Annotated in this window: 94 protein-coding genes (1 of these 94 only partly in view); 48 read left to right on the forward strand and 46 right to left on the reverse strand. The window is 64.4% G+C overall.

Going from position 1 to position 101,889, the window contains the following annotated elements:
- Window positions 1–284: the 5' portion of a MarR family winged helix-turn-helix transcriptional regulator gene (locus LHL23_RS12880; protein ID WP_226430136.1), read on the reverse strand. The gene continues 169 nt to the left of window position 1, outside the view; the window shows 284 of its 453 coding nt (coding positions 1–284); its start codon is at window positions 282–284; the stop codon falls past the left edge of the window.
- 174 nt (window positions 285–458) lie between these two features.
- On the opposite strand from LHL23_RS12880, the gene LHL23_RS12885 reads away from it, so the two are divergent.
- Window positions 459–2,747, forward strand: coding sequence for an arginine/lysine/ornithine decarboxylase (locus tag LHL23_RS12885; RefSeq protein WP_226430137.1), 2,289 nt, complete (start codon window positions 459–461; stop codon window positions 2,745–2,747).
- A 73-nt stretch (window positions 2,748–2,820) separates the two neighbouring features.
- Here the strand turns inward: LHL23_RS12885 and LHL23_RS12890 are convergent, their stop codons facing one another.
- Together LHL23_RS12890 and LHL23_RS12895 are read right to left on the reverse strand one after the other, a co-directional pair.
- The gene (locus LHL23_RS12890) at window positions 2,821–5,205 is read right to left on the reverse strand and encodes a transketolase (protein WP_226430138.1); all 2,385 of its coding nucleotides are present in this window, start codon (window positions 5,203–5,205) and stop codon (window positions 2,821–2,823) included.
- 10 nt (window positions 5,206–5,215) lie between these two features.
- Window positions 5,216–6,418 (reverse strand): methionine gamma-lyase, encoded by a 1,203-nt coding sequence (locus LHL23_RS12895; RefSeq protein WP_226430139.1) that lies wholly within the window; start codon window positions 6,416–6,418, stop codon window positions 5,216–5,218.
- Window positions 6,419–6,533: 115 nt separating this feature from the next.
- Between LHL23_RS12895 and LHL23_RS12900 the strand changes: the two genes are divergently transcribed.
- Entirely contained in the window at window positions 6,534–6,992 is a 459-nt protein-coding gene (locus LHL23_RS12900) for an Lrp/AsnC family transcriptional regulator (protein ID WP_222478904.1), read from the forward strand.
- Between the two features lie 21 nt (window positions 6,993–7,013).
- On the opposite strand, the gene LHL23_RS12905 is transcribed toward LHL23_RS12900, so the two are convergent.
- The 12 genes from LHL23_RS12905 to LHL23_RS12960 form a co-directional block, all read right to left on the reverse strand.
- Window positions 7,014–7,496 carry a prepilin peptidase gene (locus tag LHL23_RS12905; RefSeq protein WP_222478902.1) on the reverse strand — a complete coding sequence of 161 codons (483 nt, stop codon included), beginning with the start codon at window positions 7,494–7,496 and terminating at the stop codon, window positions 7,014–7,016.
- Entirely contained in the window at window positions 7,493–8,065 is a 573-nt protein-coding gene (locus LHL23_RS12910) for a helix-turn-helix transcriptional regulator (RefSeq protein ID WP_226430140.1), read from the reverse strand. Before LHL23_RS12910 ends, LHL23_RS12905 begins: the two co-directional genes overlap by 4 nt.
- 518 nt (window positions 8,066–8,583) lie before the next feature.
- Window positions 8,584–9,585 carry a type II secretion system F family protein gene (locus tag LHL23_RS12915; RefSeq protein WP_226430141.1) on the reverse strand — a complete coding sequence of 334 codons (1,002 nt, stop codon included), beginning with the start codon at window positions 9,583–9,585 and terminating at the stop codon, window positions 8,584–8,586.
- Window positions 9,586–9,600: 15 nt separating this feature from the next.
- The gene (locus LHL23_RS12920; protein WP_226430142.1) at window positions 9,601–10,593 is read right to left on the reverse strand and encodes a type II secretion system F family protein; all 993 of its coding nucleotides are present in this window, start codon (window positions 10,591–10,593) and stop codon (window positions 9,601–9,603) included.
- On the reverse strand, window positions 10,593–11,987 hold the full coding sequence (locus LHL23_RS12925; protein ID WP_226430143.1) for a CpaF family protein: 1,395 nt from the start codon (window positions 11,985–11,987) through the stop codon (window positions 10,593–10,595). Before LHL23_RS12925 ends, LHL23_RS12920 begins: the two co-directional genes overlap by 1 nt.
- Before the next feature lies 1 nt (window position 11,988).
- Window positions 11,989–13,218, reverse strand: coding sequence for an AAA family ATPase (locus tag LHL23_RS12930; RefSeq protein ID WP_226430144.1), 1,230 nt, complete (start codon window positions 13,216–13,218; stop codon window positions 11,989–11,991).
- Window positions 13,219–13,241: 23 nt separating this feature from the next.
- A complete protein-coding gene (locus LHL23_RS12935) occupies window positions 13,242–13,886 on the reverse strand; it encodes a TadE/TadG family type IV pilus assembly protein (protein ID WP_222478890.1) in 645 nt (214 codons plus the stop codon).
- Entirely contained in the window at window positions 13,883–14,386 is a 504-nt protein-coding gene (locus tag LHL23_RS12940; RefSeq protein ID WP_226430145.1) for a TadE/TadG family type IV pilus assembly protein, read from the reverse strand. Before LHL23_RS12940 ends, LHL23_RS12935 begins: the two co-directional genes overlap by 4 nt.
- A gap of 5 nt (window positions 14,387–14,391) precedes the next feature.
- Window positions 14,392–15,861: a TadE/TadG family type IV pilus assembly protein gene (locus LHL23_RS12945; protein WP_226430146.1), complete on the reverse strand. Its 1,470-nt coding sequence runs from the start codon at window positions 15,859–15,861 to the stop codon at window positions 14,392–14,394.
- Between the two features lie 30 nt (window positions 15,862–15,891).
- Window positions 15,892–16,704 carry a Flp pilus assembly protein CpaB gene (cpaB, locus tag LHL23_RS12950; protein ID WP_226430147.1) on the reverse strand — a complete coding sequence of 271 codons (813 nt, stop codon included), beginning with the start codon at window positions 16,702–16,704 and terminating at the stop codon, window positions 15,892–15,894.
- 183 nt (window positions 16,705–16,887) lie between these two features.
- Window positions 16,888–17,085, reverse strand: coding sequence for a Flp family type IVb pilin (locus LHL23_RS12955; protein WP_226430148.1), 198 nt, complete (start codon window positions 17,083–17,085; stop codon window positions 16,888–16,890).
- Between the two features lie 244 nt (window positions 17,086–17,329).
- Window positions 17,330–18,025: a GntR family transcriptional regulator gene (locus tag LHL23_RS12960; RefSeq protein WP_226430149.1), complete on the reverse strand. Its 696-nt coding sequence runs from the start codon at window positions 18,023–18,025 to the stop codon at window positions 17,330–17,332.
- A gap of 134 nt (window positions 18,026–18,159) precedes the next feature.
- Between LHL23_RS12960 and LHL23_RS12965 the strand changes: the two genes are divergently transcribed.
- Both LHL23_RS12965 and LHL23_RS12970 read left to right on the forward strand, forming a co-directional pair.
- A complete protein-coding gene (locus LHL23_RS12965) occupies window positions 18,160–18,858 on the forward strand; it encodes an aspartate/glutamate racemase family protein (RefSeq protein WP_226430150.1) in 699 nt (232 codons plus the stop codon).
- 22 nt (window positions 18,859–18,880) lie between these two features.
- On the forward strand, window positions 18,881–20,248 hold the full coding sequence (locus tag LHL23_RS12970; protein ID WP_226430151.1) for an NCS1 family transporter: 1,368 nt from the start codon (window positions 18,881–18,883) through the stop codon (window positions 20,246–20,248).
- 72 nt (window positions 20,249–20,320) lie between these two features.
- Here the strand turns inward: LHL23_RS12970 and pbfA are convergent, their stop codons facing one another.
- The 4 genes from pbfA to LHL23_RS12990 all read right to left on the reverse strand — a co-directional run bounded on the left by pbfA (window position 20,321) and on the right by LHL23_RS12990 (window position 25,664).
- Window positions 20,321–21,667, reverse strand: coding sequence for a (R)-1-hydroxy-2-aminoethylphosphonate ammonia-lyase (pbfA, locus tag LHL23_RS12975; RefSeq protein ID WP_226430152.1), 1,347 nt, complete (start codon window positions 21,665–21,667; stop codon window positions 20,321–20,323).
- A gap of 78 nt (window positions 21,668–21,745) precedes the next feature.
- The gene (gene phnY / locus LHL23_RS12980; protein ID WP_226430153.1) at window positions 21,746–23,194 is read right to left on the reverse strand and encodes a phosphonoacetaldehyde dehydrogenase; all 1,449 of its coding nucleotides are present in this window, start codon (window positions 23,192–23,194) and stop codon (window positions 21,746–21,748) included.
- 17 nt (window positions 23,195–23,211) lie between these two features.
- On the reverse strand, window positions 23,212–24,456 hold the full coding sequence (phnA, locus tag LHL23_RS12985) for a phosphonoacetate hydrolase (RefSeq protein WP_226430154.1): 1,245 nt from the start codon (window positions 24,454–24,456) through the stop codon (window positions 23,212–23,214).
- Window positions 24,457–24,476: 20 nt separating this feature from the next.
- On the reverse strand, window positions 24,477–25,664 hold the full coding sequence (locus tag LHL23_RS12990) for a 2-aminoethylphosphonate--pyruvate transaminase (RefSeq protein WP_226430155.1): 1,188 nt from the start codon (window positions 25,662–25,664) through the stop codon (window positions 24,477–24,479).
- Window positions 25,665–25,780: 116 nt separating this feature from the next.
- On the opposite strand from LHL23_RS12990, the gene LHL23_RS12995 reads away from it, so the two are divergent.
- The 8 genes from LHL23_RS12995 to LHL23_RS13030 all read left to right on the forward strand — a co-directional run bounded on the left by LHL23_RS12995 (window position 25,781) and on the right by LHL23_RS13030 (window position 33,687).
- A complete protein-coding gene (locus LHL23_RS12995; RefSeq protein ID WP_226430156.1) occupies window positions 25,781–26,686 on the forward strand; it encodes a LysR substrate-binding domain-containing protein in 906 nt (301 codons plus the stop codon).
- Window positions 26,687–26,879: 193 nt separating this feature from the next.
- Window positions 26,880–29,594, forward strand: coding sequence for an EAL domain-containing protein (locus LHL23_RS13000; RefSeq protein ID WP_226430157.1), 2,715 nt, complete (start codon window positions 26,880–26,882; stop codon window positions 29,592–29,594).
- A gap of 146 nt (window positions 29,595–29,740) precedes the next feature.
- Entirely contained in the window at window positions 29,741–30,634 is an 894-nt protein-coding gene (locus LHL23_RS13005) for a protoglobin domain-containing protein (RefSeq protein ID WP_226430158.1), read from the forward strand.
- 1 nt (window position 30,635) lies between these two features.
- On the forward strand, window positions 30,636–30,992 hold the full coding sequence (locus LHL23_RS13010) for an STAS domain-containing protein (RefSeq protein WP_226430159.1): 357 nt from the start codon (window positions 30,636–30,638) through the stop codon (window positions 30,990–30,992).
- 74 nt (window positions 30,993–31,066) lie between these two features.
- Window positions 31,067–31,405, forward strand: a complete 339-nt coding sequence (locus LHL23_RS13015; protein WP_261397155.1) for an anti-sigma regulatory factor — start codon at window positions 31,067–31,069, stop codon at window positions 31,403–31,405.
- Complete coding sequence (locus LHL23_RS13020) at window positions 31,396–32,043, forward strand: SpoIIE family protein phosphatase (RefSeq protein WP_226430160.1); 648 nt, start codon at window positions 31,396–31,398, stop codon at window positions 32,041–32,043. Before LHL23_RS13015 ends, LHL23_RS13020 begins: the two co-directional genes overlap by 10 nt.
- Entirely contained in the window at window positions 32,040–33,284 is a 1,245-nt protein-coding gene (locus LHL23_RS13025; RefSeq protein WP_226430161.1) for a sensor histidine kinase, read from the forward strand. The genes LHL23_RS13020 and LHL23_RS13025 overlap by 4 nt, the downstream gene beginning before the upstream one ends.
- 1 nt (window position 33,285) lies before the next feature.
- Entirely contained in the window at window positions 33,286–33,687 is a 402-nt protein-coding gene (locus LHL23_RS13030; protein WP_226430162.1) for a response regulator, read from the forward strand.
- 133 nt (window positions 33,688–33,820) lie between these two features.
- On the opposite strand, the gene LHL23_RS13035 is transcribed toward LHL23_RS13030, so the two are convergent.
- From LHL23_RS13035 to LHL23_RS13045, 3 genes are all read right to left on the reverse strand, one after another.
- Window positions 33,821–34,786, reverse strand: coding sequence for a methylenetetrahydrofolate reductase (locus tag LHL23_RS13035; RefSeq protein ID WP_226430163.1), 966 nt, complete (start codon window positions 34,784–34,786; stop codon window positions 33,821–33,823).
- On the reverse strand, window positions 34,783–35,355 hold the full coding sequence (locus LHL23_RS13040) for a methylenetetrahydrofolate reductase C-terminal domain-containing protein (RefSeq protein WP_222478852.1): 573 nt from the start codon (window positions 35,353–35,355) through the stop codon (window positions 34,783–34,785). Before LHL23_RS13040 ends, LHL23_RS13035 begins: the two co-directional genes overlap by 4 nt.
- A 463-nt stretch (window positions 35,356–35,818) precedes the next feature.
- Window positions 35,819–38,116 (reverse strand): adenosylcobalamin-dependent ribonucleoside-diphosphate reductase, encoded by a 2,298-nt coding sequence (locus LHL23_RS13045; protein ID WP_226430164.1) that lies wholly within the window; start codon window positions 38,114–38,116, stop codon window positions 35,819–35,821.
- Window positions 38,117–38,310: 194 nt separating this feature from the next.
- On the opposite strand from LHL23_RS13045, the gene LHL23_RS13050 reads away from it, so the two are divergent.
- Window positions 38,311–38,742, forward strand: a complete 432-nt coding sequence (locus tag LHL23_RS13050) for a DUF1489 family protein (RefSeq protein WP_226430165.1) — start codon at window positions 38,311–38,313, stop codon at window positions 38,740–38,742.
- A 228-nt stretch (window positions 38,743–38,970) separates the two neighbouring features.
- On the opposite strand, the gene hisG is transcribed toward LHL23_RS13050, so the two are convergent.
- Genes hisG through hisS form a run of 3 tightly spaced genes read right to left on the reverse strand, consistent with a single transcriptional unit; the run spans window position 38,971 to window position 42,244 of the window.
- Entirely contained in the window at window positions 38,971–39,669 is a 699-nt protein-coding gene (gene hisG, locus LHL23_RS13055; protein ID WP_222478846.1) for an ATP phosphoribosyltransferase, read from the reverse strand.
- On the reverse strand, window positions 39,669–40,754 hold the full coding sequence (locus LHL23_RS13060; protein ID WP_226430166.1) for an ATP phosphoribosyltransferase regulatory subunit: 1,086 nt from the start codon (window positions 40,752–40,754) through the stop codon (window positions 39,669–39,671). The genes hisG and LHL23_RS13060 overlap by 1 nt, the downstream gene beginning before the upstream one ends.
- Before the next feature lie 2 nt (window positions 40,755–40,756).
- Window positions 40,757–42,244, reverse strand: coding sequence for a histidine--tRNA ligase (gene hisS / locus LHL23_RS13065; RefSeq protein WP_226430167.1), 1,488 nt, complete (start codon window positions 42,242–42,244; stop codon window positions 40,757–40,759).
- Window positions 42,245–42,441: 197 nt separating this feature from the next.
- Here hisS and LHL23_RS13070 point away from each other — a divergent pair, with 197 nt between their 5' ends.
- On the forward strand, window positions 42,442–42,636 hold the full coding sequence (locus LHL23_RS13070; RefSeq protein WP_226430168.1) for a SlyX family protein: 195 nt from the start codon (window positions 42,442–42,444) through the stop codon (window positions 42,634–42,636).
- Between the two features lie 265 nt (window positions 42,637–42,901).
- On the opposite strand, the gene LHL23_RS13075 is transcribed toward LHL23_RS13070, so the two are convergent.
- Together LHL23_RS13075 and dnaE are read right to left on the reverse strand one after the other, a co-directional pair.
- On the reverse strand, window positions 42,902–43,540 hold the full coding sequence (locus tag LHL23_RS13075) for a hypothetical protein (protein WP_226430169.1): 639 nt from the start codon (window positions 43,538–43,540) through the stop codon (window positions 42,902–42,904).
- A gap of 14 nt (window positions 43,541–43,554) precedes the next feature.
- The gene (gene dnaE, locus LHL23_RS13080; RefSeq protein WP_226430170.1) at window positions 43,555–47,067 is read right to left on the reverse strand and encodes a DNA polymerase III subunit alpha; all 3,513 of its coding nucleotides are present in this window, start codon (window positions 47,065–47,067) and stop codon (window positions 43,555–43,557) included.
- 361 nt (window positions 47,068–47,428) lie between these two features.
- Between dnaE and LHL23_RS13085 the strand changes: the two genes are divergently transcribed.
- The 8 genes from LHL23_RS13085 (at window position 47,429) to LHL23_RS13120 (ending at window position 57,284) form a co-directional block, all read left to right on the forward strand.
- Entirely contained in the window at window positions 47,429–48,790 is a 1,362-nt protein-coding gene (locus LHL23_RS13085; protein WP_226430171.1) for a xanthine dehydrogenase small subunit, read from the forward strand.
- Window positions 48,787–51,081 carry a xanthine dehydrogenase molybdopterin binding subunit gene (xdhB, locus tag LHL23_RS13090; protein WP_226430172.1) on the forward strand — a complete coding sequence of 765 codons (2,295 nt, stop codon included), beginning with the start codon at window positions 48,787–48,789 and terminating at the stop codon, window positions 51,079–51,081. Before LHL23_RS13085 ends, xdhB begins: the two co-directional genes overlap by 4 nt.
- Entirely contained in the window at window positions 51,071–52,006 is a 936-nt protein-coding gene (gene xdhC, locus LHL23_RS13095; protein WP_226430173.1) for a xanthine dehydrogenase accessory protein XdhC, read from the forward strand. Before xdhB ends, xdhC begins: the two co-directional genes overlap by 11 nt.
- Complete coding sequence (locus LHL23_RS13100) at window positions 52,003–53,520, forward strand: ABC transporter ATP-binding protein (protein WP_226430174.1); 1,518 nt, start codon at window positions 52,003–52,005, stop codon at window positions 53,518–53,520. Before xdhC ends, LHL23_RS13100 begins: the two co-directional genes overlap by 4 nt.
- Before the next feature lie 57 nt (window positions 53,521–53,577).
- Window positions 53,578–54,660, forward strand: coding sequence for an ABC transporter permease (locus tag LHL23_RS13105; RefSeq protein WP_226430175.1), 1,083 nt, complete (start codon window positions 53,578–53,580; stop codon window positions 54,658–54,660).
- Window position 54,661: 1 nt separating this feature from the next.
- Window positions 54,662–55,582 carry an ABC transporter permease gene (locus LHL23_RS13110; protein WP_222478826.1) on the forward strand — a complete coding sequence of 307 codons (921 nt, stop codon included), beginning with the start codon at window positions 54,662–54,664 and terminating at the stop codon, window positions 55,580–55,582.
- A gap of 60 nt (window positions 55,583–55,642) precedes the next feature.
- A complete protein-coding gene (locus tag LHL23_RS13115; RefSeq protein WP_222478824.1) occupies window positions 55,643–56,716 on the forward strand; it encodes a BMP family ABC transporter substrate-binding protein in 1,074 nt (357 codons plus the stop codon).
- Window positions 56,717–56,933: 217 nt separating this feature from the next.
- Window positions 56,934–57,284: a VOC family protein gene (locus LHL23_RS13120; RefSeq protein WP_226430218.1), complete on the forward strand. Its 351-nt coding sequence runs from the start codon at window positions 56,934–56,936 to the stop codon at window positions 57,282–57,284.
- A gap of 189 nt (window positions 57,285–57,473) precedes the next feature.
- On the opposite strand, the gene LHL23_RS13125 is transcribed toward LHL23_RS13120, so the two are convergent.
- The 3 genes from LHL23_RS13125 to LHL23_RS13135 form a co-directional block, all read right to left on the reverse strand.
- On the reverse strand, window positions 57,474–58,058 hold the full coding sequence (locus tag LHL23_RS13125) for a hypothetical protein (protein WP_222478820.1): 585 nt from the start codon (window positions 58,056–58,058) through the stop codon (window positions 57,474–57,476).
- Between the two features lie 92 nt (window positions 58,059–58,150).
- Window positions 58,151–59,389: an HlyD family secretion protein gene (locus tag LHL23_RS13130; protein WP_226430176.1), complete on the reverse strand. Its 1,239-nt coding sequence runs from the start codon at window positions 59,387–59,389 to the stop codon at window positions 58,151–58,153.
- A 3-nt stretch (window positions 59,390–59,392) separates the two neighbouring features.
- Complete coding sequence (locus LHL23_RS13135) at window positions 59,393–59,752, reverse strand: hypothetical protein (RefSeq protein WP_222478816.1); 360 nt, start codon at window positions 59,750–59,752, stop codon at window positions 59,393–59,395.
- Window positions 59,753–59,888: 136 nt separating this feature from the next.
- On the opposite strand from LHL23_RS13135, the gene LHL23_RS13140 reads away from it, so the two are divergent.
- The 5 genes from LHL23_RS13140 to LHL23_RS13160 all read left to right on the forward strand — a co-directional run bounded on the left by LHL23_RS13140 (window position 59,889) and on the right by LHL23_RS13160 (window position 63,441).
- Window positions 59,889–60,851: an aldo/keto reductase gene (locus tag LHL23_RS13140; RefSeq protein WP_226430177.1), complete on the forward strand. Its 963-nt coding sequence runs from the start codon at window positions 59,889–59,891 to the stop codon at window positions 60,849–60,851.
- A 4-nt stretch (window positions 60,852–60,855) separates the two neighbouring features.
- On the forward strand, window positions 60,856–61,926 hold the full coding sequence (locus LHL23_RS13145) for an NAD(P)/FAD-dependent oxidoreductase (RefSeq protein WP_226430178.1): 1,071 nt from the start codon (window positions 60,856–60,858) through the stop codon (window positions 61,924–61,926).
- Window positions 61,926–62,582: a DUF938 domain-containing protein gene (locus LHL23_RS13150; RefSeq protein ID WP_226430179.1), complete on the forward strand. Its 657-nt coding sequence runs from the start codon at window positions 61,926–61,928 to the stop codon at window positions 62,580–62,582. Before LHL23_RS13145 ends, LHL23_RS13150 begins: the two co-directional genes overlap by 1 nt.
- Window positions 62,583–62,655: 73 nt before the next feature.
- On the forward strand, window positions 62,656–62,991 hold the full coding sequence (locus LHL23_RS13155; protein ID WP_226430180.1) for a carboxymuconolactone decarboxylase family protein: 336 nt from the start codon (window positions 62,656–62,658) through the stop codon (window positions 62,989–62,991).
- A gap of 150 nt (window positions 62,992–63,141) precedes the next feature.
- On the forward strand, window positions 63,142–63,441 hold the full coding sequence (locus LHL23_RS13160; protein ID WP_226430181.1) for a hypothetical protein: 300 nt from the start codon (window positions 63,142–63,144) through the stop codon (window positions 63,439–63,441).
- 28 nt (window positions 63,442–63,469) lie between these two features.
- Here LHL23_RS13160 and LHL23_RS13165 read toward each other — a convergent pair whose 3' ends face one another.
- Complete coding sequence (locus tag LHL23_RS13165) at window positions 63,470–64,318, reverse strand: LysR family transcriptional regulator (protein WP_226430182.1); 849 nt, start codon at window positions 64,316–64,318, stop codon at window positions 63,470–63,472.
- A gap of 99 nt (window positions 64,319–64,417) precedes the next feature.
- On the opposite strand from LHL23_RS13165, the gene LHL23_RS13170 reads away from it, so the two are divergent.
- Complete coding sequence (locus LHL23_RS13170) at window positions 64,418–65,020, forward strand: HD domain-containing protein (RefSeq protein ID WP_226430183.1); 603 nt, start codon at window positions 64,418–64,420, stop codon at window positions 65,018–65,020.
- Between the two features lie 80 nt (window positions 65,021–65,100).
- On the opposite strand, the gene LHL23_RS13175 is transcribed toward LHL23_RS13170, so the two are convergent.
- Window positions 65,101–65,994 carry a LytTR family DNA-binding domain-containing protein gene (locus LHL23_RS13175; RefSeq protein ID WP_226430184.1) on the reverse strand — a complete coding sequence of 298 codons (894 nt, stop codon included), beginning with the start codon at window positions 65,992–65,994 and terminating at the stop codon, window positions 65,101–65,103.
- 181 nt (window positions 65,995–66,175) lie between these two features.
- Here LHL23_RS13175 and LHL23_RS13180 point away from each other — a divergent pair, with 181 nt between their 5' ends.
- Window positions 66,176–66,364, forward strand: coding sequence for a hypothetical protein (locus tag LHL23_RS13180; protein WP_222478800.1), 189 nt, complete (start codon window positions 66,176–66,178; stop codon window positions 66,362–66,364).
- A gap of 304 nt (window positions 66,365–66,668) precedes the next feature.
- On the opposite strand, the gene LHL23_RS13185 is transcribed toward LHL23_RS13180, so the two are convergent.
- A complete protein-coding gene (locus LHL23_RS13185; protein ID WP_226430185.1) occupies window positions 66,669–67,586 on the reverse strand; it encodes a LysR family transcriptional regulator in 918 nt (305 codons plus the stop codon).
- 112 nt (window positions 67,587–67,698) lie between these two features.
- On the opposite strand from LHL23_RS13185, the gene LHL23_RS13190 reads away from it, so the two are divergent.
- Window positions 67,699–68,322: an FMN-dependent NADH-azoreductase gene (locus LHL23_RS13190; protein ID WP_226430186.1), complete on the forward strand. Its 624-nt coding sequence runs from the start codon at window positions 67,699–67,701 to the stop codon at window positions 68,320–68,322.
- A 163-nt stretch (window positions 68,323–68,485) separates the two neighbouring features.
- Here LHL23_RS13190 and LHL23_RS13195 read toward each other — a convergent pair whose 3' ends face one another.
- Both LHL23_RS13195 and LHL23_RS13200 read right to left on the reverse strand, forming a co-directional pair.
- On the reverse strand, window positions 68,486–69,088 hold the full coding sequence (locus LHL23_RS13195) for a class I SAM-dependent DNA methyltransferase (RefSeq protein ID WP_226430187.1): 603 nt from the start codon (window positions 69,086–69,088) through the stop codon (window positions 68,486–68,488).
- A gap of 114 nt (window positions 69,089–69,202) precedes the next feature.
- Window positions 69,203–69,718, reverse strand: a complete 516-nt coding sequence (locus LHL23_RS13200) for a GNAT family N-acetyltransferase (RefSeq protein WP_226430188.1) — start codon at window positions 69,716–69,718, stop codon at window positions 69,203–69,205.
- Between the two features lie 216 nt (window positions 69,719–69,934).
- Between LHL23_RS13200 and LHL23_RS13205 the strand changes: the two genes are divergently transcribed.
- Window positions 69,935–70,351: a VOC family protein gene (locus LHL23_RS13205; RefSeq protein WP_226430189.1), complete on the forward strand. Its 417-nt coding sequence runs from the start codon at window positions 69,935–69,937 to the stop codon at window positions 70,349–70,351.
- A 144-nt stretch (window positions 70,352–70,495) separates the two neighbouring features.
- On the forward strand, window positions 70,496–71,065 hold the full coding sequence (locus tag LHL23_RS13210) for a carboxymuconolactone decarboxylase family protein (protein ID WP_226430190.1): 570 nt from the start codon (window positions 70,496–70,498) through the stop codon (window positions 71,063–71,065).
- 135 nt (window positions 71,066–71,200) lie between these two features.
- Here LHL23_RS13210 and LHL23_RS13215 read toward each other — a convergent pair whose 3' ends face one another.
- From LHL23_RS13215 to LHL23_RS13245, 8 genes are all read right to left on the reverse strand, one after another.
- Window positions 71,201–73,708, reverse strand: coding sequence for a GcvT family protein (locus LHL23_RS13215; RefSeq protein WP_226430191.1), 2,508 nt, complete (start codon window positions 73,706–73,708; stop codon window positions 71,201–71,203).
- Window positions 73,709–73,965: 257 nt separating this feature from the next.
- Window positions 73,966–74,220 (reverse strand): hypothetical protein, encoded by a 255-nt coding sequence (locus LHL23_RS13220; protein WP_226430192.1) that lies wholly within the window; start codon window positions 74,218–74,220, stop codon window positions 73,966–73,968.
- Window positions 74,221–74,353: 133 nt separating this feature from the next.
- A complete protein-coding gene (locus LHL23_RS13225) occupies window positions 74,354–75,634 on the reverse strand; it encodes a hypothetical protein (protein WP_226430193.1) in 1,281 nt (426 codons plus the stop codon).
- Window positions 75,635–76,140: 506 nt separating this feature from the next.
- On the reverse strand, window positions 76,141–77,544 hold the full coding sequence (locus tag LHL23_RS13230) for an FAD-binding oxidoreductase (protein WP_226430194.1): 1,404 nt from the start codon (window positions 77,542–77,544) through the stop codon (window positions 76,141–76,143).
- A gap of 121 nt (window positions 77,545–77,665) precedes the next feature.
- Window positions 77,666–79,444 (reverse strand): gamma-glutamyltransferase, encoded by a 1,779-nt coding sequence (gene ggt, locus LHL23_RS13235; RefSeq protein WP_226430195.1) that lies wholly within the window; start codon window positions 79,442–79,444, stop codon window positions 77,666–77,668.
- Window positions 79,445–79,526: 82 nt separating this feature from the next.
- Window positions 79,527–79,649 (reverse strand): hypothetical protein, encoded by a 123-nt coding sequence (locus LHL23_RS23505; RefSeq protein WP_264181224.1) that lies wholly within the window; start codon window positions 79,647–79,649, stop codon window positions 79,527–79,529.
- Entirely contained in the window at window positions 79,646–80,143 is a 498-nt protein-coding gene (locus LHL23_RS13240; RefSeq protein WP_226430196.1) for a hypothetical protein, read from the reverse strand. The genes LHL23_RS23505 and LHL23_RS13240 overlap by 4 nt, the downstream gene beginning before the upstream one ends.
- Before the next feature lie 172 nt (window positions 80,144–80,315).
- Window positions 80,316–81,302, reverse strand: coding sequence for a 2-hydroxyacid dehydrogenase (locus LHL23_RS13245; protein ID WP_222478775.1), 987 nt, complete (start codon window positions 81,300–81,302; stop codon window positions 80,316–80,318).
- Window positions 81,303–81,519: 217 nt separating this feature from the next.
- Here LHL23_RS13245 and LHL23_RS13250 point away from each other — a divergent pair, with 217 nt between their 5' ends.
- Complete coding sequence (locus tag LHL23_RS13250) at window positions 81,520–82,017, forward strand: SH3 domain-containing protein (RefSeq protein WP_222479715.1); 498 nt, start codon at window positions 81,520–81,522, stop codon at window positions 82,015–82,017.
- A 321-nt stretch (window positions 82,018–82,338) separates the two neighbouring features.
- The gene (locus tag LHL23_RS13255) at window positions 82,339–84,552 is read left to right on the forward strand and encodes an NADP-dependent isocitrate dehydrogenase (RefSeq protein WP_226430197.1); all 2,214 of its coding nucleotides are present in this window, start codon (window positions 82,339–82,341) and stop codon (window positions 84,550–84,552) included.
- 83 nt (window positions 84,553–84,635) lie between these two features.
- Here the strand turns inward: LHL23_RS13255 and LHL23_RS13260 are convergent, their stop codons facing one another.
- On the reverse strand, window positions 84,636–86,528 hold the full coding sequence (locus tag LHL23_RS13260; protein WP_226430198.1) for a methyl-accepting chemotaxis protein: 1,893 nt from the start codon (window positions 86,526–86,528) through the stop codon (window positions 84,636–84,638).
- A 393-nt stretch (window positions 86,529–86,921) separates the two neighbouring features.
- Here LHL23_RS13260 and LHL23_RS13265 point away from each other — a divergent pair, with 393 nt between their 5' ends.
- From LHL23_RS13265 to LHL23_RS13330, 14 genes are all read left to right on the forward strand, one after another.
- A complete protein-coding gene (locus LHL23_RS13265) occupies window positions 86,922–87,722 on the forward strand; it encodes a transporter substrate-binding domain-containing protein (protein ID WP_226430199.1) in 801 nt (266 codons plus the stop codon).
- A 71-nt stretch (window positions 87,723–87,793) separates the two neighbouring features.
- Window positions 87,794–88,456 carry an amino acid ABC transporter permease gene (locus LHL23_RS13270; protein WP_226430200.1) on the forward strand — a complete coding sequence of 221 codons (663 nt, stop codon included), beginning with the start codon at window positions 87,794–87,796 and terminating at the stop codon, window positions 88,454–88,456.
- Window positions 88,457–88,467: 11 nt separating this feature from the next.
- A complete protein-coding gene (locus LHL23_RS13275; protein WP_226430201.1) occupies window positions 88,468–89,130 on the forward strand; it encodes an amino acid ABC transporter permease in 663 nt (220 codons plus the stop codon).
- Window positions 89,127–89,849: an amino acid ABC transporter ATP-binding protein gene (locus LHL23_RS13280; RefSeq protein WP_226430202.1), complete on the forward strand. Its 723-nt coding sequence runs from the start codon at window positions 89,127–89,129 to the stop codon at window positions 89,847–89,849. Before LHL23_RS13275 ends, LHL23_RS13280 begins: the two co-directional genes overlap by 4 nt.
- Before the next feature lie 65 nt (window positions 89,850–89,914).
- Window positions 89,915–90,874, forward strand: coding sequence for a dihydrodipicolinate synthase family protein (locus LHL23_RS13285; RefSeq protein WP_226430203.1), 960 nt, complete (start codon window positions 89,915–89,917; stop codon window positions 90,872–90,874).
- The gene (locus LHL23_RS13290) at window positions 90,865–91,815 is read left to right on the forward strand and encodes a 4-hydroxyproline epimerase (protein WP_226430204.1); all 951 of its coding nucleotides are present in this window, start codon (window positions 90,865–90,867) and stop codon (window positions 91,813–91,815) included. Before LHL23_RS13285 ends, LHL23_RS13290 begins: the two co-directional genes overlap by 10 nt.
- 65 nt (window positions 91,816–91,880) lie before the next feature.
- Window positions 91,881–92,942 carry a TRAP transporter substrate-binding protein DctP gene (gene dctP / locus LHL23_RS13295; RefSeq protein ID WP_226430205.1) on the forward strand — a complete coding sequence of 354 codons (1,062 nt, stop codon included), beginning with the start codon at window positions 91,881–91,883 and terminating at the stop codon, window positions 92,940–92,942.
- 53 nt (window positions 92,943–92,995) lie between these two features.
- Window positions 92,996–93,532, forward strand: a complete 537-nt coding sequence (locus LHL23_RS13300; RefSeq protein ID WP_226430206.1) for a TRAP transporter small permease subunit — start codon at window positions 92,996–92,998, stop codon at window positions 93,530–93,532.
- Window positions 93,533–93,536: 4 nt separating this feature from the next.
- Window positions 93,537–94,847 (forward strand): TRAP transporter large permease, encoded by a 1,311-nt coding sequence (locus LHL23_RS13305; RefSeq protein WP_226430207.1) that lies wholly within the window; start codon window positions 93,537–93,539, stop codon window positions 94,845–94,847.
- Between the two features lie 11 nt (window positions 94,848–94,858).
- Window positions 94,859–96,109 carry an NAD(P)/FAD-dependent oxidoreductase gene (locus tag LHL23_RS13310; protein WP_226430208.1) on the forward strand — a complete coding sequence of 417 codons (1,251 nt, stop codon included), beginning with the start codon at window positions 94,859–94,861 and terminating at the stop codon, window positions 96,107–96,109.
- 24 nt (window positions 96,110–96,133) lie between these two features.
- A complete protein-coding gene (locus LHL23_RS13315) occupies window positions 96,134–97,237 on the forward strand; it encodes a cis-3-hydroxy-L-proline dehydratase (protein WP_226430209.1) in 1,104 nt (367 codons plus the stop codon).
- A 12-nt stretch (window positions 97,238–97,249) separates the two neighbouring features.
- Window positions 97,250–98,275, forward strand: coding sequence for a trans-3-hydroxy-L-proline dehydratase (locus LHL23_RS13320; protein ID WP_226430210.1), 1,026 nt, complete (start codon window positions 97,250–97,252; stop codon window positions 98,273–98,275).
- 143 nt (window positions 98,276–98,418) lie between these two features.
- Complete coding sequence (locus tag LHL23_RS13325) at window positions 98,419–99,099, forward strand: GntR family transcriptional regulator (RefSeq protein WP_226430211.1); 681 nt, start codon at window positions 98,419–98,421, stop codon at window positions 99,097–99,099.
- Between the two features lie 128 nt (window positions 99,100–99,227).
- Window positions 99,228–100,748, forward strand: coding sequence for an aldehyde dehydrogenase (NADP(+)) (locus LHL23_RS13330; RefSeq protein WP_226430212.1), 1,521 nt, complete (start codon window positions 99,228–99,230; stop codon window positions 100,746–100,748).
- Between the two features lie 94 nt (window positions 100,749–100,842).
- Here the strand turns inward: LHL23_RS13330 and LHL23_RS13335 are convergent, their stop codons facing one another.
- Both LHL23_RS13335 and LHL23_RS13340 read right to left on the reverse strand, forming a co-directional pair.
- Window positions 100,843–101,136 (reverse strand): DUF1330 domain-containing protein, encoded by a 294-nt coding sequence (locus LHL23_RS13335; RefSeq protein WP_226430213.1) that lies wholly within the window; start codon window positions 101,134–101,136, stop codon window positions 100,843–100,845.
- Window positions 101,137–101,203: 67 nt separating this feature from the next.
- On the reverse strand, window positions 101,204–101,889 hold a 686-nt coding region (locus LHL23_RS13340), incomplete at its 5' end, for a cytosine permease (protein ID WP_226430214.1).

Below are 101,889 nucleotides of genomic sequence, written 5' to 3' on the forward strand. Positions count from 1 at the left end.
CGGATTGAGCGCCCGTCGCCCTCTCCGCTGCGGCGGGTGATCAACCCGCCGGCCTCCATCTGACGCAAGGCGCGGGAGGTGGCGGTGCGGTCGATGCCGATGAAGTCCGCGATCCCGGACGGGGTCGCCAGCCCTTCCTCCCCTGCGGCCAGCAGCACGCACCAGGTGACACGGGTCAGCCCGTATTCGGCGATGCGCTGTTCAAAACGGCGTTCGATCACACGCGCCAGCATGGTGATCTGGTAGCCGAGGGATTGGTGCAGGTGGAAGGGTGTCTGAGTCATGATAATTGACAATGTCAATTATTTGCCCATCAAAAGCCAGCGAATTCTGCACATGCCCTCTTGGCGGCCTTTACGGATAGGCGTAACGCGAACTGCGCCCTGCTGCGGGCGTTGCATCATTGCGGGCAGCCTGTATCCTCAAAAACAGGGCTGGATACCCGCTAGGAGAACAGCATGAAATTCCGCTTTCCCATTGTCATCATTGACGAAGATTTCCGCTCCGAAAACTCCTCAGGCTCCGGCATCCGTGCCTTGGCACAGGCCATTGAGGATGAAGGGTTCGAGGTGCAGGGCGTCACCGGATACGGCGACCTTTCGCAATATGCGCAGCAGCAGTCCCGCGCCAGCGCCTTTGTGCTGTCGATCGATGACGAGGAGTTCACCCCCGGACCGGATCTGGACCCCGCGGTAGTCGCCCTGCGCACGTTTATCGAGGAAGTGCGCTGGAAGAACGCTGATGTGCCGATTTACATCTACGGCGAGACCAAGACCAGCCGCCACCTGCCCAATGACATCCTGCGCGAGCTGCACGGCTTCATCCATATGTTCGAGGACACGCCGGAGTTTGTAGCGCGCCACATCATCCGCGAGGCGAAGAGTTACCTGGAGAGCATCCAGCCGCCGTTCTTCAAGAAGCTGTTGGATTATGCCGAGGACGGCTCCTACTCCTGGCATTGCCCGGGGCATTCCGGCGGCGTGGCCTTCCTGAAGAGCCCGGTCGGGCAGATGTACCACCAGTTCTACGGCGAAAACATGCTGCGCGCGGACGTCTGCAACGCGGTGGAGGAGCTGGGGCAGCTGCTGGACCACAACGGCGCGATCGGAGCGTCAGAGCGCAACGCGGCGCGGATCTTCAACGCCGATCACTGCTATTTCGTGACCAACGGCACCTCGACCTCCAACAAGATGGTCTGGCACCACACGGTGGCACCGGGCGACGTGGTGGTGGTGGACCGAAACTGCCACAAGTCGATCCTGCATTCGATCATCATGACCGGTGCCATCCCGGTGTTCCTGAAGCCGACCCGCAACCACTGGGGTATTATCGGCCCGATCCCGCATTCAGAGTTCGAAATCGGCAGCATCAAGGCAAAGATCCGTGCCAACCCGCTACTGGAGGATGTGGATGCCGACGCGGTGAAACCGAGGATCCTGACGCTGACTCAGTCCACCTATGACGGGGTGCTCTACAACACCGAGGTGATCAAGGGGCAGCTGGACGGCTATACCGAGAACCTGCATTTCGACGAGGCCTGGCTGCCGCATGCGGCCTTCCACCCGTTCTACGGCAGCTACCACGCGATGGGCCGCAAGCGGGCGCGCACCAAGCACTCGGTGACATATGCCACCCAGTCCATTCACAAGCTGCTAGCGGGGATCAGCCAGGCCAGCCATGTGCTGGTGCAGGACAGCGAGGAGACCAAGCTGGACCGGCATCTGTTCAACGAGGCCTACCTTATGCACACTTCCACCAGCCCGCAGTATTCGATCATCGCCAGCTGCGATGTGGCGGCGGCGATGATGGAGCCGCCGAGCGGCACCGCGCTGGTCGAGGAAAGCATCATGGAGGCGCTGGATTTCCGCCGCGCCATGCGCAAGGTCGACGAAGAATACGGCGCCGATGACTGGTGGTTCCAGGTCTGGGGCCCGGAGGATCTGGCCGAGGACGGCATCGGCAGCACAAAAGACTGGGTTCTGAGGAGAACCGATGCCGACGGCGTGCAGGCGGGCGGCGAGGACAGCTGGCACGGCTTTGGTGACATGGCGCCGGGCTTCAACATGCTGGACCCGATCAAGGCCACCATCATCACCCCGGGCCTCAACCTGGACGGCCGGTTCGAGGACTGGGGCATCCCGGCCTCGATCGTGACCAAATACCTGGCCGAGCACGGCGTGGTGGTGGAAAAAACCGGGCTCTATTCCTTCTTCATCATGTTCACCATCGGCATCACCAAGGGCCGCTGGAATTCGCTGCTGAGCGCGCTGCAGCAATTCAAGGACGACTTTGCCCGCAACCTGGCCGTGCCGCGGGCGATGCCGGAGTTTTGCGCCAGCCAGCCGCGGTATGAGCAGATGGGCCTGCGAGACCTGTGCGCGCATGTGCATGCGCTATACGCCAAGAACAACGTGGCGCGGCTTTCGACCGAGATGTACCTGAGCGACCTGACCCCGGCAATGAAGCCAAGCGATGCCTTCAGCCATATCGCCCGGCGCACCACCCAGCGGGTGCCGATCGACGATCTGGAGGGGCGTATCACCACCAGCCTGGTGACCCCCTACCCGCCTGGGATTCCGCTGCTGATCCCGGGCGAGGTGTTCAACAAGAAGATCGTGGAATACCTGAAGTTCAACCGCGCCTTCGGGCGGGAATGCCCGGGGTTCGAGACCGACATTCACGGGCTGGTGCAGGAGACCGGCCCTGACGGGCTGACCCACTATTTCGCCGACTGCGTGGCGGAATAATGCAAAAGGGCGGCCGTGTTTCCGCGCGGCCGCCCCTGTATTGAACCGTGGCTGCGATGGCAGTGCCAGGCGATCAGCCGGCCGGTACCGCGTTGCTGACACGTTTGCCGGCGGTTAGCCCGTTCACCTTGGCAACGATGGCCGCGGCATCCAGCCCGTGGTGGCGGTAGAGATCGCCGATGGTGCCGGTCTGGCCGAAATGCTCCACCCCCAGCGGGATGGTCTGGTGGCCTGCAACCCCGCCCAGCCAGGCAAGCGTCGCAGGGTGGCCGTCGATCACGGTGATCACCTTGCAGTGCGGCGGCAGGCCACCCATCAGCGTTTCGATATGGGATTTGGCGGCGGCGTTGCCGCGCGAGCGCGCCCGCTGCGCCGCGGTCCAGCCCGCGTTCAGCCGGTCGGCAGAGGTCACCGCCAGCACGCCCACGTCGCGGCGGCTTTCGCCGATGATGCCCGCGGCCTTGATCGCCTCCGGTGCCACTGCGCCCTGATAGGCGATCACCACATCGCAGTTCGGCCCCGGTTTGCGCAGCCAGTAACCGCCGTCGATGGCCCCCTGGCGGAAGTCCTCATCGGCGCGCTTGCCGGGCTGCTCCATCGGGCTGGTGGTGAGGCGCAGATAGACCGAGCCGCCGGTCTCGTCGCGCAGCCAGGTGCGCTCATCCGGGTCGCCCTCGCCGTCGCGCTGCAGGTAGTCAAAGGCCCATTCCATGATCACTGCCAGCTCATCGGCAAAGGCAGGCTCAAACGCCGCCAACCCGTCCTGCGACATGCCGATGAGCGGCGTGCCGATGGACTGATGCGCGCCGCCTTCGGGCGCCAGCGTCACCCCGGAGGGGGTGCCGACGATCATGAAACGCGCGTCCTGGTAGCAGGCATAGTTCAGCGCATCGAGACCGCGGCAAACAAAGGGGTCGTAGACGGTGCCGATGGGGATCACCCGCTTGCCGAACAGCGAATGCGACAGCCCGGCGGCGCCCAGCAGCAGGAACAGATTCATCTCCGCGATGCCCAGTTCCAGATGCTGGCCCTCTGGGGCGAAGTTCCATTTCGCGGTGGAAGGGATGCGGTGCTCGATAAAGGCATCCTTTTGCACCTCACGCGCAAACAGCTTGCGCCGGTTGACCCACGGCCCCAGCCCGGTGGTGCCGGTCACATCGGGCGAAGTGGTCAGGATCCGCGCCGCCAGTTCGCTGTCCTCCTTGGACAGATCATCGAGGATCTTGCCAAAGGCCATCTGGGTGGAGATTTCGCGGGAGGTGTCGATGGCAATCGCGGGCACCGGCAGCGTCGCGTCGAAATGGCGGCGCGGGCCTTCGGCAAAGAACGGCACCTGGCGAAGAAAACCTTGCAGCGCGGCGGGGTCGGAAACGGTGGCGAAGGGCTCCCACTCCTCCCCTGCGGCGACGCCCATATGGGCCTGCCATTCCGCCATCTGCGCCTTGGTCATCAGACCGCCGTGGTTGTCCTTGTGGCCGGCAATCGGCGTGCCCCAGCCCTTGACCGTATAGGCCAGGAAACAGACCGGGCGGTCGTGGTCGATGGATGCGAACACATCCGCCATCGTCTCCACGCAGTTGCCGCCGAGGTTTTCCATCAGATTCGCAAGTTCCTCGTCGCTGCGCCTGGCGATCAGCGCACTGACATCGCCCTGATCGCCCAGGTCATTCATCAGGTGCTGCCGCCATACCGCGCCGCCCATGTAGGTGAGCGCGGAATACTGCTGGTTCGGGCAGGCGTCGATCCAGGCGCGCAAAGCTTCGCCGCCCGGCTCCTTAAACGCGGCACGCTGCAGGGTGCCGTATTTCACCCGCACCACGTCCCAGCCGAAGGCGTCAAAGATCTTCTCGATCCGCTCGAACAGACCTTCGCGAACGATGCCGTCCAGCGACTGACGGTTGTAGTCGATGATCCACCAGGTGTTGCGCAGATCGTTCTTCCAGCCTTCCTGCAGCACCTCGTAGATGTTGCCCTCGTCCAGCTCGGCGTCACCCGCCAGCGCCACCATGCGGCCGGTGCGGGCGTCCTGCCCCCAATCCTTGGCGGTGATGAAATCCTGCACCATCGAGGCCAGCGCGGTGATCCCGACGCCAAGGCCGACCGAGCCGGTGGAGAAATCCACGTCATCCACGTCCTTGGTGCGGCTGGGATAGCTCTGCACCCCGCCGAAGCCGCGGAAGTTCTCCATCTTCTCGCGCGTCTGGTTACCCATCAGGTACTGCATCGCGTGAAAGACGGGCGAGGCATGCGGTTTCACCGCCACACGGTCGCCGGGCTTCAGTGCAGAAAAATACAGCGCCGTCATGATCGATACCATCGACGCCGAAGAGGCCTGATGCCCCCCGATCTTGATCCCGTCCGCCTTGGGGCGGATGTGGTTCGCGTTGTGGATCATCCAATGCGACAGCCACAACAGCCGCTGTTCGATGGTCTTGAGGTGGGTCAGATCGGGGTGCATGGCTCTCTCCTTACTCGGCGGCGTGCTGCACAGGGGCGGGCAAGGCCTGTTCCAGGTCGGCCAGGATGTCGGCCACATCCTCCAGCCCCACCGACAGGCGGATCAGCCCGTCGCTGATGCCATGCTCGGCGCGCTCTTCCGGAGAATAGGTCGAATGGGTCATCGAGGCCGGATGCTGAATCAGGGTTTCCGCATCGCCCAGCGACACCGCCCGCTGGATCATCTGCAAGCCGTTCATAAAGGCGATGCCGCCGTGCAGGCCGCCCTCGACCTCAAAGGCGATCATGGCACCGGGCTGCGCCATCTGGCGCTTGGCGACATCGGCCTGGGCAAAGCTGTCATGGCCCGGGAAGGAAACCGATTTCACCGCGGGGTGAGCGGCCAGATAATCCGCCACGGTTACAGCAGAAGCGCAGTGGCGGTCCATCCGCAGCGCCAGGGTCTTGAGGCCGCGCAGGATCAGCATAGCGTTGAAGGGCGCCATCACTGCGCCGGTCATGTCCTTCATGCCGACCAGGCGGATTTCACCGATTTGCTCGGCGGTGCCCACGACAAGGCCTGCCACCACATCGCCGTGGCCGCCCAGGTATTTGGTGGCGGAATGCAGCACGATGTCGGCGCCCAGTTCGATCGGGCGGGTCAGGTAGGGGGTGGCGTAGGTGTTGTCGACCACCACCTGCGCGCCTGCGGCATGGGCAACCTCCGCCGCCGCAGCAATGTCGACCAGCCGCATGTTCGGGTTGGCCGGGGTCTCGAAATACACCACGCGGGTTTTATCCGAGACAGCGGCGCGCAGATTTTCCATGTCGGTCATGTCGACATGGGTGATGGTGACGCCCCATTTCGCCAGCCCGTGGCGCATGAAGGCAAAGGTGCAGCCATAAAGCGTCTTGTCCACAATCACCTCGTCACCGGGGCTGAGCAGCGTCCACAGAACCGCGGTGATGGCGCCCATGCCGCTGCTGAGCGCCAGACCCGCCTCGGCGCCTTCCAGCGTGGCGATCCGCTGCTCCAGCAGGTCGCAGGTCGGGTTGGAGATCCGGCTGTAGATATGGCCTTGGCGTTCGCCTGCGAACATCTCGCCGCCGGCCTCGGCGGTCTCAAATGTGAAGGTCGAGGTCAGGTGCAGCGGCGGCGTCAGCGCGCCTTCGTTGTCCTGCGGATCATAGGCGTGGTGGATGGCACGGGTGGCAAAGCCGCCGGAGGTTTTCATGGGATGCTCCTGTCTGTTGTTACAGGCATCATCCGCCTGTTTCGGCGGCAATGGATTGCGAATTATTTCTGATCAGATACAGATATTGGCAGATTCTGCCAAACAGGACCTCAAAATGGACAGCAAGGACCGCCAGATCATCCGCGCCCTGCAGCGCGACGGCCGGATGACCAACCAAGACCTGGCGGAGGCGGTAAACCTCTCCCCCTCCCCGTGCCTGCGGCGGGTGCGCAATCTGGAAGCCCAAGGCGTTATCCAGGGCTACAGCGCGGTGGTTGATGCCAAATCCTACGGACTGCCGATCACCGTCTTTGTCCGCATCAAGCTGGAGCGGCACGGCGAGGCGGACGTGAAGAATTTCGAGCGCAAGATGCAGCTGATCGACGAGGTGCTGGAATGCCACGTGCTGACCGGTGCAATGGATTACCAGTTGCGAGTGCTGGTGCCGGATCTGGAGGCCTACGAGGAATTCATCCGCAACCGCATCCATCCGGTTGGCGGCATTGCCTCCATCGACACCAGTTTTGTCTATGGAACGGTCAAGCGGACGGCTGTGTTCCCGCCCGCCCGCTGAAGGCCGGGGCAGGCCGCGCTGTCAGGCTCCGGCGGCTAAAACAGTCAGCAAAAACAGCAGCGCCAGGGAAATTGCCGCCCCCATAGGCATTTTCCCTGGCGTCTGAAGCGAGGCCCAGTGCCGCCAGCCGGCGGCGGCCTCCATCCGGCCCAGCAGCATGAGCGCAAAGGGCACGGCCAGCATGGCCGCGCTGAAGCTCCAGGCAAAAGTTGCCAGCGCGGAAGACGGCACGAAAAGCAGCGCCAGCGCCATCATCTTGACGTCGCCGCCCGCCAGCACCCGCCCGCAGAACAGCGCAAAGCACAACGCGAAGACGACCCCCGCAGCCAGCACGCGCAGCCCGGTTTCCGCCAGCGGCAGCAGCGGCGCGGTCAGCAGGAAAACAGCAGCCAGCCCCAGCATTGTCCTGTTGGACAGCCGCAGGTAGCGCAGGTCGCCCAGCCCGGCATAGATCAGCACCGGGCTGGCCGCGGCCAGCGGCAGCAGTTCCGCGAAGCCCGTCATGCGGCTGAGTTGCGCCGCGGCGTCTGCCCGGCGAAGGTGTCAACCGAGACCAGCTGATAGACCAGTTCGCTCATGTTGCGGGTCTGCGTCTTGGCATAGATGTTGCGCAGATGCGTGCGCAGGGTCGATTTCGAGATCCCCAGGTCCGACTGCACCCGCTTGGCCGGCTGGCCCTTGCTCAGCAGAACGCAGACCCGGTATTCGGCACGGCTCAGCTGGGCCGGATTGTCCATGCTCAGCAGATGCGCCTGGACCTCCGCGGTGCGGCCGGTGCGCTGCTCCTTCAGGCAGGCCTCTGCGTAGAGCCCGGGCGACCGGTTGGTCCAAGTCCGCACCAGGGTGCCGGATATGATGTTCAGCAGCGCCTGCTGCACCGCCCCGGGCCGGGTTGCAAAATGCAGCTCCAAGAAATCCGTGTGCTGCTTGCCGGAGGACAGCGGGATCACCGCCAGCTCCACCAGTTTGCGGGCGCTGTGAAACCGGTCCAGCATCGGATCCGCCTCCTCATCGCTCATGGATTTATACCAGATCAGCCCCGGCTTGGCCTTGTCCAGATAACTGCCCAGCACTGAGCGGGCAAAGGACCGCTCCAGTTGCGGGCCGTTTCTGCCGCCTGCACCTTTGTCAAAGAAAATCGAACCTGAAGCCCGCCCCTTGCCGGTTGATACCCTGCAAATTGCAGCTGCTTCCCCATTAATGGCCGCCGCCAGTCCGCTCAACGCGTCCCTGAAAGGCGCACGGCCGTGCAAACACTCACACCATCGCGCAACAGGCGCAATCATTCCGGCCTCAGCAGCCCGAACGGTGTGGGTGTCAAAAAGCGCATTGGTCCCCATAACGCGCATCCCCCCACAGCAATACTAACTATTAACTTAGCGCTTTTAGTGACTTAGCAAGCGCTCATACAAAACGACTCCTTATTGCGTCCCTTCATGCTGGCGAGTTCGCTCAATTACGTCAAGAATTTGGCAAAAATTGCAGCTACCAGCTCAATTTTACAACTTTTAGCTGATTTTTTTGGTATTCCGGCATCATACGCCGGAACCAATTGCGGCCAAACGGCAGCAATTGTCCAACTGCATGCGAATCAGCTTGCGACGAAACGGATGTAGCGGATCACAACCGGGCCGATGGTGATCATGACCAGCGCAGGCAGCATCAGCGAGGCCAGAACAGCCGACATCTTGACCGGCAGCTTGCTGGCCATTTCCTGCGCCCGCATTTCCCGCTGGCTGCGCAGATCATCGGAATAGGTGGCCAGCGCCGAGGCCATGCTGGTGCCGAACTGCATCGACTGCAGGGCAACATTGGCAAAGGAGCGGACAGTCTCCACCCCGGTGCGGCTGGCCATATCCAGAAGCGCGTCGCTGCGCGCGCGCCCGGCCTGGATCTGCCGCTGCACGCTGAGCAGCTCAAAAGCCAGATCCGGCGAGACCTGGGCCAGTTCGTTGCCCACGCGGGTCATCGCTGCATCAAACCCGAGCCCGGAATCGACGGATATCCGCATCAGGTCCAGGGCGTTGGGAAAGGCGTCCTCGATCCGGCGGCGGCGGGCGGCGGCACGGGCGTTCAGCACATAAACCGGGCCGAAGAAGCCGGCCCCCACCAGCCCGCTGAGCGTCTGGAATACCTGCATGTTGGTCCAGCCCGCCACCTGCGCGGTAACCGGGTTGGGCGGCAGCAGGCCCGGTGTCTTGGCGGCGGCAATGACCAGCAGCAGCAGCCCCGGCACGGCCAGTCCCAGCAGGACCCGGATCAGAGTGAAATTGCGCAATGCCCCGGCCTGGGAAAACCCCGCCTGGGACAGCTTGTTCTCCAGTTCCGACCGCTCCGTCAGACTGGCAGGCACAAAGGCCTTCATCAGCCCGCCCGGTTTTTCCGCCGGCGCCTTGAGCAGCGCCAGATCGCCGGATCCGCGGCGGCGGGCCGCGCTCAGCGATGACAGCCGCACCGCGGCGGGGGATTTCCGGGCCAGGCCGGCAGCAGCGCCGAAATAGAGCAGCAGCACCGCGGCTGCAGCACCGGCCGCAGCCAGCCCGCTGGCTGTCAGACCGGTTTGGTTCAAGAAGCCGGTAAGGAACTCTTCCATGGCTAACCTCCCTGATCAGATCCGGAAATTGACAAGTTTGCGCAGAACGAGCGCATTCAGCAGGGTCAGGACGATGATCCCGCCCATCATCGGCCGGAAAAGCGGGTCATCCGCCACGCCCGCGTAATAATCCGGCGTCAGCACCGAGACCGATCCAAAGATCACCAGCGGCAGCGCCGACAGCATCCAGGCGGTCAGCCGCCCTTCGGAGGCCAGCGCGTGCACCTTGCGGCGCAGCGCAATCCGGTTGCGGATAACCCGCGACAGGGTTTCCAGCATCACCGACAGGTCGCTGCCGGTGCCGTGCTGGATGCTGACACTGGCCGCCAGGTACCGGGTGTCCTCCAGGCCGGTCCGCTCGGCAAACTCCTGAACCGCGTCCGGCAGATCGTCACCATAGGTCACCTGGTCGTAGATGATCCCCAGTTCGGTGCCCGCCGGGTCCGGCATCTCGCGCGCTGCAATGCCGATGGAATTGTTGAGCGGATGGCCAACCTTGAGGCCGCGCGCCAGCATCTCCAGCGCATCCGGCAACTGGTGCATCAGCTTGTCCATCTTCTTGCGCTGCTGGCTGATCAGCAGGGCAAAGGGCACACCGACACCGCCGAGCACCCCGATCACGGTGCCATGCAGCCAGCCGGCATAGCCCGCCGCCAACACAGAGATCAGAACCGTCAGCGCACAGCACCCGGCCCAGAACATCCCCGCGCTCAGCGGCACGTCCGCCTGCCGCAGAATCTGCGGCAGAGCACCCGCGACGGGAATGCGCTGCCAGCCGGTCCGGCGCGGCGGCGGTTTCAGGATGGCCAGCCGTTCCGCGCCGCTCCGCCCTTCGGCAATCAGCCTCATCCGGCGGCCGCGCATGGCCTCGGACCGCCCCTTGCGGCCCATCAGCTGCCGCAGGCCGGTGAACAGAAGCAGCACCCCCACAGCGACACCGCAAAAAACCGCGTATCCGCCCAGCTGTCCGTTCCAGCCATGCAATTGGTCGAGAAGATCATTCAGCATCAGGCATCCTCCGGCTGGAAAAGTGTCTGGTCAAACGCCACGCCCGCCGCTTCCAGCAGTGCCGTGCATTGCGGCCGGATACCGGTCGGAATGAACTCGCCCGCGATACCGCCGGATGCGGTCTTGCCCATCCGCCGGAACACGAAGATGTCCTGCATGGTGATCACCTCACCCTCCAGACCGGTGAGTTCCGAGATGCTCATCACCCGCCGCTGGCCGTCCGACAGCCGGGCCAGCTGCACGATGATCTGCAGGCCCGAGGCAATCTGCGCCCGGATCGCCGCCAGCGGCAGCTCCATCCCCATCATCGAGACCATCTGCTCGATCCGGCCCAGCGCATCGCGGGCGGAATTGGCGTGCACCGTTGTCATCGAGCCGTCGTGGCCGGTGTTCATCGCCTGCAGCATGTCAAAGGTCTCGGCGCCGCGCACCTCGCCGACGATGATCCGGTCCGGGCGCATCCGCAGCGCGTTGCGCACCAGGTCGCGCTGGCTGACGGCGCCGCTGCCGGACGGATTGGGCGGACGGGTTTCCAGCCGCACCACATGGGCCTGCTGCAATTGCAGCTCTGCCGCGTCCTCGATGGTGACGATCCGCGAGCGCGGGTCGATCCCGGCTGAAATTGCGTTCAGCATGGTGGTCTTGCCGGAGCCGGTGCCGCCGGAGATCAGGATATTGATCCGCGCCTCGACCAGCGCCTGCAGGAAAGCAGCGGCGCGCCCGTTCAGTGCCTGGCCTGCCACCAATTTCTCCAGTGTCAGCGGATCGCGGGCAAACTTTCGGATCGACAGCGACGGGCCGTCGATGGCGCAGGGGCGGATGATGGCGTTGACCCGGCTGCCGTCCTCCAGCCGTGCGTCCACCCAGGGGTTGCTCTCATCCACCCGGCGCCCGACGCGCGAGACCACCTTGTCAATGATCCGCAACAGGTGCTTTTCATCGCGGAAGCGCACGCCGGTCTGTTCCAGAACACCGCTGCGTTCGACAAAGACCGTCTGGTGGCCGTTGACCAGAATATCGTTGATGCCCGGATCTGCCAGCAAAGGCTCCAGCGGGCCCAGGCCCAGAACCTCGTCGATCAGCTCATCCACCAGGCGGCGGAATTCATCGGCGCGCATCGGGTTGTTTTCCTCAGCCAGCACATCGCTGACCAGCGCCGCCACCTCGCGGCGCAGCTCCTCCGGCTCCACCTTGTCGATCACAGCCAGGTTCAGCCGGTCGATCACCGCCTCGTGCATCCGGCTCTTCAGCTCCAGAAAGGCGGTCAGCCTGCGGGTTTCCTCGCTGGTGTCCGGTTCCGCCGCGGCAACATCTCCGGCGGCGTCCGGCCACAGGGGCACAACCGTTTCCGCAACACTGGCGTCTTCGGCCCGCTTGCCAAAATTCCTGAACATCTCAAACCGCCTTTCCGTGCTGGGGCTGCGCCGCTGCGGCGCGGGCATTGCGTGTCTCGATCAGATCCTTGGACAGGCGGCGGACCGCCTTGGCCAGGGCAGAGCGCCCGGCCGCCGCCGACAGCGGCACCCCCTGGTCGACCGCCGCTGCCGCCGCCGAGGGGTCATCGGGCAGCCAGTATTTGAACGGCTTTTGCAGCAGCTTGGCGGCTTCTTTGTGATGGCTGGCTGCCAGCAAGGGCTTGCGCTCGCGGCTGATGACGATGTCGGTCTGCAGCCGCATGCTGTTCTCGGCGTAGAAATCAAGCAGCCGCCGCGCCTGGCAAACCGCAGGCACTGAACTGCCGGTTACCATCAGCAGCCGCTCGCTGGCCTCCAGCACCGGGGTCAGCCATTCGGCCAGCGCCCGCGGCAGGCCGATCACCACGAAGTCGTACTGCAAGCGCAGATGGGCGATCAGTGCCTCCACCTGCTCCGGCTTCAGCGCATGCAGCGGCGCGATTTCGGCAGGCGAAGCCAGAACCCAGAGCCCGGGCGCGGTCTCTGTCAGCGACTGTTCAGCAAAGACCTGGTCGGGCACGAACCCCTCGCTCGCCAACTCATAGAGACAGCGGTTGGCCGGCAGGTCCAGAAAATTGCCGATGGTGCCGAACTGCAGATCGAAATCCACCAGCGCCACCTTGAACTCCGCTTCCTTCCGGCGCAGCCCGCGGCGCCGGGTCAGGCAATCGGCCAGGTTCACGGCCAGCGTTGTGGCCCCGGCCCCGCCGCACGACTGGCTGACCGCAATCACCATTCCCTCGCGGCCGCCGCGCGCTCCAGACAGGGCTTGCTGTGGTTCCTGCCCCTTCAGGCAGGTGCGGATGGCCGCCGACAGCTCATCCGCCGATACCGTGTCGGGCAGCACTTCGTGGACCCCGGCATCGGTCAGCTGCCTGAGTTCGGCAAAGGGCATCGCGGCATCCGCCAGCGCCAGGATCCGCGCCGCACCGCCGGTGTGGCGCAGGATTTCCCTTACCGCCGCGGCATCACGGGCAGTCTCTCCTTCGGCCCGGAAGATGATCAGGTCATTGGTCTCGGCCAGCTGCAGCGCAGTGCCGTTGATCTCAGATAAAGCCGCTTCGCAGTTCCGGACCCCAGTGCCGGGGCTGAACTGCGCCACGCTGGCCACCAGCGCACTGACCGCCGGATCCTTGGAAACCACTACGATAGATTGTGTTTCAGCCTGCATCGCTTTCTCCTTTCTTCTCCGCTTCAGCCGCTTTGGCCCAGCGCCAGGTCCTCGCCCGGCAGTGAAACGCTCATTGAGGGGAACGGCACCGAGGCGCCCAGGGCCGATCCCGCCGGCGCGCCAGCCAGCGCTGCCAGCCGACCGAGCGGCGATACGAATTCAAACGTCTGATTCTGCAGTTCCACCGTGACCACGGGCACGTAAGGCCCGCCCAAGAAGCCCAGGTTGCTGTCATAGCTGTAGCTGAACGACAGCGCAGAGATGGTGGCACCCGGCGGCATCGCGCCGCGTACCAGGCCCCAGATTTCGTCGGCCGTCGCATTGGCTGCCGAACCGTCGCAAGTCACGGTGCCCGCATCGAGGCAGATGTCGGGACCGGCCCGGCAGGAGGTGCCGAAATTGGGCAGGGTGCCGGTGGCGGAAGGGTCGCGCTGGTGGATTTCCGGCACCCCGGGGCAGGCTGGAGGACGCACAGCCGCCACACGCGCGGCCACATTCATCGCCCGCTCTGCCACCACATAGTGAAAGGCCATCCGGCCGAAATCGATAAGGCCCATGAACAGGAACAGGAACAAGGGAATCGCGATGCCCAGCTCCACCAGCGTGGCGCCATCCTGCTCCCTGCGGAACCGGCGCAAGGCCGCATATGCCCGACCCAGCCCTCTCATGTCCCGAACACCCGGCTTTGGTCCGTGATGACGGTATTGATAGTGCCCAGGCTGCCGCCGTTCAGGGCAAAGATACCGGCAAAGGGAAAGGTCATGGTCAGATTGGCCCGCACCGCCACAACCGGCGCCGGCGAGACCCGGTAGCTGCCCGGATGGCAGGCCAGGCTTGGGGTGACCGAGGCCACGTTCAGGCTGGCGGGAAACAGCGCGTCGCCATCGATGCTTTCGCGCACAATTGCCAGAAGCTGCGGCTGATAACTTGCCACCGAACCGCCGGCGGAGCAGATATCCTGCGGCGCCACCCGGGCCAGATAGCGGGCTGCGTCGCGCACGCCGGAGATCGCCGCCTGATAGGACCACATCATCCGCCCGCCTTCGATGATCACCGCGAATATCAGCAGCATCACCGGCAGCATCAGGGCAAATTCGACCAGCGCCGCGCCGCTTTCGTCTTTGCGGAAAGCGCGCCAGCCGGTTCTGTTTTGTTTTCTCTCAACCATTTCGATCACCGGTACAATTGAACAACGTCGCGGAAGATGCCGCTGTCGCCAGTGCCCGCGGCACCGCCGCCGGCGCTGCCAATGACCTCGCCCCAGATATCCAGGGTCGGCGGCGAGGCGCCGTCATCCCCCACCGGTTCGGTCAGAAACACCTTCACGAATTCCTCGACCGGCACATCTGTGGTGGAGCCGCTGACCGGGTTGGCGACGCAGTCGATGGCGGCCACGACTATTACCCGGCGCTCCGGATCTACGCTCTGGTTCGGGGCGCAGATCGGGCGGCCGGTTTCAGCCAGGCCGGACAGGATTGCGCCGTTGCTGCCCGGGCCGCCTGCGGCATTGATTTCCGCCAAATAGTATTCGTAGCGGGTGGTGGCACCGGGATGCGGGTCCACGCCGCCGTAGTTGGTATCGACATAGTTGATCCGGCCTGCCGTCCAGTTGCCGTCGCCAAAGCGGGAGCAGCCGCCGGTGGTGAAGCAATCGTCGCGCGGAAGCCCCACGGTATCGGGGGACAGCTCCTCATTGTTGCCGATGCAGCTGCCGCCGCCTTTGCCATTGCCCTTGGGCACGATGCCCTTGATGACATTGGGGGCCGGACGGTAGTCGGGATTGTTGCGCTTACCGTTCATGATCGCCTTGTAGATGTCAAAACGGACATTGAAGATGGCGTCGCGGATGCCGACCTTCTGGCCCGGCTCGGTGTCAACGCCGCGCTGGTTGAAGCACTGTGTAATGCTGCCCTCGGCCCCCAGCAGACAGGCGTCCAGCTGCGCGCCGTTTAAACCGGCGCAAGGGCCTTCGTCATCGACACGCACCTTGGCCGGGTCAAGAAAGCCAAAATTCCCCGGCCCCCAGGCGGCCCCATTGCCGCCGGAGCGCAGCAGGATCATCTCGCCGACGCTGGCATCCGCTGAAAATCCCGGCGGGATGCAGAACATCAGCGGAGTGATGTCGCAGGCATACTGGGTGAAGCCCGCCACTGATGAGGCGCGCGCCTGTTCATTCGGGCGGGCGTTTCCGGTCAGCGCCGCGAAGGCGGCACCATAGGTGGCGCCGACTGTGCTGGGGGTGGCCACCGCCCGGACAAACGCCGCCTCCTCCGGGTCGGTCGTGGACGCCGTCAGGGCTGCGGTATCATCATCGGGCAATTCGGAATAGAAAGTCAGGGTGTAATCTGTATCCCCGCTGAGCAGGCTTCCACCCGTCCCGAAGGTTTTGCGGTCGCTGATTAGATTGGCCGCCGCCGCGCGGGCCCGGGTGATGGCATCGTCCTTGCCGTCCAGCTCCCCCGCTGCCGCCAGCGCCACATTGTCGGTGAAAACCTGCAGCTCGCTGCGGGTGATGCCGGTGCGGCCCAGGTCAAACGACATCGCCGCGATTCCCAGAAAGACCACAAAGGTCAGCCCCCAGATGACCAGCATGGTGCCGCGGTCATCCTGTGCGAACTGTTTTATCCGGGTGTTCAGGCGCATGGCTTGACTAAGCTCCAAAGGCGGTTGCGGTCAGCGGATTTCGGTTTCGGACACTTCGGTGCCGCGGCGGATCAGCACGGTCTTGCGCACCCGCTCCGGGGCCGCTTCCGTTTCAGGCTGCAGTGTGCGCAGCACGTCCCGCAGGCCAATTGAATCCAGCGGCACTTCCTCTTCCGGTGCGTCCAGATTGCGCAGCGTCAGGCTGAGCGTACCCGCCCGCTGTGCCAACGCCAGGCGCTGCCCTTCCTCCGGCGTGACTTCCACCGTCACGGTGCGGGCCACCCCGGGCTTGTCGGTTTCCTGATTGGCATCCTGGTCCACACCGATAACCCGGGCGTTCTGCAGGATGGTCACGGTCTTCAAATCGGCGCCGCGGCCCTGGGTCAGCAGAACGTCGACGCTGTCTCCTGGTGTCACAAAGCCGCCCACTGCGGTTTCCGCACTGACTTTGATAGCCATTGCCCGGTGATCCGGGCTGAGCGTCTGCACGATCGTTACCTTCTCGCCAAAGTTGGAAATCTTCGAGGCACGGATCGGCTCCCCCTGCGCAATGGCGCGGCGGGCACGGCGCGGCGGCTTGCCGGCATCCGGCAGCAGTGCTCCGTAGTCGGTGAATGTGCCTGCAGGCCGTGCGTCCGCCGGCCAGGAAATGGTGGTCAGCGATTGCGCCGTCAGCGCTGTTCCGAAAGCGATATCCTGCGACGCGACTACAACCTCGACCAGCGCCGGCCCCACTGGGCTGTTCGCCACGGTCTGACCGTCGAGGTAATCCTTGGCGACATAAGCAGAGCCGCCCGCCAGGGCCAGCCCGGAAATCATGCTGAGAAGTGATGAAAAGTTCATGCCGTGCATCCTTTCTGGGGAGGCCAATCCGGCGGCGGGAACAGGCTTCCTGTTCCGGCATCGCTGAATAATTTCAGGTCTTTTCCGTTGTCCCGCCTTGATGGCGGGACAACGGATGAGCGGCCCGTCCGCGCTGGTTCGATCCCCCCAGAAGAACCTGTGCGCACCGGCGGCTGGAACGTTTTAAGTGCCGCCACCAGCACCATTCGGCATTTCAGCACCTGCTGCATCCATTGCCTCTTCGACGTCGTCACCCAAACGGTCCAGTGCCGCGGTGCCCAGCGCAACGGCCAGCGCAATAGCAATGCCGTATTCCACCAGCGTCACACCGCGCTCGTCGCCGCGCAGTTGGGACAGCATTTTTTTCAGATATGCAGTCATGTCAGTCTCCCATCAGATAAATGCCGGCAGTCCGGCGGTTCAGGCGGTCGCGGCGCCGATTGGCACCGGCCTGCATTGACTCTACCGGGCGCCGGAAGCGCGGCGCATCGGCCTAGGAGGCCAGAAACACACGTTAAGGATGTAATATTTCCCGCTGACCGGCCGTTCGTGGGTCCGTTGGCACGCGCTGGTGCGTGCGGCATCAGGGAGAAGATTGGCCGCAACCGCGGCCTGGGCGCCCGGCTTACTTGGCCGGCGGTGTGCGGCGCGGCACCATCAGCTGTTCCTGCAGGCTCATCGGCGCGGCGGGCGGCTCGTCGAAGTTCAGCCCCGCCTCCAGATGGCGCAGATGCTCGTCGGCCAGTTGCACGAGATGTTCAGCATCGCCGGCCTCCAGCGCATCGACGATCCGGTCGTGCTCATCCTCGGCGCAAGAGGAGCTGCCGGTGGGCGAATACAGCCCCAGGATCAGCGTGCTGCGCATGGTCAGCTCCGACAGGAAGCGCTCCAGCACCAGATTGCCGGCGATTTGCGCAATCCGCATGTGGAACTGGCGCGAGGCGCGCAGCTCCGCCGGTTTGTCACCCGCCTTGCGGGCCTCGGCTTCCTCCAGGATGTTGTCCCGCAAAAAGGCGATGTCGTTCGCCGAGGCCTGCCCCGAGGCATGGCGCGCAATGGTGCGCTCGATCGCGCGGCGGGCCTGGAAGATGTCGCGCGCCTCCTTGGGCGAGGGCGTCATCACAAAGGCGCCGCGGTTCGGGCGCAGCTCCACCACCTGCTGCGCTGCCAGCGAGGCCAGCGCCCGGCGCACATTGGCGCGGTTGCAGGAAAACAGATCGCTCAGCGCCTGCTCGCCCAGCTTGGTGCCCGCCGGCAGCCGCTGTTCGGCAATCGCATCGAGAATCGCATTCACGATCTGATCTTCGGGAGAATCCTTCATGGAGCCTCAAAAAAGTTTTCCTGCGCCGCCGCAACTTAAGGGCCGTCAAGGCGCTTGGCAATGGCGCCGCGGCCCGTTCGGCTTGACGTGTTATCAAATATTGTTAACAATAAATGACAACAAAGGAGGAGCGCATGAAAATCCTGGTCGTCAATCCCAACTCGACCGAGTCGATGACGCGGAAGATCGTCGCGGCAGCGGAAGCCGCAGCCAGCCCCGGTGTCACCATCCTGGGCGCAACGGCAGCGGGTGCGCCTGCCAGCATCGAGGGCCATTTCGACGAGGCGATGTCGCTGCCCGGCCTGCTGGCGCAGGTCGCCGCGGGTGAGGAGCAGGGCGTGGACGGCATCGTCGTCGCCTGTTTCGACGATCCCGGCATCGGCGCCTGCCGCGAGCTGGCGACCGGCCCGGTGCTGGGCATCTGCGAAGCGGCGGTGAAGGCGGCCAGCATGCTGGCAACCTCCTTCACCGTGGTCACCACCCTGCCCCGCGCAGTGCCGGTGATCGAGCATCTGGTCCACGGCTACGGCCTCAGCCGCCAGTGCCGCCGGGTGCGCTCTGCCGCGATCCCGGTGCTGGCGCTGGAGGAAGAAGGGCCGGACGCGCGCCAGAAGATCCGCGCCGAGATCCTGCGCGCCATCGAGGAGGACCATTGCGAGGCGGTGGTGCTGGGCTGTGCCGGCATGGCCGATCTCACCCAATGGCTCAGCCGGGAGACAGGCATTCCCGTCATCGACGGGGTCAGCGCGGCAACGCGGATGATCGAAGCGCTGGCAGGCTGCGGCCTGAAGACCAGCAAGATCAACGCCTATGCACGCCCCAACCGGAAATAATGGTATTGTCAGGGAGGACAACATGACCATGAACGCAGAACTGGAAGCCGCCGCAACCGGCGGCGTCATAGAGGACCACAGCAGCAAGGGGATCGGGGAGGAGAGCCTTGCACCGCAGGAAACCCGGATCATGGATCCGTGGTCCTACCTGTTTGCCTGGCTGGGCGGCTGCGTGTCGATCGGCACCTTCACCATCGGCTCCGGCCTGGTGGGCACGCTGAACCTGCTGCAGACCTTTGTTGCCATCGCCATCGGCTGCACCGTGATCGGCCTTGCGCTGATGATCAACGGCCAGGCCGGCCACAAATACGGCATCCCCTTCATGGTGCAGGCGCGCTCGGCCTTCGGCTTTGCCGGCACCCGCCTGCCCGCGCTGGTGCGGTCTGTTCCGGCTATCGTCTGGTTCGGCTTCCAGAGCTGGATCGGCGCCGGGGCGCTGAACCTCGTCTCCGACACGCTGTTTGGCTACGACAACATCGTGGTGTTCTTCATCGGCTTCCAGCTCTTGCAGATCGGCCTGTCGGTGCTGGGCTTCCACGGCATCAAATGGCTGGAGAACATCGGCTCCGTCTTCATCATCGGCTCGCTGGTCTACATGTTCTTCAGCGTGATCAGCAAATACGGCGATGAGATTTCGGCCAATCTGGTCAATGTCGAAGGCACCTGGGGCGCGCCTTTCTGGGGAGCCACCATGCTGTTCCTGGGCATCTACAGCACCATGATGCTGAACGTGTCGGACTACTCGCGCGAGCTGCGTCATAACGTCGGTCCGTTCCGCCAGGTGGCAATTTATGCCAACTCGATCCTGCCCGCGACGCTGTTCATGGGGCTGATCGGCCTGATGGTCTCCGGCGCCACTGGCGAGGTCGACCCGATCAAGGTGTTCTCCAGCGCTGTCGACAACAAGCCGCTGCTGGTCATCACCCTGCTGTTCATCGCCTTTGCCCAGGTCACCACCAACATCCTGAACAACGTGGTGCCGCCGGCCTATGCGCTGATGGATATCTTCAAGATCAAGTTCAAGACCTCTGCGGTGATCGTCGGCCTGCTGGCCTTCGCCACCTTCCCCTGGGAGCTGGTCAAGGATGAATCCGCCGCCGGCCTCAGCCTGTTCATCCAGACCTATTCCGCCTTCCTGGGCCCGATCTTTGCGATCCTGGTGGTGGACTACTTTGTCCTGCGCAGGCAGGAGCTGGACCTGGACAAGCTTTATGACGAGACCGGCCCCTATCAGGGTGTGAACTGGGCCGCGGTGATTGCCATGGGCATCGGGGTTGCAGCGGCGCTGATCTTCTCCGGCATCTCCTGGTACGCCAGCCTGCTGCCCGCCGGTGCTTCCTACTACCTGCTGATGCAGCACCTGCCGGCCGCCAAGAGGTTCCTGGACTGACAGCAAGGCGACATCACCAAGGAAAAGCCCCGCCATCGGCGGGGCTTTATTAATTTGCAGCGGAGTGCCGGATCAGGCAGCCGCTTTCACTGCGGCAATCACGATATCCAGTGCCCGGTCCAGATCTTCGCGGGAAATGGTCAGAGGCGGCGACAGGGTCAGGACACTGCCCTGGCTGATCTTGTAGCTGAGGCCGCCCTCAAGGCAGGCATAATAGATCTGCTCTGCCTTGGCGATGCCGGGCGTCATGGTCTGGCGGTCCTCGACAATCTCCACCCCGAACATCAGCCCGCGGCCGCGGATGTCACCCACAACCGGCATCTGGCCCAGTGCGTCGCGCAACCGCTCAAGCGCGTGGCGGCCCAGTTCGGCAGAGCGTTCCACCAGCCCTTCTTCTTCGAGGATCTGCAGCGTCGTCAGGGCGGCACGGGCCGTGACCGGGTTTTTTTCATGCGTGTAGTGTCCGATGGCAAAGTCGCCGCAGACATCCAGATCGCGCCGAGCCACACAGGCGGCGATGGGCAGGATGCCGCCGCCCAGAGATTTGCCCAGTGTCACGATGTCCGGCACGATCCCGTCATGCTGGAAGGAGAACATCTGCCCGGTCTTGCCCAGCCCGGTGGGGATTTCGTCCAGGATCAGCAGCACCCCGTGACGGTCGCAGATCTCGCGCACTGATTTCCAGAACCCCGGCGGCGGCACATTGGGGACCGCGCGCATCGCCTCTGCGATAAAGGCGCAATAGTCGCCGTCGCGGCCCAGCACATAGTCGATCATCCGCGCGCAGGCTTCGGCACTGGTCTCCAGCGACTTGTGGCCATAGGCGCAGTTCGACGGGCTGAAGGGGGCCACATGCTCCGTTCCCGGCAGCAAGGGGCCTGCGATATGGCTGCGGAAGGTGGCCTCGCCCCCGACCGAGGCGGCGCCGAAACCCGCGCCGTGGAACGCATCCCAGAAGCTGAGAGTCTTGAACCGCCCGGTGGCAGCGCGGGCGATCTTCAGCGCCACTTCATTGGCGTCGGAGCCGCCGGTGGTGAACAGGGTCTTGCCCAGATCGCCGGGGGTGATCGCCGCCAGTTTCTCTGCCAGTTCCACTGCCGGTTCATTGGTGAAGCGGCGCGGCGCAAACGGCAGATCATCCAACTGCTGCTTGATCGCGGCGACCAGCTTGGGGTGGCCATAACCCAGATGATGCACCGAGTTGCCGTGGAAATCCATGTAGCGGCGGCCATCCATGTCCTCGATCCAGATGCCTTCGGCCTTGGCGATGGTGCTGACGCAGGGGCTGGACAGGCTCTGGTGCAGGAAGGCGTCAGCGTCCCGTTCCAGCAGCGGCGCGGAATTGGGGCCGATGGATGTCTTCAGCCAGGCCTTGCGGGCCTCGGATGTGTTGGATTCACCTTCCGTATGGACGAGCATGTGCCGCCTCCGTTCAAGGGTCAAAGAAGAAAGCAAAAAAGGCCGGGGCCAGGTGGAGCCAGCCCCGGCGGGCCGGAGTTATTCCGGCCAGGGGAGTGAGTAGGTCTTCACGTTGGTGAAGAATTTCATCGCCTCGATCACACCTTCCTTGACCCCGTTTCCGCTGTCCTTGATGCCGCCGAAGGGGGACATCTCGATCCGGTAGCCAGGCTGCTCCCAGATGTTGCATGTGCCCACGTCCAGCCCGTTGATATAGGCAATTGCCCGGTTCAGGTCGTTGGTGCAGACGCCGGAGGACAGACCGAACTCGGTGGAATTGGAAATCCGCATCACTTCGGCATCATCATCCGGCACCCGGACGATGGGCACGATCGGGCCAAAGGTCTCCTCCATCACCAGCTCGCTGTTGTGCGGCACCTTGTCGACCACGATCGGCGGCAGCAGCGCCCCCTGGCGGCCAGGGTGATAGAGGATCTCGGCACCCTCGGCCTCGGCCATGTAGACGCGTTTCTCGAACAGCTCTGCCGCCTTGTCGTGGATGACGCAGCCGAGCTCGGTTTCCGGATCCTGCGGGTCGCCGAATTTAATCTTCTGCGCCTTCGCCAGAACCAGCGGCACGAAGCGGTCTGCAACGCTCTCCTGCACCAGGATGCGCTTGATCGCGGTGCAGCGCTGGCCCGAGTTGCCGGTGGCGCCGGCCACGGCGATGGTCGCAGCCTTTTCCAGATCAGCGTCCGACAGATCATTCAGCACGATCAGCGGGTCGTTGCCGCCCAGTTCCAGCGCCTGCCGCTTGTAGACGCCCTTCTCGGCGATCATCTTGCCCACTGGCACGCCGCCGGTGAAAGTGATGATGTCGATGTTTTCATTGGTGATCATCTCATCGCCAATATCCTTGGGCCAGCCGGTGACCACCTGGAACATCTCCGGCGGCAGCCCCGCTTCGTACAGTATATCGGCCAGCGCAATGCAGGTCAGCGGCGTCAGTTCGGTCGGTTTGCAGACCATGCAGTTGTTGGTGGCAATGGCAGGCGCGATCTTGTGGCTCACCATATTCAGGGGGTGGTTGAACGGGGTGATCGCCGAAATCGCCTTGACCGGCTCGCGCTTGGTGAAGATCTTGCGCGCCTTGCCGTTGTGCGTCAGGTCGCAGGAAAAGATCTCGCCATCGTCCTTCAGCGCCTCGGCAGCGGCAAACTGATAGACGTCCTGGGCGCGCTTGGTCTCATAGATCGCGTGCTGGTGGCAGATGCCCAGCTCCAGCGTCAGCCATTTGGCCAGCCACTCGCGCTTCTCGCCGATCAGTTCCCCTGCCCGCTGCAGGATCTGGCTGCGTTCATAGCGGGTGAGCTTGGGCGTGTAGTTCGCGGCAATCTCAAACGCCTTGCGGGCGTGTTCGGCCTGGCCTGCCGGCACATGGCCCACCACCTCGTTGGTGTAGGGGTAGAGAACCGGCACGGTCTCCTCAGTAAAGACCACCTCGTCGCCGATGCGCATGCCCTCATTGCGGATTTCGATATCGCTCATCACCTGATCCTTCATGGTTACAGCGCCGCCGCCTGCGCCGCATAGAAAAACGCATCGAAGTTGCGCAGCACCGGGCGCTCCGGCAGCGGCAGGACGCGGTTGCAGATGAAGGGTACCTCCTGTTCGGTCAGCCCGCCATGGCTGCGCAGCGGTTCGTTCAGCGCCGCCAGGTCATGGCGGTGCTCCGAAGTGCCGATGCAGATGTTTTCGCCGGAAACCATGATGATGTCGCCGATGCGGTCGGCAGGCAGTTCGAACCTGGCCACCGCCTCCTCGCGGGTCAGCACATCGGTAATCGCGTCATAGCCCGCCAGCTTCTTCATGATTTCAGCCCGGTCCGCGCCTTCAGGCAGATAGCAGGTGGCAAAGGAGCCGAGCGCACCGTGGTGCACTACATAGGGGTCGGTGATCGGCAGGATCACCCGCGCCTGGCCCTCGCCCAGCCATTCATCCATCAAGTCCTGCACATAGATCACGCTGGGGGAGCCGTCGGCGTGGTGCTTGGGCTTCATGCCATGGTCGGCAGTCACAACGATGGCGGCGCCCAGCGTATCCAGCTCCGTCAGGTACTTGTCGAACATCTCATAGAAGGCCTTGGCCTCCGCCTGATCAGGGCTGTACTTGTGCTGCACATAGTCGGTGGTAGTCAGATACATCACATCCGGCGCCCATTCCTTCAGCAGCTTCACCCCGGCGGCAAAGACAAATTCGCTCAGCTCTGCCGAATAGACCTCGGGCTGCGCCATGCCCAGCCACTCAGATGCCTTCTCCTGTCCGTGCTCGGCGGCTGTCGAGGTATCCGATTTTTCGGCAGAGAAGCATTTGGCGCGGTCGTCGCCAAACTCCAGGCCTGCGCCCAAGAGCGCCCGCAGCTTGTCCTTGGCGGTGACCACGGCCACCCGCGCGCCGGCGTCATAGAAGGCCTTGAACACGGTCGGCGCCCGCAGGAAGCGCACGTCGTTCATCATCACCTCTTCGCCGGTGTCCGGGTCGATCAGATAGTTGCCGCAGATCCCGTGCACCACCGGCGGGCGGCCGGTGGCGATCGACAGGTTATTGGGGTTGGTGAAGGAGGGCACCACCGAATGCGCCAGCCGGTCGGTGCCTTCCGCGCGCATCCGCTTGAGCGTGGGCATCAGACCGTCGGCAATTGCCTTGTCCAGATACTCCGGCTCGCAGCCGTCCAGGCAAATGGCAATCGCGCAGGTCTTGGGCACCTCATAGGCGCGGCCGTTTGCAACGACGGGGGATTGAATGGTCATATCTTTTAGTCCTCTATGTCTCAGGCGGCCAGTTTGGCGCGTTCTTCCAGCGCCGCGGCGGGCGGGGCCGCGCTGGCGACGCCCATTTCGGCAAGCGTTTCCTTGGCAGCAGTCACAACCTGCCGCATCACATGTTCATCCATCTGCCCGATGCAGCCGACACGGAAACTGTCCACAACGGTCAGCTTGCCTGGGTAGATGATAAAGCCCTTCTCCTTCATCAGGTCGTAGAAGCGGCCGAACACAAAGTTCCTGTCAGCAGGGCAAAAGAATGTGACAATGATGGGCGACAGCCAGCGGTTCTGCAGCAGGGTCTCGAACCCCAGCTCGCGCATGCCAGCGACCATCACGTCGCGGTTGCGGGTGTAGCGGGCGCCGCGCCCCTCGACTCCGCCTTCAGCCTCATGCGCCTTCAACGCTTCCAGGAAGGCCGCAACCACATGGGTCGGCGGGGTGAACCGCCATTGCCCGGTCTTTTCCATATGCACCCATTGCGCATGCACATCCAGGGACAGCGAATGGCTGTTGCCCTTGGCTGCTTCAAGTTCCTCTTTGCGGGCGATGACAAAGCCAAAGCCCGGCACCCCTTCGATGCATTTGTTGGCCGAGGAAACCATAGCCTCGTAGCGGATCTGCGAGGGTTTCAGTTCAATGGCACCAAACGCTGACATCGAGTCGATCAGGAGCTTGCGGCCCGCGGCGTAAACAGCCTCGGAAATCTCCTCCACCGGGTTCAGGATGCCCGAAGAAGTCTCGCAATGAATGGCGACCACATGGGTGATCGCAGGATCGTCTGCCAGGATCTGCGCCACCTCTTGCCCGCGCGGCGGCAGGTAGTCGCCCTTGTCCAGCAGCCGATAGGCACGGCCCAGGTATTGCAGCGTCTGCGCCGAACGCAGGCCATAGGCGCCGTTGGCCAGCACCAGCGCCTTGCCGCCGCGCGGAATGAAAGACGCCAGCATCGCCTCCACCGCAAAGCTGCCGGAGCCCTGCATCGGCACGCAGTCGAACTCTGCGGCGCCTTCGCCCAGCAGCGCCAGCAAGCGGCAGCGCATGTCGCTGGTCATGGCGCGGAAGTCGTCGTCCCAGCTGCCCCAGTCCCGCAGCATCGCCTGTTTGACCTCGTATGAGGTGGTCAGCGGCCCGGGGGTCAGAAGGTAAGGCTCGCCCAGAAAAGGCGGGTCAATCTGCGGTGCGGAAGCGGTCATTGCCTGTCTCCAATGCATGGTTCGAGAGCATGATTGCGCCAGCCCCGTTCATATGTAAAATTGCAAAAAACAATTCAGTAATAGGTCCAGCCTATACAAAACCGCAGGGACGGATCATGCGCCATTCACAGCTGAAGGCTTTTCACCATGTGGCCCTTCTGAGCGGTTTTTCCCGCGCCGCCGAGGCGCTGCACCTGACCCAGCCTGCGGTTTCGGAACAGGTGCGCAAACTGGAACAGGACCACGACGTTCTGCTGTTCCGGCGCGAGAAGAAACGGGTGTTCCTGACCAGCGCGGGCGAGGAACTGCTGCAGCTCACCAAGCAGTATTTCGAAGTGGAAACACAGATAGAGGACTACCTGACGGCAACCCGTGCCGCGGTTGAGGGCGAATTGCGGATCATCGCGGATTCGGCCCAGCACATGACCGGCTTCTTGGGGCCGTTCCAAAAACGCTACCCGAATGTCGTGATTTCACTGCGCGCCGGCAATACCGGCGAAATCATCGACGAGCTGCGCGCCTACAACGCGGAAATCGGTGTTGCCGGCAGCCTGTCCCCGGGCAAGGACATGAGCGTTCTGAACCTGGGCGCCACCGGCATCGTCGCCTTTGCGGCCCGCGGCCTGCTGATGGCCTCTCAGAAAACCCTGTCGTTCCAGGAACTGGCGCAGCTGCCGCTGGTGTTCCGCGAGGAAGGCTCCAAAACCCGCGAAAAGGTGGAGATGGCCGCCCGCGAGCAGGGCGTCCGGCTGAAGCCCGCGATTGTCGCCGAAGGCCGGGAAGCGGTGCGCGAGCTTGTCGCCTCGGGCGCGGGCATCGGCTTCGTGTCGCAGGCCGAGTTCGGCCACGACGACCGCCTGGTCAAATACAGCCTGCGTGATGCCAACCTGACGATGAGCGAAAGCATCATCTACCTCACCCAGCGCCGCGACGTCCGGGTGATCCGCGCCTTCATGGACTTTGCCAGGGGCATTCAGGCGGACAAAGACGCCGCCAGGGATGCTGCTCAGGCGGGGAAATAGCCAAGTTTTCTAGGCGGGCCTTGCGGCGTCCGAGGCGTTCAGCAGCGCCGGTGGACAAGTGATCATCGGCACAGCAAGTCCGCGTGCCGGAGTATGACCAGCGGGCACACCTGCCCGGTGGAAACGAAATTTTGACGTTTACACACAATTATACCACCTGTAGCTGCAATTTTTGCAATTTATGAGTGATTAAATGTCTCAGATCGATGCTGCCTGGGTGCTCCTTTCCGCGCTGCTGGTCCTTGTGCTCCAGTCCGGTTTCCTGTGCCTGGAATCCGGCACGGTGCGCGCCAAGAACGCGGCCAACGTCGCACTGAAAAACCTGTCTGATGTCTGCGTCGTCAGCACCGCCTTCTGGCTGACCGGTTTCGGTCTGATGTTCGGGCCAAGCGCAGGCGGCCTGTTCGGCTCGGCCGGCTTCTTTCCCCCGCTGGACAATTCCGCGGGCCACTCGGCGGCCATCTTCCTGTTTCAGATGGCTTTTGCCTCCACCGCGGCAACCATTGTCTCCGGCGCCGTTGCAGAGCGGGAAAGGTTTCTGGGCTATATGGCCATGTCGGTCATGCTCGGCGCATTCATTTACCCGGTTGCCGGACATTGGATCTGGAACGAGGCCGGATGGCTGCGGCAGCTGGGCTTCATCGACTTCGCCGGCGCAACCGTGGTGCACAGCGTCGGCGGCTGGACGGCGCTTGTGGCGGTCCTCTTTCTGGGACCGCGGCTTGGCCGCTACGGGCCGAAGAAACGGTTCTTTGAAGAAAACTCTATCTCCCTGTCTGCGCTTGGCGGCCTGTTGCTGTGGGTTGGCTGGGGGGCCTTCAACGGCGGCTCGGCGCTGGCTTTCAATGCAGAAGCCGGCCCGATCATTGCCCGCACCATGCTGTCGGCAGCCGGTGCCGGTATCACCAGCATTTCTATTGGCCTGCTGCTGTTCGGCCATGTCCGGGCGGAAATTCTGATCAACGGCTTCCTGGGCGGGCTGGTCGCGGGAACAGCCGGGATCCACCTGGTGACCGGGCCTGCCGCATTTCTGATCGGCGTTGCGGGCTCGCTCACGGTCATCGTCTCGCGCGACATTCTGGATGCGCTGAAGATCGACGATGTTGTCGGTGCTATACCGGTCCATCTGGCAGCCGGGCTGCTCGGCACGCTGGCTGTGGCCTTCAGCGTGCCGTTTGATGCGCTGCCTGCCGGGGGCCGCCTGGCGCAGCTGGGCGTTCAGGCGCTTGGCGCATTTGCAGTCGGCGCATGGGTGATTGCGTGCACGGTTCCCCTGGCTCTTGTTCTGAAAGCCTCCGGGCTGCTGCGCGCGCGTCCCAGGGATGAGGTCAGGGGGCTGAACCTTGCCGAAAACAACCAGCGCAACGCGCTTCTGGAATTGCTCGAGGAGATGAAGCGGCATCAAAGGTCGGGCCTGTTCAGCAACCGGGTGCGGGTGGAACGGTCCACCGATCTGGGCGCCCTTGCCTTCCGCTACAACCGGGTTCTCGACCGGGTAGAGGACGAGATTGCCCTGCGCATGGACGCGATCCGCAAGGAGCGGATGAGCCGCGAACTGGCCGAGGAGGCCTTTGAAGCCATGCGCGAAGCGCAGGAGGAAAGCGCCTGGTCTGCCCGGCACGACAAGCTCACCGGTCTCGGCAACCGCAAGTACCTGGAGGAAATCGCCTCTGCCCCCGCTGAGGAAATGCGGCCCTGCACGCTGGTGATCGCCCTGGATCTGGACCGTTTCAAAGACGTCAACGATACCTATGGCCACGAGGCCGGGGATCTTATCCTGGTTGCAGCTGCGCAGCGCCTGGAGGAAAGGATCCGCGCGGGGCGGGACTTTGCGTTCCGGATCGGCGGCGATGAGTTCATTGTGCTGCTGGAGTTTTCAGAGGGAGAAGCCGCGGCGCAGGAATACTGCTCGGACATGCTGTTCCACTTGCTGCAGCCGGTGAGCTACAAGGATGTGGAACTGCAGGTCGGCGCCTCCATCGGTTTTGCCCTTGCAGAGGAAGGCGAACCGCTGGCCGCCACCCTGCGCCGGGCCGATTTGGCGCTTTATGCCTCCAAGGATGACGGGCGCTCCTGCGTCAGCGCCTACTCCCCTTCCATCGGGTCCGCGCATGACGAGAAGATGGACCTGATCCGCGACTTCAAATCAGCCTTGGCAAACGATGAGATCGAAGTGCTGTTCCAGCCGCAGATCGACGGCAGAACGGGCGCGCTGGCAGGCTGCGAGGCGCTGGCGCGCTGGAACCATCCGGACCGCGGCATTCTCCGCCCCGATCTGTTTTTGCCGATCGCAATCGAGGTGAACCTGCTGGCGGATCTCGACCGGCGGGTGCTGGACCTGGCGCTGGCAGCCTATTGGGAATTCGCCCGCAACGGCATCGGCTTGCCCAGCATCTCGGTAAATGTCTCGGCGGCGCGGCTGTCTCACCCCAGCCTGATCGAAGAACTGAAACTGCGCCAGGACATCCCGCCGCAGGGCCTGGCCTTCGAGCTTTTGGAAACAGTGTTCCTCGACCATGTCAGCGAGGACTACGGCAAGCAGATCCAGGCGCTGAAGGAGCTGGGGATCAGCATTGAAATCGATGACTTCGGCACCGGGCACGCCAGCATCGCAGGCGTGCTGGCCCTGAAACCGGACCGGCTGAAGATCGACCACATGTTCACATCAAAGATCGACCAGAAACCGGCCCGCCGCGACCTCATGCGCGGGCTGATCGAAATGGCGGCAAGCGCGGGCGCCAAGGCGGTTGTGGAAGGGGTGGAAACCGCGGCGGAGGCGGAGGTCCTGGCCGAGCTAGGCGCGGATTTCCTGCAAGGATACGCCTTTGGCCACCCGATGGACCAGGAGGCGTTTCAGGTCTGGGCCCTGGCCTGGCTGAAAGAGCACCGGCCGCTGCGGGCCGGGTAGCCCGGGCGGCCCGGACGCTTCCGGCGTCGAAACCTGTTCAAGCTTATGATTTTACGGCAGTTTATCGGTTCAGCATGAAACATTTAACAATTCGTTAATCGTCCCGGCAGACACTTTCTGCAAACGTATACAGGCAAGAGGGCACCATGAACGAGGTCATTTCTTCGACGATCCAGTCACCGGGCGAAGGCTTGCGAGAGGTCTGGGGCTGGTTCGACGTCAGCCAGGATGACCGCGCGCGGGTGGCTGACCTCTCTCCGCTGATTGAGCAGAACATCGACGGTATTCTGCAGGACTACTACAGCCGCGACGGCGGCTACGACCACCCCAGCGACGAGAATACCTCGGGCAGCATGCAGGAGGTCCGCGCGCAGCAGCGGCGCCACCTCCTCGAACTGTTCGATGCCGGTCTTGATCAGAAATATTTTGAAAGCCGCGAAGCCGCGGGCATCTTCAACGAAAGCTACGGCATCTCTCCCAGCTTTTACATGGGACTTTATACCTATGCCATCAACCGGGTCTGCGAGCTGGTGCAGGACAGCTGCGAGGACGCAGCGGAGGCCCAGACGGTGCAGCGGTCGCTGCGCAAGACGGCGGCCTGCCACCAGGCCCTGACGATGGAGGCGTTTTCCGCCGCCCGCACCGAAGCCATCGAGCAGCGCGAGCGGCAGCTGAGCGAATTGCCGACACCGGTGCTGCGGCTGCAGGAGGGCCTGCTGCTGGTTCCGGTTGTCGGCACCCTAGACAGCCACCGCTCCCGGCTGCTGACCATTCAGATCCTCGATGCCATCCGGGATCAGAGCGCACGGGCGGTCGTGCTCGACATCACCGGCGTTGCCGCGGTGGACAGCATGGTGGCAAACCACCTGATCCAGACCATGACCGCAACCCGGTTGATGGGCGCCTATTCGGTTCTGACCGGCATCAGTTCCGAGGTGGCCCAGGCGCTGGTCAAAATCGGCGTGACCGGCGAGGCGCTGAACCCCGCGGGCGATCTGGAACGCGGTGTCGCCACCGCGCGCAAGCTGCTGGAGGCCTGACGTGGGCCGCCGAGTGCCCATCGTCAGCCAGGGCGACCTGCTGATCGCATCCGTTCAGGAGGAGCTGTCGGACAGCGACATTCTGGACATGCAGACCCGCATCCTGGAGGAAGTCTCCCGCCTGTCGGCGACCCGGGTCATTCTGGATGTCAGCCTGCTGGATGTCATCGACAGCTTCGGCACCCGGATGCTCTGCAATATCGCGGCATCGGTATCCCTGCGCGGCGCCAGAATGGCGATTGTCGGCATCCAGCCCGAAATCGCCATGGCCATGGTGCTTCTTGGATTGACGCTGGAAGACGTCCCCACAGCCCAAAATCTCGATCACGGTATCGCCCTCCTGCGTGAACGCGCATGAACCAGCTGGCCCCCAATCCCGCCGCGCTTCTCCAGCGGGTAAAGCTTGACAGTGATGTCGTCGCTGCGCGCCAGATGGCCCGCCAATTGGCCGTCGAGCTGGAATTCTCCAGGCCGGATCAGGCGCTGGTGGCAACGGCGGTCTCCGAACTGGCCCGCAATATCGTGAAATACGCGCAGGACGGGGACATCGAAATCTGCGCAGTGACCAGCGGGCCCCGGGTCGGGATCAGGGTCACCGCGCGTGATCAGGGCCCCGGGCTGGAGGACATCGACCTGGCGATGCAGGACGGGTTTTCCACCGGCAACAGCCTGGGCCTCGGCCTGCCGGGGACGCGGCGGATTGTGGATGAATTCGATATCAGTTCAGCCCCCGGCAAGGGGCTGACAGTAACGGTGACGAAATGGCGGTAAGAACGGATTGCGGCAGCATATCCCTTGGCGCGGAGGGGGCATGGCTGGACTGGAGCGCCGCGCAGGCTGCAAAGACGGCCGGCGCCAAATGCGGCGACGGGTATCTTTTCCGGATAGTTGACGGCAAGCTGCTGGTCGCCCTGGCAGACGGCACCGGCAGCGGGGCGGAAGCGCATAAAACGGCGAACGCCTGCCTGCACGTGCTGTCGGTGGCGCAAGCGGCCCCTCTGCCGGAGCTCTTTGAAGCCGCCGGCCAAAGCCTGCGCGGCACCCGCGGCGCCGCCCTGGCTCTGGCGCTGATAGATCCCAGTGACGGCACTGTAGACTGGGCGGCGCTGGGGGATGTTGACGGAGTCATCCGGCCGCTGCCGCCGTGCCAGGACCAAAGCACCGGCATCCTGCAGACCGGCGGCATGCTCGGGATGAAGGTTTCCCGTATCTACACGCAGCGGCAGGCGTTCCCCCCGGGTCACCTGATAGTGCTGGCCTCCGACGGTATCTCACGCCGCTTCCGGGAAATGCCGCCCCCTGCGCAGATGCCGCTGCAGGATTATGTCGCCGCCTGCATGGAGGCTTACGGCAAGCCCCACGACGACCGCACGGTGCTGGCCGTCGCACACCGGCGGAGGCGCCAGTGACCGGCGTGGCCCGGGATACCTCCAGGGACGCAATGGTGCAGGCGGCGCAGCGGTACCAGGAAGCGTTGCTGACGTACATCAACAGCGGCGAGGCGGACCAGGGCGGCGAAGCCTACGACGTCACCCGGCTCCAGGCCGCCCTCATGGCCTATGCCGACAGCGGCGACGTAACGCAGCTGGGCGAGGCTTATGAGACCGCGCGCCTGGCCCTTCAGGCCAAGGTGCCGCTGTCGGATTTCAGCCTGTTCCACTTCGCGGTCTTGCGCGACTGCCTGGATGCGGACGGCAGGGCCGCCGAAAGCCTGGACAGGGTGGAGGATTTCTTTCTGCAGGGGATGGCCGTTTATGACATGGCGCTGCGCGGCTATGTCAGCAGCATGAGCAATCTGACCAAGGAAATCGCCGAGCGCCGCCGGGTCGAGCAGGAGTTGCGCGACATAACCTTCGAACTGGCGCGCCAGCGCGACGAGCTGGATCAGAAGGTGAAGAAGCGCACAGCGGAGATCCGCACCCGCGCCGAGGAACTGGAGATCAAGAACCGCCAGCTGACACAGACCAACCAGGAGCAGTCCAACTTCAGCTATGCGCTGTCCCATGACCTCAAGACACCGATAAACACCATCCACTGCTTCCTGGAGGTTCTGCTGGAAGATCACGGCACCGATCTGAAACCGGAGGCCCGGGAGCTGATCGGCGACCTGATCGGCACCGCCGGCCGGATGCGCCAGCTTGTCGATGACGTGCTGGACTATTCCAAAGTGGTCAAGCACCAGTTCACCCCGGAACCGGTCGATCTGGACGACATGGTCCGCCTGATCCTCAAGGATATGGGACCGCTCGTCACCAGCAGCGGCGCCAGGATCGTTGTGGGCCCCATGCCGGTCATCCGCGGCAGCCCGTTCCAGATGCGGGTGCTGCTGACCAATCTGCTGTCCAACGCGCTGAAATACATCCCCGGGGGCAAGGCGGCACAAGTGCGTGTCGCCTGCGGTCCGGCCGCGCAGCCGGGCAAGGTGCGCATTTCGGTGACCGACAACGGGCTGGGAATACCGGATGCGATGCAATCCAGGGTTTTCGACCTGTTCAAACGCCTGCACCGCCACGACGAATTCCCCGGCTCCGGCATCGGGCTGGCGCTGTGCAAGCGGGTGGCCGAAAACCACGGTGCTTCGATCAGCCTCACGTCCGAGCCCGGCAAGGGTACCGCGTTCAGCGTCGATCTCGAATTGCAGGAGACCTAGCATGGCCAGCAGCAAAACCGTCTACGTCATTGATGACGAACGGATGGACCGGAAATATGCCAAGCGGATCATCGACAAGTCGCAGCTGTTCGGCGGGGTGGAGCTGTTCGAAGGCCCCGAAGCCGCGCTGGCGCACATTCAGGACGGCGGCCCGAAACCGGATCTGATTTTTCTCGACATCAATATGCCGCCGATCACCGGCTTCGAGTTCCTCGAGATGTACGGACGCGAGATCCAGCAGCTGGACCCGGTGCCAGCGGTGGTGATCGTCAGCACCACAGTCAATCCTGCGGATCTGGAACGCGCAGAAAACTTCCCGCTGATACGGGACTTTCTCTGCAAGCCGCTGACGCTGGAACACGTCGCAGACTCGGCGGCGCTGCTTGATGAACGGGCTGGCTGACGCAGAAAAACCGGCCGGCAAACCATGGAAAGCCCCAAATTCAACAAGCAGAACTACGGTCCGGCCTCTCCCGTCAGCGGGGCCGCCTTAAACAGCCACCCTTCCCCTCCAGAGCACTTCGGTTTTGCTACAATTATCTCTTGCGGGCCGCCAGAACCCCCGACTCCCGTATGATCTCAGAGACCTCGTGCTCCTTCCGGTAGGCCATTACATGCACCCCGGACACACCGGCGATCTCGCGCATCTGCTGGATCAGTTCGATACAGATTCTCTTGCCTTCCTGTCCGGGTTTTTCAGCTTTCTCCATACGGTCGATGACCGCATCGGGAATATGGATCCCCGGCACATTCGAGCGCATCCACCGCGCCGCCCGCGCCGAAGCCAGCGGGCCGACACCGGCAAGGATGTAAACCTTCTCGTCCAGTCCCAGGTCCCGCACCCGTGCCATGAACTTTTCGAACAGGGGAACGTCGTAGATGTAGTTGGTCTGGATGTATTCAGCCCCGGCCTCCACTTTCTTGGCCAGCCGTTCCGGGCGCCATTCATGGGGCGGAATGCAGGGATTCTCAGCCGCCCCCAGAAACAGCAGCGGCGGGTTCTTGATGGTCCGGCCGGACAGGAACTTGCGTTCATCCCGCATTGTCCTGATGGTCCGCAGCAGCGACAGTGAATCGAAATCGAAGACCGGCTTTGCCCCTGGCTGGTCCCCCACTCCGACCCCATCCCCTGTCAGGCACAGAACATTGCTGACCCCCATGGCCGCCGCCCCCAGCACGTCGCCCTGAATGGCGATGCGGTTCCGGTCCCGGCAGGAGATCTGGTAGACAGGGGAATATCCTGCCCGGGTCAGCAGCGCGCTGATTCCGATCGACGACATATGGCAGTTCGCACCCGAGGCATCCGTGGCATTGATTGCGTCAGCAACCTCGCCAAGCGGGCGTGCGGCATCATAGACATCCGCAGGGTCGGCGCTGTCGGGCGGGTTCAGCTCCGCAGTGATGGCAAAGCGGCCGGAGCGCAGCACCCGTTCCAGCCGGCTGTGCGAAACATGGCCTTCGGGTGGCGCCGAGTAGGGCTGGGGCAAAACATGATCCATCATTTATTACCCTTCTGGGCCTGGGCGGGCTCTTCCGCCAGCGGCGCGGCAGAGGGTTCGTTCTTGCGCGCGTCGGGAAAGGCATCCGCGATTGCCGTGCGGCGTTTCTCCCGGGCTTCACGCAGATGGGCCGCTTTCTCGCGGCTCACCCGAAGCCAGGAAGAGGACCCTTCGAGGTTGCGCTCGACCGGCGGCAGCACCGTTGAAATCTGCCCGCCCCCTTTCATCCGCGAGGCACCATCCCAGGCCAGCGCCCAAACGCATTTCATTTCCGGTTTGACTTCGCAAAATCCGCCCGGCCTCACCCCGCCGCAGGGGCCGTTGCGCAGCTGCTTGGGGCAGTTCATCGGGCAGGACATGCCGGTCGATGACAGCACGCACTGCCCGCACATCTTGCAGTCGAACAGAACGGTCTTGACGCATTTCTCCACAAAGGCGATGGGGCGTTCGACCCGGTCATACCCGATCCTTGCCAGAACCGGATCCAGCGCGATCATGGCCTTCTCCACGCGCTTGTAGATCCACTCAAAGCTGCGCGAATGGCGAATAGCAAACAGGCGAATCCTGTACAACGTGCCCCCCTTTCTCCATCCGCTTACAAGGTATTATTCTACGGCTGCGTTGATCTTGAAATAGTCTTTGCGCCCCCGGTCTCCATGTTTTCGGCTGCATGCGGTTTCCGGGCACCCGCCGAACATTTCGGTTGCGGCCCGGATGCGCCGTCAATCCAGCCTGGGCCGTGGCAACGGCCCTCGAACTGACTTAGCGCAGTCTGAATCAGCAGATTGCGCCCGGCCCGAGTGGAGACCATGAGAGTGGTTCATCTAATTGTTAGCGCATGACCAGCTTTGGGTCCATCATGCCGGTGGCAAACGGTTCCGGCGGGCGGCAGCTCCCTACCGGAACCACCTGAACTACATAAATAACAGGCCACCGGGGCTACTCCCGATGGCCTGTATTTGCTTTCACAATGGCCAGAAAACTATAGGCAATGGACTGGATTAGCTTTCACACACAGCCTGCCCGCCTGGCCTCTTAGCCGCACTTGGAATGGCCGCAGCTGCGGCAGGTCATGCAGCCTTCGACCATCTGCATGTCGAACTGGCCGCAGCTCGGGCAGGCCTTGCCGCGGGGCTGGTTCAGGTTCACCACCTGCGCCTGCGGGTCGGACTTCAGCCCCATGCCCTCGCCTTCCAGGAAACCGGTCTTGACCATATGGGTTTCGATCACGCCGCCGATCGCCGCCAGGATCGAGGGAATGTATTTGCCCTGCACCCAGGCGCCGCCGCGCGGATCGAACACCGCCTTCAGCTCCTCGACCACAAAGGACACATCGCCGCCGCGGCGGAACACGGCCGAGATCATCCGGGTCAGCGCCAGCGTCCAGGCGTAATGCTCCATGTTCTTGGAGTTGATGAACACCTCGAACGGACGGCGGTGGCCGTTGATGATGATGTCGTTGATGGTGAGGTAGATCGCGTGCTCGCTGTCCGGCCACTTCAGCTTGTAGGTATGACCCTCCAACGACTGCGGGCGGTCCAGCGGCTCGGACATATAGACGACTTCCGCCCCGTTCTCGCCCACGTCGCTCTCGTGCGGCGCCTTGGCGGTCTCGCCCGGGGCGGTGTCGGCGCTCTCGCTCACCGACAGGACCGATCCGGTCACGTCGTTCGGCCGGTAGGTGGTGCAGCCCTTGCAGCCCTGATCCCAGGCCTGCATGTAGACGTCCTTGAAGTCGTCAAAGGAAATGTCTTCCGGGCAGTTGATGGTCTTGGAAATCGACGAGTCGATCCACTTCTGCGCCGCCGCCTGCATCTTGACGTGGGCCGCGGGGCTGAGCGTCTGGGCATTGACGAAGTAGTCAGGCAGCTTGGCGTCGGCGCCGAATTTCTCGCGGAACATCTGCACCGCGTAGTCGACCACCTCCTCCTCGGTGCGGCTGCCGTCCTTCTGCAGCACCTTGCGGGTGTAGGCATAGGCAAACACCGGCTCGATGCCCGAGGACACGTTGCCTGCATAGAGCGAGATGGTGCCGGTCGGCGCGATGGAGGTCAGCAGCGCGTTGCGGATGCCGTGCTCGCGGATGGCGTCGCGCACGTCCTCGTCCATGTTCAGCATGTTGCCGGAGTTCAGGTACTTCTCGGCGTCAAACAGCGGGAAGGCGCCTTTTTCCTTGGCCAGGTCCACCGACGCCAGATAGGCGGCGCGGGCGATCGCGTGCAGCCATTCGTCGGTTTGGCGCGCCGCCTCGTCGGAGCCGTATTCCAGCCCAAGCATCAGCAGCGCATCGGCGAGGCCGGTGACGCCCAGGCCGATCCGGCGCTTGTTCCTGGCTTCTTCCGCCTGCGCGTCCAGCGGAAACTTGGAGACATCAACCACGTTGTCCATCATCCGGACCGCGGTGGCGACCAGCTCCTGCATCGCGGACTGGTCCAGATGCGCGTCCTTCTCAAACGGATTGGCCACCAGCCGCGCCATGTTGACCGAACCCAGCAGACAGGCGCCGTAGGGCGGCAGCGGCTGCTCGCCGCAGGGGTTGGTGGCGCAGATGTTCTCGATGTAGTTCAGGTTGTTGGCCTTGTTGATACGGTCGATGAAGATCACGCCCGGCTCGGCATAGTCATAGGTCGCCTGCATGATCTTGTTCCACAGGTCGCGCGCCTCGACGGTGTGATAGACCTTGCCGTCGAACTGCAGCTCCCAGGAGCCGTCGGATTTCACCGCTTCCATGAAGTCGTCGGTGACCAGCACCGACATGTTGAACATGCGCAGACGCGCCGGGTCGGATTTGGCGGTGATGAACTGCTCGATATCCGGATGGTCGCAGCGCATGGTCGCCATCATCGCGCCGCGGCGGGAGCCTGCGGACATGATGGTGCGGCACATCGCGTCCCACACGTCCATGAAGCTGAGCGGGCCGGAGGCATCCGCCGCCACGCCTTTCACATCGGCGCCGCGCGGCCGAATGGTGGAGAAGTCATAACCGATGCCGCCGCCCTGCTGCATGGTCAGCGCCGCCTCTTTCAGCATGTCGAAGATGCCCGACATGCTGTCCGGCACGGTGCCCATCACAAAGCAGTTGAACAGGGTCACCTGGCGCGCGGTGCCGGCGCCAGCGGTAATGCGGCCCGCAGGCAGGTACTTGAAATCCTCCAGCGCACTGTAAAACTTCTCTTCCCACACTTCCGGCTTCTTTTCCGCCCGCGCCAGGTCGCGCGCGATGCGCCGCCAGGTGTCCTCGACGGTCACGTCGATCGGCGCGCCATCGGCCTGCTTGAAACGGTATTTCATATCCCAGATCTGCTCGGCGATGGGGGCGGCAAAGCGGCTCATGTGTCGGTCCTTTGAGTCGTTCGGGCTTCATGAAAACGGCTCCGCTGCGGCTGCTTTTTCAGGGCACCGTGGCGAATCCATTTTTTGTTCAGGCTTACTTGCAGCAAATGCGTGGAGAAACACAATACCTTGAAGTCAGCGATACGTAAACTACTATATACTGTCAAAGCTCTGGACGACTCTGTGGGGAAACTGTGGATAAGTGCGTGAATCTTGTGAAGCTTTCGGTCGGCACCGAAAGCGTCGACAGCCTGATGGCCTGGCAGGAGATGCGCCGTGCGGAACTGCCCGAAGGCCTGCCCCGCCACGTCACCCGCATGTGGCCCAAGCGCGAGGCGGAGATTCTGAACGGCGGCTCGATCTACTGGGTGATCAAAGGGCTGATCCAATGCCGCCAGCGGGTGCTGCGGCTGGATGAGGTGACCGGAGAGGACGGCATTCGCCGCTGCGCCATCGTGCTGGACCCGGAACTGCACCGCACCCACACCGCGCCGAAACGCCCGTTCCAGGGCTGGCGCTACCTGAAGCCGGAGGAATCGCCCGCCGACCTGCCCGAAGGCAAGAGCCAGGAAGAACCGCTGCCGCCGGAGCTGTCGCAGGCGCTGGCCGAAATCGGAGTGATCTGAGGCTGACCGCACTCCCCCCGCGGCAAGCCTCGCCAGCGCCGGGCGTCAGCCCGGCGCCCGGCCCTACCAGGCTGGAGGCATCTGTGATGGCTCCAGCCCCGGGACGGGAGCACCCCGGCAGACGGTATGCATCCAGATAGAAGTGACGCTCTCCCGCCCTCTTTGCAGGCATCAAAGATGCCTCGAAGGCGTTCGGCCAAGCCCGCGCTGACGCGCGGGCAGCAGCGCTTACTTGCGGTGTTCCAGCAGGTCCAGCAGCGTGTTCAGCGCCGCTTTCTCGTTGGTGCCGTATTTTGCCACCCGGCTGCGCCACAGGGTTGCCTGCGACTTCAGCACCAGCCCGTCACCTAGCAGCTTCAGGTGGTTGGCCCGCAGCGTCTCGCCGGTGGAGGTGATGTCGGCCACCATTTCGGCGGTCTCGTTCTTCACCGTGCCTTCGGTGGCGCCCTGGCTATCGACCAGCTGGTAATCCGCAACCCCGGCGTCGGTCAGGAACTCGCGCACCAGCCGGTGGTACTTGGTGGCGATCCGCAGCCGGTGCCCGTGCACCGCGCGAAAGGCCGAGGCCGCCGCATCCAGATCATCCAGCGTGTCCACGTCGATCCAGCATTGCGGTACCGCCAGAACCAGGTCGGCATGGCCAAAGCCCAGCTCCGCCAGTTCCTCCACCTGCTGCTCGAACCGCGGCAGCTTCTCCTGCACCAGATCGGTGCCCGTGACACCCAGGTGAATGCGCCCCGCCGCCAGCTCGCGCGGGATCTCGCCCGCCGACAGCAGCACCAGTTCCATGTTCGACACGCCCTCGACCGCGCCGGCATATTCCCGGTCGGAACCCGTGCGCGACAGCGTCACGCCGCGCTTGGCGAACCAGTCAAAGGTCTTTTCCATCAGCCGCCCCTTGGACGGCACCCCCAGCTTCAAGGTCATCAGCGCACCTCCTCAAGCTGCAGCATCAGGTCCGGGCGCAGCACGCCGCCGACTGCCGGGATCTCCTCGCCCTCGCCCAGACGCCGGGTCAGCGCGTCATAGCGCCCGCCGCTGGCCACCGGCGGCAGATCGGGCCGTGCTTCGGCGTAGAAGCCAAAGACAAAGCCGTCGTAATACTCCATCGAGGTGCGCCCGTAGGCGGCCTCGAAATCGAGGTTCTCGACATCCACGCCGCGCGCCTTCATCGCCGCGGTGCGGGCATCCAGCCGGTCCAGCGCCGGGTTGATCTGCGGCAGGTCCACCGCGATGTCGCGCATCTGTTCGGTAGCAAATGGCACGGTTTCCCGCACCGCCATCAGCGCTTCCAGCGCCAGCAGCTCGTTTTCGGAAATCGGCGGTGCCTTCGCATCCTCGCGCAGCGCTTCAACCCGCGCCTGAACCTCTGCCGCGCGGCGCTTGCCGACCTCCACCCCCGAACCGGTCAGGTCGCCCTCGGTTGACAGCAGCTTCTTGCGGCTCTCCGGCACCGGGGTGCGGCCGGCAAAGCGGTCCAGCAGGGAGCGGAAACGGCGCGGCCGCCAGATGTGGCGCATCAGCGCCGCCTTGCGCTTCTCGGTGGTGTTCAGCCCCTCGACCGCCGCCATCAGGATGCCGATGTCCCCGGTTGCCGCCCGCAGCGGCAGTCCGCGCACCTGCAGCGCAAACAGCGAAAACACTTCTGCGTCCGCGGCAGCGGCATCGTCGCGCTCGAACACCTCATAGCCGACCTGCAGGTATTCATTGGGCCGGTCCGGGTCCATCTCCTGACGCCGGAACACTTCGCCGGAGTAGGTATAGCGCGCAGGCTCGGCGCCGTGGCGCATATGCGCCTCCACCACCGGCACGGTAAAGTCCGGGCGCAGCATCTGCTCGCCGCGCAGTGCATCCGTGGTCACATAGGCGCGGGCGCGGATGTCCTCGCCGTAAAGATCCAGCAGAATGCCGGCCGGCTGCAGCAACGGCGTGTCCACCACCTGCGCACCCGCGGCCTCGAAGCGGACCCGCAGCTGGGCGGCGCGGGCCTGAATGTCAGAGCGAAGCGTCATGATCAGCCCTGCCCGTCCAGGATATCACGCACTTTGGCGACCAGCTCGCTGCGTGGCACTTCGAACTGGCTGGGGCGTTCCTTCCACTCTTCCAAGGTGGCGCTTTCGGCGATCTTGGCGCCCAGGATCAGGTCCTTGATCTGCACCACGCCATTGGCTTTCTCGTCGCCGCCTTCGATCACCGCCACCGGCGAGTTCCGCTTGTCCGCGTATTTCAGCTGGTTGCCGAAGTTCTTGGGGTTGCCCAGATAGACCTCGGCCCGGATGCCCGCATTGCGCAGCTCCGCCACCATCGCTTGGTAATCCGCCATCCGGTCGCGGTCCATCACGGTCACGACCACCGGCCCGGTGGCCTCCGCCGACAGCCGCCCCTTGGCGTGCAGCGCCGCCAGCAGCCGGTCGACACCGACCGACACGCCCACCGCAGGCACTTCTTGCCCCGTGAAGCGTTTGACCAGCCCGTCATATCTACCACCGCCTGAGACGGAACCGAACTGCCGCTTGCGGCCCTTCTCGTCCAGGATCTCAAAAGTCAGCTCTGCCTCAAACACCGGGCCGGTGTAATAGCCCAGCCCGCGCACCACTGAGGGGTCGATCTCGATCCGGTCCTTGCCATAACCGCCCGCGGCCAGCAGTTCGCCGATCTGCTCCAGCTCGGCAATGCCGTCCTGGCCCACCTTGCTGTCGCCCACCGCAGCGCGCAGGTTGGCGATAGTGCCGGCCGAATCCGCCGCCTTGGAAGTCAGGAACGCCAGCACCGGCGCTGCCTGATCATCGCTGAGGCCCACACCGTCAATGAAGGCGCCGGACGCATCCAGCCGCCCCTTGGTCAGCAGTTCGCGCACGCCGGCCTCGCCGACCTTGTCGAACTTGTCGATGGTGCGCAGCACGTCGTCGCGCTTGGCATCGCCGTCGCCCAGGCCCATCGCCTCCAGCACGCCGTTCAGAACCTTGCGGTTATTGACCCGCACCAGATAATCGCCGCGCGGAATGCCAACGGTCTCCAGCGTATCGGACAGCATCGCGCAAATCTCCGCGTCAGCGGCCATCGAGGCCGTGCCCACTGTGTCCGCATCGCACTGGTAGAACTGACGGAACCGGCCCGGCCCCGGCTTCTCGTTGCGCCAGACCGGCCCCATCGCATAGCGGCGGTAGGGGGTCGGCAGGTCGTTGCGGTGCTGGGCATAGACCCGCGCCAAGGGCGCTGTCAGGTCATAGCGCAGCGCCATCCAGTCGCCGTTGCCGTCGTCCTCGGTCTCCTGCCAGGCGAACACGCCCTCGTTCGGGCGGTCCACGTCGGGCAGGAATTTGCCCAGCGCCTCAACGGTTTCCACCGCCGAACTCTCCAGCGCCTCGAACCCGTAATGATGATACACACCCGCGATGGCCCGCAGCATCTCGCTGCGCTGGGTCACCTCCGCACCGAAATAGTCACGGAACCCCTTCGGCGTCTGCGCCTTGGGGCGGGGCTGCTTCTTCACTTTGGCCATATCCGGCCTCCTCACGGGTAGCGGTTTCACTCGCCCGGCGGTCTAGCGGATGCCGCCCCGCGCGGCAAGGCTGCGCAGGGACATGCGCCTGCTTCCTTTTGCCCGAAATTCTCATCTTCAATATGCGCAAGGCTTGATGATGGACGCGCCGCGCCAAAGCGCCTATCTAAGCGCATCCGCAATCAAAGGTCTGAGCCATGCAGCATCTGGAAGAGCAAATCGCCCATCTGACCCGCAGCGTGGAGGAGATGAGCGACGTGATCGCCCGCCAGCAGCAGGAGATCGACCTGCTGACCCGCCGCGTCGCCATGCTGATGCAGCGCGAAGCCGAGCGCCAGCAGGACGGCGGCGGCGGTGTCATCTTCGGCGACGAACGCCCGCCGCATTACTAAGGCGACATACGGTTTCGGCCGGGTACGGCAGGCGGGGGGGCAAGAGTTTTACCGCAAAACCCAAAGCCAGATTTTTCTCAACATCTGACGCCGTTCAACTTGTTTCCTTCGCTCCAGACTGGCTGTCGCAGCCCCAAGGCATTCCGCGCCGTTGCTCCGGGTCTGGAAGCTCGATCTCAAAGAGGCGGTTTCCAACAAACGAGGTATCTAGTGAAAGAGCCACAAACTTGTGAAAACCGCCGATCTAAGGTTAAGCACAATTAATCTACTTAAGTTGCATCTGCACCATTTTATAGCTCCAGTCGCCCCCGGATTGTGCAACCTTCTCACGAGCCCCTGAAGTTCCAACTGGCAAATTGTCCGCTACGGAAACAGACAATACGTTAGCGACATTGTTTGTGATTACAAGCTCGGCATCCTTGGAGGTCGAAACACGCTTCCCCCCATAGGTGCAAGTTACCTTCAATGGCGAAGGCTTATAGGAATAAACTGGCAGGTTTACGGTGGTGTTCGGGGCAAACTCGACAGAAAAATCGCCATTCCCCGCTTTGCAGTTCGCTCCCTCCACGTACCCGAATTTGTCAGTATTCACTCCCGGAAGCTCGGTTTTCAGTAAAACCGCAGAACTGTACGCACGGGAGACTTGGCTTGCGTCGAAGCCCGCCGAGTAGTTCAGTTTTGGGTCAACCTTTAGCGGGGTAACACCGCAAGCCGTTATTAAAGTGAATGCGGCAATGGCAAACATGCGCTTCATATAGATATCCTTTTTAAAAATGCTTCGCTCAACAGGCAGGGCGTAAATTTCAATTGAGCGGCATTGAACCACTCTTAACAACACCCCTCCATGCAATACTTGAATTGTTTTGTGCCAAAGTGGCTTCAGCCGTTCAAGCCACCAGATCACATTTTCTAAACAGCTTAGATTTCCTCTACATCCATCACCCCGTCGAGCGACTTAAGCGCGCCCTTGATCTGCGGGTTGATCGGGAACGGCTGGCCCAGATCCATCTCCACATCGCCAGGCAGGCCGGGGTCCTGCAGGTACATATAGACCTCGCCGCGCGAGGCATTGCGGGCTGCGGCCTTGGCATCCTCCAGCACCTGCGCCACGGTGCCCACCGCCGCCGCATCGCTGAGGTAGACCCGCAAGCTGCTGCGTCCGGCGTCGGCAATGGCGCTGTCCACCGGTCCGACCGAACGCACCAGCAGCTTCAGCTGGTCACTCTCCATCGTCGCCTCGGCGGTGATCACCACCTTGGCACCGGTCTCCAGATACTCTCGGGACTTCTCCAGCACCTCTGAAAACAGCGTCACCTCGAAGGCGCCGGAAGGGTCAGACAGCTGGGCAAAGGCAAAGCGGTTGCCGCGCGCCGACTTGCGCTCCTGCCGCCCCGCCACGACCCCGGCCATCTTGGCCATGAACGGGCCGCGCTCTGCCTTCGCCGTCACCTCGTCCAGCGTCATCACGTCCTTGCGCTTCAGCGCGGGCATGTAGTCGTCCAGCGGGTGGCCCGACAGGTAGAACCCGATCGCCTTGAACTCCTCAGACAGACGCTCCGCAGGCAGCCAGTCCGGCACATTGGGCAGCCGCGGCTCCGGCAGGTCCTCGCCCGCCTCGCCGAACAGCGACACCTGGCTGGAATTCCGCTGGTCGTGCACCGCAGCAGAGTAATCCACCAGCGCGCCCAGGCTCTCGAACACCCGGCGGCGGTTCTGATCCAGCTGGTCAAAGGCGCCTGCCCGCGCCAGCATCTCCAGCGGCCGCTTGCCGACCTTCTTGAGGTTCACCCGGCGGGCGAAGTCGAACACATTGACAAAGGGCTTCTCGTACTCGCCCTCCTTGCGCGCCTCGGCGACCAGCCGCATCACGTCCAGGCCGACGTTCTTCAGCGCACCCAGCGCATAGACCAACTCACCGTTCACCACGTTGAAGGTCGCCAGCGAACGGTTGATGCAGGGCGGCACGTATTTCAGCCCCAGCCCCTTTTTCACCTCTTCGAAGTAGATCGCCAGCTTGTCGGTCAGATGGATATCGCAGTTCATGACGCCAGCCATGAACTCCACCGGGTGGTTCGCCTTCAGCCAGCCGGTCTGATAGCTGACCACCGCATAGGCCGCGGCGTGGGATTTGTTGAAGCCGTAGTTGGCGAATTTCTCCAGAAGGTCGAAAACCTCGCTGGCCTTCTTCTTGTCGACCCCGTTCTCCGCCGCGCCCTTCTCGAACTTCGGGCGCTCGGCGTCCATCGCCTCCTTGATCTTCTTACCCATCGCCCGGCGCAGCAGGTCGGCGCCGCCAAGCGTGTAATTCGCCATCACCTGGGCGATCTGCATCACCTGCTCCTGATAAACGATGATGCCCTGGGTTTCCTCCAGGATATGGTCGATCAGCGGGTGGACCGAGGTGATCTCGCGCTGGCCGTTCTTCACCTCGCAATAGACCGGGATGTTTTCCATCGGGCCGGGACGGTACAGCGCCACCAGCGCCACGATGTCCTCGATACAGTTGGGCTTCATGCGCTTCAGCGCATCCATCATGCCGGTGGATTCCACCTGGAACACCGCCACCGTCTTGGCGCGGGAGTAGAGGTCATAAGTGACCTTGTCATCCAGCGGAATGGCGTTGATCTGGTTCTCCGCCCCCTCCGGCGGCTCATAGAGCTGGGTGCCATCGGCGGCGATATGCAGGTCGCGGCCCGACTGAAAAATCAGATCCATTGCGTTCTGAATGACGGTCAGAGTCTTGAGGCCAAGGAAGTCGAACTTCACCAGGCCGGCCTGCTCCACCCATTTCATGTTGAATTGGGTGGCGGGCATGTCGGAACGCGGATCGCGGTAGAGCGGCACCAGCGCATCCAGCGGCCGGTCGCCGATCACCACGCCCGCCGCGTGGGTGCCGGCCGAGCGCAACAGCCCCTCGACCTGCTGGCCATAGGTCAAAAGCCGGTCCACCACCGGCTCGTTGCGGGCCTCCTCGCTCAGCCGCGGCTCTTCCTTCAGCGCGTCGGCGATGGACATCGGCTTCACGCCCTCGACCGGGATCAGCTTCGACAGCCGGTCCACCTGGCCATAGGGCATCTGCAAGACCCGCCCCATGTCGCGCACCGCCGCCTTGGACAGAAGCGCGCCGAAGGTGATGATCTGCCCCACCTTGTCGCGGCCATACTTCTCCTGCACGTATTTGATCACCTCCTCGCGGCGGTCCATGCAGAAGTCGATGTCGAAGTCGGGCATCGACACCCGTTCCGGGTTCAGGAAGCGTTCGAACAGCAAACTGTAGCGCAAGGGGTCAAGGTCGGTGATGGTCAGCGCATAGGCCACCAGGGAGCCCGCACCGGAGCCCCGCCCCGGCCCCACCGGAATGTCGTGGTCCTTGGCCCATTGGATAAAGTCGGCAACGATCAGGAAGTAGCCGGGGAACCCCATCCCCTCGATGATGCCCAGCTCGAAATCGAGCCGCTCCTGATACTCCTCCACGCTCACCGCATGGGGGATCACCGCCAGGCGCTGCTGCAGGCCCTCGTTGGCGATGCGGCGCAACTCGGCCACCTCGTCATCGGCAAACTTTGGCAGAATCGGGTCGCGCCGGTACGCCATGAAGGCGCAGCGCCTGGCGATCTCCACCGTGTTTTCAATCGCCTCGGGCAGGTCGGCAAACAGCGCAACCATCTCCTCCTGGCTCTTGAAGTAATGCTGCGCGGTCAGCCGCCGGCGTGGCTCTACCTGATCGACATAGGCGCCCTCGGCGATACAGATCATCGCGTCATGCGCCTCGAACATTTCCGTGTTGGGAAAATAGACGTCATTGGTGGCGACCAGCGGCAAGTCCATGGCATAGGCCATCTCCACATGGCCGCGCTCGGTCTGCTTCTCCGCCTCTGGCTGGCCGTGTTCCCCCGGGTGGCGCTGCAATTCAACATACAGGCGGTTCGGGAAGATGCCTTTGAGCCGCTGCATCAGCGCTTCTGCCGCCGGGCGCTGGCCCATCTGCAGCAGCCGCCCGACCGGCCCGTCCGGCCCGCCGCTGAGGCAGATCACGTCGCCCGCGTTGGCTTCCAGCTCTTCCAGCGTTACATGCGGCAGCTCGCCCCCCTGCCGCAGATACAGGCAGGAGTTCAACTTCATCAGATGCTCGTAGCCCGCCTCGCTCTGCGCCAGCAGCACCAGCGGCGCCGGCGGTTTGGGCCGCTCCCCCGGTGCCGGCTCCGTGAACCGCAGGTCCACCTGGCAGCCGATGATCGGCTGTACCCCGGCGCCGCTTGCCGACACCGAAAACTCCAGCGCCGAGAACAGGTTGTTGGTGTCCGTCACCGCAATCGCGGGCATCTCGTGCTTCTTGCAGAGGTCCGGCAGCTTTTTCAGCCGCACGGCGCCTTCCAGCAGCGAGTATTCGGTATGGGTGCGCAGGTGAATGAATCGGGGAGAGCTTGTCATGCCGCCACGCTATCTTATTGACGCGGCGGGGCGAAAGGGCGATCTGTGCGCGAACTGCCCGTCGAAACCGGTGCGGTGAACCCTGCATTTTATCCATTTTGTTGAAACTCTTTCGCGGCTGGCGCGCAAAGCGCCCGCAAAGATGCGGATAAAACGCATAAATATTAATGCCCTACCGCAAATCCCGGCAACATTCTTGCGCCGCGGAATACTGCACCGCAGCACCGGTTTTCCTTGCTTTGGCAACGGGCTGCTCCCTAGGCTGTTGTCAGCAAGCAAAAAATCAGCCCGCTCAGCCCTCTGCGCCGCATCGAGGGCAAGGCACTCAGGGTCAACAGGGTAAAGCGGCGGTATCGGGAAGATGGCACTCACCTTTCGTCTGAATGGTGAAGAGGTCCGCATTCCGGACGCAGACCCGTCCACAACTTTGCTGGACTGGCTGCGCGGGGAAAGGGGCCTCACCGGCACCAAAGAAGGCTGCAACGAGGGCGATTGCGGCGCCTGCACCGTCATGGTCACCGACAGGCGCGGCTCCAAAGCCCTGAACGCCTGCATCCTGTTCCTGCCGCAGCTCAACGGCAAATCCGTCCGCACTGTCGAGGGCGCCGCAGGCCCGGACGGCAGCCTGCACCCCGTGCAGCAGGCAATGATTGACCACCACGGCAGCCAATGCGGGTTCTGCACCCCGGGCTTCATCATGTCGATGGTGACTGCGCACGCCAACGGCGCCGCCGATTTCGACGACCAGCTGGCGGGCAATCTCTGCCGCTGCACCGGCTACGCCCCGATCATCCGCGCGGCCGAGGCCGCCAAGGATGCCCCGGTGCCGGACTGGATCACCCGCGACCGCCCGGTGGACCCCGGCACCCAGCCGCTGATGCCGCGGTCGGCGGATGAACTGGCGGAACTTTATGCCGCTAGCCCGGACGCCACCCTGATCGCCGGCGCCACCGATGTCGGCCTCTGGGTGACCAAGCAGCTCCGCCACCTGCCGCAGATGATTTTCCTCGACGGCTGCGCAGACCTCAAGGACATCGAGGTGACAGACACAGCCGCCCGCATCGGCGCGATGGCTGATTTGAACGCCCTGCGCGCCGCGATGGAACCGCTGCATCCCTCCTTTGCCGAAATGCTGCGCCGCTTCGCCTCCCAGCAGGTGCGCGCCGCGGCCACCGTCGGCGGCAACATCGCCAACGGATCGCCCATCGGCGACACCCCGCCCGCGCTGATTGCGCTTGGCGCCATCCTGCATCTGCGCAAGGGTGATACCAGCCGCGAACTGCCGCTGGAGGACTTCTTCCTCGACTACGGCAAGCAGGACCGCCAGCCTGGCGAGTTTGTCGAGGCGGTCAGCTTCCCCCGCCAGCCCGACGCGCTGAAGGTCTACAAGCTGTCGAAACGGTTCGACCAGGACATCTCCGCCGTGCTCGGCGCCTTCAACGTGACGGTGGAGAATGGCCGGGTCACCGCCGCACGCATCGCCTTTGGCGGCATGGCCGGCATCCCCAAACGCGCCGCCAATGTCGAGGCTGCCCTCACCGGCCAGCCCTGGGATGAGACGACGATCAATGCCGCCGCCGCGGGTTTCGATCAGGACTTCACCCCGATGACCGACATGCGCGCCTCCGCCGTCTACCGGCTGGAAACCGCGCGCAGCATGCTCTCCCGCTATTTCGCCGAGCTGAACGGCAAGGCGGTTTCGGTGCTGGAGGTGAAGCCATGAGCGTCTCCAAACCCCTTCCCCATGATGCTGCCGAACTGCATGTAACCGGCACCGCCCGTTATGTCGATGACATCCCCTCCCCCGCCGGCACCCTGCATCTGGCCTTCGGCCTCTCGCCGATCGCCCGCGGCCATATCACCGGCATGCACCTGGGCGAGGTGCAGCACAGCCCCGGCGTGGCGGCGGTGATGACCGCCAAGGGGCTGCCGTTCTCCAACGACGTCTCTCCCTCAATCCATGACGAGCCGCTGCTGGCGGCGGGCACCGTCAACTATGTCGGCCAGCCGGTGTTTCTGGTGGTCGCCGACAGCCACCGCAACGCCCGGATCGCTGCCCGCAAGGGCAAGGTCGACTACAAGGAGGAACCCGCGCTCCTGACCTTGGACGCGGCGCTGGCCGCCGACAGCCGGTTCGAGGAAGGCCCGCGCATCTATCAGAAGGGCGATGCCGCCGCCGCCATTGACGCTGCCCCGCGCACCGTCGAAGGCACGTTTGAGCTGGGCGGCCAGGAGCATTTCTACCTCGAAGGCCAGGCGGCAATGGCCTGGCCGCAGGAAGACGGCGGCATGCACGTCTTTTCCTCCACCCAGCATCCGACCGAAATCCAGCACAAGGTTGCCGACGCCATCGGCCTGCCGATGCACGCCGTCCGCGTCGAGACCCGCCGCATGGGCGGCGGTTTTGGCGGCAAGGAAAGCCAGGGCAACGCGCTTGCCGTTGCCTGCGCTGTCGCCGCGCGGCTGACCGGCAAACCCTGCAAGATGCGCTATGACCGCGACGACGACATGGTGATCACCGGCAAGCGCCATGCCTTCCGCATCTCCTACCGCGCCGGGTTTGATGACGATGGGCTGCTGCAGGGGGTGGAGTTCCTGCACCTGGCCGACTGCGGCTGGGCACAGGACCTGTCGCTGCCGGTCGCAGACCGCGCCATGCTGCACGCCGACAACGCCTATCTGATCGCCAACATCCGCATCGAAAGCCACCGCCTGCGCACCAACCGGCAAAGCGCCACCGCCTACCGCGGCTTTGGCGGACCGCAGGGCATGGTGGGGATCGAGCGGTTGATGGACCACATCGCCCATGACCTCGGGATCGACCCGGCGGAACTGCGGCGGCGGAACTATTATGCGGCACCGGCGGAGGCGAAGCCGGACAACACCACGCCCTACGGTATGGAAGTCACGGATTTCGAGCTGCACGGGATGACGGCGGATCTGCTGCGCTCCTCCGGCTACGCTGCCCGCAAGGCGGCGATTGCCGAATGGAACAAGACCCAGACCCACCTGAAGCGCGGCATCGCGTTCTCGCCGGTGAAGTTCGGCATTTCCTTCACCCTCACCCACCTCAACCAGGCCGGCGCTTTGGTGCATGTCTATCAGGACGGCTCCGTGCATCTGAACCACGGCGGCACCGAGATGGGCCAGGGGTTGTTCCAGAAGGTGGCGCAGGTCGCCGCCAGCCGCTTTGGCATCCCGCCGGAGAAGATCAAGATCACCGCCACCGACACCGGCAAGGTGCCCAATACGTCGGCCACCGCCGCCTCCTCCGGCTCCGATCTCAACGGCATGGCGGTGAAGGCCGCCTGCGACACCATCCGCGCCCGCATGGCGGAGCATCTGGCACTGCAGCATCAGGCGAGGCCCGGCGATGTGGTGTTCGAAAACGGCCAGGTGCGCATCGGTCAGGATGTGATGAGCTTCGACAAGGCTGCAGACCTCTGCTACCAGGGCCGCGTCAGCCTCTCCGCCACCGGCTTCTACAAGACGCCCAAGGTCAAATGGGACCGGATCAAGGGCCAAGGCCGCCCCTTCTACTATTTCGCCTATGGCGCCGCGGTGACCGAAGTGGCAGTGGACGCCCTGACTGGCGAAAACCGCATCCTGCGCGCCGACATCCTGCATGACGCCGGCGCCTCGCTGAATCCCGGCATCGACATCGGCCAGATCGAGGGCGGCTACGTCCAGGGCGCTGGCTGGCTCACGACTGAGGAGTTGGTCTGGGACGACGGCGGCCGCCTGCGCACCCATGCGCCGTCCACCTACAAGATCCCCGCCTGCTCCGACCGGCCCGACGTGTTCAACGTGAAACTCTGGGACGGCCAGAACCGCGAGGACACCATCTACCGTTCCAAGGCGGTGGGGGAGCCGCCCTTCATGCTGGGCATCTCCGCCTGGCTGGCGCTCAGCGATGCGGTCGCCGCCTTTGGCGACAGCTACCCGGCGCTGAACGCGCCGGCGACGGCAGAGGAAGTCTGGCGCGCAATCCGGAGGGTGCGCGATGGGATTTGACCTTCAGGCATTGCGCGAGGCGGTTGCCTCACACGGCCGCGTGGTGCGGGTGGTGATTGCCGCGGTCCGCGGCTCCTCCCCGCGCGAACCAGGCGCCGCCATGCTGGTCTGGGACGGCGGCCAGAGCGGCACCATCGGCGGCGGCACCCTGGAATTCGAGGCCGCCGAAGCCGCCCGCGAACAGGTTGTTCCCAAACGTTTCAGCAGCCACGCGCTGGGACCGGATCTGGGCCAGTGCTGCGGCGGCGCCGTCACCCTGCTGAGCGAGGTTTACGAGGCCGCGGATCTGGACAGGCTGGACGGCGAAATCATCGCCCGCCCGGCTGCCCCCGCACCGATGCCGATGGCGGTAAAGCGCATCCTCGCCGCTGCCCGCAGCCAGGGGCTGGCGCCAGAGGTGCAGTTGGTGGACGGCTGGATGATCGAACCGGTCCACCGGGCCAGTCGGCCGGTCTGGATCTGGGGCGCTGGCCATGTCGGCCGCGCGCTGGCGGACGTGCTGGCACCGCTGCCGGACATGGAGATCACCTGGGTGGACACCGCGCCGGAGCGCTTCCCGACAGAAATCCCGTCCGGCGTCACCGCTGTCCCGGCGGCTGATCCCGCGCTTCTGGTGCCGCATGCACCTGAAAACGCTGCGCATTTGGTGCTGACCTATTCCCATGCGCTGGATCTGGCGCTATGCCACGCATTGTTGGGCCACGGCTTTGCCTTTGCCGGGCTGATCGGCTCCAGAACCAAATGGGCGCGGTTCCGCTCGCGCCTTGCGGCCCTGGGCCACGCCCCCGGGCAGATTGCGCGGATCACCTGCCCGATTGGCGATCCGCAACTTGGAAAACATCCGCAGATGATTGCGGTCGGCGTCGCGGCCCAGCTGCTGCGGCAAGGTGCAGAAAACGAACTGAGAGAGGGCGCAAGCGCGTGACCGTACCACTGTTGAGCCTTCAGGGCCTGACCAAGGCCTACCCCGGGGTTGTGGCCAATGACTCCGTTTCCTTTGACATCGGCGAGGGCGAAGTGCACGCCCTGCTCGGCGAAAACGGCGCCGGCAAGTCGACCCTGGTCAAGATGATTTATGGCCTGGTCAAGCCCGACAGCGGCAAGATGCTGCTGCGCGGCCAGCCCTATGAGCCGGCTGAGCCGCGCCAAGCGCGGGCCGACGGCATCGCCATGGTGTTCCAGCACTTTTCGCTGTTCGACGCGCTCAACGTGGCCGAGAACATCGCCCTCGGCATGGAAAATCCGCCGGAGATGCGCGACCTCGCCGCCCGCATCCGCGAGGTGTCGGAAACCTACGGCCTGCCGCTCGACCCCTTCCGCACCGTCGGCGACCTGTCCGCGGGCGAGCGCCAGCGGGTGGAGATCATCCGCTGCCTGCTGCAGGACCCGAAGCTCTTGATCATGGATGAGCCGACCTCTGTGCTGACCCCGCAAGAGGTGGAGATCCTGTTCAAGACCCTGCAGAAACTGCAGTCCGAGGGCACCTCGATCCTCTATATTTCCCACAAGCTGGAGGAAATCCGCACGCTGTGCGACCACGCCACCATCCTGCGGCTGGGCAAGAACGTCGGCGAATGCACGCCTGCCGACACCTCGGCCCGCGACATGGCGGAAATGATGGTCGGCAGTTCGCTGCAGACGCCCCAGCGCGAGGCGCGCGAGTTCGGCCCTGTCGCAATGGATATCTCCGGCCTGTCGGTTCCCGCGCCCTCAGCCTTCGGCACCGCGCTCAAGAACGTGCATCTGACCGTGCGCAAGGGCGAGATCCTCGGCATCGGCGGCGTTGCCGGCAACGGCCAGGACGAATTGCTTGGTGTTCTTTCCGGCGAAACCCTGACCGAGGCGGATGCGGTGAAGCTGCATGGCGACCCCATCGGCCGCCTTGGCCCCACCGCCCGCCGCAAGCTTGGCGTGCTGGCCGCACCTGAGGAACGCCTCGGCCACGCCGCCGCCCCGGACATGAGCCTGACCGAGAACGCCATGCTCACCGGTTCGGTGCGCGAGGGGCTGGAGAAGAATGGATTTCTGGATTGGGGCGCCACCAAGGACTTTGCCGAGCGCATCATCAAGGCGTTCGACGTCCGCACGCCGGGCCCCGGCAACGCGGCACGCTCGCTGTCCGGCGGCAACCTGCAGAAATTCGTGATCGGCCGCGAGGTGCTGCAAAAACCCGAGGTGCTGGTGGTGAACCAGCCGACATGGGGCGTCGATGCCGCCGCTGCCGCCGCCATCCGCCAGTCGCTGCTGGACCTCGCCGCCAAGGGTGCGGCGGTGATCTGCATCAGCCAGGACCTGGATGAACTGATGGAAATCTCCGACAGCTTTGCTGCCCTGAACGAAGGCCGCCTCAGCGCCCCGCGCGAGGCTGCGGGCCTGACGGTGGACGAGATCGGCCTGATGATGGGCGGCGCCCACGGCATGGAGGTGGCGCATGTATGAGAATTCGGGACGCCTCCGGCGGGAGTATTTTAGGAAAGATGAAAAGGGAGCCGCTACATGATCCGGCTTGAGAAACGGCCGCAGCCGTCGCGCGCCTGGTCGATGGCAACGCCGCTGGTGGCGGTGCTGGCGACGATGTTCTTTGGCGGCCTGCTGTTTGCCGTGCTTGGCAAACCGCCGGTGGAGGCGATCCGAACCATTTTCTGGGAGCCGCTGTTTGGCGAGTTCTCATTCTACTACCGCCCGCAGCTGCTGGTGAAAGGCGCGCCGCTGGTGCTGATCGCCATCGGCCTGTCGCTGGGTTTCCGCGCGGGCATCTGGAACATCGGCGCCGAGGGCCAGTACATCATGGGCGCCATCTGCGGCGCCGGTGCCGGCCTCGCCTTCTATCCCGCCGACAGCTTTCTGATCTTCCCGCTGATGGTTGTCGCAGGCGCGCTTGGCGGCTGGGCCTGGGCGATGATCCCGGCGGTCCTCAAGACCCGCTTCGGCACCAATGAAATCCTGGTCTCGCTGATGCTGGTCTATGTGGCCGAGCAGTTCCTCGCCTCGGTCTCATTGGGCCTCCTGAAGAACCCGGAGGGCTTTGGCTTCCCCGGCTCCCGCAACCTGCAGTCCTGGGACAGCGCCCATAACGCCGAACTGATCACCGGCACCGGCATGCATTGGGGCGTGGTCGCGGCACTGATTGCGGTGATCTTTGCCTATGTGCTCTTGAACCGCCACATGACAGGCTACCACATCCGCCTCACCGGCGAGGCGCCGCGGGCCGCGAAATTCGCAGGGGTGAACCCCACCCGCCTGGTGCTGTTCTGCCTCGGCACTTCCGGCGCGCTGGCAGGGCTTGCCGGACTGTTCGAGGTTTCCGGTCCGTCGGGCCAAGTTAGCATCGACTTCAACGTCGGTTATGGCTTCACCGCGATCATCGTGGCCTTCCTGGGCCGCCTGCATCCGGTGGGCATCCTGCTAGCAGGCGGGCTGATGGCGCTGACCTATATCGGCGGCGACATCGCGCAATCGAACCTGCAGCTGCCGGCCGCGGCTATTCAGGTCTTCCAGGGGATGCTGCTGTTCTTCCTGCTGGCCTTCGACCTGCTCACCAATTTCCGCATCGCAATCGGCAAGCCGGAGGTGGCGTAACATGGATCTTTCTGCAATCAACCCGGTCCTGCTCATCGCCTCGCTGATGGTCGCTGCAACCCCGCTCCTGCTGGCGGCCATCGGCGAACTGGTGGTCGAAAAGGCAGGCGTTCTGAACCTCGGGGTCGAGGGGATGATGATCGTCGGCGCCATCGCGGGCTTTGCCACCGCAGTGGAAAGCGGCTCGCCGCTCCTCGGCTTCGTCGCCGCCGCCTTTGCCGGCGCGGCCCTGTCGATCCTGTTTGCGATTCTCACCCAGTTCGCCCAGGCAAATCAGGTCGCCTCCGGCCTGTCGCTGACGCTGTTCGGGCTGGGCCTGTCGGCGCTGATGGGGCAAACCTATGTCGGCATCAAGCCGCCGCGCATGGGCGACATCCATCTCCCCGTGCTCAGCGACCTGCCCGTCGTTGGCCCGATCCTGTTCGGCCACGACATCATCCTCTACTTCGGCATCGCGCTGACCGCCGCGGTCTGGTGGGTGCTGAAATACTCCCGGCTCGGCCTGGTGCTGCGCGCGGTGGGCGAAAACCACGACGCTGCCCATGCGCTGGGATACAAGGTGCTGAAGATCCGCCTGCTGGCGATCATGTTCGGCGGCGCCTGTGCCGGCCTGGGTGGTGCCTACATCAGCCTGATCCGCGTGCCGCAATGGACCGAGGGCATGACCGCCGGCATCGGCTGGATTGCCCTGGCGCTGGTGGTCTTTGCCAGCTGGAAACCTTGGCGCGCACTGCTGGGCGCCTACCTGTTCGGCGGCGTCACCGTGGTGCAGCTCAATCTGCAGGCGGCAGGCGTTGCCATCCCGGTCGAGTATCTGGCAATGTCGCCCTATCTGATTACGATCCTTGTGCTTGTTATCCTTTCGGCGGACAAAAGCAGCGCACCCGCCTCGCTTGGCCGCAACTTCCATGCCTCCCGCTAGACGGGGGGCTTTTCACTGCCCCGCAGCCGGGGCCAAAAGATCCAAACTGGGGAGCTATTGATGAAACTGACCAACCTCCTGACCAGCGCCGCCGTGGCGCTTGGCCTGGCCGCAGGCGCGGCGATGGCCGACACCACCAAGGTGGGCTTTGTCTATGTCGGCCCCGTCGGCGACGGCGGCTGGACCTATGAGCACGACCAGGGCCGCAAGGCGGTTGAAGCCGAGTTCGGCGACCAGGTCGAAACCGTCTATGTGGAAAATGTCGCCGAAGGCCCGGACGCAGAGCGGGTGATGACCCAGATGGCGCTGGAAGGCGCCGACCTGATCTTCACCACCTCCTTCGGCTACATGGACCCGACCATCAACGTCGCCAAGAAGTTCCCGAACGTGAAGTTCGAGCACGCCACCGGCTACAAGCGCGCCGACAACGTCTCGACCTATTCCGCCCGCTTCTATGAAGGCCGCGCGGTGCAGGGCACCATCGCGGGCCACATGACCGAGAGCAACATCGTCGGCTACATCGGCTCGTACCCGATCCCGGAAGTGATCCGCGGCATAAACTCGGCCTATATCCACGCCAAGAAGGTGAACCCGGACGTCCAGTTCAAGGTGGTCTGGGCCTTCACCTGGTTCGACCCGGCCAAGGAAGCGGACGCCGCCAAGGTGCTGATCGAGCAGGGCGCCGACGTGATCCTGCAGCACACCGACTCCACCGCGCCGCAGGCCGCCGCGCAAAACGCCGGCAACGTGATCACCTTCGGCCAGGCCTCCGACATGTCCGAGTACGCGCCGAAACCGCGCGTTTCCTCGATCATCGACAACTGGGCACCCTACTACGTCGCCCGCACCAAGGCCGTGATCGACGGCACCTGGGAGTCGGTTGACACCTGGGACGGCATCGGCGCCGGCATGGTCGAAATCGGCGAAATCACCGACGCGGTTCCGGCAGAAGTCAAGGAAGCGGCACTGGCGATCAAGGACTCGATCGCAAACGGCACCTACCACCCGTTCACCGGCCCGCTGAAGAAGCAGGACGGCTCCGACTGGCTGGCCGAGGGCGAAGTGGCCGATGACGGCACCCTGGCCGGCATGAACTTCTATGTCGAAGGTATCGAAGGCGACATCCCGCAGTAAGCGGCACAGTCCCGGAACACGGAAAGGCCCGCCAACCGGCGGGCCTTTTCTGTTGAGGCAGAACCCTGATTTTCCAGAAGCCTGCTGACACGTCCTGTCACTACCTTGATGTAAACCCCGCTGAATGAACCGGCCGGCAGCATCTTTGGACCGGCTGTTTGCATCACCGGACTTTTGACCGGGAACCTGTCAAGCGCATAGGAGATTGCCTTTGAAAATGAATTACTTCGTTGTTGGAACCAACAACATGGAAGCGTCGATACAATTCTATGACGCGCTTTTTGAGAACTCGGGACTGACGCAGGTCCGGCCAAACGAAAGAATGACCTACTGGCTGCGGGACGAATTTGCCTTTGCGGCCGCCCTGCCCTTTGACGGCGAACCGGCCACCAATGGCAACGGAACCATGGTGGGGTTCAGCCTCGGGTCCGCAAGCGAAGTCGCCAGGATGTACAGCAAGGCCATTGAATTGGGCGGCACATGCGAGGGCGAACCGCAGCAACGCGGGCCGCGTTTTTCTGCCTATGTGCGGGATCTGGACAGAAACAAACTCTGTTTCGCCGACTGACCGAGCCGCCGGCAGCAGGAATAAGCTGGCGCTCCCCCCCGAAGCTGCCTTGCGTTGCCCCATTACTCCGGGTCACGGGGCGTATCTTAGCGTCAGCCAGTCCTGCACCAGTCGGCTTTGAAAACGGGCGTGGCGAGTGGGCCTGCCAACCGGCAGCGCCGAACAGTGCCGAGGCCAAGCCCCGTCAGCTCAGGAGCAGACAACCGGCGCCGCAAGCTTCTCGGCGGTGCCGTCGACGCGCCGGATCAGCGCCGGACCGGTGACCGTGCAGCCGGACAGCTGCGCCGCGTGCCCGTACAGCTGTTTCAGGGCCTCCCCGTCGGACACGAAGAGATGCTTCAGCGGCAGCCGGATCCGGTTCAGCACTGCAAAACTGCGGCCATCCACGGTCACGATGCGGAACCGGGCATTTGCATCCCCGTGGCGCGCCTTCGCAGCATAGGGCGCCTTCCATTTCGAGCTCATATAGGCCATCGCCGACCGGGCGGCGGCAGGCGCGGATTCAGGCGTGCCGCTGCTGCGGTAGCGGGAGGAGTGAACAACCAGCCAGGGCGCACCGGTGCGGGTCTTGTGCAGGCCGGGGCGCATCACGCTGGTATACTGCCCCGCTTCCGCCAGCGCCGCGGTGCGGTAGTCCGGTCCGCCTGCAGACGTAGATGCCGCCGCGGGCTGCGCCCCGTGCCCGGTCCTTGTCGCTGTCCAATAATCCGGCTGTTCAGGCGCCGCGCAGGCTGCCAGCAGGGCCGCGGCCCCGATCATCAGAAACTGTTTCACTCCGGCCCTCCATTCGGCTTTGGAGCGTGTTAACAAGCAAACGGGGCGGCAATATGGCACCTGCCGCCCCGCTGGCTGAAGCCCGCGGCCCCTTAATGCCCGCCGGCGAAGACCAGCGTCTGTACCGGCAGCAGCAGCATCTGGATGCGCAGCAGCAGGGCATGCACCAGCCCGACCGTATCCACCGCGTGCAGGAACAGCCACCTGCCAAAGCCGAGATCGGGATCATCCAGCAAGTCATGGTTGCTGGTGTAGGCATTGGCGACGCAGTTGCTGCCCGGCGGGATATCATTCGCCTGGCCTTCGTAGAGCGGCTCCATGAAAACTGTCAGGGTGCCGGGGCGCCTGTTGTCCTGCGGGTCGCGCAAGTTGTCGCTGGGCCGCACCTGTCCCGAGGGGATTACGTCCTGAACCTCCACGACGACCATCGGAATGACGGTGAAAGGTTTCGACAGGCAGCCCATCTCGGCAAACATCCCGGGCTTTATCACCCCCGCGGTCAGCTGCCCGAATCCGGCGACAAAGCGGTCGCGCTCAACAAATTCCGTGGGCACCAGAATGCCCGCCGGGCGCAGGATCGGGTTCACATAATCCCCCGCCTGCAGGGCAAATTGCTCAACCCGCCCGCTGACACCGGCCACGACTACGGTCTTTGCCAGTTCCACCTCTGCCTGCTCCAGTGCCGCCCGGGCGCTGGCCCGCTGGGCCGGAATCAGAACGCCGATGTTCTCTTCTACTGAAGCCTTGCCCGCCTCCGCAGCACCCAGCTCACCCTCGCGGCGGGCGACCAGGTTCTGCAGCCGCTCAATTTCCGCCTCGCGCACAGCCGCCGATCCGCGTTCTCGCAGTTCCAGATTGCGGTCCAGGTCATCCTGCGCCTGGGCCAGGGCTGCGTTCGCCTGTTCAATGCCGGCCTCAGCCGCCGCCAGTTCCGCGCCGGCAACGGCCAGAGACGCTTCAATTTCGGCAATGCGCTTGCTTGCGGTCTCCACCGCGGCCTGCTGGCTGGAGTCATCCAAACGGAACAGGATGTCGCCGGCCTCCACTTTCTGATTGTTCTCGACGAGCACCTCCGCCACCCGCCCGCCGGTCTCGGGCAGGATCGTAACGGTGCGGAAATAAGAGGCCACACTGGTGGTGGCCGGATGATAGTAGAAAATTGCCGTGATCAGAGAGATGGTCAGCACCGCACAGGCGGTGATCCCCCAGCGCAATTCATACCAGACAGAGAAGAAATTGATTTCCTTGCCAAGGCGCTTGCCCTGGACAAACCGGCGGAACAGGAAATCCGGCAGCACCGTCAGCAAGGAGCAGATCAACAGTTCCAGCATGGATCACTCCTCCTTGGCGCGCTGCTTCAGCTCTTCCAGCGAAGCCGCGATCGACTGTAAAGGTGTCAGGAAATCCGGCATCCGGAAGGCCGCCAGCAGCAGCGCGGCGACCCAGAAGAGATTGTTGTGGGTGAACAGCGCCAGCAGGGCCAGAATGCCGATCACCTGGAATTGCGCGTGATTGTCGGTATGCGCCATCTTCTCGGGAATGGCGTGCAGGGTCAGATACAGCGCACCGATGCCAAGGATCAGCAGAATTGTCGTAACCGCCATGAAGGTGAACAGCGGGTCGCTGCCGTCGGGCCCCGGCAGATAGGCAGGCACATGCCCGGAAGCCATCGGATGGGCGTTGGATGCCGACATTGTCTTTCCCCCGTCATCAGTGAACTTGTTATCTGCAGCCGATAGTTGCACTGCCCGGCTGTTTGACCAAGCATTTTGTCAGGCCGGCGCAGGAATTGCCCTTTGCCTGCCCTGCCTTGCGTGCCACTCTCCCCGCATGACCAAGAAACCGCATACGCCTCTCTTCAGCCCTGACGGCACCCCTGCCAGCCGCTTTGCCTTTGGCTGCATGCAGTTCGGCGGCCGCGCCACCGAAGCGCAGTCGGCGGAAATGTACGCCGCCTGCCGCGCCGCCGGCATTACCCATTTCGACACCGCCTGGGTCTATACCGATGGCAACTCGGAACAGATCCTGGGCCGCCTCATTAAGGCAGAGCGGGACCAGCTGCTGATCGCCACCAAGGCGGGCTACGTGGGCGGCGCCGGGGCCGCCAACCTGCGCTCCCAGCTGGACGAAAGCCGCCGCAGGCTGGACTTGGATATGGTCGATGTTTTCTATCTGCACCGCTTCGACCCGGACACCGACCTGCGCGAAACCATGGACTGCTTTGCCGCACTGAAGGACGAAGGCGTGATCCGCTATGCGGCGCTGTCCAACTTTGCCGCCTGGCAGGTGATGAAGGCGCAGATGGCAGGCCTCGCCGCAGGCGTGTCCATCGACGTCCTGCAGCCGATGTATTCGCTGGTAAAGCGCCAGGCTGAGGTGGAGATCCTGCCGATGTGCGCTGATCAGGGCATAACCGCGGTGCCCTACTCGCCCCTCGGCGGCGGACTGCTGACGGGCAAATACGCCGCCGGCGGCAGCGGCCGTATCACCGAGGACAAGGGCTACAGCATCCGCTACCGCCCTGCCGCCATGCACCAGACAGCCGCGGCGCTGGCAGAGCTTGCCGCCCAGCGCGGCACCCATCCCGCCACCCTTGCCGTGGCCTGGGCCGCCGCCCACGCTTCCGCACCGGTGCCGATCATCTCCGCCCGCAACGCGCAGCAGCTGCAGCCCTCGCTGGCGGCGCTGGATTTCCCGATGGACGCAGACCTCTACCGCGCGATCGAGGCGCTCAGCCCGCGGCCTGCCCCCGCCACCGACCGGCTGGAAGAACAAGAAGACGACAAGGACTAGACCCATGCAGGATTTCATCGTCATCGGCGGCGGCATGGCCGGCACCAGCGCCGCCGCCCGGCTTGCGCAGCTGGGCAGCGTCACCCTGCTCGAGATGGAGGATGCGCTTGGCTACCATTCCTCAGGCCGCTCCGCCGCACTGTTCGAGGAAAACTACGGCCACGGCCCCACCGTCGACCTGAACCGCGCCAGCGCTGCCTACCTGCGCGAAAACGGCTACCTGTCGCCGCGCGGTCTGATGCTGGTCGGGGCCAAGGGTGATGCCGAAGGCTTTGCCCGCGACGTGGATGAGCTGGGCATGGCCACGCTGGAGCTGGACGAGGCCCGCGCCATGGTGCCGATCCTGAACCCGGAGACAGTCGGCTACACCGCCATCAGCGGCGCCGCAGAGGATATCGACACCGACCGGATGCTGCAGGACTTTGCCAAGGCCTTGCGCGCCGCGGGCGGCCGGATCGTGACCAGGGCGCCGGTGACCGCGATCACCCGCATCAGCGGCGGCTGGCAGGTCACCGCGGGCGGCGAGGCTTACGAGGCGCGCACTCTGGTCAACGCAGCCGGCGCCTGGGCCGATCAGCTCGCGGCATTGGCCGGGGTCGCCGCCATCGGCCTGCAGCCCAAGCGCCGCTCGATGGCGCGGCTGCCCGCCCCCGGCGGCCATGATGTCAGCGGCTGGCCGATGCTGCTCGGCGTGGGTGAGACCTGGTACGCCAAACCCGATGCCGGCAAGCTCTTGGTCTCCCCCGCCGATGCCGACCCGGTGGAGCCGCATGACGCCTATGCCGACGACATGGTGCTGGCCGAGGGGCTGGCCCGCTACGAGGAAATGGTGACAGAGCCGGTGACGCGGGTGGAAAGCAACTTTGCCGGCCTGCGCAGCTTTGTCGCTGACGGCACCCTGGTGCTCGGGCCGGACCCGGATCAGCCGGATTTCATCTGGTGCGCGGGCCAGGGCGGCTACGGCATCATGACCGCGCCCTCCGCTTCGCAGCTGATCGCCGACCTTGTGGCAGGCCGCACACCAGTATTGGACGCCGCCGCCGTCGCCGCCCTCTCGCCCGCGCGGCTGCGCTGATGCCGGTGCGTTCAGTTCCCGGGGCGGCCTCGGCCGCAGAACCGCAGGGCGGCAAGCTGTTTGCCCCCTCTGCAGCCCGCAACAGCGGCGCGATCTGCGATCTTCTGGCCCAGATCGCCCCGAAGGCGGGGTGCGCCCTGGAACTCGCCAGCGGCACCGGCCAGCATGTGGTGGACTTTGCCGCCCGCCTGCCCGGCCTGATCTGGCACCCGTCCGAGGTGGACGCCGCCCGCCGCGCCAGTATCCGGGCTTATGCGGGTGAGGCAGGCCTGGCCAACATCACCTTGCCGGTTGAACTGGACGCCACCGCCCCCGGCTGGGGCGCGGATCATACAGGCCAGGACCTGATCGTGCTGGTGAACCTCCTGCATCTGGTCAGCGAAGAGGAAGCCCGCACCCTGATCCGCGAGGCCGCCGCCGCCCTCGCTCCCGGCGGGCGGTTCGTGATCTACGGCCCCATCATGCGCGCTGGTGAATTGACCAGTGACGGCGACCGCGCCTTCCATGCCGCCATCACCGCCCACGACCCGGAAACCGGCTACAAGGACGATGGCCAAGTGACCGCCTGGCTGCAAGCCGAAGGGCTGAAGCTGGTTCAAAAGGTAGAGATGCCCGCCAACAACCTGGCACTGGCGGCAGAAAAACCGCCCGCCTGACCTGGATCAAGGCCGCTGCGGGATGCCGCCCATACACCTTCAGCAAACCGAATGTGTATAGATGGAGCAGCACATGGATTGGCACGGCAAGCTGGACGAAACCCGCAAGGGCCTGCGCAACCTGAACGGCGCGATCCCGGAAACCGCACAGGCGTTCGGCGCCCTTGGCAAAGCGGTGAAACAGGGCGGCGTGCTGGAGTTCAAGCAAAAGGAATTCGTTGCCCTCGGCATCGCGGTGGCGCTGCGCTGCGAGGATTGCATCGGGTTGCATGTGGAGGCGCTGGTCCGATCCGGCGCCACCCGCGCCGAGGTAGGCGACGTGCTGGCGATGGCGATCCAGATGGGCGGCGGCCCGGCAATGATGTATGCCGCCAAGGCGATGGAGTGCTATGACCAGCTGACCCGCTGATCTTCCGCCGCCCTTCTCTACGGCACAGCAGCCAGCCGCAAACTGGCACCGGTTGCGTACAAAATGCAGCGGCCTGACGTGGATCAAGGCCGCTGCATCCGGCTTCACTACAGCTCATGCTGACCTAACGTAAAGCAGGACACGCATGTGATGTTTCATGGTGAACCCGAGGCGCTTGGCGCCAGCCGATCATTCCCAGCCGGCACCATGCCGGACGCAGGGCCGGAGAGCAGTACCGCATCCAAGCCGGTGGAGCTGGCGGTGCTGGAACTGGCTGTCATCCTGGGCTGCCCCGGTTGCATCAGCACCCAGGCGGAAAAGCTGGCGGCAGGCGGCACCACCCGCGCCGAATTCTGCGCGGCGTTGCAGAAATCCATCGATGCCGCCGGGCCGCTGGCAATGATGTGCGCCGCCCAGGCGATGGACCGGTTTGATGAGCTGACAGGCTGAAACGCCGGCGGCAGCGCAAAGCTCTGCCCTATCCGCCCCGCACCTCCTGCAGGCCCCGCACCACCTGGCGGATATGCTCCAGCGCCGGATTGTCGGGCAGATAGAGCGCCCGGCAGCCGAGGCTGATATCCGGCGCCCCCTCCACCGCGTGCAGTGACCCCGCTGCCAGTGCCTCTGCCGCCATATAAGCCGGGAAATAGCCCATGCCGCCGCGCCTTTGCAGATAGCGCAGCCCCATCAGCGCATTGCCCAGCACGATATGCTGGCGGCTGCGGGCGGGTAGCACATCGTGCAACTGCGCGTCATACTCGGCGCCGAATTCCAGGTTGATGAACAAGGGCAGCGCATCCTGCCCCAGCCGCAAGGGATGATTTGCCACCAGCACCAGCCGCTCCGGCGGCAGCTCCTCCGCCGCCAGCCGGGTGCCCGCCGGAACCTCGTTCACGATCGCCACATCCAGCAGGCGGCGCGCCACCGCCTCTCCCATGTTCATCGCATGGTCATAGTTCAGCGTGAAGGGCACCGTGCCCTGCACCTCCTCCAGCCAGACCGCCACATCGACCAGCAGGGGATCCCAGACCGACAGCTGCGCCCCCAGCCGCAGCGGCACCCGCCCCGCCAGGCTTGCCTTGAGATCGCCGGAGACAAACTCCCACGTCCGCATTATCTGCTCGGCATAAGGCATGAACTGCCGACCTGCCTCGCTCAGCCGTGTGCCGCCGGGGCCGCGTTCGAACAGCGGTGTGCCCAGCGCCTCCTCCAGCGCCTTGATCCGGGCGCTGACCGCGGTCTGCGTCACGTTCAAGGCCCGCGCCGCGCCGTGAAAGCTGCCTGCTGCCTCAATCGCCAGAAACGTTTTGAACGCGCTAATCTGCATGGTGATCAATATTTCCTTTCAGCTTGAGCAAATCAATTCGTTTTCCTGCTCAGCCGGGATTCGCTACCCTGAGAACAGATCAACCAAAGGACACGCGCCATGCTGGACAAAAGCCACAAGCCAACCTGGACCAGCTTCACCGAAGCCACCCCCGAGGACTGGGCCGCAGTGGAGAAATACGAAGAGGAATACAACGCCGCCCTGCCGGAGCGGATCCTCGACGCGATCCGCTCGCTGGACGAGGACTGGACCCCCTATCCGGTGAACCGCTACCAGCACAGCCTGCAGGCCGCGACCCGCGCCTATGAGGACGGCGCCGATGACGAGATCATCGTGGCAGCCCTGGTGCATGACGTCGGCGACATCCTGTCTCCCTACAACCACGGCGAGCTGTCGGCCGCGATGATGAAACCCTATGTCAGCGAAAAGACCTACTGGATCCTCAAACATCACTGCGTGTTCCAGGGTTTCTACTACAACCACCATTTCGGCGGCGACCGCAACGCGCGCGACAAATACCGCGACAGCCCCTATTGGGAGGATTGCCGGTATTTCTGCGAAAAATACGACCAATGCGCCTTTGACCCGGACTATCCGACGAAGCCCTTGGAGTTCTTCGAGCCGATCCTGCGCAAGGTGCTGTCGCGCGGCTGGGGCCATATGGAACTGGCCGAGACCGCTGAGGAGCAGCCCGCGGAGTAAAGCCGCACTCAGGGCCAGGCCCGAAGAGACAGACACCCCGCCGGGGCAGTCCCGGGCGGGGTGTTTCCGTTAGCACAGTTTCATTCCGTGCCGGCCTGCCAGCCCTCCACGGTCTCCCGCACATGCGTGCGCCGCCCGCGGGCCACAGGAACCTCGCAGCCGTCCGCCAGCAGCAGCAAATCGCTCTGGCCGCCCCGCTTCAGCCCCGCAACCGCATCACGTGCCACCCACCAGGAGCGGTGCGGCTGCAGACCCGCCTCCTGCGGCACCTGGGCCAGCAGATCGGCCAGCCGCCCGCGCAGCGTCAGTTCGCTGTCCCCGGCAGAGATCCGCAGGTAGTGCTCCTCCGACTTCACATAGCGCAGTTGATCCAGCTTGAACGCCTGCCCGCCCAGCACGACGACGGCGGTGCCATTCGGCCCCTCAGCCTGCGGCAATGCCGCTTCCTGCCCAGGCGACCCTTCCGCGGGCGCCGCTCGGTTTGCAATCTGCTGCCGGTACAGGCCCAGCCCCAGCGCCGCATCGGCTTGCGGCAGGATGAACACGAACATCAGGGTCTCGAAAGTGTAACTGAGAACCATGTTGTAAGGCAGACGCTGCAATGCCACCCGCCAGCCGAACTCTTGTCCGGTAAAGAAGGCGGCGATGGCGACAACCACAAGCGAAACCGTGGCCATGGCAGTCACGTTCGGCACGAGCCGCAGCATCCGCACCTGCTGGCCGCCCGGCGCCAGCGCAAACCAGCCCAGCAGCACCGCAACATAAACAGCGACGAACCCTGCAACGCAGACCGCCCAAAGCAGCATGTTGGCGGTCAGCGGCATCCCCGCCTCCCGGTAACCATGCGTGTCGAACGCCGTCAGCAGAACGGCCACCGCTGCAGCGTATTTCAGAAACACTCCGCTGCGTAAAACCAGCGTCATTTCATGTATCGTGAACTGCGGCGGCTCACCGAACATGTCAAACAGCTGCATTTCGCGGCTTTGCAGGTTGTCCCGGATATTCCCCAAACCTATCAGCCCCTCGTTATCAGGTTATCTGTTGATGAGTGGCCGGAGACGGCTTCTTTCCTTGTTTTGCCGCACAAAGGAAGCTGTCTCCGCGCTCACCCGTTCGCCTTCGTCACTTCCTTTCCCTATCAATGGCAGATGCAGAATGCGCCAGTTCGTCCCCGCAGATTTCGAGAAGGCCGCCACCGACCTTGACCGCCTCAAGGAGGCTTACTTTGCCGCCGGCTGCGACCCCGCGGTGCGGGAGACGGCAGAGGCTGCGCTGGCCGCAGCGATGCGCTGGATCAGCGTTGCCCTGGACAGCTATGACCGCCAGCAGCACAGCCGCAAGTGACCCGCCCCCGGGCCGGCACCGCAGCTGCGCCCCGGAAGCCGCTCCGCAGCGGTCCCATCCCGCATCTGCATTCTGACAACCGCCTAGACCATGACTGTCAGAGTAGCCGGATGCATTCCAAGATGGGAATAGGTAAACGCCTGTTCCGGCAGGGAAACTTGCGGGATTTTCCCTCTGGCGGATTTCCCGTTTTTTGGTAGAATCCGGCCAAATTCCTCCATCAGAAACGGACTGGCTGGACGGCCTCACACGCCCTGCGTGCGGGGCGTACGGAAGGACGCACGGCAACGCCAAGCTGTGATTGCTACCCGCTGCCGAGCTGCCCGGCCCGCCTGCCGGACATCTCATTGGCCAGATGGCCGGCAAAGGCCCGGGTCTTCGGCTCCAGATGGCGCCGCGCGGAATAAACCGCATAAACCGGCGTGGATGCCGGGATGGCATCAAAGCCCGCCAGCACCGGAACCAGCATGCGGCTGCGAAGCTCCTGGGCAACAGCCCATTCAGGGATCATCACAATGCCGCAGCCGGAAACAGCCAGGCTTTTCAGGAAGGCCAGCCCGTTCGCCTGAATCCTCCCTGCAACCGGCACGGCGCATTCCCCCAGCTGCGTTTGAAACCGCCACACCACCTTTTGCGCATCCGGACGGAAAGAGAGGCACTGGTGGCCGGCAAGCTCCGCGGGATGGGACGGGGCGCCATGAGCCTCCAGGTACCCGGGGCTGGCATAGAGCTGCGAGCGGCTGTCAAAGATCTTCCGGGCAATCAGGCTGGAATCCTTCAGCTGCCCCATGCGGATGGCCACATCGATCCTTCCTTCCACCAGATCCTCCAGCGCTGAGGAAAACTGCAGCTTCACCTTGATGTCCGGATGGTCTGCCAGGAAGCCGGGCAGCAGCGGCGCGATCAGCGCCGTGGCCAGATCAGGCTCCGCCGTGACCGTCAGCACGCCGGAGGGCGCACCGGACAGGCGGGAAATGGCCGCGCGGGCCGCCTCCAGCTCTTCCACCGCGCGTTTTGCGTGCTGGTAGTAAAGCTCGCCGGCCTCGGACAGGCTCTGCTTGCGGGTGGTGCGCTGGAACAGCCGGGTGCCCAGCCCGTCCTCCAGTTGCCTGATCTGGCGCGCCACCGATGACGGTGCCACGCCCAGCACGCGGGCCGCTGCCGAGAAGCTGCCCTCCTCGACCACCTGGACAAACAGACTGGCGCTTGACCCTTGGATCATCTTTGCACTGTGCGCACAAATCCTTTGCGTTTCAAACTATTTTCGCCAAGGCCAGGCATCCTCATGTTGCTCCTGCGAGACCACGCATCTTTTCAGACAGGAGATCCTGAAAATGACCAAACTGCTGTTTATCAAGGCATCGCCCCGCGGCGGCCAGTCAAAATCCAGCGCGCTGGCCAGCGCCTATCTTGCCAGGCTGCAGGCAACCGACAGCCGGATCGAGGTTGACGAGCTGGACTTGGCCACTGCGGCGCTGCCGGACTTTGACGGGGACAAGGTTGCCGCCAAGATGAACGTCATTACCGGCCAGGACAATGACCGCACCCAAAGGACGGCCTGGGACGAAATCACCAGCCTGGCCAGCCGGTTCACCGCCGCCGACATCTATCTGATCGCAGCGCCGATGTGGAACGGCAGCATCCCCTACAAGCTCAAGCAGTATATTGACCTGATCCATCAGCCCGGCCTGCTGTGGGGGCTTGATCCCGAAACAGGCTATTTCGGCCTGCTGGAAGGCAAGAAGGCGGTGCTGGCCCTGACCAGCGGCGCCTATGGGCCGGACAAGCCGTCGCCCGCCTTCGGCGTCGACCACCAGTCAGCCTATCTGAAGTTCTGGCTGAACCAGGCCGGTGTGGAGGACATCGCGGAACTCCGCTTTCAGCCGACGCTGCTGACGGCAGATCCGGAAGCCGGTTTCCAGGCCGCTGCCGCCGAAGCGGAAAAGCTGGCCTCCTGAGGGTTGCGCCGCGCGCTGCGCGCCGCCACGGAGCCAGGCAGGCCGCGCCTGCGGCGCGGCCTGCCTGGCCCAACCGGACCCTTCGGATTTCAGATCCGGAAAGGGACGGGCGGGAGCGGTCCGGCTGCCTGCTCCGTAGCATTCCTTTATCCCGCGCTGCGGCTTAATCCGGGGCGCGGATTCCCGATCCCATCAGCACCGGCATCCCCTGGCCACCGCTGCCCATCTCAAAGGCCTGTTCGGCACGGATCGAGCCGAGGCCCGCATCCCGCAGCGCATCCCGAACCTGCTGCAGCGTCAGCCCGGAGGCACCTTCGCCGGGGGCCAGCCAGTCCCACTGAACGAACATGCCGCCCCTGTTCAAAAGCCCCGCCAGCACCGCCGCGGCACCGCTGTAGTCCGGCAGGAAACTGCAGACGGAGGAGGCGCAAATCAGGTCAAAACCGGCGAGCCCGCCCGCGGCCTCCCTTGCGCCGCTGTCCAGAACATCCGTGCAAAGAGCCCTGACATTGGGCAGTGCCTTCTCCTCCAGCACCGCGATCATCCGCTCCGAGGTGTCAACGGCCGCCACCTCCCGCACATGCGGCGCCAGATTTTCGCTCAACAGCCCGGTGCCGCAACCGAAATCGAGCACCCGCTTGTCCTGCCAGCCGCCGCCGGTGATGCCGGCCAAACCATCCAGCGCGGCAAAGGCCCGCGTGGCATAATGCCGGACATCGCTGTTGCCGTCCCATCCGTCCGCGTAGTCGTCCCAGTCGTCGCTCATTTGCCTGCGTGCCCTGTTTCGGTGTCTCAGGCCCGGGACAGTGAAGCGGCGGGCGGGCGCCGTCAACAGGGGCTGCGGATCACCTTGCACAACCGGCGGGCCGAACTGCCGGGGTCATTCGCTTTCCGTGCCCAGATCAATTGCCATGAGCACCGCATTGTCAGAGTTTCCCGCATCGCGCTTTCGGTCATCCGGCTTGAATCCGCAGGACCGGTACAGGGACAAGGCCTCGTGGTGGCGCGGCAGCGCGCTCAGCGTCATTGTCCGGAACCCCATGTCCCGGGCGCGCCGCTTCAGCTCTTCGACGAGCGCCCGGCCCGCTCCCAGGCCCCGGGCGCTTGGGCGCACAAACATCCTGTTCATCTCGCAAACGCCCCCGCCCAGATCCTTGAGCATGAGGATACCGATCGGCCGTCCGTCCTGACGCGCCAGCAGGCACTCGCCCTTGGGCGGGGTGAAGTGGATGAGGACCTCGCGGATTTGCTCGTCGAACTTCTGGTGCCTTAGATAGACGTCGATCTCCTTCGCCATCTCCGGGTAGCGCCCGCGCAGCCAATCGGTAAATTCATAGGCCAGCTCATAAACGTCATCTGCCTGCGCCTTGCTGCGGACCGGATCAATATCAAGCATTGGACATCTCCTTCACAACTCCCTGCAGGTTACTGCAGCCCCGGCGGATCAGAAACCGGCCGGCAGGCTGGCCATCCGGTTCTATAAGGTTATGCGCTCGCCTCTGCGGGTTGCCGCTTTCGAAAGGGCAGCACCGGATGAAGTGAGCAGTTGTTGGCCGTCCGCAATTCAGTAAGCTTGCAGCTATATCCAAACTGCCAAAGTGGAACACGCAGCATGATTGCCTATGTCACCGTCGGTGCTGATGACATTGCGCGCGCGAAACGGTTCTATTCCGCGCTTCTGCCGGCCCTTGGCTACGAGTTGGAGGAAGGGCCGGCGGGGCTAAGTTACGCGCTGCCCGTTGCGCCGGGCCAGTCTCCCGTTCTGCCTGATTTCTACGTCAAGCCAACCTTCGACGGGCGCCCGGCCTCGGCTGGAAACGGGTCTATGGTTGCATTTCAGGCGCGCAATCAAAAACAGGTGCGCGACCTGCACGCCGCGGCGCTTGCCGCAGGCGGCTCTGACGAGGGCCCGCCGGGCTTCCGCGCCTCCTACGGGCCCCGCTTCTATGTCGGCTACCTGCGCGACCCGCAGGGCAACAAGATCGCGCTGTTCTCCAGCGATCCGAAGGAGCCGGGACGGGACGGATAGTGCTGCTGCACCCGGCGCCTGAATACATTTCACGCCAAACCGGGAACCGGTGCGCAATCTCCGCGCAGGTGTCTGCGGCTTGTTCAGGCTTCCATCAACAGGCAGACTGGGCTGTAGTCCTGGCTGCCCTCTGGAGGTCCGAAGATGAAGCGCTTGTTCCCGTCCCTGCCCGAAGACGCCACGTTAGGCAGTGTCTACCGCGCCTTCCCGGAGAAGCTTGCACCGCTGGCGGAATATACCAACCAGGTGATGCGGGGGAATAGCGATTTCTCCGTTGCAGAGCGGGAATTGATCGGGGCCTATGTTTCGGGGCTGAACGCCTGTGCGTTCTGCCATGGTGCGCACATGGTCTTTGCAAGGGCCTATGGGGTGGCGCCGGAAACCATTGACACCCTGATGAAGGATCTGGAAACGGCGCCGGTTGAGGCGAAGCTTAAGCCTGTTCTTGCCTATGTCCGCAAGCTCACCCTGACGCCGTCCCGCATGACCGAAGGGGATGCCAATGCGGTTTATGCGGCAGGCTGGAGCGAAAGCGCGCTGTTTGATGCGATCCAGGTCTGCGGGGTCTTCAGCCTGGCAAACCGCTTTGTGGAGGGAACCGGCATCACTGAATACCACATGGACCCCAAGGCCGTGGACGAAGAGATGCTGGAGGAGTGCCGCAGCGATACAAGTTACAGTGATTTCGGCCGGGAGAATGGCCTGGACATGTAACCGGCATTGGCTGCCCTCCATGAAAAAAGCCCCGGCGCATCGGCCGGGGCTTTCCTGTCATCCTTCCGGCGGATTTTCTAAAAAATCCGCATTCAGCGCTGACGGGTGTCCACTGGACACCCGTCCGGGCGCGCCTCACCCGTCCTTGCGGATGGTCTCGTTCTTCGGGTCGTAGGGGCTGTCGCAGGTGACGACTGCATCCCACAGCTTGTCCTGGATTTTGACCTTCAGCTTGGTGCCTTCCACCGCCATCTCGGGCTTCACATAGCCCATGCCGATGGATTTCTCGAAGGCTACCGAGTAGCCGCCGGAGGTCAGGCGGCCGACGCGGGTGCCGTCTTCGGCATAGAGCGCCTCGCGGCCCCAGGGATCCGCGTCCGCCGGGCCGTCGATCAGCAGGGTGCAGCACTTCACGCGCACGCCGGTCTCTTCCAGCTTGGCCTTGCCGTGGAACTCCTTGCCGAGGTCGACAAAGCGCGGCAGGTCGGCTTCCAGCGGCGTCGCGTCGCGGCCCAGCTCGGTGCCGAAGGCACGGTAGGATTTCTCCTGGCGCAGCCAGTTCTGGGCACGGGCGCCGACCAGCTTCATGCCATGCTTCTCGCCCGCCTTCTCCAGCAGGTCGAACAGGTAGTTCTGCATCTCGATCGGGTGATGCAGTTCCCAGCCCAGTTCACCGGTGTAGGCAACGCGGATCGCATTGACCGGGCACATGCCCAGTTCGATCTGCTTGGCCGACAGCCAGGGGAAGCGCTTGTTCGACAGCGCGGTTTCCGGATCGGCGTCGACGATCACCTCTTTCAGCACATCGCGGGACTTGGGGCCTGCGATGGCGAAAACGCCCCACTGGGTGGTCACGTCCTGGATCTCGATGTAGCCGAACTCTTCCATCTTGTCTTCGGCGGCCTTGCGCAGGAAGTCCGCGTCATACTCGGACCAGGCGCCGGCAGAGACCAGGTAGTAGTTGTTCTCGCCGTTGCGGACGATGGTGTATTCGGTGCGGGTGGTGCCGGCAACAGTCAGCGCGTAGGTCAGGTTGATGCGGCCGACCTTCGGCAGTTTGTTGCAGGTGAACCAGTCCAGGAACTGGGTGGCGCCGGGGCCTTTGACGACATGCTTGGTGAAGGCGGTCGCGTCGATCAGGCCAACGCCTTCACGCACGGCTTTCGCCTCTTCCACGGCATACTGCCACCAGCCGCCGCGGCGGAAGGAGCGGGCGTCGTGGTCGAAGTTTGCCGGCGCGTCCAGCGGGCCGAAGTAGTTCGGGCGTTCCCAGCCGTTGACCCAGCCGAACTGTGCGCCGCGGGCCTTCTGGCGGTCGTAGGCCGGTGCGGTGCGCAGCGGACGGCAGGCTTCGCGCTCTTCGTCCGGGTGGTGCAGGATGTAGACGTGCTCATAGCACTCTTCGTTCTTGCGGGCCGCGAACTCGGTGGTCATCCAGTTGGAGGAGTAGCGTTTCGGGTCGAGCGACGCCATGTCGATCTCGGCCTCGCCGTCCACCATCATCTGCGCCAGGTAGTAGCCGGTGCCGCCAGCAGCAGTGATGCCGAAGGAGAAGCCTTCTGCCAGCCACATGTTGCGCAGGCCCGGGGCCGGGCCGACCAGCGGGTTGCCGTCGGGGGTGTAGCAGATCGGGCCGTTGAAGTCGTCCTTGAGGCCGGATTCGGCGCAGGACGGCACGCGCTCTGCCATCGCCATGTACTGTTCGGCGATCCGGTCCAGATCCAGCGGGAACAGGTCGGCGCGGAAGCTGTCCGGCACACCGTGCTCGAACTGGGCGGGCGCGCCGCGCTCGTAGATGCCCAGGATCCAGCCGCCGCGCTCTTCGCGGGCATAGGATTCGTTGTCGGCGTCGCGCACAACGGGGTGCTCGGGGTTGCCGGCTTCACGCCATTTGACCAGCTCGGGGTCCTTGTCCATGACGATGAAGGTGTGCTCGACCGGGATCGCCGGCATCTTGATGCCCAGCATCTTGGCGGTGCGCTGCGCGTGGTTGCCGGATGCGGTCACGACGTGCTCGGCGGTGATCACCACCTGCTCGTCGGAGGGCACCAGGTTGCCGCCTTTTTCGACCATCTTGGTGCAGGTGACTTCCCAGTGGGTGCCGTTCCAGTGGAAGGCATCAGCCTGCATCTTGCGGACGATCTCGACGCCGCGCTGACGGGCGCCCTTGGCCATCGCCTGGGTCACGTCTGCCGGGTTAATGTAGCCGTCCTCGGTGTGGTAGATCGCGCCCTTCAGGTCGGAGGTTTCGATCAGCGGCCAGCGCTCCTTGATCTGGTCCGGGGTCAGCCACTCATAAGCCACGTCGCAGGTCTCTGCGGTGGAGGCATAGAGCATGTATTCGTCCATGCGCTCCTGGGTCTGCGCCATGCGCAGGTTGCCCACCACGGCAAAGCCGGCGTTGAGGCCGGTTTCCTCTTCCAGGGTCTTGTAGAAATCGACCGAGTACTTGTGGATGTGGGTGGTCGCATAGGACATGTTGAACAGCGGCAGCAGGCCGGCCGCGTGCCAGGTCGAGCCGGAGGTCAGCTCGTCACGCTCGATCAGCATGACGTCTTCCCAGCCGGCTTTGGCCAGGTGATAGGCAATCGAGGTGCCGACGGCGCCGCCGCCAACAACAAGTGCTTTGACTTGGGTTTTCATTCTCCCGCTCTCCAGCTTAATGAGATTCTTGGCAGTGGTTATGCCCGCGCATTGAAATCCGCGCAAAATCAGGCCGACGCAAAAACATCCAAAACCGACCTTGCGCGCCACAGCATACCGGATTCTGCGGGCCGCAGTGCCGGAAATGGCGTTTTTCTGCGCAAGCAAAAGGGGGCCGCGGCCCCCTGCTGGTCTTCATTCTGCCGGTTGGCAAGATCATCAGATGCCTGCGCCAGGCGCGCGGCGGGTGCCGGTCTCTATTGATCCTGAGGCGACGCGGCGCCACCCAGGGCTGCCAGCTTGTCCCAGGCGCCGGTGCTGTCCCCGGCCTGTGCAGCGCGCTCTTTGGCGGCGCGGGCGCGGGCAAAACGCTCCTGAACGATTGTGCCGTAATCGGTGGCGCTGAGATCGCCCCAGTTCAGCCCCGCGTCGCGCGTCTGGAAGTAGTAATCCGCACCAATCACCGCCTGGGTGCTGAACACCAGGATGCCCATCGCTTTCTTCAGTCCCATTTCTGCCCTCCGGTTCCGGTCTGCTGGTTTCGGCTTGGGTTCAGTCACACACAGGAATGCGGCGTTTTTCCGGCAGAAAAGCGAAGAGAGGCGCAGGCGGGGTCAAAGCTGCCGCCTGGCCACCCTGCCAGGATCAGTCGCAGGTCAGCGTGGTGCCGCGCCGGATGCAGCCGCTGGCCTGGCTGCTGTCACCCGCCAGCCCCTTGCTGACCGTGACCTGCGAGGTAGTTCCGGTGTCCTGCGGCGCCGGGGCCGGGCCGGCCGCCTGACTGTTGCCGCCCTTGAAGACGCCGAGCAGCGTACTGGTCAGCCCCGCAAGCTTGCCCAGGCCGCCGCGCGCAGGATCTTCGCCGTCTGCGCCTTCATCGGCTAAATCCTGCTCTGCCTGCTGGAAGGCGGCACCGCCCTTGGCGGCCCCGGCTTCGGCCATCAGCTGGGTCAGGCGCTCGCGGAAGACGGTTTCGAGCGTCGCCGCGACATTCGGAACCCCGCCGCCGGTCACATCCATGTGGCCCACGGTGCCCGTCAGCGCCCCGGCAACCAGCTTGCCGGGGTCGATGTCCTCCATCTTGAGCTGCGCTGCCCGGGATTCAATCCTGCGCATCTCATCGCGCAGCCTGGTGATCGCTTCGGCCAGGCCCAGTTCGGCAGCAAACGGCACAGTCACGTCATTTCCCACTGTGGGAACCGGCTGCAGCAGCAGGCTGTTCAGCCCGTCATAGTCGATGGCAGAAAGCACCCTCCGAATGGTTTGATCAGAGGCGTCGGCCCAGACCTGAATCGTGGCCCGTTCGCCAAGCCCGACGATCCCCTTGAAATCACGCAGCTTGCGGCCGTCCTTGCGGAAGCCCCCATCGCTGCCAAAGGCAACTCCGCCGATCACCGCATAGGGATCTTCAGGAAGGGTCATGCTGCTCATCGAAGATGCGACCATCCCTTGCAGGGTGTTCGGGTTCAGCTTGCCGCGCAGCCGGACGCTGACGACAACCACTTCTCCATCCTTGCTGTAGCCCCAGCTGTAAGGATGCTGATCGTTGGCCCAGTTCTGCTGGCGGGCGCTGTCCAGCGCTTGGTCCAGCTCTGCCAGCGGATCGGCCCCGTCCTCCGGCTTTGCCATTTCCGCGGTGAACATGCCCGGCCGGTCAGGCAGGCTGAAGCGTTCCATTCCGGCAGGCGCTTCGGGCAGATAGGGCTTGCCGCCCAGCTGCCAGCGGCGTCGGCGGTCCTGTTCCAGTTCTGCCTCGCGGCGTTCCGCCTTGAAACCCAGATAGCGGTCATTGATTGTGGCCGCGTAGCCCGACACGCCCAGTTCTGCGAAGCCAAGCCCCGCCCGGCGGGCTTGCTGCTCATAGTCGACGCCCAGAAAAACCAGCCCGCAGACAGCTGCAAAGCCTGCCAATTGCTTGACGCTCATAATGCCCTCATTGAAAAGTTTTCAAACCATTACCGCCCGGCTAAGGGCTGTTTCTGGCGGGATTGCGGCGCAGACGCGAAAAAACGGAGCCTGAACCCGGTCAGGTTGAACCTGCCAGGCTGCTGTTGGTGCCGGTGCTGCTGTTTGCCTGTTTCCTGGATGCTGTCTGCCAGCGGATAGGAGTGGCGGCGCCGCCAAGGGGCGGAGGCGGGACGGGAGGGTTTCTCCCGCACGCTGAACGTTGTCTCTGCGTGCCCTTGCCACAGGGCCCTGTTCCTGGGTGCCGGGGGTGTCAGGCCCGGCGGTGACCGCGATCAGGGAAGAGTGTGCCCTTGGCAGCTTAAGATCACGTGAGGCCAGCGTGCGCAGGGTGCGCAACACCCCGAGCGCTGCATTGTGCCGCTGCGCCGCGAGTATTTTTGCAAAGAAGATGAGACAGGCTGCGCTTCATCTTTGCCCCAACACTCAAGTCCCGCTGTCAGCCCGGAGCGGCGGCGGCGCGCCTCTCACATCTCGACGATCTTGCCCGGGTTCAGGATGTTCTCTGGATCCAGCGCGGCCTTGATGGCGGCCATGTAGCGGGTCGCCTCGCCCAGTTCCTGCTGCAGGTAGGGGCGCTTGCCCTGGCCGATGCCGTGCTCGCCGGTGCAAGTGCCATCCATCTCGATCGCCATCTCGTTTAGCCAGCCGATGTATTCGTCCGCCTTTTGCCGCTCCGTGCCGCTGTCCATGTCAATCAGCAGCAGCGCGTGGAAATTGCCGTCGCCCACATGGCCGACCATCGGCGCTAGCAGCCCCATGCTTTCGGCCTTTTCCCGCGCTGCGCCGACGCATTCCGCCAGCCGCGAAATCGGCACGCAGACATCGGTGGAGATCCCCTTGGCGCCGGGGCGCAGCTGCAGGCAGGCCCAGTACATGTCGTGGCGCGCCTGCCAGAGCTTGCTGCGTTCTTCCGGCGTGGAGGTCGCGGCGATGTCGAAGCCGCCGAATTCCTCCGCGATGGAGGCAAACACGTCCGACTGCTCCACCACGCCTGCCTCGGACCCGTGGAATTCCAGCAGCAGAAGCGGCGTTTCCGGCAGGTCGAGGCCGGCATAGGCATTGGCGGCGCGCACGCTCATCTCGTCCAGCATTTCAATGCGGGCGACCGGAATGCCGTACTGGATGGTCATCATCACCGCGCGGCAGGCCTCATCCACGGTGCGGAAGGAGCAGCGGGCAGAGCGGATCGCCTCCGGAATGCCCTGCAGTTTCAGGGTAAGCTCGGTGATCAGGCCCAAGGTGCCCTCGCTGCCGACCAGAAGGCGTGTGAGGTCGTAGCCCGCGGAGGATTTCTTGGCACGCTGCGCGGTGCGGATCACGCCGCCGTCGGCCATCACCGCTTCAAGCGCCAGCACGTTGTCCTTCATAGTGCCGTAGCGCACCGCATTGGTGCCCGAGGCCCGCGTCGCCGCCATGCCGCCGAGCGAGGCATTGGCGCCAGGGTCGATGGGAAAAAACAGCCCCTGATCGCGCAGGTAGGTGTTGAGCTGCTCGCGGGTGACACCGGGCTGCACCACCACGTCGAGATCCTCGGCATTGACTGCCAGGATCTGGTCCATCCGCATCATGTCCACGCAGATACCGCCGGCGGGGGCGTTCACATGCCCCTCCAGCGAGGTGCCTGTGCCGAAGGGAATGACCGGCACGCCGTGTTCAGCGCAGACCTTGACGATGTCCGCGACCTCTTCGGTGGAGGTTGGAAAGACCACCGCATCCGGCGCCTGGTTGGTGATCCAGGTGGTGGTGTGGCCGTGCTGCTCGCAGATTGCCTGGCCGGTCTGCAGCCGGTCTCCGAACTGCTGCGAAAGCGCCTCGATGGCGGCGGCGATCCCGGCTTCGTTGCGCGGCAGTGATGTGGCTTGGACCATGGCGGCCTCCCCTGGCGGCGGGGCGCGGCGCCCCGGAACAATTCACCTGTTAACCTACGCATGGGGTTTGCGGGCAAGCAATACCCACTACCCGGTAGGCCCCGTGCTGCCCGGCCTGCCCTTAACCGCCCAGTGCAATTCCCTCGCGCCGCGGATCCGCTGCGCCTTTCAGCCCGTCACCGATCTCAATCGCATGCAAGCCGGAGGTCAGGTCGCGGGCATTCACTTCATACCCCATCTCCGTCAACGCTTCCGCCAGACCTTCTGCACTGGTGCCGGCCTCCAGATCATAGGTGCCGAAGCGGTTGACCAGATGCGGCAGCGCCAGCGCCTCTTGGATGTCCATGCCCCAATCAGCCCAGGCAATGATCGACTTGGCCACATAGCCGATGATGCGGCTGCCGCCCGGAGAGCCGATGGCCAGCACCGGCTTGCCGTCCTTCAGCACAATCGTCGGCGCCATGGATGAGCGCGGCCGCTTGCCGGGTTCCAGCCGGTTGGCAATAGGCACGCCGTCCGCGTGGGTGCGGAAGGAAAAATCCGTCAGTTCGTTGTTCAACAGGAACCCGCCCGCCATAAGCCGCGCGCCAAAGGCGTTCTCGATGGTCGTGGTCATCGACAAGACGTTGCCGTACTGGTCCACAATCGAGATATGCGAAGTCGAGGGCAGCTCAATCGACTCGTCATCCGCCAGCAAGGCATGGTCGAACTCGGGCGAACCCGGTGCCACCTCGGGCAGCGCATCATCGCCCTTCAAGAGTTCCGCCCGGGCGGCCAGGTAATCCGCCGCCACCAGACCATGAGTGGGCACCGGCACATAGTCGCTGTCGGCCATGTAGCGGCCCCGGTCGGCAAAGGCGAGGCGCGAAGCGTCACCGATCAGCCGCCAGGCCTCGGCGCTGTCAGAACCCAGTTCCGCCAGATCATAGCCCTGCAGCATCCCCAGGATCTGCCCCACGGTCAGCGCGCCGGAGGACGGCGGCCCCATGCCGCAGGCCTCGAAATCGCGGTAAGCCACGCAAACAGCCGGGCGTTCCTTAACCTGATACAGCGCCAGATCGGTGGCGGAGAGCACGCCGGGGTTGCCCTCGGCTGTGGTCACGGCGCGGACGATCTCTGCCGCGACGGGGCCGGAATAGAACGCCCCCGCCCCGCCCTCTGCCAGCGCCCGCAGCGTGGCGGCATAGTCCGGGTTCAGCAGGGTTGCGCCTTCTGCGATGGGCTCCCCTTCCGGCAGGAAGTAGGCGGCTGTGGCCGGAAAGCGCGCCAGCCGCTCGGCGTCACCCGCCACCAGCGCGGCCAGCCGCGGAGAAACGGCAAAGCCCTGCTCCGCGAGTTTGATCGCGGGTTCAAACAGCGACGGCCAGTTGGCGCGGCCCCAGCGGCGGTGGACCTCTTCCAGCAGCGCTGGCGTGCCGGGAGTGCCGACGGAACGGCCGCCAACCACAGCATCGAAAAATTTCAGCGGTTCGCCGTTTTCATCCTGAAACAGGGTGGGCGTGGCCGCCAGCGGCGCGGTTTCGCGCCCGTCCAGCGTGGTCAGATCGCCGCTGGCGGCGTCATACCAGACCAGAAACGCACCGCCGCCAAGGCCCGAGGATTGCGGCTCCACCAGCCCCAGCACGGTTTGCACCGCGACCATTGCATCCGCCGCTGTTCCGCCTGCGCGCAGCACTGCCGCCCCGGCCTCCACCGCATGCGGGTTGGCGGCTGCCACCATCCAATTCTCAGCCTCGACCGCGTTGCCGGCAGCCTTGGCCTCCAGTGCGGCGGCCACCTCGGGGGAAATCGCCTCAAATGCGCCGGCTGTTGCTGCCTCGGGCGCAACCGCATCAGCGGCCTCCTGCGCCAGCGCGCTGCTGCCTGCCAGAAGACCAAGGATGAGTGCTGAATACCGCATGTGCCGTCCTTTCCTCATGTGTCGCCGCTCAGCCTAGACCAAGCGGAGCGGCGGCACACGGGAAAACAGCGGCAGCGCGGGATCAGTCAACCGCAGGCACCGCCCCCAGCCAGCGGCCGAATTCCGGCAGGCGCGGGGCAAAGCGGCGGCTGCGCTCGGCAGCGCCCTGCGCGCCGAAGGTGATGCGCAGGCCGACTCTAGTCACCAGATCGGAGACCTCGTCCGCAGCGCCGGAACTGCTGCCCTCGTGCACTTGCACCCAGTCAGCGCCCCATAAAACGACGCCTGATGGCCGCCGGCGATGGTGAAGCCGCGTTCGTTCTCCAGCCCCAAGGCCAGCAGGTCCATCTCGTCCGGGCCGCTGCCGGAATCGGTGTCCTGGTCGCCGCCAGCATAGGCAGCCCGCGCGCTGATCCAGGTGTGGTCCCGCAGCGCATAGCCTGCGCCCAGCGCCAGGAAGCTGGCGTCTGACAGGGTTTCCGGATTCTCTGCCTCGGAATCCAGGCGGCCGATCTGGCCGCTGAGGGTCAGGTTGCCGTTATGCCAGGCGCCTTCCAGGCCGTAAGCGCTGTAGTCTGCGTCCTGGTCGCTGTCATCCGGGTTGAAGGTGACGTCGCCGGTTGCGGCAAAGCCGCCAAAGTATTGGCGTTCAGAGGCCATGCCCATTTGCAGCGCCATCTGGGCGCTGATGCACGCCATGAAGCAATCCTCGATCTCTTCCAGCGGGCCGCCGGCGCTGTTCAGGCCGCAGCCTGCCTGCCCTGCGCGGCAGCGGGCAGTGCGCCCAGCTCGCACAGGAGGCGGGAATCAGGGAATGGCGCAGGTAAATTGTCCTCTTGCATTGAGGCGCGGCGGTTTCCCGCCGCCAACCTCAAAGCATTGACGGCACAACCTGATCCGGCGGCCGGTGGCCATCTTCGAAGGTTTTGATGTTCAAAAGCACCTTTTCGCCCATCTCGATCCGGCCCTCGATGGTGGCCGAGCCCATGTGCGGCAACAGCACCACGTTGGGCAGCTCGCGCAGGCGCGGGTTGATGTCGGTGCCGTGCTCATAGACGTCGAGGCCGGCGCCTGCGATCTCGCCCGCGCGCAGCATCCGGGTCAGCGCCATCTCGTCGATCACTTCGCCGCGGGAGGTGTTCACGATCACCGCCGAGGGCTTCATCAGCTTCAGCCGCCGCGCGTTCATCAGGTGGAAGGTAGAGGGCGTCGAGGGGCAGTTCACCGAGATCACGTCCATCCGCGCCACCATCTGATCAAGGCTTTCCCAGTAGGTGGCCTCCAGTTTCTCCTCGACCTCAGGGCGCAGGCGGCGGCGGTTGTGGTAATGGATCTGCATGCCAAAGGCTGCGGCGCGCTTGGCCACCGCCTGGCCGATCCGGCCCATGCCGAGGATGCCGAGCCGCCGCCCGGCAATCCGCCCGCCCAGGAACGCGGTCGGCGCCCAGCCCTGCCAGTCGCCCTTCTGCATCACCGCCAGCCCCTCGGGCATCCGGCGCACCACCGCCATGATCAGCGCCATGGCCATATCGGCGGTGTCATCGGTCAGCACGCCGGGGGTATTGGACACCAGGATGCCGCGCTGGCGGGCGGTCGCCACGTCGATGTGGTCCACGCCCGCGCCGTAGTTGGCGATCAGCTTCAGCCGGTCGCCGGCCTGGCCCAGCAGGCCCGCGTCGATGGTATCTGTCACCGTCGGCACCAGCACGTCGGCATCCTTTACCGCTGCCGCCAGCTCGCTCCGGGTCATCGGTGTGTCATCCTCGCGCAGGCGCACATCGAACAGCTCGCTCAGCCGGGTTTCCACAGGTTCCGGCAACCGTCGCGTAACGACAACACTCAGTCGGTCTCTTGGCACTTGTGCTCTCCCTTGGGCTTTTCATTCCGCACGCCTCCATGGCATCGTGGCGCAGGATGCGCAGAGGCACAAGAACCCAACCGCATTCCCTTGCCTGCCGGCCTGAAATTTTCCCGGCGCGGCGGGGATATAACAAGACGGGCAGAAGACCGGAACAAGAGGCTGGGCGCAACCCGGCTGGGCAAGAAGAGGCGAGCAGGCAGTGAGAAACGCGGCGTTGGCAATCCGCCATCTGGCAGCGGCAGCAGCAGTTGTGGTGCTGACCGGCACATTCTGCGCGGCCGAATCCCGCGGCCCCGTCACCAACCTCCCCCTGCCCCGCTATGTCTCGATGAAGGCTGCCACCGGCAATGTGCGCCGCGGCCCATCGCTCAGCCACAAGATCGACTGGGTGTTCAAGCGCCGCGGCATGCCGCTGGAGATCACCGCCGAATACGGCCACTGGCGCCGGGTGCAGGACCGCGACGGCGCCGGCGGCTGGGTGCATTATGCGCTGCTCTCGGGCGTGCGCACCGTGCTGGTGGAAGAGGACATGCTGACCGTTCACGCCCGCCCGGACACCCGCGCGCCTGTGACTGCCGCCTTTGAACTGGGCGTGGTGGCCCGGCTTGGCGAATGCGAGGCTAGCTGGTGCGAAATCTCGGCCGGCGGCTACAGCGGCTGGGCGCCGAAGAAAAAGCTCTGGGGCGTCGCCCCGGACGAGCTGCGCGAGTAACCCCCTCCCGTTTTCATCTTTCCCGAAATACTCCGGGGTGAATTGGGCCGGCGGCCCAAGAGGGGCAGCGCCCTCTTAAATTCGAACCTGTGGGGCAGCGCCCCTTTCTCCGTTGCGGCAATCCGCGCGGGGGTACGGATGCGCCAAACCATTGCGCCCGCAGCAATCGTGTTCTACATGGGGGCCACACCCATGGCTGCCCAGGCCGGACCCGCCCGTTTTCCGGGCGCAGCCGCGGCAGCACCGGACTACCCGAACCCGGCGCGGCCTGTCCGCGCTGTCGCCCTATAAGCCTCCGAGATCGCTGAAAGGTTGTGGAACATGGCAGAAAATCAAACCCCGGACATATTGTATACCATTGTAGACGAAGCGCCCGAACTGGCCTCGGCATCCTTCCTGCCGATCATCCGCAAGTTCGCCGCCGCCGCCGGTGTCACTGTCGGCACCAAGGACATCTCGCTGGCCGGCCGCATCATCGCTGCCTTCCCGGAGAACCTGACCGAGGCACAGCGCCAGAGCGATGACCTGGCCGATCTGGGCCAGCTGGTGAAGACCCCGGACGCCAATGTGATCAAGCTGCCGAACATCTCCGCCTCGGTGCCGCAGCTGACCGCCGCCATCAAGGAACTGCAGGGCCAGGGCTACGATATCCCGGACTACCCGGAAGAGCCCAAGACCGACGCTGAAAAAGAGGCACGCGCGCGCTATGACGCGATCAAGGGCTCCGCGGTGAACCCGGTCCTGCGCGAAGGCAACTCCGACCGCCGCGCTGCCAAGGCGGTGAAGAACTTTGCCCAGAAGAACCCGCATTCGATGGGTGAATGGTCGGCCGACAGCAAGACCAAAGTGTCGTCGATGCCCGGCAACGATTTCTACGCCAACGAGAAATCCGCAACCATCACCGCCGCCCAGGCCGGTGCCGCGCGGATCGAGTTCGTGGCCAAAGACGGCGCCGTCACCGTGCTCAAGGACGGCTGGCCGCTGGAAGAAGGCACCGTGGCCGACGCCACTTTCATGTCGGTGAAGGCGCTGTCGTCCTTCCTGGCTGACGCCATTGCCGACACCAAGGCGGACGGCACCATGTTCTCGCTGCACATGAAGGCCACCATGATGAAGGTCTCCGACCCGATCATCTTCGGCCACGCGGTGAAGGCCTGGCTGGCGCCGGTGTTCGAGAAATACGGCGCCGAGCTGGAGGCGCTGGGGGTGAACCCGAACTCCGGCATGGGCGACCTCTTGGAGCGTGTCAAAGGCAACGCAGAAATCACCGCCGCCATCGAAGCCGTGCGCGCTGAGCGCCCGGACATGTACATGGTGGACAGCGACAAGGGCATCACCAACCTGCATGTGCCTTCTGACGTGATCATCGACGCCTCGATGCCCGCGGTGATCCGCGCCGGCGGCAAGGGCTGGGACCAGGACGGCAACAAGGGCGACACCAACTGCGTGATCCCGGACCGCTGCTATTCCACCGTCTATGACGAGACCATCAATTTCTTCAAAGCCAACGGCGCGCTGGACGTGACCACCGCAGGCGCGGTCGCCAACGTCGGCCTGATGGCGCAGAAGGCAGAGGAATACGGCTCCCACCCGACCACCTTTGAAGCACCCGCAGACGGCACTATCCGCATCGTGCTGGCGGGCGGCGACACCCTGCATTCGCATGACGTGGAAACCGGCGACATCTGGCGCGCCTGCACCGTCAAGAAGGCGCCGATCGAGAACTGGATCCTCTTGGCAATGGACCGTCAGCGGCTGACCGGCTCCGAGGCGATCTTCTGGCTGGACGCAAACCGCGCCCATGACGCAGAGCTGATCAAATACGTGAAGCCTGCGCTGGAGAAGGCCGGCGTTGCCGACAAGTTCCAGATCATGGCCCCGCGCGAAGCCACCCGCCAGTCGCTGGAGACCATCACCGCAGGCAAAGACAGCATCGCCATCACCGGCAACGTGCTGCGCGACTACCTGACTGACCTGTTCCCGATCCTGGAGCTGGGTACCTCGGCCAAGATGCTGTCGATCGTCAAGCTGATGCAGGGCGGCGGCCTGTTTGAAACCGGCGCCGGCGGCTCTGCTCCCAAGCACGTGCAGCAGCTGGTCGAGGAAAACCACCTGCGCTGGGATTCGATGGGTGAATTCTGCGCCCTTGGCGAGTCGCTGAACTTCCTGGCGGATGTGAAGAGCAACGCCAAGGCCGGCGTGCTGGGCCGTGCGGCTGAGGACGCAACCCAGGGCATCCTGGACCACAACCGCTCGCCCTCGCGCAAGGTCGGCCAGCCCGACAACCGCGACAGCCACTACTGGTTTGCCCGCTACTGGGCAGAGGCGCTGGCTGCGCAAACCGAAGACGCCGCGCTGGCGGCGCATTTCGCCCCCATCGCCGAAGAGCTGGGCGCCAAGGAAGAGCAGATCCTGTCCGAGCTGGCAGCCGCGCAGGGTGCGCCTGCCGACATCGGCGGCTACTACCGCCCGAGCGTGGAGCTGAAAGCCAAGGTGATGCGTCCCAGCGCGACGCTGAACGCCATCATCGGCTGATCCCAGCAGACAGCCTGAAACGGGAAACGCCCGGGGATTTCTCCCCGGGCGTTTTTTGTTGCTGCTGCGGTTGAGCGGGCGGATCAGAAGTCCTGCCACAGATCCCGTGCCGCATTGCCATCCGATGGTGCCACGGCGGCGGGCTGGGGGGCGGGCTGCACGTTCCAGTCATCGCTGCCGTGGGCGGTCGGCACTGGCGCGGGGGCGCTGGCGGCCCTTGCCGGGGCTGCCGCCTGGCCGCCGCCCGGGATCTTGAAGTGGGCGACCAGGTCGCTCAGCTTGGAGGCGTCGGTCTTCAGCATGTGGCCGGCTGCGGTGGCCTCTTCCACCATCGCCGCGTTCTGCTGCGTCACCTGATCCAGCTGGGTGACGCCGGTGTTAATCTCGTTGAGGCCGGTCGACTGCTCCGCCGCGCCTTCGGCGATGCCGGAAACCAGCTGCGAGATATGGGTGACCTGGCTGACGATGCTTTGCAGCGCATCGCCGGCCTTGCCCACCAGATCGACGCCGCGGGCCACCTGGCCGGAGCTGTCGGAGATCAGCGTCTTGATTTCCATCGCCGCATCGGAGGAGCGCTGCGCCAGTGCCCGCACCTCGGAAGCCACCACCGCAAAGCCGCGCCCTGCCTCGCCCGCACGGGCTGCCTCGACACCTGCGTTCAGCGCCAACAGATTGGTCTGGAAGGCAATGTCGTCGATCACGCTGATGATCTGGCTGATCTGGTTCGAGGACTGTTCGATTTCGGTCATTGCAGCCACTGCGCTTTGCACCACCTCGCCGCTGCTGCGGGCCTCTTGCTTGGCTTCCTCCATGGTGGCCTCGACGCTGCGGGCGCCGTCGGCAGCGGATTTCACGCTGGCGGTCAGCTCGTCCAGCGCCGCCGCGGTCTGTTCCAGCGTCGCGGCCTGGCTTTCGGTGCGGTGCGACAGGTCGTCGGAGGCCTGGCTGATCTCGGCGGCGCCGTTGCGGATGCTGCCGGCAGCGGCGATCACCTGCTCCACCGTGGCGCTGAGGTTCTGCGCGGTGGTGTTGAAGTCCCGGCGCAGCTGCTCGTAATCCTCGGGGAAGGTCTCATTGATCTGAGCGGTCAAGTCGCCCTGCGACAGCGCCGACAGCTTGCTGCTGAGCGAAGCCACCACCTTGCTGCGCTTCTCGTTCAGGGCCTGCTCGGCCTCTTCCATCTGCTGCTGGCGGATCAGCGCCTGGCGGAACACGTCAAGGCTGCGGGCGATCTCACCCAGTTCGCTGCGCGACTCCGACGACGGAATTTCGCTGTCGGTGTCGCCCTCTGCCATTTGCTGCATGCGGATCTTGAGCCCGTTCAGCGGGCCGGTGACGCCCCGGGTGATGAAGAAGGCGGCAATGCACAGCAGCAGAAGGCTGCCGCCGAAGACCACCAGCGCCTGATTGCGCATCCGCGCCACGTCGGCCTCGATGTCGGAGACATAGGCGCCGGTGCCTACGATCCAGCCCCAGGGCTTGTAGGCCTGCACATAGCCGATCTTGGCTTCGACAACATCGGAGTCCGGCTTCTTGAAGTAGTAGGTCAGCTCCCCCGCCCCTTTTGTGGCGGCGATCTTCTCCAGTTCCTGGAACACCTTGATGCCGGTCACGTCTTCATAGCCGCCCTGATTGGTGCCGTTCCAGGCAGGCACCGTGGGGTGCGCCTGCACCACCAGGTCGTGGTCGAAGACGAAGACATACCCGGATTCACCAAACCGCAGCGCGGTCAGGCGTTCGCGGCCGATATCGCGGGCCTCTTCCACAGTGAAGCGGCCGGTCTTGACGCCTTCCTCCAGATCCTTCAGCAGGCTGACGGCCGCATCGGTGACGTTGTGCAGCTCCGTATAGCGCATTTCATAGGCGTTCTTGACGGAGTGGGACAGCATCAGGAAGGTCAGCCCGGCAGTCAGGCTGAGCGCAAGCGCGGCAAGTGCGTAGATCCGCACCGGCAGTCGGTAGAGGAAGGCAGGCATATTTATTGGGTCCTTTGATTACGGGCCATCGTTCCCCCTTGCCTAAGGCGCTCTTCCTAAGATTTTCCTAGCCGGCCCTGAAACGGGCAGTCCGCGGAGCCGCCGAACGCTGCCAGCCACGTGCTCAGAAGCCGCCGGAATCCATTATTTCCAAGGCATTACGCGCGAAATCCTGGAGACCGGCAGAGGTCCAAAATGCCGCAGGAATATCCGTATGCGACGCCCGCAGCCCGATTCGCGTCACCGCCAATTTGCCGCAGAGGCCGCGGCACAGCCACTGTCACCGCAAGCGCCCTGAACTGAACGGGATTTTCCGGTCTCAATGTTTTTGTGGATTATGTATCCAATATCCTGTATCTGATTCTCCACAACAAATACCGACAGGAGGATCTCATGTTCAAATCGCTGGCCGCGGCTGCGGCGCTTGCCCTGGTGCCGCTGGCACCTGCCCTTGCGGATACGCTGGATGATGTGGTGGACCGCGGCACCCTGCGCTGCGGCGTGGTGCTGGATTTCCCGCCGATCGGCTACCGCGATGCCAACAACAAGCCCGCGGGTTTTGACGTCGATTACTGCAACGACCTGGCGGCAGCGCTAGAAGTCGATGCCGAGATCCTCCCGGTCACCTGGGCCGAGCGCCTGCCTGCCATCGTGACGGGCCGCGCCGATGTGGTGTTCGGCGCCACCTCCGACAGCCTAGCACGGGCGCGCACCGTCGGTTTCACCATCCCCTATGCGATCTATTTCGCCCAGGGCGTCGTGAACACCGAAAGCGGCATCAAGAGCTTCGAGGACATCAAGGGCAAGCGGGTGGCCGGCGCCATCGGCACCGTGCCGGAGCAGGAATGGCTGAAGATTGCCGCCGAATGGGGCGAAGAGGGCAACTACCAGGGCTACCAGTCCGAGAACGAGGTGTTCCTGGCGGTGGCGCAGGGCAAGGCGGACATCGGCCTGACCACCAACACCGCGGTGCTGCCGGTGACCCAGCAGTATGAGACCCTGGCAGCCGGCCCGCGGATGCCCTGGACCACCGATTACACCTCGGTCGTGGGCAAGCGCGAGGATGTCACCTGGATCAACTTCCTGAACCTGTTTGTGACCCACCAGGTGCGGTCGGGCCGTTACGCGGAACTGTGGGGCAAATACGTCGGCGGCGAAGCGCCCGAGCTGCGCATCCCCGGCGTGCTGTACTGACCCAACAGAAACCCGCCCCTGCCAGCCGCGCTCTCCCGGCGGCAGGCAGGGGCCAGGGAGCATAACCCCACATGTTCGACTACAATTTTCACTGGCGGCCGGTGATGAAAAGCCTGCCGGACCTGCTGGAGGCGGCCTCCCTGACGCTGCAAGTAGCGGTGCTGGCGATGGTGCTTGGCATCGTGATCGGCCTCTGCCTGGCGCTGGCGCGGCTGCACCTTCGTGGACCGGTCTACTGGCTCGCCACCGCCTGGGTGGAGCTGGCCCGCAACACGCCTGCGCTGTTCCAGCTGTTCTTCTTCGGCTTCGGCCTCGGCGCCTTTGGCCTGCACCTATCGCCTTATCTGATCGTGCTGGCAGGTCTGACCTTTAACTGCGCGGGCTACCTGGCGGAAAACTTCCGCGGCGGCTTCAAGGCCGTGCCGGAGACCCAGATCCGCGCCTCCCGCAGCCTTGGCATGACGCCCTGGCAAGCCTATAGCCGCGTGGTGATCCCGCAGGTGTTCCGCATCGTCTACCACCCGATCACCAACCAGATGGTCTGGGCGGTTCTGATGTCCTCGCTGGGGATGCTGGTGGGCTTCCGCGAACTGTCGGGCGAAACACAGTTCTTTGCCTCCCGCACCTTCCGCATCTTTGAATATTTCGCGGTCACGGCGGTGATTTACTACGCCATCGTCAAGGTGATCCTGCTCAGCTCGCGGCTGATGGCCGCCCGGCTGTTCCGGTACTGAGGGGGCACTTCATGGAACCGACACTTAAGTTTTTCAGCGGCTTTGCCCCCAATGACCTCTGGTTCATGGGCGAGGCGGCGCTGCGCACGCTGTGGATTTCCGTCCTGTCGATCTCGCTTGGCACGGTGCTGGGCACCCTTTTCGGCTGGGTGCTGTACGAGGGCCGGCGCGCAGCCACCCTGACGCTGGCGCCGGTGCTGGACGTGTTCCGCTCCGTGCCGCTGATCATCCAGCTGGTGCTGTTTTACAACTTCGCCCCGATCGTCGGGCTGAACCTCGATCCCTTTGCCTCCGGCACCGTGATCCTGACCGTCTATACCGCGGCGCTGGTGGCCAATGTGGCCCGCGGCGGGATTGAGGCGGTGGGCGCCCCGATGCGCCGCGCCGCGCGCAGCCTCGGCATGAGCTACTGTCAGGATCTGCGCCATGTGGTGCTTCCGATCGGCGGGCGGGCGGTGTTCCCCTCCTGGGTCGGCGTTGCGCTGGGGGTGATGAAGGACAGCGCGCTGGTCTCGGTGCTTGGCTATGTCGAGCTGCTGAAGGCCAGCCAGATCCTGATCACCCGCACCCAGGAGCCGTTCCTGATCCTGGCCCTGGCCGGCGCCTTCTACTTCGCGCTGTCCTATCCGGTCTCCCGCTACGCCACACATCTCGAAAACAGGTGGGCCCAATGATTTCCATCCGCGACCTTCACAAGTATTTCGGCGCTCTGCACGTTCTGAAAGGCATCGACCTGGATGTGCAGAAGGGCGAGGTGCTCTCTGTCATCGGCGCCTCCGGCTCCGGCAAATCAACGCTGCTTTACTGCATCAACGGGCTGGAGATGATCCAGGACGGCGCTGTCACCGTCGACGGCACCGATGTGCATGCCAAGGGCACCGACATCAACAGACTGCGCCAGAAACTGGGCATGGTGTTCCAGCAGTGGAATTCCTTCCCGCATCTGACAGCGCTGGAAAACGTGGCGCTGGCGCCGCGGATCGTCAAAGGCAAGTCCAAGGCTGAGGCCCGCGAAATTGCCGCTAAACAGCTGCAGCATGTGGGACTGGGCGAAAAGCTGGATGTCTATCCCAGCGCCCTGTCCGGCGGCCAGCAGCAGCGTCTGGCGATTGCCCGCGCGCTGGCGATGGAGCCCGAATACATGCTGTTTGACGAGGCAACCTCCGCCCTCGACCCCGAACTGGTGGGCGAGGTGCTGGATACCATGCGCCTCTTGGCGGATGAGGGCATGACGATGATCTGCGTCACCCATGAGATGGGCTTTGCCCGCGATGTCTCCGACCGGGTGGCCTTCTTCCATCAGGGCGTGATGGAGGAGATCGGCCCGCCCGCGCAGATCTTCGGCGACGCCCAGTCCGAACACACCCGCAAGTTCCTCGCCAACGTGCGCTGACCCCTTCCCCCGCAGGCTGCCGTGCCTCCCAGCGGCGGCCTGCCCCTAACTGGAGAAATTGGATAATGTCTACAAACGTCTTCACCGGCACCATGCCGGCCCTGATGACCCCCTGCAACCCGGATCGCACGCCGAACTTCGACGCGCTGGTCAAAAAGGGCGAGGAGATGATCGCCGCGGGCATGTCGGCGGTGGTCTACTGCGGCTCGATGGGCGACTGGCCGCTGCTGACCGATGAACAGCGGATGGAGGGCGTTGCCCGCCTGGCCGCCGCCGGGCTGCCGGTTGTGGTCGGCACCGGTGCGATCAACACCAAATCCGCCGTAGATCACGCCCGCCACGCACAGGAGGTCGGCGCGGCCGGCCTGATGGTGATCCCGCGCGTCCTGTCCCGCGGCACCTCGGTTGCGGCGCAGAAGAACCACTTCAAGGCCATTCTGGACGCAGCGCCGGACGTGCCGGCGATCATCTACAACAGCCCCTACTACGGCTTTGCCACCCGCGCCGAACTGTTCTTTGCCCTGCGCGCCGAGCACAAGAATCTGATCGGCTTCAAGGAGTTCGGCGGCAAGGACGACCTGCGCTATGCCGCAGAGCATATCACCAGCCAGGACGACCAAGTGACGCTGATGGTCGGCGTCGACACCGAGGTCTACCACGGCTTCGTGAACTGTGGCGCCACCGGCTCCATCACCGGCATCGGCTGTGCGCTCCCCAAGGAAGCGCTGCTGCTGGCGCGCCTGTCAAAACTGGCGGCTGAAGGCAGCGCCGAGGCCCGCCTGCGCGCGCAGGAGCTGACCGACGCAATCCATGTTCTTTCGACCTTCGACGAGGGCCCGGACCTGATCCTCTACTACAAGCACCTCCTGGTGCTTAACGGCGAAGAAGACTACCGCCTGCATTTCAACGAGACAGACGAGCTGTCGGACGCCCAGCGCAACTATTGCGAACAGCAGTACACGCTGTTCCGCACCTGGTTTGCGGACTGGTCGGCGCAGGGCGGGATCATCGCCGAATGCATGTAGTCGACAGCCATACCGGCGGCGAGCCGACCCGGGTGATCCTGGAGGGCGGTCCCGATCTGGGGACCGGCCCGCTGGCAGAGCGCGCCCGGCGGCTGGCAGAGGAGCACATGGGCTTCTGCCACGCCGTGATGCGCGAGCCGCGCGGCCAGCCCGCCATGGTCGGCGCGCTGCTGGTGCAGCCCACCGATCCCACCTGCGCCGCCGGTGTCATTTACTTCGACGCCGATGCGGTGCTGGGCATGTGCGGGCATGGCACCATCGGGCTGGCGGTAACGCTGGCCCATCTGGGTCTGATCACCCCCGGCAGCCACCGCATCGAAACCCCCGTTGGGGTGGTGACAGTGCTGCTGGAGGACGCCAATACCGTCACCGTCACCAACATCGAAAGCCGCCGCGTCACCGCGGCGGCCGAGGTCGCCCTGCCGGACGGCAGCACCGTGACGGGCGATGTCGCCTATGGCGGCAACTGGTTCTTCATCGTCGAGCCCAGCCCGCTGCCGCTGCGCAGGGAGAACATCCGCGCGCTGACCGATCACGCCATCGCCATCCGCACCGCCGCCAATGCGCAACGCGTGGGCGGCGAAAAGGGTGAGCCGATCGACCATGTGATCTTCCAAGGCCCCTCCCCCCGCGCGGGCATCCACAGCCGCAACTTCGTGCTGTGCCCGGACGACACCTATGACCGCTCCCCCTGCGGCACCGGCAGCTCCGCCCGGCTGGCCTGTCTGGCGGCAGCAGGGCGGCTGCAACCGGGCGAGGAGATCATCCAGGAAAGCATCATCGGCTCTCCCTACCGGCTTTCCTATCAGCCGGGGGTGAACGGCGGGGTGATCCCGACCCTCAGCGGCCAGGCCTTTGTGATGGGCGAGGGCAAGCTGTTCTTCAGCCCCGATGATCCCTTCCGCGGCGGGATTTCCAACAGCGCAGAGGCCACCGCCTGAACCAATTCAACCAGGGCCCGGGACGAAAACCCGGGCCGCATTCCAGCAGAAGAGAGGTCCCTAACATGAAATTCACATCCGCAATCGCCGCAGGCTTCAGCCTGGCCCTGGCAACAGCCGCCACCGCGGCGGAGGTTGAATGGAAGATGACCGCCGCCGTCGGCGAAGGCTCCTTCCTCTACCAGAACTTCATGGAGCGTTTTGCAGGCAACGTCGAAACCCTGACCCAAGGCCGGGTTGAGATCCAGCCATTCGGCGCCGGTGTTCTGGTGCCCGCCTTTAAGGCGCATGAAGCAGTGCAGGAAGGCATCGTCGAGGCGGGCCATTCCACCCCGTCCTATCTGGTGAACCAGGACCCGACCAACGCGATCTTTGCCTCCTTCCCCGGCGGCATGTCGCCCGAGGCGACCCTGCACTGGATCTACGAGGGCGGCGGCGAGAAGAAGCTGCAGGACTTCCGCCGCGAGGAGATGGGGCTGCACAGCCTGGTCGTCGGCATCGGCACCTCTGAGGTTATGGCCCATTCCAACGTCGAGATCAAAACCGTCGAGGACCTGAAAGGTGTGAAATACCGCACCTCCGGCGCCTTTGCCGCGGTGATGAAAGACGACTTCGGTGGCGTGCCGACCGTGGTGCCCGGCAACGAGATCTACACCCTGCTGCAGCGCAAGGGCGTTGATGCCATCGAATGGTCCACCCCCGGCGCCAACTTCTCCGAAGGCTTCCACGAGGTGGCGCCCTACATGATCATGCCCGGCGTGCACCAGCCCTCTTTCCTGTGGGAGGTTTTCGTCAAGGCTGAAACCTGGGACGCGCTGCCCGAAGACCTGCAGGGGCTGATCGAAGCCTCCGCGCGCCTGTCGACCTATGAGGGCTACACCCGCTTTGGCGACGCCGACATCAAGGCGATGGCCGACTACCGCAAGACCAAGGTGCAGATGGTCCAGATGGAGCACGCCGAATCCGAGAAGCTGCGCGAGGCCGGCCGCAACTGGGCCCGCGCCCGCGCTGCGGAACTGGCCGAGGGCGGCAACGCCCGGATGCAGGAGGTTCTGGACAGCTACCTGGCCTATCAGTCCAGCTGGGCCGAGAACTCCGTCTACCTGGTGCGCGACGCCGCAGAATGATCCTTTGCGCGGGCCGGGGTAACCGGCTCGCGCCTCCCTGCCCGGAGGTTTTTATGCATTTCTTCAAAACCGGCGTTGAAGGGCTGTCGGCCCTGCTGGGCGCGGCTGGCCAGCTGACCATTCTCGCCATGATTACGGCCATGCTTTACGAGGTCGCCGCCCGCTACGTCTTTGGCGCCCCGACGCTCTGGGCCTTTGACATTTCCTATATGCTGAACGGCTCAATCGTCTTCCTGGGCGCGGCTTATTCGCTGCGCAAGGAGGTGCATGTGCGGATCGACTTCCTGTCGCAGAATTTCCCGCTGCGCGTTCAGCAGTTGCTGAACGCCGCGGTCTATGCGCTGCTGATGGCGCCGATCACCGGCGCGCTGACCTGGGTGACCGCGTCCAAGGCGCTGAAGGCGTTTCAAACCGGCGAGGTGGAGACCGTCAGCCCCTGGGCGCCGCTGATGTGGCCGTTTTATTCGGTGATTGCGCTCGGCCTTTTTGCCTTCTGCCTGCAGTTCCTGCTGGAGGCGCTTTTGTATCTGCGCGGCGAAAAGTTACCGGGGCAAACCCCCGATGATCACCACAGCGCGCCGGAGTCCTGACATTATGATCCCCCTTCTGATGTTTGCCGCCCTGTTTGCGCTGGTCTTTGCCGGCATCCCCGTGGCGTTTTCGATGATGATCGTGGCGGTTGCCTTTGGCTATTCCGTCTTTGGCGACATGCTGTTCCTGCAGCTTTACGGCCCGCTCTTGCACACCGCGTCCAACTTCGTGCTGGCGGCGATTCCGCTGTTCATCTTCATGGGCGCTGTGCTGGAACGCTCCGGCATTGCCAAACGGCTGTTTTTTGCGCTGCAGATCTGGCTGGGCGGGCTGCCCGGCGGGCTGGCGCTCTCGACCATCGCCATGTGCGCGATTTTTGCCGCCGCCTCTGGCGTTGTCGGCGCGGTGGAGATCGTCGTCGGGCTGATGGCGATCCCGGCTATGCGCGCGGCAAGCTACAAAAACGACCTGATTGCCGGCACCATCTGCGCGGGCGGCTCGCTCGGCACCATCATCCCGCCCTCAGTGATCGTGGTGGTCTATGCCTCCATCGCGCAACTGTCGATCGGGCAGTTGTTCGCGGCCTCGATCCTGCCCGGCGTGCTGATGGTCGTTTTCTTCGTGGGCTACGTGCTGCTGCGGAGCCTGCGCCGCCCGCAGGACGCGCCGGTGCTGCCGCCTGAGGGCCGCGCCATGCCGGTGGGCCAGAAGCTGAAGATCACCGTCACCGCGCTGGTGCCGCCGCTCCTGCTGATTGTCATGGTGCTGGGCTCACTGCTGGCTGGCGCCGCCTCCGCAACAGAGGCCGCCGCCGTGGGGGCTGCAGGCACGCTGGTGCTGACGCTCCTGTTCCGCGAACTCACTTTCACCATGCTGGGCGAGGCCCTGGGCGTCACCCTGCGCATCACCGCGATGATCATGCTGATCGTGGCGGGTGGCACCATGTTCACCTCGATCTTCGCCGTCACCGGCGGCGGCGGGCTGGTGCGCGATACGGTGGAGGTCATCGGCTATGGTAACGCGGGCCTCATCACCTTCCTGCTGCTAGTAGTGTTCTTTGCAGGCTTTGTCCTGGACTGGGTGTCGATCGTGCTGATCTTCGTGCCGATCTTCGCGCCGCTGGTGCGCAGCGCGGGCATTGATCCCGTCTGGTTTGCCATGCTGGTGCTGGTGGTAATCCAGACCTCCTACCTGACCCCGCCGATGGCGCCCTCAATCTTCTACCTGCGCTCCATTGCGCCCAAGGACATGACCTACGGCCACATGTACCGCGGCGTGCTGCCATTTGTTGCCGCACAAGGCCTGGTGCTGGCGGCGCTCCTGCTGGTGCCGGAGCTGGCCACCTGGCTGCCTTCCCTGCTGGTCGGACTGTGATAGGACCTGACATGACCGCAAAAGACTCGGACGATATCCTCGTCATCGGCGCCGGCATCATCGGCCTCAGCGCCGCGCTGGAGCTGCAGAAACAGGGGCATCAGGTGCGCGTGCTCGACCGCACCGGCGTCGCGGCAGAGGCCTCGGCGGCCAGCGCCGGCGCCTTTGCCTTTACCGACATCGTGCCGCTTGCGACGCCGGGCATCATGCGCAAGGCGCCGAAGTGGCTGCTGGATCCGCTGGGGCCGCTGTCGGTGCCGCCCGCCTATGCGCTGCAGATCGCCCCCTGGATGCTGCGGTTCTGGCGCGCCAGCTGGCGCAGCCGCTACCAGGCCGCGCTGCAGGCGCAGGTGCTGTTGATGGCGCACTCCCGCGCCGCGCTGGAACGCCAGATTGCCGATGTGGACGGCGAGGCGCTGATGCAGCGCGAGGGGCAATTGCAGCTCTATGAAGGCGAGGCTGCATTTCGCGCCGCCCTGCCCGACTGGCAGCTGCGGCGTGAACACGGCATCCGCTTCGACCTGCTGCGCAGCCCGGAGGTAATCGCCGAAATTCAGCCCGGCCTGGCCCCGCATTTCACCCATGCTGCCTTCACCCCCGACTGGATGAACACGGTGAACCCCAAGACCTGGGTGGAGCATCTGGCGCAGGCCTTCCTCGCCCGGGGCGGCCGCATAGACACCGCTGAGGTGACGGCCCTGCGCAGCGAGGGCGGCAAGACCCTAGCCCAGACCAAGGACGGCCCGGTCCCTGCATCACAGACCGTGGTCGCCTGCGGGGCCTGGTCGCATCATCTGGCCCGCACCCTGGGCGAAAACATCCCGCTGGAAACCGAGCGTGGCTACAACACCACCCTGCCCCCCGGCGCCTTTGGCCTGAAAACCCATCTGACCTTCCCGGCGCATGGCTTTGTGATCACACGGATCAGCGGCGGCGTGCGGGTTGGCGGCGCGGTTGAACTCGGCGGGCTGAAACTGCCGCCGAACTACCGCCGCGCGGATATCCTGCTGCAGAAGGCCAAGCAATTCCTGCCGAACCTCGATACCTCCGGCGGCACCCAATGGATGGGTTTCCGCCCCTCGATGCCCGACAGCCTGCCGGTGATCAGCCGCTCCGCCTGCGCAGATGGCGTGATCTATGCCTTCGGCCACGGCCATCTGGGCCTGACCCAGGCCGCCGGCACCGCCGAGCTGGTTGCCTCTCTCGCCGCAAACACCCCCGCCGCGCTGCCGATGAAGCCCTATTCCGCCACCAGGTTCTGACCCGCCGCTGAAAGGAGCCGCGCCATGAAAATCACCCAGCTCACCGTCTATCAGGTCGACCTGCCGCTGAAGGAAGGCCGCTACAGCTGGTCGAACGGCAATTATGTCGATGTCTTTGACAGCACCGTTCTAGAAATCAGCACCGACGAGGGGCTGACCGGCTATGCCGAGTGCTGCCCGCTGGGCTCCGCCTACCTGCCCTCCTTCGCGCGCGGCGTGCGCGCCGGGCTGGCGGAACTGGCACCGCATCTCATTGGCCAGGACCCGCTGAACCTGGGCCAGATCAACCGCACCATGGACGCGGCCCTGCGCGGCCATCCCTATGCCAAGGCGCCGGTCGACATTGCCTGCTGGGATATCTTGGGCAAGGCCACTGGCCAGCCGGTCTATACCCTGCTGGGCGGTGCCGCGCAGGAGGATGTTGTGCTCTACCGCGCCATCAGCCAGGAGGACCCGGACACCATGGCCCGCAAGATCGAGGACTACGCCGCCGAGGGCTACACCAAGTTCCAGCTGAAGGTCGGCGGCGAGGCCAATGACGACATCGACCGCATCCATGCCACCCGTGCCGTGCTGAAGAAGTCCGACCTGCTGGTGGCCGACGCCAACACCGGCTGGACCCGGCACGAGGCTGCACGGGTGGTGGGCGCCATCGCGGGCCTCGACGTCTATGTGGAACAGCCCTGCCTCACCTACGAGGAAAGCGTCTCGATCCGCCGCCGCACCGCGCTGCCCTTTGTGATGGACGAGGTGATCGACACCCCCAACACGCTGGTGCGCGGCATTGCCGAGGACGCAATGGACGTGATCAACCTCAAGATTTCCAAGGTCGGCGGCCTGAGCCGCGCACGGCTGATGCGCGATCTCTGCGTGGCGCATGGCATTCCGATGACCATCGAGGACACCTGGGGCGGCGACATCACCACCGCCGCCATCGCCCATCTGGCCCGCTCCACCCCGGCGGAGTTCACCTTCTCCGCCACCGACTTCAACAGCTATGGCACCGTTGACATTGCCCGCGGCGCGCCCAAGCGTGTGAACGGGCGGATGACCGCCCCGGATACGCCCGGCTTGGGGATCACCCCGATCTTCGAGACCCTGGGCGAACCGGTTGCCCGCTATTCCTGAGGAGGCCTGCGGATGCGCAGCAGCAAGACCATCCATGTGATCTCCGCCCATGCAGAGGGCGAGGTGGGCGATGTAATCGTTGGCGGCGTCGCACCGCCGCCGGGCGAAACCCTGTGGGAGCAGCGCGCCTTCATCGACCGCGACCAGACCCTGCGGAACTTTGTCCTGAATGAACCCCGCGGCGGCGTGTTCCGTCATGTGAACCTCTTGGTGCCGCCCAAGCACCCGGAGGCCGACATGGGCTTTATCATCATGGAGCCGGAATACACTCCGCCAATGTCCGGCTCCAATTCGATCTGCGTCTCCACCGTTCTGCTGGACGGGGGCATCCTGCCGATGCAGGAGCCGGAAACCCATTTGGTGCTGGAAGCCCCCGGCGGTCTGGTGCGGGTGCGCGCCGAATGCAGGAACGGCAAGGCGGAGCGGATCTTCGTGCAGAACGTGCCAAGCTTCGCCGGTGAGATCGGCGCTTCCCTCGATGTGCCGGGCATTGGCACACTGACCGTCGACACCGCCTATGGCGGCGACAGTTTCGTCGTGGTGCAGGCCGCTGATCTGGGGCTGGAGATCACAGAGGCAAACGCCAAGCAGATCGCCCAGCTCGGCACCCGCATCCTCGAGGCCGCCAACACGCAGCTCGGCTTCACCCACCCGGAGAACCCGGACTGGAACCACATCTCCTTCTGCGCCTTCTGCGGCCCGCTGGAACAGACGGAGACCGGCATCAGCAGCCGCTCCGCGGTTGCCATCCAGCCGGGCAAGGTGGACCGCTCGCCCACCGGCACCGCGGTTTCGGCCCGCATGGCGCTAATGCTGGCCAAGGGGCAGATGTCGCCGGACCAGACCTTTGAGGCCGTGTCGATCATCGGCTCCCGCTTCACAGGACGGATCGTGGAGCAAACCACGGTGGGCGGGCGCCCGGCGATCGTGCCGGAACTCAGCGGGCGCGGCTGGATCACCGGCATCCATCAGCACATGCTGGACCCGGACGACCCCTGGCCCGGCGGCTATCGCCTCAGCGACACCTGGGGCGCCTGACACGGCCAGGGTTCTGGATACAAAAAACCAATTGCAGGGCCGCACCACTTGTCGCCCGCGCGAAACCAGGCCAATTGCTTGAAGATACGGGGCAGACCATCTAGCGTATCCAAAATACGAACAACAAATCTGACGAGGCCCCCATGGCAGGCAAACGCGCCGTTACCCGAAGCTCCCTCCCGGAAGTGATTGCCAACGACCTGCGCGAACGCATCCTGAGCGGTGAGCTGGCCGAGGGTGAAACCATCCGGCAAGAGGCCCTGGCAGAGGAATACGATGTCTCGCGCATGCCGATCCGCGAGGCGCTGAAACGGCTGGACGCCGAAGGGCTGGTGCAGTTCACCAACAACCGCGGCGCCGCAGTCACCAAGCACTCGCTGCGTGAAATCGCCGAGATCTTCGACCTGCGCATCCTGCTGGAGGTGGACCTGTTCCGCCGTGCGATTCCGGCCATGACCACCGAGGATTTCAGCCGCTGCACCCGGATCCTCAAGGACATGGACGCGTCTTACGATGCCAATGACGTGGCCAAATGGGGCGCGCTCAATCACAAATACCACTCGGCGCTTTATGCCGCCGCAGACCGCAAGCTGACCAACGAGGTGCTGCAGGGCATCAGCCTGCATTGCGACCGCTTCATCCGGATGCACCTCAGCGTGATGAAACAGCGCGAGCCTGCCAAGAAGGAGCACCACGACCTCTTGGACCTGGCCCAGGCCCGCGATGTGGAGGGCGCCTGTGCCGCGCTGACCCATCACATCTCCCGCACCAAGGAGGAATTGCTGTCGCTGGTCGCCGAACATCGCGCCACTGCCGACAGCTGAACCGCCCTTTTCCTGCCGCTGACACGTGAACCGCCCGGTTTTCTCTGGTCAGCACCTTGCACAATTCGTATTTTGTATCCATTATCCTGTATCAATATTCACCATCCCCACGAGACAGAGGCCCGCCCATGTTCACACCGCACGGAAACCACCTGATCGCTGGCGCCTGGGTGCCCGGCGAAACCCGCTTCCCCTCCGCCCCCGCCAGCGGCCCCAGCCACGATTTCTCCGTTGGCCGCATCAGCGACGTCAACGCCGCGGTAGAGGCCGCAGAGGACGCCTTTGCCAGCTACGGCAGCACCAGCCGGGCGGAGCGTGCCGCCTTCCTCCACGCCATCGCCGATGAGATCGAAGCGCGCGCTGACGACATTACCGCCATCGGCACCCAGGAAACCGGCCTGCCGGAGGCGCGCCTGCAGGGCGAGCGCGGGCGTACCACGGGCCAGCTGCGCACCTTTGCCGAGCATATCCTCAAGGGCGATTACCTCGACCGCCGTTATGACGCCGCTCTGCCGGACCGCGCCCCCCTGCCCCGGCCCGACATGCGCATGATGCAGCGCCCGCTGGGACCTGTCGCGGTCTTCGGCGCCTCCAACTTCCCGCTCGCCTTCTCCACCGCCGGCGGCGACACCGCCGCAGCGCTGGCAGCCGGTTGCCCTGTTGTGGTCAAGGGCCACAGCGCCCACCCCGGCACCGGCGAGATCGTTGCCGAAGCCGTCCTTGCCGCGATCACCAAATGCGGCCTCCACCCCGGCGTCTTCAGCCTGATCCAGGGCGGCAACCGCGAGGTCGGCGCAGCGCTGGTGCAGCACCCGCTGATCAGGGCGGTGGGCTTCACCGGCTCGCTGGCCGGCGGCCGCGCCCTGTTCGACCTCTGCGCCGCCCGCCCCGAACCTATCCCCTTCTTCGGCGAGCTGGGGTCCGTGAACCCGATGTTCATCCTCGACGCGGCCTCGTCGGCGCGCGGCACGGAAATCGCTACCGGCTGGGCCGCCTCGCTGACCATGGGCGCGGGCCAGTTCTGCACCAACCCCGGCATCGCCGTGCTGCGCGCAGGCGCCGAGGCCGAGCGTTTCATTGACACCGCCACAGCCGCCCTGTCAGAGGTCGCGCCGCAAGCCATGCTGACCGAGGGCATCGCCAGCGCCTACCGCGAGGGCCAGCGCCAGGTTGCCGCCACCGCGGGTGTGCGCGAGCTGCTCACCACCAGCTGCGACACCCGCTCTGCCGCGCCCTACCTTTATGTGACCGAGGCGCGCACCTGGCTGGGCAATGAGATCCTGGCCGAGGAAGTCTTTGGTCCGCTGGGTCTCGTGATCACCGCCGAAAGCGACGCCGAAATGCTGGAGATCGCCCGCGCGCTGCAGGGCCAGCTGACCTGCACCCTGCATCTGGACGAGGCGGACACCGCACAGGGTCAGGCCCTGCTGCCGGTCCTGGAACGCAAGGCCGGCCGGGTGCTGGCCAATGGCTTCCCCACCGGGGTTGAAGTCTGTGACACCATGGTGCATGGCGGCCCCTACCCGGCCTCGACCAATTTCGGCGCGACCTCGGTCGGCACCCTGTCGATCCGCCGCTTCCTGCGCCCGGTCTGTTATCAGAATATCCCCGAAGCGCTGCTGCCGGCGGATCTGCGCGGCGCCAGCTGATCGCCATTGGCGGCTGCCCGGCTAGCTTGCGCGATAGCCGGGCAGCTGAGCGCTGCAGGCACAGGGCCTGACTTTCACTTGGGAACCTGATCGGTCAGGACTCTGCGCCTTCGACAATCACGATGTTGGCGATACCTGCGCCAAGGCGGTGGTTCTTGGCCGCCTGGTACTCCGGCGAGTTGTAGCAGGTCAGGGCCGCATCCAGCGTATCGAATTCGATGACCACATTGCGCGGATGGCCGTCGCCTTCAAGCTGTTCGCACTTTCCGCCGCGTGCCAGCACGCGCGCATTGAACCTGCGGAAGGCTTCAGTCGCACCTGCGGCATACAGGGCATAGGGTTCGGGATCCGTCACCGTGACATGTGCGATCCAATAGGCTTTGGGCATCAGGCAACCCTTCTGTTTGATTTCTAAGGAAAGCCCCGGAGCGGATGCGCCGCTCCGGGGCTTGGATTCACTTGTTCAGGACCTTCGACAGCACCAGATAGGCGGCACCGGCGACAAACAGGCCCACAAACCACGCATAGGTATAGATCGTGGCGAAGAAGTCCGACGTGCCGGCGGTGATGCCGACACCGGCCAGGAAACCCGGCAGGTTCGGCAGGATGCCGATCACGAGGGCCCAGACACCGGCCCAGTTGGTGCCGTTGCTGCCGGAATAGATGCCGTTCATCTTGAACAGGTCGGCCACTTCCAGCTTGGTCTTGCGCAGCAGGTAGTAGTCCGCCAGCATCACGCCCGCGATCGGACCCAAGAGCGCCGAATAGGCGATCAGCCAGCCGATGATGTGGTTCACCAGGATCCAGGGGAACATGGCGATGCCGATGCCCGCGGTGATGTAGCCGCCGCGCTTGAGGTTGATCTTGCTCGGCGCCAGGTTCGAGAACCCGTGCGCAGGTGCCACGACGTTGGCCGCCAGGTTGGTGGTCAGCGTCGCCACGATCAGGGCAAACAGCGCGATGATCACCGAAAATCCGCCCATCTTCTCGGACAGCTGGATCGGATCCCAGATCGCCTCGCCGTAGATCACCACGGTGGCCGAGGTCACGGCGGAGGCGATAAAGGCAAACAGCGCCATCGGGATCGGCAGGCCGACCATCTGGCCCAGAAGCTGGTCCTTCTGGCTCTTGGCGTGGCGGG

It is taken from the genome of Leisingera sp. McT4-56, assembly GCF_020514995.1.
GTDB lineage: Bacteria > Pseudomonadota > Alphaproteobacteria > Rhodobacterales > Rhodobacteraceae > Leisingera > Leisingera aquaemixtae_A.

What these genes read in the sequence shown, in the direction of transcription:
- LHL23_RS13115 (WP_222478824.1), top strand. Translation starts at nt 55,643, where the DNA reads ATGAAACTGACCAACCTCCTGACCAGCGCCGCCGTGGCGCTTGGCCTG.
- LHL23_RS13185 (WP_226430185.1), bottom strand. Translation starts at nt 67,586, where the DNA reads ATGATCCAAGGGTCAAGCGCCAGTCTGTTTGTCCAGGTGGTCGAGGAG.
- LHL23_RS13155 (WP_226430180.1), top strand. Translation starts at nt 62,656, where the DNA reads ATGGATTGGCACGGCAAGCTGGACGAAACCCGCAAGGGCCTGCGCAAC.
- LHL23_RS13120 (WP_226430218.1), top strand. Translation starts at nt 56,934, where the DNA reads ATGAATTACTTCGTTGTTGGAACCAACAACATGGAAGCGTCGATACAA.
- LHL23_RS13335 (WP_226430213.1), bottom strand. Translation starts at nt 101,136, where the DNA reads ATGCCCAAAGCCTATTGGATCGCACATGTCACGGTGACGGATCCCGAA.
- LHL23_RS12990 (WP_226430155.1), bottom strand. Translation starts at nt 25,664, where the DNA reads ATGACCGCTTCCGCACCGCAGATTGACCCGCCTTTTCTGGGCGAGCCT.
- phnA (WP_226430154.1), bottom strand. Translation starts at nt 24,456, where the DNA reads ATGACCATTCAATCCCCCGTCGTTGCAAACGGCCGCGCCTATGAGGTG.
- LHL23_RS12955 (WP_226430148.1), bottom strand. Translation starts at nt 17,085, where the DNA reads ATGACTGCATATCTGAAAAAAATGCTGTCCCAACTGCGCGGCGACGAG.
- LHL23_RS13225 (WP_226430193.1), bottom strand. Translation starts at nt 75,634, where the DNA reads ATGAGCGTCAAGCAATTGGCAGGCTTTGCAGCTGTCTGCGGGCTGGTT.
- cpaB (WP_226430147.1), bottom strand. Translation starts at nt 16,704, where the DNA reads ATGAACTTTTCATCACTTCTCAGCATGATTTCCGGGCTGGCCCTGGCG.
- LHL23_RS13230 (WP_226430194.1), bottom strand. Translation starts at nt 77,544, where the DNA reads ATGGTCCAAGCCACATCACTGCCGCGCAACGAAGCCGGGATCGCCGCC.
- LHL23_RS12930 (WP_226430144.1), bottom strand. Translation starts at nt 13,218, where the DNA reads ATGCAGGCTGAAACACAATCTATCGTAGTGGTTTCCAAGGATCCGGCG.
- LHL23_RS13180 (WP_222478800.1), top strand. Translation starts at nt 66,176, where the DNA reads ATGCGCCAGTTCGTCCCCGCAGATTTCGAGAAGGCCGCCACCGACCTT.
- LHL23_RS13255 (WP_226430197.1), top strand. Translation starts at nt 82,339, where the DNA reads ATGGCAGAAAATCAAACCCCGGACATATTGTATACCATTGTAGACGAA.
- LHL23_RS12890 (WP_226430138.1), bottom strand. Translation starts at nt 5,205, where the DNA reads ATGCACCCCGATCTGACCCACCTCAAGACCATCGAACAGCGGCTGTTG.
- LHL23_RS13030 (WP_226430162.1), top strand. Translation starts at nt 33,286, where the DNA reads ATGGCCAGCAGCAAAACCGTCTACGTCATTGATGACGAACGGATGGAC.
- LHL23_RS12905 (WP_222478902.1), bottom strand. Translation starts at nt 7,496, where the DNA reads ATGACGGGCTTCGCGGAACTGCTGCCGCTGGCCGCGGCCAGCCCGGTG.
- LHL23_RS13045 (WP_226430164.1), bottom strand. Translation starts at nt 38,116, where the DNA reads ATGAGCCGCTTTGCCGCCCCCATCGCCGAGCAGATCTGGGATATGAAA.
- hisS (WP_226430167.1), bottom strand. Translation starts at nt 42,244, where the DNA reads ATGGCCAAAGTGAAGAAGCAGCCCCGCCCCAAGGCGCAGACGCCGAAG.
- LHL23_RS12965 (WP_226430150.1), top strand. Translation starts at nt 18,160, where the DNA reads ATGAAAATCCTGGTCGTCAATCCCAACTCGACCGAGTCGATGACGCGG.
- LHL23_RS13205 (WP_226430189.1), top strand. Translation starts at nt 69,935, where the DNA reads ATGATTGCCTATGTCACCGTCGGTGCTGATGACATTGCGCGCGCGAAA.
- LHL23_RS13300 (WP_226430206.1), top strand. Translation starts at nt 92,996, where the DNA reads ATGCATTTCTTCAAAACCGGCGTTGAAGGGCTGTCGGCCCTGCTGGGC.
- LHL23_RS13160 (WP_226430181.1), top strand. Translation starts at nt 63,142, where the DNA reads ATGTTTCATGGTGAACCCGAGGCGCTTGGCGCCAGCCGATCATTCCCA.
- LHL23_RS13035 (WP_226430163.1), bottom strand. Translation starts at nt 34,786, where the DNA reads ATGATGGATCATGTTTTGCCCCAGCCCTACTCGGCGCCACCCGAAGGC.
- LHL23_RS13285 (WP_226430203.1), top strand. Translation starts at nt 89,915, where the DNA reads ATGTCTACAAACGTCTTCACCGGCACCATGCCGGCCCTGATGACCCCC.
- LHL23_RS13305 (WP_226430207.1), top strand. Translation starts at nt 93,537, where the DNA reads ATGATCCCCCTTCTGATGTTTGCCGCCCTGTTTGCGCTGGTCTTTGCC.
- LHL23_RS13060 (WP_226430166.1), bottom strand. Translation starts at nt 40,754, where the DNA reads ATGACGCTTCGCTCTGACATTCAGGCCCGCGCCGCCCAGCTGCGGGTC.
- hisG (WP_222478846.1), bottom strand. Translation starts at nt 39,669, where the DNA reads ATGACCTTGAAGCTGGGGGTGCCGTCCAAGGGGCGGCTGATGGAAAAG.
- LHL23_RS12945 (WP_226430146.1), bottom strand. Translation starts at nt 15,861, where the DNA reads ATGCGCCTGAACACCCGGATAAAACAGTTCGCACAGGATGACCGCGGC.
- LHL23_RS13145 (WP_226430178.1), top strand. Translation starts at nt 60,856, where the DNA reads ATGCAGGATTTCATCGTCATCGGCGGCGGCATGGCCGGCACCAGCGCC.
- LHL23_RS13130 (WP_226430176.1), bottom strand. Translation starts at nt 59,389, where the DNA reads ATGCTGGAACTGTTGATCTGCTCCTTGCTGACGGTGCTGCCGGATTTC.
- LHL23_RS13240 (WP_226430196.1), bottom strand. Translation starts at nt 80,143, where the DNA reads ATGGCGTGCATCAGCGCCCAGATGGCGCTGCAAATGGGCATGGCCTCT.
- LHL23_RS13220 (WP_226430192.1), bottom strand. Translation starts at nt 74,220, where the DNA reads ATGGGACTGAAGAAAGCGATGGGCATCCTGGTGTTCAGCACCCAGGCG.
- LHL23_RS13200 (WP_226430188.1), bottom strand. Translation starts at nt 69,718, where the DNA reads ATGCTTGATATTGATCCGGTCCGCAGCAAGGCGCAGGCAGATGACGTT.
- xdhC (WP_226430173.1), top strand. Translation starts at nt 51,071, where the DNA reads ATGGGATTTGACCTTCAGGCATTGCGCGAGGCGGTTGCCTCACACGGC.
- LHL23_RS12960 (WP_226430149.1), bottom strand. Translation starts at nt 18,025, where the DNA reads ATGAAGGATTCTCCCGAAGATCAGATCGTGAATGCGATTCTCGATGCG.
- dctP (WP_226430205.1), top strand. Translation starts at nt 91,881, where the DNA reads ATGAAATTCACATCCGCAATCGCCGCAGGCTTCAGCCTGGCCCTGGCA.
- LHL23_RS13070 (WP_226430168.1), top strand. Translation starts at nt 42,442, where the DNA reads ATGCAGCATCTGGAAGAGCAAATCGCCCATCTGACCCGCAGCGTGGAG.
- LHL23_RS13165 (WP_226430182.1), bottom strand. Translation starts at nt 64,318, where the DNA reads ATGCAGATTAGCGCGTTCAAAACGTTTCTGGCGATTGAGGCAGCAGGC.
- LHL23_RS13210 (WP_226430190.1), top strand. Translation starts at nt 70,496, where the DNA reads ATGAAGCGCTTGTTCCCGTCCCTGCCCGAAGACGCCACGTTAGGCAGT.
- LHL23_RS12895 (WP_226430139.1), bottom strand. Translation starts at nt 6,418, where the DNA reads ATGAAAACCTCCGGCGGCTTTGCCACCCGTGCCATCCACCACGCCTAT.
- LHL23_RS13215 (WP_226430191.1), bottom strand. Translation starts at nt 73,708, where the DNA reads ATGAAAACCCAAGTCAAAGCACTTGTTGTTGGCGGCGGCGCCGTCGGC.
- LHL23_RS13170 (WP_226430183.1), top strand. Translation starts at nt 64,418, where the DNA reads ATGCTGGACAAAAGCCACAAGCCAACCTGGACCAGCTTCACCGAAGCC.
- dnaE (WP_226430170.1), bottom strand. Translation starts at nt 47,067, where the DNA reads ATGACAAGCTCTCCCCGATTCATTCACCTGCGCACCCATACCGAATAC.
- LHL23_RS13020 (WP_226430160.1), top strand. Translation starts at nt 31,396, where the DNA reads ATGGCGGTAAGAACGGATTGCGGCAGCATATCCCTTGGCGCGGAGGGG.
- LHL23_RS12970 (WP_226430151.1), top strand. Translation starts at nt 18,881, where the DNA reads ATGACCATGAACGCAGAACTGGAAGCCGCCGCAACCGGCGGCGTCATA.
- pbfA (WP_226430152.1), bottom strand. Translation starts at nt 21,667, where the DNA reads ATGCTCGTCCATACGGAAGGTGAATCCAACACATCCGAGGCCCGCAAG.
- LHL23_RS12900 (WP_222478904.1), top strand. Translation starts at nt 6,534, where the DNA reads ATGGACAGCAAGGACCGCCAGATCATCCGCGCCCTGCAGCGCGACGGC.
- LHL23_RS12935 (WP_222478890.1), bottom strand. Translation starts at nt 13,886, where the DNA reads ATGAGAGGGCTGGGTCGGGCATATGCGGCCTTGCGCCGGTTCCGCAGG.
- LHL23_RS13190 (WP_226430186.1), top strand. Translation starts at nt 67,699, where the DNA reads ATGACCAAACTGCTGTTTATCAAGGCATCGCCCCGCGGCGGCCAGTCA.
- LHL23_RS13195 (WP_226430187.1), bottom strand. Translation starts at nt 69,088, where the DNA reads ATGAGCGACGACTGGGACGACTACGCGGACGGATGGGACGGCAACAGC.
- LHL23_RS13290 (WP_226430204.1), top strand. Translation starts at nt 90,865, where the DNA reads ATGCATGTAGTCGACAGCCATACCGGCGGCGAGCCGACCCGGGTGATC.
- xdhB (WP_226430172.1), top strand. Translation starts at nt 48,787, where the DNA reads ATGAGCGTCTCCAAACCCCTTCCCCATGATGCTGCCGAACTGCATGTA.
- LHL23_RS12925 (WP_226430143.1), bottom strand. Translation starts at nt 11,987, where the DNA reads ATGTTCAGGAATTTTGGCAAGCGGGCCGAAGACGCCAGTGTTGCGGAA.
- LHL23_RS13140 (WP_226430177.1), top strand. Translation starts at nt 59,889, where the DNA reads ATGACCAAGAAACCGCATACGCCTCTCTTCAGCCCTGACGGCACCCCT.
- phnY (WP_226430153.1), bottom strand. Translation starts at nt 23,194, where the DNA reads ATGAGCGATATCGAAATCCGCAATGAGGGCATGCGCATCGGCGACGAG.
- LHL23_RS13005 (WP_226430158.1), top strand. Translation starts at nt 29,741, where the DNA reads ATGAACGAGGTCATTTCTTCGACGATCCAGTCACCGGGCGAAGGCTTG.
- LHL23_RS13310 (WP_226430208.1), top strand. Translation starts at nt 94,859, where the DNA reads ATGACCGCAAAAGACTCGGACGATATCCTCGTCATCGGCGCCGGCATC.
- LHL23_RS13260 (WP_226430198.1), bottom strand. Translation starts at nt 86,528, where the DNA reads ATGCCTGCCTTCCTCTACCGACTGCCGGTGCGGATCTACGCACTTGCC.
- LHL23_RS13270 (WP_226430200.1), top strand. Translation starts at nt 87,794, where the DNA reads ATGTTCGACTACAATTTTCACTGGCGGCCGGTGATGAAAAGCCTGCCG.
- LHL23_RS13325 (WP_226430211.1), top strand. Translation starts at nt 98,419, where the DNA reads ATGGCAGGCAAACGCGCCGTTACCCGAAGCTCCCTCCCGGAAGTGATT.
- LHL23_RS12885 (WP_226430137.1), top strand. Translation starts at nt 459, where the DNA reads ATGAAATTCCGCTTTCCCATTGTCATCATTGACGAAGATTTCCGCTCC.
- LHL23_RS13015 (WP_261397155.1), top strand. Translation starts at nt 31,067, where the DNA reads ATGGCCCGCCAATTGGCCGTCGAGCTGGAATTCTCCAGGCCGGATCAG.
- LHL23_RS12915 (WP_226430141.1), bottom strand. Translation starts at nt 9,585, where the DNA reads ATGGAAGAGTTCCTTACCGGCTTCTTGAACCAAACCGGTCTGACAGCC.
- LHL23_RS13315 (WP_226430209.1), top strand. Translation starts at nt 96,134, where the DNA reads ATGAAAATCACCCAGCTCACCGTCTATCAGGTCGACCTGCCGCTGAAG.
- LHL23_RS13280 (WP_226430202.1), top strand. Translation starts at nt 89,127, where the DNA reads ATGATTTCCATCCGCGACCTTCACAAGTATTTCGGCGCTCTGCACGTT.
- LHL23_RS13135 (WP_222478816.1), bottom strand. Translation starts at nt 59,752, where the DNA reads ATGTCGGCATCCAACGCCCATCCGATGGCTTCCGGGCATGTGCCTGCC.
- ggt (WP_226430195.1), bottom strand. Translation starts at nt 79,444, where the DNA reads ATGCGGTATTCAGCACTCATCCTTGGTCTTCTGGCAGGCAGCAGCGCG.
- LHL23_RS12920 (WP_226430142.1), bottom strand. Translation starts at nt 10,593, where the DNA reads ATGCTGAATGATCTTCTCGACCAATTGCATGGCTGGAACGGACAGCTG.
- LHL23_RS13320 (WP_226430210.1), top strand. Translation starts at nt 97,250, where the DNA reads ATGCGCAGCAGCAAGACCATCCATGTGATCTCCGCCCATGCAGAGGGC.
- LHL23_RS13275 (WP_226430201.1), top strand. Translation starts at nt 88,468, where the DNA reads ATGGAACCGACACTTAAGTTTTTCAGCGGCTTTGCCCCCAATGACCTC.
- LHL23_RS12940 (WP_226430145.1), bottom strand. Translation starts at nt 14,386, where the DNA reads ATGGTTGAGAGAAAACAAAACAGAACCGGCTGGCGCGCTTTCCGCAAA.
- LHL23_RS13175 (WP_226430184.1), bottom strand. Translation starts at nt 65,994, where the DNA reads ATGCAGCTGTTTGACATGTTCGGTGAGCCGCCGCAGTTCACGATACAT.
- LHL23_RS13265 (WP_226430199.1), top strand. Translation starts at nt 86,922, where the DNA reads ATGTTCAAATCGCTGGCCGCGGCTGCGGCGCTTGCCCTGGTGCCGCTG.
- LHL23_RS13000 (WP_226430157.1), top strand. Translation starts at nt 26,880, where the DNA reads ATGTCTCAGATCGATGCTGCCTGGGTGCTCCTTTCCGCGCTGCTGGTC.
- LHL23_RS13330 (WP_226430212.1), top strand. Translation starts at nt 99,228, where the DNA reads ATGTTCACACCGCACGGAAACCACCTGATCGCTGGCGCCTGGGTGCCC.
- LHL23_RS13105 (WP_226430175.1), top strand. Translation starts at nt 53,578, where the DNA reads ATGATCCGGCTTGAGAAACGGCCGCAGCCGTCGCGCGCCTGGTCGATG.
- LHL23_RS12995 (WP_226430156.1), top strand. Translation starts at nt 25,781, where the DNA reads ATGCGCCATTCACAGCTGAAGGCTTTTCACCATGTGGCCCTTCTGAGC.
- LHL23_RS13150 (WP_226430179.1), top strand. Translation starts at nt 61,926, where the DNA reads ATGCCGGTGCGTTCAGTTCCCGGGGCGGCCTCGGCCGCAGAACCGCAG.
- LHL23_RS13110 (WP_222478826.1), top strand. Translation starts at nt 54,662, where the DNA reads ATGGATCTTTCTGCAATCAACCCGGTCCTGCTCATCGCCTCGCTGATG.
- LHL23_RS13085 (WP_226430171.1), top strand. Translation starts at nt 47,429, where the DNA reads ATGGCACTCACCTTTCGTCTGAATGGTGAAGAGGTCCGCATTCCGGAC.